83 protein-coding genes and 3 pseudogenes are annotated in these 97,246 nt (G+C 61.7%); 37 read left to right on the top strand and 49 right to left on the bottom strand.

All coding sequences use genetic code 11. The annotated features are described in order from the left end of the window. Positions 1–147 precede the first annotated feature (147 nt). The 6 genes from PQQ96_RS16570 (at position 148) to PQQ96_RS16545 (ending at position 6,121) form a co-directional block, all read left to right on the top strand. Entirely contained in the window at positions 148–1,311 is a 1,164-nt protein-coding gene (locus PQQ96_RS16570) for a porin (protein ID WP_408293692.1), read from the top strand. Between the two features lie 542 nt (positions 1,312–1,853). After that, on the top strand, positions 1,854–2,627 hold the full coding sequence (locus PQQ96_RS16565) for an ABC transporter substrate-binding protein (RefSeq protein WP_408293689.1): 774 nt from the start codon (positions 1,854–1,856) through the stop codon (positions 2,625–2,627). 121 nt (positions 2,628–2,748) lie between these two features. Continuing rightward, the gene (locus PQQ96_RS16560; RefSeq protein WP_408293687.1) at positions 2,749–3,438 is read left to right on the top strand and encodes an ABC transporter permease; all 690 of its coding nucleotides are present in this window, start codon (positions 2,749–2,751) and stop codon (positions 3,436–3,438) included. Beyond that, entirely contained in the window at positions 3,435–4,148 is a 714-nt protein-coding gene (locus tag PQQ96_RS16555; protein WP_408293684.1) for an ABC transporter permease, read from the top strand. The genes PQQ96_RS16560 and PQQ96_RS16555 overlap by 4 nt, the downstream gene beginning before the upstream one ends. A 38-nt stretch (positions 4,149–4,186) precedes the next feature. Next, positions 4,187–4,954 (top strand): ABC transporter ATP-binding protein, encoded by a 768-nt coding sequence (locus PQQ96_RS16550; RefSeq protein ID WP_408293681.1) that lies wholly within the window; start codon positions 4,187–4,189, stop codon positions 4,952–4,954. Positions 4,955–5,005: 51 nt separating this feature from the next. Continuing rightward, positions 5,006–6,121, top strand: a complete 1,116-nt coding sequence (locus PQQ96_RS16545) for a M14 family metallopeptidase (protein WP_408293678.1) — start codon at positions 5,006–5,008, stop codon at positions 6,119–6,121. 352 nt (positions 6,122–6,473) lie between these two features. Here PQQ96_RS16545 and PQQ96_RS16540 read toward each other — a convergent pair. From PQQ96_RS16540 to PQQ96_RS16525, 4 genes are all read right to left on the bottom strand, one after another. Beyond that, positions 6,474–7,231, bottom strand: a protein-coding gene (locus PQQ96_RS16540) for an IS5 family transposase (RefSeq protein ID WP_408293676.1) whose coding sequence is annotated in 2 segments (ribosomal slippage) — positions 6,474–6,910 and positions 6,910–7,231 — 759 coding nt in all. Because the reading frame shifts where the segments join, the coding sequence is not laid out codon by codon here. 46 nt (positions 7,232–7,277) lie between these two features. Then, positions 7,278–8,333 carry a serine hydrolase domain-containing protein gene (locus PQQ96_RS16535; RefSeq protein WP_408293673.1) on the bottom strand — a complete coding sequence of 352 codons (1,056 nt, stop codon included), beginning with the start codon at positions 8,331–8,333 and terminating at the stop codon, positions 7,278–7,280. A 37-nt stretch (positions 8,334–8,370) separates the two neighbouring features. Beyond that, complete coding sequence (locus tag PQQ96_RS16530; protein ID WP_408293670.1) at positions 8,371–9,663, bottom strand: MFS transporter; 1,293 nt, start codon at positions 9,661–9,663, stop codon at positions 8,371–8,373. Then, positions 9,653–11,095: a M20 family metallopeptidase gene (locus PQQ96_RS16525; protein ID WP_408293667.1), complete on the bottom strand. Its 1,443-nt coding sequence runs from the start codon at positions 11,093–11,095 to the stop codon at positions 9,653–9,655. The genes PQQ96_RS16530 and PQQ96_RS16525 overlap by 11 nt, the downstream gene beginning before the upstream one ends. Positions 11,096–11,234: 139 nt before the next feature. On the opposite strand from PQQ96_RS16525, the gene PQQ96_RS16520 reads away from it, so the two are divergent. From PQQ96_RS16520 to PQQ96_RS16505, 4 genes are all read left to right on the top strand, one after another. Then, positions 11,235–12,140, top strand: a complete 906-nt coding sequence (locus PQQ96_RS16520; RefSeq protein WP_408293707.1) for a LysR family transcriptional regulator — start codon at positions 11,235–11,237, stop codon at positions 12,138–12,140. A gap of 332 nt (positions 12,141–12,472) precedes the next feature. Next, entirely contained in the window at positions 12,473–12,862 is a 390-nt protein-coding gene (locus PQQ96_RS16515) for a DUF6232 family protein (protein ID WP_408293664.1), read from the top strand. A gap of 146 nt (positions 12,863–13,008) precedes the next feature. After that, positions 13,009–13,353 (top strand): hypothetical protein, encoded by a 345-nt coding sequence (locus tag PQQ96_RS16510; RefSeq protein ID WP_408293662.1) that lies wholly within the window; start codon positions 13,009–13,011, stop codon positions 13,351–13,353. Between the two features lie 264 nt (positions 13,354–13,617). Then, the gene (locus tag PQQ96_RS16505; RefSeq protein ID WP_408293659.1) at positions 13,618–14,733 is read left to right on the top strand and encodes a hypothetical protein; all 1,116 of its coding nucleotides are present in this window, start codon (positions 13,618–13,620) and stop codon (positions 14,731–14,733) included. An 82-nt stretch (positions 14,734–14,815) separates the two neighbouring features. Here PQQ96_RS16505 and PQQ96_RS16500 read toward each other — a convergent pair whose 3' ends face one another. Beyond that, positions 14,816–17,269 (bottom strand): glycogen/starch/alpha-glucan phosphorylase, encoded by a 2,454-nt coding sequence (locus tag PQQ96_RS16500; protein ID WP_408293656.1) that lies wholly within the window; start codon positions 17,267–17,269, stop codon positions 14,816–14,818. A gap of 737 nt (positions 17,270–18,006) precedes the next feature. Here PQQ96_RS16500 and PQQ96_RS16495 point away from each other — a divergent pair. Beyond that, positions 18,007–19,374 (top strand): MFS transporter, encoded by a 1,368-nt coding sequence (locus PQQ96_RS16495; RefSeq protein WP_408293704.1) that lies wholly within the window; start codon positions 18,007–18,009, stop codon positions 19,372–19,374. A gap of 143 nt (positions 19,375–19,517) precedes the next feature. On the opposite strand, the gene ltaE is transcribed toward PQQ96_RS16495, so the two are convergent. The 3 genes from ltaE to PQQ96_RS16480 form a co-directional block, all read right to left on the bottom strand. Continuing rightward, positions 19,518–20,525, bottom strand: a complete 1,008-nt coding sequence (ltaE, locus tag PQQ96_RS16490) for a low-specificity L-threonine aldolase (protein ID WP_408293653.1) — start codon at positions 20,523–20,525, stop codon at positions 19,518–19,520. Between the two features lie 35 nt (positions 20,526–20,560). Next, the gene (locus PQQ96_RS16485) at positions 20,561–21,325 is read right to left on the bottom strand and encodes a peptidoglycan DD-metalloendopeptidase family protein (RefSeq protein WP_408293650.1); all 765 of its coding nucleotides are present in this window, start codon (positions 21,323–21,325) and stop codon (positions 20,561–20,563) included. A 152-nt stretch (positions 21,326–21,477) separates the two neighbouring features. Beyond that, complete coding sequence (locus PQQ96_RS16480; protein ID WP_408293648.1) at positions 21,478–21,789, bottom strand: cupin domain-containing protein; 312 nt, start codon at positions 21,787–21,789, stop codon at positions 21,478–21,480. 249 nt (positions 21,790–22,038) lie between these two features. Between PQQ96_RS16480 and PQQ96_RS16475 the strand changes: the two genes are divergently transcribed. After that, positions 22,039–22,359 (top strand): hypothetical protein, encoded by a 321-nt coding sequence (locus tag PQQ96_RS16475; protein WP_035555954.1) that lies wholly within the window; start codon positions 22,039–22,041, stop codon positions 22,357–22,359. A 167-nt stretch (positions 22,360–22,526) separates the two neighbouring features. After that, on the top strand, positions 22,527–23,291 hold the full coding sequence (locus PQQ96_RS16470) for a DUF2968 domain-containing protein (protein ID WP_408293646.1): 765 nt from the start codon (positions 22,527–22,529) through the stop codon (positions 23,289–23,291). 143 nt (positions 23,292–23,434) lie between these two features. Here PQQ96_RS16470 and PQQ96_RS16465 read toward each other — a convergent pair whose 3' ends face one another. The 7 genes from PQQ96_RS16465 to PQQ96_RS16435 form a co-directional block, all read right to left on the bottom strand. Next, positions 23,435–23,752 carry a DUF4148 domain-containing protein gene (locus PQQ96_RS16465; RefSeq protein ID WP_408293644.1) on the bottom strand — a complete coding sequence of 106 codons (318 nt, stop codon included), beginning with the start codon at positions 23,750–23,752 and terminating at the stop codon, positions 23,435–23,437. A 265-nt stretch (positions 23,753–24,017) separates the two neighbouring features. Further along, complete coding sequence (gene gnd / locus PQQ96_RS16460) at positions 24,018–25,427, bottom strand: NADP-dependent phosphogluconate dehydrogenase (RefSeq protein WP_408293641.1); 1,410 nt, start codon at positions 25,425–25,427, stop codon at positions 24,018–24,020. A gap of 233 nt (positions 25,428–25,660) precedes the next feature. Next, the gene (locus PQQ96_RS16455) at positions 25,661–26,311 is read right to left on the bottom strand and encodes a DUF938 domain-containing protein (protein WP_408293638.1); all 651 of its coding nucleotides are present in this window, start codon (positions 26,309–26,311) and stop codon (positions 25,661–25,663) included. 12 nt (positions 26,312–26,323) lie between these two features. Beyond that, positions 26,324–26,929 carry a pyridoxamine 5'-phosphate oxidase family protein gene (locus PQQ96_RS16450; RefSeq protein ID WP_408293635.1) on the bottom strand — a complete coding sequence of 202 codons (606 nt, stop codon included), beginning with the start codon at positions 26,927–26,929 and terminating at the stop codon, positions 26,324–26,326. 173 nt (positions 26,930–27,102) lie between these two features. Continuing rightward, entirely contained in the window at positions 27,103–27,972 is an 870-nt protein-coding gene (locus tag PQQ96_RS16445) for an NAD-dependent protein deacetylase (protein WP_408293632.1), read from the bottom strand. A gap of 48 nt (positions 27,973–28,020) precedes the next feature. Beyond that, on the bottom strand, positions 28,021–28,233 hold the full coding sequence (locus PQQ96_RS16440) for an oxidoreductase-like domain-containing protein (RefSeq protein ID WP_408293629.1): 213 nt from the start codon (positions 28,231–28,233) through the stop codon (positions 28,021–28,023). 79 nt (positions 28,234–28,312) lie between these two features. Further along, entirely contained in the window at positions 28,313–29,077 is a 765-nt protein-coding gene (locus PQQ96_RS16435) for an SDR family oxidoreductase (protein ID WP_408293627.1), read from the bottom strand. 238 nt (positions 29,078–29,315) lie between these two features. On the opposite strand from PQQ96_RS16435, the gene PQQ96_RS16430 reads away from it, so the two are divergent. Further along, positions 29,316–30,173 carry a polysaccharide deacetylase family protein gene (locus PQQ96_RS16430; protein ID WP_408293624.1) on the top strand — a complete coding sequence of 286 codons (858 nt, stop codon included), beginning with the start codon at positions 29,316–29,318 and terminating at the stop codon, positions 30,171–30,173. A 71-nt stretch (positions 30,174–30,244) separates the two neighbouring features. Here the strand turns inward: PQQ96_RS16430 and PQQ96_RS16425 are convergent, their stop codons facing one another. Both PQQ96_RS16425 and PQQ96_RS16420 read right to left on the bottom strand, forming a co-directional pair. Beyond that, positions 30,245–31,657, bottom strand: coding sequence for a DUF2252 domain-containing protein (locus PQQ96_RS16425; protein ID WP_408293621.1), 1,413 nt, complete (start codon positions 31,655–31,657; stop codon positions 30,245–30,247). A gap of 72 nt (positions 31,658–31,729) precedes the next feature. Then, positions 31,730–32,743 (bottom strand): hypothetical protein, encoded by a 1,014-nt coding sequence (locus PQQ96_RS16420; RefSeq protein ID WP_408293618.1) that lies wholly within the window; start codon positions 32,741–32,743, stop codon positions 31,730–31,732. Positions 32,744–33,086: 343 nt separating this feature from the next. Here PQQ96_RS16420 and PQQ96_RS16415 point away from each other — a divergent pair, with 343 nt between their 5' ends. Then, positions 33,087–33,770 carry a Pr6Pr family membrane protein gene (locus PQQ96_RS16415; RefSeq protein ID WP_408293701.1) on the top strand — a complete coding sequence of 228 codons (684 nt, stop codon included), beginning with the start codon at positions 33,087–33,089 and terminating at the stop codon, positions 33,768–33,770. A gap of 378 nt (positions 33,771–34,148) precedes the next feature. Here PQQ96_RS16415 and mctP read toward each other — a convergent pair whose 3' ends face one another. Together mctP and PQQ96_RS16405 are read right to left on the bottom strand one after the other, a co-directional pair. Beyond that, entirely contained in the window at positions 34,149–35,630 is a 1,482-nt protein-coding gene (mctP, locus tag PQQ96_RS16410) for a monocarboxylate uptake permease MctP (protein ID WP_408293615.1), read from the bottom strand. Then, on the bottom strand, positions 35,627–35,824 hold the full coding sequence (locus tag PQQ96_RS16405; protein WP_007177944.1) for a DUF3311 domain-containing protein: 198 nt from the start codon (positions 35,822–35,824) through the stop codon (positions 35,627–35,629). Before PQQ96_RS16405 ends, mctP begins: the two co-directional genes overlap by 4 nt. Before the next feature lie 243 nt (positions 35,825–36,067). Between PQQ96_RS16405 and PQQ96_RS16400 the strand changes: the two genes are divergently transcribed. The 3 genes from PQQ96_RS16400 to PQQ96_RS16390 all read left to right on the top strand — a co-directional run bounded on the left by PQQ96_RS16400 (position 36,068) and on the right by PQQ96_RS16390 (position 38,765). Beyond that, entirely contained in the window at positions 36,068–37,477 is a 1,410-nt protein-coding gene (locus PQQ96_RS16400) for a cache domain-containing protein (protein WP_408293614.1), read from the top strand. Between the two features lie 2 nt (positions 37,478–37,479). Continuing rightward, complete coding sequence (locus PQQ96_RS16395) at positions 37,480–38,127, top strand: response regulator (RefSeq protein WP_408293611.1); 648 nt, start codon at positions 37,480–37,482, stop codon at positions 38,125–38,127. 95 nt (positions 38,128–38,222) lie between these two features. Then, complete coding sequence (locus tag PQQ96_RS16390) at positions 38,223–38,765, top strand: hypothetical protein (RefSeq protein ID WP_408293609.1); 543 nt, start codon at positions 38,223–38,225, stop codon at positions 38,763–38,765. Positions 38,766–38,836: 71 nt separating this feature from the next. Here PQQ96_RS16390 and PQQ96_RS16385 read toward each other — a convergent pair whose 3' ends face one another. From PQQ96_RS16385 to PQQ96_RS16340, 10 genes and pseudogenes are all read right to left on the bottom strand, one after another. Beyond that, positions 38,837–40,075: an HlyD family secretion protein gene (locus PQQ96_RS16385; protein ID WP_408293606.1), complete on the bottom strand. Its 1,239-nt coding sequence runs from the start codon at positions 40,073–40,075 to the stop codon at positions 38,837–38,839. After that, positions 40,076–41,620, bottom strand: coding sequence for an efflux transporter outer membrane subunit (locus PQQ96_RS16380; protein WP_408293603.1), 1,545 nt, complete (start codon positions 41,618–41,620; stop codon positions 40,076–40,078). A gap of 143 nt (positions 41,621–41,763) precedes the next feature. Continuing rightward, a pseudogene (locus PQQ96_RS16375) lies at positions 41,764–42,660 on the bottom strand (glycosyltransferase family 2 protein); the annotation flags it as partial. A gap of 10 nt (positions 42,661–42,670) precedes the next feature. Beyond that, on the bottom strand, positions 42,671–44,248 hold the full coding sequence (locus PQQ96_RS16370; RefSeq protein ID WP_408293600.1) for a DHA2 family efflux MFS transporter permease subunit: 1,578 nt from the start codon (positions 44,246–44,248) through the stop codon (positions 42,671–42,673). Continuing rightward, a complete protein-coding gene (locus PQQ96_RS16365) occupies positions 44,245–45,585 on the bottom strand; it encodes a glycosyltransferase (RefSeq protein WP_408293597.1) in 1,341 nt (446 codons plus the stop codon). Before PQQ96_RS16365 ends, PQQ96_RS16370 begins: the two co-directional genes overlap by 4 nt. 9 nt (positions 45,586–45,594) lie before the next feature. Further along, entirely contained in the window at positions 45,595–46,164 is a 570-nt protein-coding gene (locus PQQ96_RS16360; RefSeq protein ID WP_408293594.1) for a methyltransferase family protein, read from the bottom strand. Positions 46,165–46,301: 137 nt separating this feature from the next. Next, positions 46,302–47,141, bottom strand: a pseudogene (locus tag PQQ96_RS16355) (alpha/beta fold hydrolase); the annotation flags it as partial. 567 nt (positions 47,142–47,708) lie between these two features. Further along, a complete protein-coding gene (locus PQQ96_RS16350) occupies positions 47,709–48,194 on the bottom strand; it encodes a hypothetical protein (protein ID WP_408293591.1) in 486 nt (161 codons plus the stop codon). A gap of 22 nt (positions 48,195–48,216) precedes the next feature. Beyond that, positions 48,217–49,011, bottom strand: a complete 795-nt coding sequence (locus PQQ96_RS16345) for an H-NS family nucleoid-associated regulatory protein (protein ID WP_408293588.1) — start codon at positions 49,009–49,011, stop codon at positions 48,217–48,219. 179 nt (positions 49,012–49,190) lie between these two features. After that, positions 49,191–49,685 (bottom strand): hypothetical protein, encoded by a 495-nt coding sequence (locus PQQ96_RS16340; protein WP_408293585.1) that lies wholly within the window; start codon positions 49,683–49,685, stop codon positions 49,191–49,193. Positions 49,686–49,792: 107 nt separating this feature from the next. Here PQQ96_RS16340 and PQQ96_RS16335 point away from each other — a divergent pair, with 107 nt between their 5' ends. Beyond that, positions 49,793–50,083 (top strand): hypothetical protein, encoded by a 291-nt coding sequence (locus tag PQQ96_RS16335; RefSeq protein WP_408293583.1) that lies wholly within the window; start codon positions 49,793–49,795, stop codon positions 50,081–50,083. 53 nt (positions 50,084–50,136) lie between these two features. Further along, positions 50,137–50,373 carry a hypothetical protein gene (locus PQQ96_RS16330; protein ID WP_408293580.1) on the top strand — a complete coding sequence of 79 codons (237 nt, stop codon included), beginning with the start codon at positions 50,137–50,139 and terminating at the stop codon, positions 50,371–50,373. A 10-nt stretch (positions 50,374–50,383) separates the two neighbouring features. Here PQQ96_RS16330 and PQQ96_RS16325 read toward each other — a convergent pair whose 3' ends face one another. The 3 genes from PQQ96_RS16325 to PQQ96_RS16315 all read right to left on the bottom strand — a co-directional run bounded on the left by PQQ96_RS16325 (position 50,384) and on the right by PQQ96_RS16315 (position 52,979). Further along, entirely contained in the window at positions 50,384–51,457 is a 1,074-nt protein-coding gene (locus PQQ96_RS16325) for a DUF6765 family protein (RefSeq protein WP_408293578.1), read from the bottom strand. 135 nt (positions 51,458–51,592) lie between these two features. Then, complete coding sequence (locus PQQ96_RS16320) at positions 51,593–52,411, bottom strand: MipA/OmpV family protein (protein ID WP_408293575.1); 819 nt, start codon at positions 52,409–52,411, stop codon at positions 51,593–51,595. A 220-nt stretch (positions 52,412–52,631) separates the two neighbouring features. Next, positions 52,632–52,979: an FKBP-type peptidyl-prolyl cis-trans isomerase gene (locus PQQ96_RS16315; protein WP_408293699.1), complete on the bottom strand. Its 348-nt coding sequence runs from the start codon at positions 52,977–52,979 to the stop codon at positions 52,632–52,634. 283 nt (positions 52,980–53,262) lie between these two features. On the opposite strand from PQQ96_RS16315, the gene PQQ96_RS16310 reads away from it, so the two are divergent. Further along, a complete protein-coding gene (locus PQQ96_RS16310; RefSeq protein WP_408293572.1) occupies positions 53,263–54,552 on the top strand; it encodes an NRAMP family divalent metal transporter in 1,290 nt (429 codons plus the stop codon). Positions 54,553–54,566: 14 nt separating this feature from the next. Here the strand turns inward: PQQ96_RS16310 and PQQ96_RS16305 are convergent, their stop codons facing one another. Further along, positions 54,567–55,067, bottom strand: coding sequence for a MarR family winged helix-turn-helix transcriptional regulator (locus PQQ96_RS16305; RefSeq protein WP_408293569.1), 501 nt, complete (start codon positions 55,065–55,067; stop codon positions 54,567–54,569). A 225-nt stretch (positions 55,068–55,292) separates the two neighbouring features. Here PQQ96_RS16305 and PQQ96_RS16300 point away from each other — a divergent pair, with 225 nt between their 5' ends. Both PQQ96_RS16300 and PQQ96_RS16295 read left to right on the top strand, forming a co-directional pair. Then, positions 55,293–56,864, top strand: a complete 1,572-nt coding sequence (locus PQQ96_RS16300; RefSeq protein WP_408293566.1) for a sulfatase-like hydrolase/transferase — start codon at positions 55,293–55,295, stop codon at positions 56,862–56,864. A gap of 150 nt (positions 56,865–57,014) precedes the next feature. After that, a complete protein-coding gene (locus PQQ96_RS16295; protein WP_408293563.1) occupies positions 57,015–58,349 on the top strand; it encodes an MFS transporter in 1,335 nt (444 codons plus the stop codon). Positions 58,350–58,365: 16 nt separating this feature from the next. Here PQQ96_RS16295 and PQQ96_RS16290 read toward each other — a convergent pair whose 3' ends face one another. Further along, the gene (locus PQQ96_RS16290; protein WP_408293560.1) at positions 58,366–59,232 is read right to left on the bottom strand and encodes a carbon-nitrogen hydrolase family protein; all 867 of its coding nucleotides are present in this window, start codon (positions 59,230–59,232) and stop codon (positions 58,366–58,368) included. A gap of 112 nt (positions 59,233–59,344) precedes the next feature. Then, positions 59,345–60,646 carry a hypothetical protein gene (locus tag PQQ96_RS16285; protein WP_408293557.1) on the bottom strand — a complete coding sequence of 434 codons (1,302 nt, stop codon included), beginning with the start codon at positions 60,644–60,646 and terminating at the stop codon, positions 59,345–59,347. A 1,258-nt stretch (positions 60,647–61,904) separates the two neighbouring features. On the opposite strand from PQQ96_RS16285, the gene PQQ96_RS16280 reads away from it, so the two are divergent. Beyond that, positions 61,905–62,666 carry a 3-oxoacyl-ACP reductase gene (locus PQQ96_RS16280; protein WP_408293554.1) on the top strand — a complete coding sequence of 254 codons (762 nt, stop codon included), beginning with the start codon at positions 61,905–61,907 and terminating at the stop codon, positions 62,664–62,666. Between the two features lie 38 nt (positions 62,667–62,704). On the opposite strand, the gene PQQ96_RS16275 is transcribed toward PQQ96_RS16280, so the two are convergent. After that, a complete protein-coding gene (locus PQQ96_RS16275; protein ID WP_408293552.1) occupies positions 62,705–63,691 on the bottom strand; it encodes a zinc-dependent alcohol dehydrogenase family protein in 987 nt (328 codons plus the stop codon). A gap of 424 nt (positions 63,692–64,115) precedes the next feature. Here PQQ96_RS16275 and PQQ96_RS16270 point away from each other — a divergent pair, with 424 nt between their 5' ends. After that, positions 64,116–65,504: an FAD-binding oxidoreductase gene (locus PQQ96_RS16270; RefSeq protein WP_408293549.1), complete on the top strand. Its 1,389-nt coding sequence runs from the start codon at positions 64,116–64,118 to the stop codon at positions 65,502–65,504. Positions 65,505–65,706: 202 nt separating this feature from the next. Continuing rightward, on the top strand, positions 65,707–66,297 hold the full coding sequence (locus PQQ96_RS16265) for a BPSL1445 family SYLF domain-containing lipoprotein (RefSeq protein WP_408293546.1): 591 nt from the start codon (positions 65,707–65,709) through the stop codon (positions 66,295–66,297). 256 nt (positions 66,298–66,553) lie between these two features. Here PQQ96_RS16265 and PQQ96_RS16260 read toward each other — a convergent pair whose 3' ends face one another. Further along, on the bottom strand, positions 66,554–68,113 hold the full coding sequence (locus PQQ96_RS16260) for a methyl-accepting chemotaxis protein (RefSeq protein ID WP_408293543.1): 1,560 nt from the start codon (positions 68,111–68,113) through the stop codon (positions 66,554–66,556). 183 nt (positions 68,114–68,296) lie between these two features. Then, complete coding sequence (locus tag PQQ96_RS16255; RefSeq protein ID WP_408293696.1) at positions 68,297–68,836, bottom strand: YbaK/EbsC family protein; 540 nt, start codon at positions 68,834–68,836, stop codon at positions 68,297–68,299. 221 nt (positions 68,837–69,057) lie between these two features. Here PQQ96_RS16255 and PQQ96_RS16250 point away from each other — a divergent pair, with 221 nt between their 5' ends. Further along, positions 69,058–70,368, top strand: coding sequence for a YihY/virulence factor BrkB family protein (locus PQQ96_RS16250; RefSeq protein ID WP_408293540.1), 1,311 nt, complete (start codon positions 69,058–69,060; stop codon positions 70,366–70,368). A gap of 391 nt (positions 70,369–70,759) precedes the next feature. After that, positions 70,760–71,947 (top strand): porin, encoded by a 1,188-nt coding sequence (locus PQQ96_RS16245; protein WP_408293538.1) that lies wholly within the window; start codon positions 70,760–70,762, stop codon positions 71,945–71,947. 278 nt (positions 71,948–72,225) lie between these two features. On the opposite strand, the gene PQQ96_RS16240 is transcribed toward PQQ96_RS16245, so the two are convergent. The 8 genes from PQQ96_RS16240 to pdxR form a co-directional block, all read right to left on the bottom strand. Further along, positions 72,226–73,098 (bottom strand): proteasome-type protease, encoded by an 873-nt coding sequence (locus tag PQQ96_RS16240; protein ID WP_408293536.1) that lies wholly within the window; start codon positions 73,096–73,098, stop codon positions 72,226–72,228. A 212-nt stretch (positions 73,099–73,310) separates the two neighbouring features. Then, entirely contained in the window at positions 73,311–74,111 is an 801-nt protein-coding gene (locus tag PQQ96_RS16235; RefSeq protein ID WP_408293534.1) for a transglutaminase family protein, read from the bottom strand. 12 nt (positions 74,112–74,123) lie between these two features. Next, the gene (locus PQQ96_RS16230; protein WP_408293532.1) at positions 74,124–75,074 is read right to left on the bottom strand and encodes an alpha-E domain-containing protein; all 951 of its coding nucleotides are present in this window, start codon (positions 75,072–75,074) and stop codon (positions 74,124–74,126) included. 208 nt (positions 75,075–75,282) lie between these two features. Beyond that, complete coding sequence (locus PQQ96_RS16225) at positions 75,283–76,692, bottom strand: circularly permuted type 2 ATP-grasp protein (protein WP_408293530.1); 1,410 nt, start codon at positions 76,690–76,692, stop codon at positions 75,283–75,285. Positions 76,693–77,104: 412 nt separating this feature from the next. Beyond that, complete coding sequence (locus tag PQQ96_RS16220; protein ID WP_175048835.1) at positions 77,105–77,560, bottom strand: HU family DNA-binding protein; 456 nt, start codon at positions 77,558–77,560, stop codon at positions 77,105–77,107. Positions 77,561–78,001: 441 nt separating this feature from the next. Next, positions 78,002–78,772 (bottom strand): tetratricopeptide repeat protein, encoded by a 771-nt coding sequence (locus tag PQQ96_RS16215; RefSeq protein WP_408293526.1) that lies wholly within the window; start codon positions 78,770–78,772, stop codon positions 78,002–78,004. After that, entirely contained in the window at positions 78,769–80,817 is a 2,049-nt protein-coding gene (locus tag PQQ96_RS16210) for a bifunctional 2',3'-cyclic-nucleotide 2'-phosphodiesterase/3'-nucleotidase (protein ID WP_408293524.1), read from the bottom strand. Before PQQ96_RS16210 ends, PQQ96_RS16215 begins: the two co-directional genes overlap by 4 nt. A 186-nt stretch (positions 80,818–81,003) precedes the next feature. Next, a complete protein-coding gene (pdxR, locus tag PQQ96_RS16205; RefSeq protein ID WP_408293521.1) occupies positions 81,004–82,482 on the bottom strand; it encodes a MocR-like pyridoxine biosynthesis transcription factor PdxR in 1,479 nt (492 codons plus the stop codon). 135 nt (positions 82,483–82,617) lie between these two features. Here pdxR and PQQ96_RS16200 point away from each other — a divergent pair, with 135 nt between their 5' ends. Next, on the top strand, positions 82,618–83,055 hold the full coding sequence (locus PQQ96_RS16200; protein WP_408293518.1) for a carboxymuconolactone decarboxylase family protein: 438 nt from the start codon (positions 82,618–82,620) through the stop codon (positions 83,053–83,055). Between the two features lie 269 nt (positions 83,056–83,324). Here PQQ96_RS16200 and PQQ96_RS16195 read toward each other — a convergent pair whose 3' ends face one another. After that, entirely contained in the window at positions 83,325–84,866 is a 1,542-nt protein-coding gene (locus tag PQQ96_RS16195) for a peptide MFS transporter (protein WP_408293694.1), read from the bottom strand. 1,026 nt (positions 84,867–85,892) lie between these two features. On the opposite strand from PQQ96_RS16195, the gene PQQ96_RS16190 reads away from it, so the two are divergent. The 7 genes from PQQ96_RS16190 (at position 85,893) to PQQ96_RS16160 (ending at position 93,923) form a co-directional block, all read left to right on the top strand. Further along, entirely contained in the window at positions 85,893–86,465 is a 573-nt protein-coding gene (locus PQQ96_RS16190; protein ID WP_408293515.1) for a cupin domain-containing protein, read from the top strand. Positions 86,466–86,646: 181 nt separating this feature from the next. Next, entirely contained in the window at positions 86,647–88,263 is a 1,617-nt protein-coding gene (locus tag PQQ96_RS16185) for a peptide ABC transporter substrate-binding protein (protein WP_408293513.1), read from the top strand. A 14-nt stretch (positions 88,264–88,277) separates the two neighbouring features. Then, positions 88,278–89,216 carry an ABC transporter permease subunit gene (locus tag PQQ96_RS16180; protein ID WP_408293511.1) on the top strand — a complete coding sequence of 313 codons (939 nt, stop codon included), beginning with the start codon at positions 88,278–88,280 and terminating at the stop codon, positions 89,214–89,216. Between the two features lie 3 nt (positions 89,217–89,219). Continuing rightward, on the top strand, positions 89,220–90,134 hold the full coding sequence (locus PQQ96_RS16175; RefSeq protein ID WP_408293508.1) for an ABC transporter permease: 915 nt from the start codon (positions 89,220–89,222) through the stop codon (positions 90,132–90,134). Position 90,135: 1 nt separating this feature from the next. Next, positions 90,136–91,131 carry an ABC transporter ATP-binding protein gene (locus tag PQQ96_RS16170; RefSeq protein WP_408293506.1) on the top strand — a complete coding sequence of 332 codons (996 nt, stop codon included), beginning with the start codon at positions 90,136–90,138 and terminating at the stop codon, positions 91,129–91,131. Then, positions 91,128–92,156 carry an ABC transporter ATP-binding protein gene (locus PQQ96_RS16165; RefSeq protein ID WP_408293503.1) on the top strand — a complete coding sequence of 343 codons (1,029 nt, stop codon included), beginning with the start codon at positions 91,128–91,130 and terminating at the stop codon, positions 92,154–92,156. The genes PQQ96_RS16170 and PQQ96_RS16165 overlap by 4 nt, the downstream gene beginning before the upstream one ends. A 177-nt stretch (positions 92,157–92,333) precedes the next feature. Next, on the top strand, positions 92,334–93,923 hold the full coding sequence (locus tag PQQ96_RS16160) for an OprD family outer membrane porin (RefSeq protein WP_408293501.1): 1,590 nt from the start codon (positions 92,334–92,336) through the stop codon (positions 93,921–93,923). Between the two features lie 656 nt (positions 93,924–94,579). On the opposite strand, the pseudogene PQQ96_RS16155 reads toward PQQ96_RS16160, so the two are convergent. Beyond that, positions 94,580–95,089 (bottom strand): annotated as a pseudogene (locus tag PQQ96_RS16155) (P-loop nucleotide/nucleoside kinase family protein). A 201-nt stretch (positions 95,090–95,290) separates the two neighbouring features. Here PQQ96_RS16155 and PQQ96_RS16150 point away from each other — a divergent pair. After that, entirely contained in the window at positions 95,291–95,683 is a 393-nt protein-coding gene (locus tag PQQ96_RS16150; RefSeq protein WP_408293498.1) for a DUF6559 family protein, read from the top strand. Positions 95,684–96,467: 784 nt separating this feature from the next. Here PQQ96_RS16150 and PQQ96_RS16145 read toward each other — a convergent pair. Next, positions 96,468–96,956, bottom strand: a complete 489-nt coding sequence (locus PQQ96_RS16145; protein WP_408293496.1) for a DinB family protein — start codon at positions 96,954–96,956, stop codon at positions 96,468–96,470. Between the last annotated feature and the right edge of the window lie 290 nt (positions 96,957–97,246).

Here is a 97,246-nt window from a genome sequence, read left to right as displayed (position 1 = left end):
TGTGAGTGTCGCGCCGGCGCGACAGATTACAAAAATAAGCAAACCTGTCACATACCTTACTCTGCGTTCCCTTAAATTTCGGGCCATCGCACGACCTTGCCAAAGAACACGGCGTCGCGATCGCTTAATTTTTAATCGGAGAAAGTCTTGAACAAGAAAGTATTGACCGCCGCTACTCTCGCCGTCTTCGCCAGCGCCGCCCATGCGCAAAGCAGCGTCACGCTGTATGGCCTGATCGATGCCGGTATCAGCTACGTGAACAACTCGAAGACCTCCACCGGTCACGACAACCTCTTCAAGTACGACGACGGCGTTGCTCAAGGCAGCCGTTGGGGCCTGCGCGGCACCGAAGACCTCGGTGGCGGCCTGAAGGCACTGTTCGTGTTGGAAAGCGGTTTCAACAGCGGCAACGGCACGCTCGGCCAAGGCGGCGCGCTGTTCGGCCGTCAAGCGTTTGTCGGTCTGTCGAAAGACGGCATCGGTGCACTGACGTTCGGTCGCCAGTATTCGTTTTCGACGGATTATCTGGGCGGCAACTACTCGACCGGTGGCCAGACCGTCGCGGGTAACTACGCTTACCACATCAATGACGTCGACCAGTTGACGTCGAGCCGTATCAACAACGCAGTCAAGTTCAGCAGCGCGAATTTCGCGGGCCTGACCTTCGGCGCGATGTACGGTTTCTCGAACCAGGCTGGCGCATTCGCTGGCGCACCGGCAACCGGCACGACCGCAGCACCGGTCGCAGGTTCGTCACGCGCGTATAGCCTTGGCGTGAACTACGCGAACGGCCCGTTCGGCGTCGGCGCAGCGTACACGGACATCCGTTACCCGAGCCAGGCAACCCCGGCATTCTCGACGGCCATCGCCAACGTGACGACGGGCAGCGTGCGTGATCTGCGCACGTTCGGCGTCGGCGGCCGTTACTCGATCGGCGCAGCTACGCTGTGGGCGTTGTACACGAACACGCGCTTCGCTCCGATCACGGGCAGCTCGACCACGTTCGCTGCGTACGAAGCAGGCGCAAAGTACGCATTCACGCCGGCGCTGACGGCTGGTGCAGGCTACACGTACATGCACCTGAGCGACGCCAACACGGGCCACTGGAACCAGGTGGACCTGAGCGTCGACTACGCGCTGAGCAAGCGTACGGACGTGTATGCACTGGGCATCTACCAGATCGCTGCTGGTCAGGTTGGCAAGACGAATCTGCAAGCGCAGATCGGTTCGAGCACGAGCTACTTCAACACGTCGGGCACGGGTTCGGACAACCAACTGGCATTCCGCGTCGGTATCCGTCATAAGTTCTAAACGAGTCTTGCAGGCAGGGAGCAAGCGCCCCTTGTTTCAAGGTTCTGAAAAACGCCCTACGGGGCGTTTTTCTTTTGGGGGACCCGTTTTCCAGGCACCCGCCAGTCCCCCGCAACATCCCCTTTCCCCTCTCCCAGGCCGCACTCGCGGCCTCTTCGCATGCGATCCGGCATCACCAGAGCAAGCTCGTCCGGCCAGATGCAAGCGGATCCCAGCACCATCTTGTATAGACATTCCCGTACATATTGCAACGCTTAAGGTGTATATACCGCTTCGTTGCGCGACCCACATCCGCCAGACCAAGCTTGACCAGCAAGCGCTGAAAACCCATCCCAGTCTTACATTTCGCCAATAGCATACGAGAAAACCCCAGTTGCTTCGAATAATATTGACCGGCTATCTTGTATAGACAAGTTGCGCAGACCAGCGCGTCATGTACCCTGAATTCGATACGTCTAGACAACATCGATGGATCGAATACCGGACGCGGCGGGGCTCGAACCCCAACACCCGGTGTCACGAAGTACCTTTCTGGAGAAGTCATGAAGAAGCTCGCCCTGTGTATCGCGCTCGCAGCCATCGCAACTGGCGCCTACGCAAAAGACTGGTCCACCATCCGCTTCGGGGTCGATGCAAGTTATCCGCCGTTCGAATCGAAAGGCGCCGACGGCAAACTGACCGGCTTCGACATCGATCTCGGCAACCAGATCTGCGCGCGTCTGAAAGCCAAGTGCGTGTGGGTCGAAAACGACTTCGACGGCATGATTCCCGCGCTGAAGGCGAAGAAGTTCGACGGCGTGCTGTCGTCGATGTCCATGACGCCGCAACGCGCCGAACAGGTCGCCTTCTCCGACAAGCTCTTCAACACGCCGACGCGCCTCATTGCGAAGAAAGGCTCGACCCTGCTGCCTACACCGGAATCGCTGGCGGGCAAGACGATCGGCGTCGAACAGGGCACGATCCAGGAAACCTACGCCAAGACCTATTGGGAGCCGAAGGGCGCCAGGGTCGTGCCGTACCAGAACCAGGACCAGGTCTACACCGACCTGCTCTCCGGCCGTCTTGATGGCGCCCTGCAGGACGCCGTGCAGGCCGATATCGGCTTCCTGAATACGCCGCGCGGCGCGGGCTTCCAGTTCGCCGGCAAGGACATCGTCGACGCGAAGATCCTCGGCAACGGCGCAGGCATTGGCATGCGCAAGGACGACGTGGACCTGAAGGAGAAGATCGACAAGGCCATCGCCGACATCATCAAGGACGGCACCTACAAAGCCATCGAGAAGAAGTATTTTGTCTTCGACGTGTACGGCAGCTAAGCGGTAACTGAGCGTCATTCGTCGGCCTACCCGCCGTATGCCATGGTTCAGCGTCACTCGTTCCGCCGGCCCGAATCGCCGGTGCAGAACGGGGACGCTGTGCAATCGAGGATAGCAATTCATGTTCTTTCACGGTTTTGGCCCGCTTCTCCTTGCGGGCACATGGGAAACGATCAAGCTGGCTGTGTTGTCGCTGGCCGCCTCGTTCCTGCTGGGTCTCGGCGGCGCTGCAGCGAAGTTATCGCCGAACCGCGTGCTCTCCCACATCGGCACGCTCTATACGACGCTGATTCGATCCGTTCCCGATCTCGTGTTGATGCTGTTGTTGTTCTACGGCATTCAGATCCTGCTCAACAATCTGACCGACGCGCTCGGTTTCGATCAGATCGACATCGACCCCTTCGTGGCCGGCGTCATTACACTCGGCTTCATCTACGGCGCGTACTTCACCGAGACGTTCCGGGGCGCCTTTCTCTCCGTTCCACGCGGACAGCTCGAAGCAGGCTTCGCGTACGGCATGAGTTCGTGGCGCGTGTTTAGCCGCATCATGTTCCCGCAAATGATGCGCTTCGCTCTGCCTGGCATCGGCAACAACTGGCAGGTGCTGGTCAAAGCCACCGCGCTGGTGTCGATCATCGGTCTCGCCGACGTGGTCAAGGCGTCGCAGGACGCGGGCAAGAGCACGCTTGAGTTTTTCTTTTTCACGCTGACAGCGGGCGCGATCTATCTGGTGATCACCACCGTGTCTAACCTCGTGTTGATCTGGCTGGAAAAACGCTACTCGACAGGTGTCCGGAGGGCCGTACTGTGATCGAACTCGTCAGGCAATACTGGCAAGCCTACCTGTACACCGACGGTTACCGGTATAGCGGCCTTGTCGTCACCCTATGGTTGCTGGTCGCGTCGATCGGACTGGGCTTCTGCCTCGCCGTCCCGCTGGCGGTAGCCCGGTCGTCGCGCAACCGCTTCATCTCCGGACCCGTCTGGCTCTATACGTATGTGTTCCGCGGCACACCGCTCTACGTGCAGTTGCTGCTTTGCTATACGGGGCTCTACAGTCTTCAGTTCATCCACTCGCACGTCCTGCTCGACACGTTCTTCCGTAACGCGATGAACTGTACGCTGCTTGCTTTTGCATTGAACGAATGCGCTTACGCCACGGAGATATTTGCCGGCGCGATCAAATCGACCGCCTATGGCGAAATCGAGGCCGCGCAGGCTTACGGAATGTCCCGATTCAAGCTTTACACGCGGATCATCCTGCCGTCCGCGTTGCGGCGCGCACTACCCAACTACAGCAACGAGGTCATCCTCATGCTGCACGCGACGACGCTCGCTTTCACGGCCACCATCCCTGACATCCTGAAAGTGACGCGCGACGTGAACTCGGCAACCTACGCATCTTTTCAGGCCTACAGCATTGCCGCTGTGCTGTACGCCTGCATCGTGTTTACGCTGGTCTGGGCGTTTCGCAGAATGGAAACACGCATGCTGGCCTATTTGAAGCCGCAAGGGCATTGAACCTGGCTACCCTCAGCCAAGATGGAGTGTATCGAGATATGTATAAGCTGATTGTCGACGACCTGCACAAGAAGTTCGGTGACAACGAGGTTCTGAAGGGCGTATCGCTCAAGGCGAAGGCCGGCGATGTCATCAGCATCATCGGTTCGAGCGGCTCAGGTAAAAGCACGTTTCTGCGTTGCATTAATTTTCTTGAGCAGCCTTGCTCGGGACGCATCACCCTCAACGCGGAGGAGATCCAGACCCAGCCGGATCGGAACGGCTCCCTGCGGGTGAGCGATCACAAGCAACTGCAGAAGATGCGCACGAAGTTGTCGATGGTGTTTCAGCACTTCAACCTGTGGGCGCACATGACCGTGCTTGAAAACATCGTCGAAGCGCCGATCAGCGTGTTGGGGTTGAGCCGGGCGGAAGCGGAAACGCGGGCCCGCAAGTACCTGACCAAGGTCGGGCTCAACGCCAGCATGGAAGGCAAGTATCCGTCCCATCTTTCCGGCGGCCAGCAACAGCGGGTGGCTATTGCGCGCGCGCTGGCCATGGAGCCCGAAGTCATGCTGTTTGACGAACCCACATCGGCGCTCGACCCGGAACTGGTCGGTGAAGTTTTGAAAGTGATGCAAGCCCTGGCTGAAGAAGGCCGTACGATGATCGTAGTCACGCACGAGATGGGCTTTGCCCGTAACGTGTCGAATCATGTGGTCTTTCTGCATAAGGGAAAGATCGAAGAAGAAGGCCATCCTCAAGATGTGCTGGTCAACCCGAAAAGCGAACGCTTGGGCCAGTTTCTTACCGGCAGCCTCAAATAACGTTGCCGCGCGGGGGCCGGAAGTGCCCCGGCGTTTTCACCGGCTGAATCCATGCACACCAGAACGCATCCGCTTATTTCCCGGACACTCGGCACCGAACGCCACCTGACCAGTTTTCACTATGGCCCGACTGGCGGCCAGAAGATTTACATTCAGTCGTCGCTGCACGCCGACGAACTGCCGGGCATGCTGGTCGCCTGGCGTCTACGCAAGCATCTGGCTGTCCTTGAAGCGGCCGGCAAGCTGCGCGGCGAAGTGGTCGTCGTGCCGGTTTCGAATCCGATCGGTCTCAATCAACATCTGCTCGGCGCCCATCTCGGTCGCTTTGAAACGCATACGGCGCAAAACTTCAACCGTCACTTTTACGATCTGACGGCCTTGGTGATGCCGCGCGTCGAAGGACACCTGACGGGCGACATCGACGCAAACCGCGTTGCCGTGCGCGCCGCCATGCGTGAAGCGCTCGACGAGCAGGCACCCGTCACCGAACTCGATTCGCAACGGCTTGCGCTGCAAAAGCTCTCTTACGATGCCGATGTCGTGCTCGATCTGCATTGCGATCTGAATGCGGTGATGCATCTGTACACCAATCCGGATACCTGGGAAGACGTCGAACCGCTCGCGCGTTATATCGGCGCCAAAGCGTCGCTGTTGACGCTGAACGCGGCCGGCAATCCATTCGACGAAATTCACAGTTTTTGCTGGTCCAATCTGCGCGCGCGTTACGGCAAGCAGCATCCGATTCCCAATGGCGGCATCTCAGTCACGGTGGAACTGCGCGGTCAGTGCGACGTTTCGTATGAGTTCGCCGAACAGGACGCTCAGGCGATCCTCAACTATCTGAGCCATCGCGGCGTCATCGACGCTGAAGCCGCACCGTTGCCCGCGTTGCTGTTCCCCGCCACACCGTTCGCGGGTTCGGAATCGATCACGGCGCCGGTGAGCGGCGTGCTCGTGTTTCGCGCGGAAGCGGGCGCATGGATCGAAGCGGGCCAGCCGGTCGCAGACATCGTCGATCCGCTCACGGATCAGGTCACGACGTTGACCGCGACGACCACCGGCGTGCTTTACGCACGTCATTTACTTGGGTTTGCGTCGGCCGGTTTGCCGGTTGCGCAGGTCGCCGGCGCGACTGCGTTCAGAACGGGCGCATTGCTGCTGGATTGAGTCTGTGGGAGGTGGTGTAGCGGGTCTTCCTGGTCATCTCCGGTTCGATGATCAGGGCATTCGGCGGCGTATCGCATGCCGTGCTCATCATGAGCTCATGCTACCGGCTGGGCATCGTCATTCCGTGGTTCCTTTCCGAAACGCGCGGTAAGGGCACGCCGAAATGACGGGCCGGTGTTCTTTCGACATGTACATCGATGAAGGTCTGGTGCAAATCCGGGTGACTGGCGAATACCGACACGGTTAGACCGGCACGCACTGTTGCGTCGAGCCTGCCGGTCACCCAGTCATGCCAGGCTCTGGTGAATATTTCTGGAATCGGGTTTCTACACGTTACTAGGGCGTGTTCACACTACCTGAGTCCATCGACGATGAGCGCGAAATTGATGAAGGCGATGAACATTACATCCAGTTTGTCGAATCGCGAGAAGATGCGCCGGAAGCCTTTAAGACGGCGGAACAGTCGTTCCACCTCGTTTCGGCGTTTGTACATTTCCCGATCGTATTCCCACGGTTCAAGGCGATTGCTCTTTGGCGGAACAACGGGGATAAAACCCAGATCCAGCGCCAGTTGCCGTGTCTCATTGCCTTCGTATGCCTTGTCCATCAGCAGGTGCAGTGGCCGATTGGGTGGCCCAAGGCTTTGGAGCAAGGCTCGCCCCTGCGGTGCATCACCGGCTTGTCCGGGAGAAAGCGCGAATTTTATGGCTGTTCGAGCATCCGCGGCAACCATATGAATCTTGGTGGTCCATCCGGCTCGGCACTTGCCGATAGCCTGGGGTCCGTTTTCTTTAATGCACCGGTCCCATCTGGATGCACCTTTACGATCGTGCTATCCAGCGAGACTACCTCGAGCCTGATACGAACGATCTGCGCACGCTGCAATTCGGTAAATGCGCGATCCAGCACTCCGCTTTTGGACCAACGGTTCATCCGCGTATAGATCGTGTGCCACCGGCCAAAGCGCTTCGGCAAACCACGCCACTTGCAACCATGCTCGGCAACATAAAGAATTGCATTCAACACTTGAAGGTTCGACATGCTGACGTTGCCACGCTGGCGCGGCAAACAATGTTCGATCGTTTTAAATTGAGCTTCGGTAAGTTCCATTCCCGAAGTCTACATGCAAGCACCATTAGTGTGAACACGCCATAGGTTAGGTGCCGCTCGCGTCGACTGCTTTGAGGACCCGCCCAAAGAACGCGTCAGCGTAGGCCGGATTCAGCCAGCGAACGATAACCGTCATCCGACGGTCGGGCTCGATCCAGGTAAAGGAACTGCCGGCGCCGACGCCGAGATAACTCGACGCTGGAATACTCGGGAATATCTTGCGATCAGTATTGAGCCATACCAGATAGCCGTAGAACGGCGCGAGCGCGCACGGCGTGCGCATGCGCGCAATCCACTCGCGGGACAGGATGTGCTGGCCGTCCACCACACCCTCATTCAGCAGCATCTGCGCCACTTTGAGCTGATCGTTCGCACTGACCGACATTCCGCCGCCCCAGTGCGTGCCGCCCGGAACAGACTGCATGCGCCGACCGTCGATCTCGACCCATGCGTTGTCGTAGCCGACCCATTGCCAGTTTTCACTCGCCCCGGCAGGCCGCATGATCGCTTCGCGGAACACTTCAGGCAACGGTTTCCGGAACAGATGGAGAAGCGCCAGTGAAAGCTGGTTGATACGCACATCGTTGTATTCCCAGTATGTACCGGGACGTTGCAATGGACGCAGGTCGCCTTTTTTGCCATCAGGCGGTGCGGCAAAGTTGACGGCCCGATAGTGGTCGGCCTGGTCTGACAGGCCGAAATACGCGCCTTGCCATTCGCTCGTCTGTTGAAGCAGATGTGCCCACGTTACCGAGGCATTGTGTTCGTCATCGAAGCCTATGCCCGGCACCCTGACACGCACAGGTTCGTCGACGTCCGGCAGCAGCCCGCGATCATGCGCGACACCGGCGAGCAGGGCAAGGTACATCTTGGCGACGCTGAAGGTCAGATCGGCCCGGTCGGGTTCGCCCCATGAGGTCAACACGCGACCATCGACCGCGATTGTGCCGGATACCGGGCCGCGGTCATGTACGGGGCCGAGCAGCCGGTTCCATGGCGGCGGGTCGTTCACATGCACGCCCCATGCGCCATCGACATGGCGATCCCAAAGCGATTCATGATCCACTGCGAACTGCACTGCATGTTGCAAATCGTCTTGCATAGGTAAAAGTCCTGTCGGTTCAACGGGGCCAGCTGGCCTAGCGCGCGTTCAAACGCGCACGTGCCCATACCAGAGTGAAAAGGCTGATGACGGCCGCGAGCATCAGATAGAGGCCGGGTGCGAGATTGTTGCCGGTCACCGCGATCAGCGCCGCCACTGCTAGCGGCGTGAAGCCGCCGAACACGGTAGTGCCGATGTTGTAGCCGAGCGCCATGCCGGTCGTGCGCGTACGGGTCGGGAAGAGTTCCGATATCAGCGCGGGAATGGGCGCAAAGTACGTGGCCTTCAATATGGCAACCCAAACGACAGCGGCAAGCAGCGTCGCAAGCGACGGGTGCGCGTTCATGAACATGAACGCCGGATAGACCGTCACGAAAAACAGCAGGCCTGCACCCAGCATGATGCGGATGCGGCCTACCTTGTCGGACCAGTGCCCGACGATCGGCGTCAGTACCATCATGATGAAGCCGGCCAGTAACGTCGCAATGAAGCCGGACGATGGCGCGAGACCGAGTTGCCGCGACGCATACGTCGGCATGTACAGGAGCATGTAGTTGGCCGTGGTCGTAAGCACGAGCGAGCCGATCGACATGAGAACCCGCTCCTTCTGCGTTGCCAGCAACTCCCGCACCGGCGATGCGGACTTCTCCGCACGCTCGAACTCCGGCGTTTCGTCAATGCGGCGGCGGATATAGAAGCCGACCGGCCCGATCAGCATGCCGAACAGAAAAGGAATGCGCCATCCCCAGCCTTCGATTTGAGGCTGGGTCAGCACACCGGTCAGCACCGCGCCGAACGCGGATGCGATCAGCGTGCTCGCACCCTGGCTCGAGAACTGCCAGCTTGCCATGAAGCCTTTACGCGCCGGTGCATGCTCGATCAGAAACGCAGTGGAACTGCCGAATTCGCCGCCGGCCGAAAATCCCTGCAACAGGCGCGAAGCGAAAATGCCGATCGGCGCAAGCACACCGATCGTTGCATAGGATGGCATCAGCGCAACCATGCTCGTGCCGAGCGTCATCAGTGCAATGGAGAGCGTCAGCGATGTTTTGCGGCCCTTGCGATCGCTAAACGAGCCGAGCACCAGCGCGCCGACCGGACGCGCCAGATAAGACAACGCGAAAGTGCCGAGGGTAAGCAGAAGCGACACGGTCCTGTCATGTACCGGAAAGAAGACCCGCGACAACGTCGTGGCGAAGTAGCCGTACACGATCAGGTCGTAAAACTCGAGCGCGTTGCCGATGGAAGTCGCGAGGATCAGACGCGATACGCTCGCGTGCGGCACCGGGTTGGCGATCGTACCAGTCGCGGCGGCGGAATCAATGCTCATGATGGTGCCCTTTGGCGACGATTCGCGGAAGTAGTGATGCGCTGTTGGGTGCGTTCGGATCCCGCACGCCCAGGTCCCAGAAAAGACCCGCCATGATGCACAGGCCTTCGCGGACGACCGGCCCGAGCAGATGTTCATCCGGCGCGTGCTGCGAGCAACCAGGATACGAGTGTGGGACCCACAGCGTCGGCATGCCGAGCACGTCGGCGAAGACATCGTTGGGCAAGGTGCCGCCCAGATTTGGCAGCAGCACAGGCTGAACGCCGGTGGTCTGCTTTAGTGAGCGCAACGCCCACTGCACCCATGGATTGTCGGGATCGACACGGGTCGCGGGCATGCCGCGTTCCACGTCAATATCGACCATGCCGAAGCCGTGCCCGTCGAGATGGCGGCGCACGATCTGTTCGAGGTTCTGCCAGTCTGTGCCGACCACAAAGCGAATCTGCATATGCGCGAACGCGTGCGGCGGTATAGCGTTGACGGGCTTCTCCGGATTGCCGGTGCGAAACGCGAGCACTTCGAGGTTGTTCCAGCCGAACACACGCTCGGTCGGCGTGAGGCCGGGTTCGCCGTAGTCCGCATCGACCTCGGGTTCGCCCGGATTGCCGCCGACCACGATGTTGGCCAACGCGCGGCGCACCGCCGCGGGTACGGGCGGTGGGCGCAACCCTTCGACCACAATGCGGCCATTCGCGTCCACCATCGACCCGATTGCATTGGCGAGCACCACACCTGGGTTGCGCAGCAAGCCACCCCAATTGCCGGAATGATGGCCGCCGTCGCGCAACTTCACATCCAGCCGGAAGTTCACCAGACCGCGCGAGCCGAGAAACACCGTGGGGTGTTGCGCGCCCAGAAGCGGGCCGTCGGAGGCAATCAACACATCGGCGGTCAATTCGTCGCGCAATTGCGCGCACAGCGCGTGAAGTCCAGGCGAACCCACCTCCTCGCCGGTTTCGAATAACACCTTCAGATTAAAGCCAAGCCGGCCGCCGCGCGCATCCAGCACCGCTTTCAGAGCCGCCAGGTTGATGCTGTGCTGGCCTTTGTTGTCCGCCGTGCCGCGGCCGTACCAGTGATCGCCGGCGACGGTGACGCGCCATGGCGCAAGGCCGTCGCGCCACTGGGCGTCATAGCCACGCACGACATCGCCGTGGCCATACGTGAGCACGGTTGGCAGCGCGTCATCCTCGTGCCGGTGCGCGATCAGAAAAGGTCCGGCGCCCGCTGTGGGATTCTCGACGATGCGGCACATGAAGCCCCAACTGGTCAGCGTCGGCGTGATTTCGTCGCCCAGATAGGCGCGCAATCGTGTGCCACTGTCGGCTTCCTGGCTCTCCGTGCGGAAAGCGACGCGGCGCTGGAGGTCTTCGAGAAAACGGCCGGAATCGTACTGAGCCGCCGCATATTGAATAGCCGTGTCACGTGTCAACGTTGTTCTCCGGTATAGAGCACCGCGTGCGCTTGATGCGAAGCGAAGTCACGATCTTGGGGTGGACGATATTTGTGGACAATTACAATATTTGGCAGATATCGTTGCCGAAACGGCAAAGCAGGGCAACCTGACCGGTATGGACAACACTGCACTACGTTATTTTCTGGAAGTGGCACGTAGCGGCTCGCTTAGCAAAGCGTCGGAGCGGCTGTACGTTGCCGTGTCGGCGCTGAGCAGGCAGGTCGCGAAGCTGGAGGAGGAAGTAGGCGCGGCCCTTTTCGAAAGACGGCCTCGCGGAATGGTACTGAGCGATGCTGGGCGTTTGCTTGCCGAGCATGCTCGGCGCAGTCTGCTGGACGCGGAGCGCGTAACCGAGGAGATCCGCGGGCTGAGCAACGGCGGCCGAGCGACGATTCGCCTCGCAAGTTCGGAGGGCGTTGCACCACACTTTCTGCCGCAGGTTTTCGCGCGCTTTCTGAAGACGTACCCGGCTACGCATTTCCAGCTCGAGGTGTCCGCGCCGTCTGTTGCGACGCAACGCGTCCGCGAGGGCACCGCCGATATCGCGGTGTGTTTCAGCATCGCGCCTGAGAATGACATCAATGTGCTGTACTCGCAGCGCGCGCCGATCTTTGCACTGGTCAGGCGCGATCATCCGCTCGGGGCGCGCGAGTCCGTATCGCTCGCGGACCTCATGCCGTGGCCGCTCGCGATAGATAACCAGGGCGTGACGATCCGGCAGCTATTCGACATTTCGTGCAGTCTGGAAGGCTTGATTTTCGATCCCGTGTTCGTCAGCAACTATCATGCGGCGCTGCAAAGCTTCGTCCTGCAGACCGATGCCGTCACGCTGACAGGGTTCCTGACCGTGCGCAGCCGGCTGGATGTGGACGGGCTCGTCGCCGTGCGGATCCGTAATCCCGAGCTGCACCAGCGCACGCTCCAGATCCAGACGATGGCCGGGCGCACGCTGCCGCATGTGGTGCAGGCATTCATCGAACTGCTGACGGGCGCGATCGACAATCCTGCTCTTCTCGACTGAGGCGAAAATGGATGGCGGGATGCCGTTGCATTGTTGATGACGCTAAAACACAGGCGACGCGACTTTACTCGGAAAGCGGACGGATTGTTGGCTAGCTCTGCGGAGGGCGCAGCGGTGTCCTCAAGCCCTTTCCGCTTGCTCATCACCAACCACCAGCTTGTTGGACTGAATACTGCAGCCGGTTCGCCAAACCTGTTTGCACCAAAACCGTTTTTACTCAGCCGCGCACGAAGCCTTGTGCAGCGGGCCTGCCACCCAGCCAAAAAATCCATAACTTGAGGCATTTGAAGTCTGGTACGCTGCGCCCTTTGCTACCGATTGCATTCGACTCGATGGAAACCCCTTTCAATGATCGCGGCGTGTCGGTCACGCGCAACGCACTCTCGTCGGCCGGCCAGGTCTTTCCGCTGAAAGATATCGTCGATGTACAGGTCGTCACCGTGCCGAAAAACAAAATCCTGCCGCGCGCGATCTCCCTGCTGGGACTCGTCGGCGCTATTGTCGGCGGGATATTGCGCTCGCCGGTCGGCATGGTGTGCGGCACGATGCTGATCGTGGTCGGCTGGCTCACGTGGGCAACGCAGGACGTCACGCATCGTCTGATGGTACAGACCGCGAATGGCCTGCGTGAGGCGCTTATGAGCACCGATCGCGAGTTCGTCGAGCGCGTCGGCGCGGCCGTGCACGAGGCGAAGGCAGCCGCGGCGGCACCGAAGGCATGAGCCGCCGCCGTCCGCAAAGCGCGAGGCGTTGCGCGTTAACACAAAATTGATTCCCGATGCGGCAGCTTTTGCGTGTCGTTGACGCGGGCGCCGCTAGAGTGGTTGGGTGTCAACAACGCGCGCCGCCTCGCCGAATCGGCGCAATCATGATGCTCACGTCCGTAGCAACGTCTGAAATCTCCGTCCCCCGCGCACGGCGCGAATCACACCTTCCCCGCCGCACGCATGTCGTCGTTCCGCTTGTCATCATCGACGTCACCGTGCCCGGCACTTCATCAGCAAGCGGACGGCGCGCGCTACATACCGCCCTCGGGGACGATCTGCGACTCTACGTCGTTACCGTCGACCAACAACACGAGCGCGTGACCTTTCGTGTCGAAGTCACCTCGCGCACGCTCGAGGACGTGATCGGCCTGCTGACGGCCACCCTCGAGCGCGCCACGCTCGGTCGCGCACAAGCCACCGTGATTCGCCGTCCACGCATCTATTGACATAGATCAATACTTGCACGGGCGACTGGCTAGCCACCCCTCAAATCTTTACACATCTTTGCAATTGCCCGCGGGTGGCCGTGTAGGGTCGCCGCTCCTGTTATCGCGTGTTCCCTCCCGCAGGCCCCCGCAAGCGTCCCGGTTTCCCCGCCCACGCCGCGGCAATCCAGTGAGATTGCCGCCAGTGCTGTCCGAGTTGTCCAACCCGCAGCCCACGATGCATCGCCTTCGCCAGGGACCCGCCTTTTTGTAAAGCGTGATCCTATGTTCCTGTCGTCTCTCGATGCCGCGCGCCGGCATGCCGGTCTTCATTCCCGTCTCCGGTTTCGTCTCCAATTTCGTCGTTCAGCCGCTGCGGCGCTGGTCGCAGCCGGCGCGCTTGGCGCGCTGACCGGCTGCTCCGTCACCTTCCCCACCCCCACGCCGCCGGCGCCCAATGCCGCGCTGATCAATGGCGGCAACGACGGCCTGCTGATTCCGCTGCACGTGGAGCGCGCCGACGAAGATCACGCCCGCCTCGGCCTGCCGGTTCAGCTCGACGGCAAGCCTGTGTACATGGCGCTCGACACCGGGACGCAAGGCACGCGCGTGTTGAAATCAGTGCTGCCGGGTTCGAACTATGCGAGCGCCGGTGGCGCGACGTCGTTGTCATTCGCGAACGGTGTGGAGATTCTCGGCTCGGGGGTCAAGGTACCGTTTGGCCTCGCCGGCACCACCCCAACCCCGATCGCCGTGCAGGCGGTGGACGTTGTGCGTTGCCTGCCGAACGCGCGGAAGTGCGTCGGCATGGACGGCTACACCGGTGAATTCGGCTGGGCGTTTTCCGGCATCGTCGGCGTCGGCGCCGCGCAGCCGGACGACAACAGCTACACGCAACCGTTGCGCGCATTACCCGGCAACATTGGCCAAAAATATCTGGTGCATTCGAACTTCGCGAAACCGTATATGGTGTTAAGCCCCTCAAGCGCCATCACGAAGGACTACACCATGGTGCCGATGACCATCTCGAAAGACGGCACGGCGCAATGGCCGCGCGGCTGCGTGAATGTGGGCGACAAGATGACCTTCTGCGCGCCGCTGGTGTTCGCCACGGGCAGCACCGGCATGATCCGCATCGAAATGGACAAAGCGCCCAACTGGACCGGTGACGGCGATGTTGGCAATGTGCTCGATCAGGGCAACTATGCGACGGCCATCGGCACCGGCCCATGGGTGCACCGTTACGAGAAGGCACAAGTCACGATCGTCAAGGCGAAACCGGACGCGAGCCGCATCGTGGTCGGTTTGATGGCGATGCAGAATATCGACGTGCTGTTCGACTTCCCACGCGGGCAGCTCGGTTTGCACGCAGAGCAGGAGAGCGAACGATTCGCCCCGTGATAATCATGGATCAATAAGAAAGGCCGAGCGAAAATTTCCGCTCGGCCTTTTTCATTTGAGCAAGCGCCACGAAGGCGCCGCCTCACTCCATGCTGAGCGGATTCACGTGCCAGATATGGCGCGCATATTCGCCGATCGTGCGGTCCGACGAAAACCGCCCCATGCCCGCGACGTTCTCAATCGCACTCTCAGCCCACGCGCGCTTGTCGACAAACAGCGCATCCACCTCATCCTGCGCTTTTGAAAACGCGGCGAAATCGGCAAGCACCATATAGTGATCGCCCCAATCCACCAAAGTGTGGAAGATATCCGAGAAGCGCAGTGGATCGTCCGGCGAGAAGAAGCCCGTGCGAATCTGGTCGAGCGCCATACGCAGTTCCGGATTCTCCTCGTACACTTGCCGCGGCCGGTAACCGGTGGCGCGCAGGCTGTCCACCTCGTCAGCGGTATGGCCGAAGATAAAGATGTTGTCGCGCCCCACTGCGTCGCAGATCTCGATGTTCGCGCCGTCCATCGTGCCGATCGTCAATGCGCCGTTCAGCGCGAGCTTCATGTTGCCGGTGCCTGATGCTTCGGTGCCGGCCATCGAAATCTGTTCGGACAGGTCGGCCGCCGGAATGATCAACTCGGCCACGCTTACGCCGTAGTTCGGCACGAACACCACCTTGAGGCGATCGCCGATCAACGGATCATGATTGACCTTCTCGCTGACGTCGCCGATCAGCTTGATGATCGTCTTCGCCATGCGATACGCAGAGGCGGCCTTGCCGGCGAACATCACCACGCGTGGCACCCAATCGCGCTCAGGGTTTGCGCGAATCTGGTTGTAGCGCACGATCACGTGCAGCACGTTCAGCAACTGCCGCTTGTATTCATGAATGCGCTTGACCTGCAGGTCGAACAACGCATCGGGATCGAAGTGCAGTTTCGTGTGATGCGCGAGCCGCTGCACGAGCCGCAGCTTGTTCTGCCGCTTCGCTTCGCGGAAAGCGTCGATAAACGCGCTGTCGTTGCGCAGCGTGCGCAGTTGTTCCAGCTCGAGCAGATTGCTGCGCCAATGCGTGCCGATCTGCTGATCGATCAGCGACGACAGCGACGGATTCGCCTGCGCCAGCCAGCGCCGTGGCGTGATGCCGTTGGTGACGTTGGTGAAACGGTCCGGATAGATGCGCGCGAAGTCGGCGAAGATATCGCGCGTCATCAGTTGCGAATGCAGCTTCGATACGCCATTCACCTTGTGACTCGCGACGATCGCCAGATACGCCATCCGCACACGCCGCTGGCCATACTCGTCGACCAGCGAAATGCGGCGGATCATCTCGCCGTCATGTCCCGATTGTTCGCTGACATGCTTGAGAAAGCCCGCATTGATCTCGAAGATGATCTCCAGATGCCGCGGCAAAAGGCGCGCGAGCATTTCGACATCCCACGTTTCGAGCGCTTCGGGCATCAAGGTGTGGTTCGTGTACGAGAAGATCTTCGTGACGTGCTGCCATGCCTTGTCCCACGGCTGATGATGAACATCCACCAGCAAACGCATCAGCTCCGGAATCGCCAGCACCGGGTGCGTATCGTTCAGATGCACCGCGACCTTTTCGGAGAAGCGCCCGAACGTGCTGTGCGTGCGCTGATAGCGGCGAATCAGATCCTGCATCGTCGCGGAAACAAAGAAGTACTCCTGACGCAACCGCAGTTCGCGGCCGGCCGGCGTCGAATCGTCCGGATAGAGCAGCCGCGACACGTTCTCCGACATGTTCTTGGTGTCGACCGCATTGCGGTAGTCGCCGCGGTTGAACGCGCCGAGGTCGAGTTCTTCGGTGGCGCGCGCGGACCACAGGCGCAGCGTGTTCGTCGCACTGGTCGCGTAACCGGGAATCACCGTGTCGTAGGCCGTGGCGTTCACATGTTCGGTGTCGATCCACTCGACATGCTCGCCACGCTGCACCGTGCGGCCGCCAAAATGCACCATGTACTTGATCTCGGGCCGCGGAAACTCCCACGGATTGCCCGCGCGCAGCCAGTAGTCCGGCGCTTCGACCTGCTCGCCATCGACGATCTCCTGGCGGAACATGCCGTATTCGTAGCGGATCCCGTAGCCGAAGCCCGGAATACCGAGCGTCGCCATCGAATCGAGAAAACAGGCGGCGAGCCGCCCGAGACCACCATTACCAAGCGCCGCGTCCGGCTCGATACTGACCAACATGTCCATATCGACGCCGAGACTCGCGAGCGCTTCCTTCATCTGATCGTGGATGCCGAGCGCGAGCAACGCGTTCGTAAACGTGCGGCCGATCAGGAATTCCATCGACAGGTAGTAGACGCGTTTGACGTCCTGTTCGTACTGCAGGCGCGTGGTCTTCATCCAGCGCGCGACCAGCCGGTCGCGCACGGCGAGCGCCGCGGCGTGCAGCCAGTCATGCGGGTGCGCGGTGACGGCGTCCTTGCCGACGCCGTACATCATGCGATTGGAAATTGAGCGCCGTAGCGCGTCGACGGTACTGTTGAGCTGGTCGAATTCCAGATCGACGGCTGTCATCGAAGCCTCCGGAAAAAAACGACGCGACATACGCGAACCGCATAGATGACGGACGGGAGGCGCGTGTCGGTCAGGCGGGTTAACAAACAGAGTACGACATTTTACGACCCGCGGACACCGGCGAGCACGAGCGGGGGCGCACGCACATGCCATGCCCGCCGGTACACGGCGCTTCGCGGCTGTTGCGCACGGGCGCGGTGCAAACGCGGCCTGGACGCGGCACTGCGCACGTGCATCGGCCCACAAAACAGGCAAACAAATGACGGGCAGCGAAGAGCGCCTACATAGGAGACACAGCACGATTATTCTTTTCGACGTGTGACTAGCCGATGAATGCGTTGGCCGGAACGCGTGGTCAAATCAGCGCGCCCCGTCTGCTGAACCGTTTTGCCGAAGGGCTGTGGCAACGCGGTAGGCGCACCGGTTCGAAGACGCCGCGCGGACTTGACCGTTAGTTGCCTTTTATACTCCCGATAAAGCGCCCCGCCCTGCTGAGCGCTCAGCACGATTTCCACGTCTCTGTAACAATCACTTCATTCGCCGCGCGCACCGCCCTGACTGCTGAACTCAGGCCGCGCGCCGTCCACTTCACACAACCCTGCCGCTTGCGCGCCGCGCGGTCCCTCCGACCCGCCCGGCGCTGCGGCATGTCTAACCCGACGAGCCACGCCTTGTCCGACAAACCCAGCGCCACCGGTGGCGCCACGCTCGATCAGACCTTGCCAGCGGACGGTCCGATGTCCGCCGCCAACCGCCGCGCGATGGCCGCCATCATGCTGGCGGTTGCGCTCGCCACGCTGGATACCGCGATCGCCAACACGGCCCTGCCCGCCATTGCTGCGGATCTGCACGCGGCGCCTGCGGCGTCGGTGTGGATCATCAACGCTTACCAGCTCGCGATGGTCGCGACACTGCTGCCGCTCGCGGCGCTCGGCGATATCGTCGGGCATCGCAGGATTTACATTGGCGGCATAGCGCTGTTCACGCTGGCCTCGCTGGCGTGCTCGCTCGCTTCGACGCTGCCGCTGCTGGCCGCCGCACGCGTGCTGCAGGGTCTCGGCGCGAGCGCGATCATGAGCGTCAACACGGCGCTGATCCGCTATCTGTATCCGCCGCATCGGCTCGGACGGGGTCTCGGCACTAACGCGCTGATCGTCGGGGTGTCGTTCGCGGTCGGCCCGACGGTGGCGTCGCTGATTCTGTCCGTTGCCGCATGGCCGTGGCTGTTCGCGGTCAACGTGCCGCTCGGTCTGCTGGCACTGGCCTTCGCGTGGCCCGCGCTGCCGCACACCGAGCGCGGCAAACACAACTTCGACCCGGTTGCGGCGCTCCTCAACGTGATCACCTTCGCCGCGCTGATCTTCGCGCTCGGCGAGGCGGCCCAGCGCGTCTCGACGCAACTCGTGCTGAGCGCGGCCGCGATCGCCGTAGTCTTCGGCGTGTTGCTGATTCGCCGTGAAGCCGGCCATCCCGCACCGATGCTGCCGGTCGATCTGTTCAAGCGGCCGGTGTTTGCCTTGTCGGCGGTGACCGCGGTGTGCTCGTTTGCCGCGCAAGGGCTGGCGTTCGTATCGCTGCCTTTCTACTTCGAGGACGTGCTGCATCGCAGCCAGGTCGAGACCGGCTTTCTGATGACGCCGTGGCCCGTGGTGGTCGCATTGGCCGCGCCGCTGGCGGGCAGTCTTTCCGACCGCTATCCGCCGGGCTTGCTTGGTGCGATCGGTCTTGCGGTAATGTCGGCGGGGATGGCGTCGCTGGCGTTATTGCCGGTGCATCCGCATGTGCTCGATATCGGCATCCGGATGGCAATTTGCGGCGCGGGCTTCGGCTTCTTCCAGTCGCCCAACCTGAAGGCGTTGATGGCGAGCGCGCCGCCCGAGCGCAGCGGCGGCGCCAGCGGCATCGTCGCGACTGCCCGGCTGCTCGGGCAGACTACCGGCGCGGCGCTGGTCGCGCTGAGCTTCGGCATCGCCGGCCGGCACGGACCGACTCTCGCGCTCAGCACCGGCGCCTTCTTTGCCGGCGCGGCGAGCCTCGCAAGCGGACTGCGGCTGTTCGCGCCGTCGCACCGCGCGGGCGTGCACGCGAAAGCGTCGGCGGAATAAATAAAGCGGGCGCACTGCTGTGGCAGTGCGCCCGCTTTTCCTTGCCAGCATGTCGACCAGGGTGCTTCGAACTCAGCCCTTCGATCCCGGCCATCCCACTCGGATGTTCAATCCAAAGTTCTCAGCACCGCTGTTCCGATCAATCAATGCGCGGCGAAATACCCCTTCACTGCGGCGATAAACGTATCGATATCCGCACGCGACACATCCTTGTGCGTGACGAATCGCGACGCATACAGCATCTGCGTAAGGATGCCGCGCTCCTTGAGCCACGCTTCGAGCGGCGCGCAATGCTGCTGCGGAAACTGCGCGAACACCATATTGGTCGCGATCGACTGCACCTTGACGTGATCGATCGCTTCCAGACCGGCCGCCAGATGCGCGGCGTTCGCGTGATCGTCAGCAAGACGTTCAACGTTGTGATCCAGCGCGTACAGGCAAGCCGCCGCCAGCACGCCGGCCTGACGCATGCCGCCGCCCAGCACCTTGCGCCAGCGATGCGCCACGTCGATCAGCGCCTGGCTGCCGACCAAGACCGAGCCGACCGGCGCGCCCAGACCCTTGGAAAAACAGATCGAGATCGAATCGAACGGTTCGCACAGCGCCGCGACCGGCTTGCCCGACGCAACCGCCGCGTTGTAAACCCGCGCGCCGTCGAGGTGAGCCGATAACCCGCGCTGACGGGCCAGTTGCACCGCCTCGTCGACGTAACCCGCCGGCAGCACCTTGCCGCCGATGGTGTTTTCCAGCGCCAGCAGCCGCGTGCGCGCGAAGTGGTTGTCGATTGGCTTGATCGCGGCGGCGATCTTCTCGAGCGGAATCGAACCGTCGGCGGCATTCTCGAGCGGCTGCGGCTGAATGCTGCCGAGCACCGCCGCGCCGCCGCCTTCGTACTTATAGGTGTGCGCCAACTGGCCGACGATGTATTCGTCGCCACGCGCGCAATGCGCCATTAACGCCGCCAGATTGCTTTGCGTGCCGCTCGGGAAGAACAGGCCGGCTTCCTTGCCGGCGCGCTCCGCGACCGTTGCCTGCAGACGCAGCACGGTTGGGTCGTCGCCCCAGACGTCGTCGCCTACTTCGGCGGCCGACATCGCCGCGAGCATGGCCGGGGTCGGACGGGTTACGGTGTCGCTGCGCAAATCGATCATGGTGAGAGCCTTGTGTGTCCCTGTTTGTGTCAACTTTAGCCGCCCGACTTCGGCAGCCACGCGAGCGGATCGACCGGCTGGCCGTTCTGGCGGACTTCGAACTGGATCGACGCCACGCCCCGGCTATCCACGCCGACTTCGCCGATGGTTTGTCCTTGCGCGACAGCGTCGCCTTCCTTGACCAGCAGCGTGCTGTTCTGTCCGTAAGCGGTAATCAGCGAGTCGTCGTGCTTGATGATGATAAGCGGACCGTACGCCTCGATACCCGTGCCGGCGTAGACCACCCGGCCAGTCGCGGCCGCCTTGACCGGATCGCCCGGATGGCCGCCGATCACAATACCGTTCGACTTGCCCGGCGCAAAGGTTTTCAAAATGGGGCCATGCAACGGCCACAGCAGCACGCCTTGCTGCGCAACGCCGGCGGCACCGGGCGTCGCGGTCGAACCATTCTGATTGGCAACATTGACTGGCGGTGTCACCACACTACCCGACGCCATCGGCGGGGCCACCCGCAACACCTGCCCGGAATTGATCGTCGAATTCGACGCGAGGCCGTTCCACGCCGCGATCTCCTGCGGCTTACGGCCATACGCCGACGCGATGCCCGCGAGGGTGTCACCCGGATTGGCCCGGTAGTAACCGGCCGGCACCGGGACCGTGGCAAGGGTAGTCGGGCGGGACGGCGCGCTGCTGTAGAACGGCGTGCTATCCCACGGCATCGACGTACAGCCGCTGAACATCACGCCGAACGTGGCTGCGATCAGCAACCGGGTCGCCGTGAATTGCCATTGTCTTGTCATGTGATTTTCCTCGACACTTTGATTCAATCGGATTCAATCAGCCCGAAGCATGTGCCGTGCCGCCCGGCGCGAGCGCTACGGTGCTTGTCCGCTTATCCATTATGCTGCCATGCGGACCGGCAACGGAATCGCCACGGTATCGGGCTGGAACGTCAAACGCTGTCTTCGGCCTCGACCACCAGAATGCGCGCGACGCCGATCGGATGCGCGACATGTTCGGTGCCCACCGACGCGTAGAACACATCGCCCGTTTCCAGAATGGCCGACTGTTCGACGCCGCCTTCGCGATATCGCATCTCCACGCGGCCGTCGAGCACGGCGAACACTTCCTCGCCGTCGTTGACATGCCACTTGTACGGCTGATCGGTCCAATGCAGGCGCGTCGTGATGCCGCCCATGTTGGCGATATCGAGCGCGCCCCACGGACGTGTCGCGGTGAAGCTCTTGCTGCGAATGATCTTCATGGTGAATAGCAGGTTGAGAAGCGTACGCTGTCGACGCGTTATCCGTGCCGCATACCGAACCAGCCGGCCCGTCAGGATCACGCGTTCCGGCTGGCCCCATTATAGGGGTTGTGGCTGGCACGACCGCTGGCACGGGGCCGTACGACTGCATTCGTGTGATTATTGAATCCTTTCAACCCTCGCCTATACTCAGTCATGCTGCCGCAACGCGCCGTAAGTAAAACGCCTGGATTCTGCGAGGAGTTGGGGATGAACAAAGCCACCTTTCTGGCCGTGCAACTCAACGTGGACGATGTTGCGGCGTCCCCCGGTTTAGTCGAGTTGCTGAACACGCATCTGGTTTTCGCGGCAGACGTAGCCGAAGCTGCCGACGCACTGGTCCAGTTGGCCAGCATCGCGGGATTGTCGAGCGGCGTCGAAGCCAGCGTCGAGATTCCCGCTCTCGCGATCGAACGGCTGCGCGAGGCGCTCGACAATCTCAGCGGTTACGACGAATCGTGGTTGCTTGCCCTGGAACCAAGCCGCGCGCTGTTCGATGAAATAGGCCGCCGGCATCGCTCCCTGCATTAAAGCTGCGCTCGCGGAGACACATCCGCACTGCCGCGCACCCCGGCGCTCACTCGTAAGCGCCGCCGGTCCGCCACTTTTCGCTCACCGCTTGAACCGCCAGATGGTCCGGCATGCTTGACCGTCGGCGCCGTCTGAAGGTTTCGGGCGAGTCAACCGGAGGAACCGCCGTGAAAAGTCTCCTGAACCGCCGCAGCGTGCTGGCAGGCCCATCGCATCTCGTGCAGGTCGCGCGAGAGAGTGCCGCAGATCCCGTATCGCCCGACGACAGCGAGGACGCGGCGCAGGCCGCGGCGGCCGGCGTCACGCCCGCTGCGGCCTCTGCGACACCGGCCGCCCCAGCCGCGGAGCCGGCGCGGCCGGTGACGACGTTACGGCCGGTCCCGGTGGTGCCCTCGCAGGTCAGCGCGCGCGGCGTGCAGATGGCCGACACCGCCGAAATCGAATGGCTGGCCGAAGAAGAAGCGCTGACGCCGTTCCGTGTGTTCCGCAACTTCGACTATTCGGTCAGCCTGCTGTTCCACGCGAAGGAACTGGCGTACTACGTCGCGCTGTATCAGGACGGCTCGCTGTGGCGCGCACTCAAAGCCGCCGACCTCGAAGCCGCGGAAGCGGCCTTCCATCACTTCGAGGATCAGGCGACGCGGCTCTCGGAGGGCGAAACGCGCCGCGCGCAACTCGAGGCGCAGAACGAACAGCTCGCACGCATGATTGCACGCTCCGAGGCCCAGGCCGAACGGCTGCGTACGGATCTGCAACGGCGCGCCGCGCAGGAACAGACAGTGTCGAACCGGCAGCATCAGGTGCGCAAGGATGTATCGCAACTGGAAGCGCAACGCGTGGCCGCGCAGGCGCATCTGAACAAGGCACATCGGCAGATTCACCAGCTCAATCTGACCAGCAACGAAGGGATTCCGCATTTGCCGAGCCGTTGATGCGTGCTTTGAAATTGCAGTAACGGCGAGGCCGAGCCGTAAACGACAAAACGCCGCCCGGCAGTTCCGGGCGGCGTTTTCTTCTTTTCTTCACTACTTGCCGCCAATCAGCCACGCGGCATTTCCATCAGCTTCGGCGCGAATTAGTTGCCGAAGTAGACCGAGTTACGGTCGTTGCTGCTTACCGGACGGCCGGCTTGCGAGCTGCCTGCGATCGGTGCGCCGTAGCCGCTGTTCACAGCTTCAGCGGTGCCGTTCTGTGCGTCAACGCGAGCTTGTGCGGCTTGCAGGTTAGCCGGGTAGTCGACATGATCGCCGATCGGGTTGTAGCCGGCCTTTTCGAGTTGCACCAGTTGAGCGCGGACTTCAGCGCGCGTCACGGGTTGGTTCGATTGAGCGAACGAAGCAACGGGAGCAACCAGAGCGGCGGCGACGACAACTGCAGAGATAAGAGTCTTCATGATGTAAACCTCCAGAACTTGTAGTTAATGCGCTTTGGACTTGTTGTCCGTAACGCTTAAGTAGAAGTTTAGGAGCGTCGACATCTAGGGGAAACCCCTAAAACGACGAAACACTATTTCGATTTTCGAAACAGTAGACGGGCTGGGGTAACTCCACACTACCTGTCTAATAGCTTTCAGCAATAATTGCCCATCTCGATTCCAATCGACCGCGCGGCCCGGTGCGCCTTACGGCAAGCGCGCGCCGGACCGCGATTCAAACGCCTTAGCTCCAGTTCGCGTGGAAGCTGCCCGGCTTGTCGATACGCTCGAACGTATGCGCGCCGAAGAAGTCGCGCTGTGCCTGCACGAGGTTCGCCGGCAGGCGTTCCGAACGATACGCATCGAAATACGCCACGGCCGACGCGAATGCCGGCACCGGCACGCCCGCATTGATCGCGGCAATCACGACCTCGCGCAACGCCGACTGATAGTTCTTCGCGATGTCGCGGAAGTACGGATCGAGCAGCAGATTGGCGATCGCCTTGTCTTTCGTATAGGCGTCCGTGATCTTCTGCAGGAAGCGGGCGCGGATGATACAGCCGGCGCGGAAAATCTTCGCGATCGTGCCGTAGTCCAGATCCCACTTGTACTCTTCCGAGGCCGCCCGCAATTGCGCGAAGCCTTGTGCGTACGAAATCACCTTGCTGAAGTACAACGCGCGGCGCACCGATTCGATGAACGCGTCACGCTCGGCGCCAAGCGGCTTGGCCGCCGGTCCTTCCAGCACCTTGCTCGCGGCCACGCGCTGAGTCTTCAACGACGACAGCACCCGCGCGAACACGGCTTCCGTAATCAGCGGCAGCGGTGCGCCGAGGTCGAGCGCGTTCTGGCTGGTCCACTTGCCCGTGCCCTTCTGCGCAGCGCGATCGAGGATCACATCGACCAGGTCCTTGCCGGTTTCCTCGTCTTTCTTGCCGAAAATCTTCGAGGTGATTTCGATCAGATAGCTGTCGAGTTCACCCTGATTCCATTCGGTGTAGACCTTGCCCAACTCTTCGTTCGACAGGCCGACGACCTGCTTGAGCACCGCGTAGCTCTCGGCGATCAGTTGCATGTCGCCGTATTCGATGCCGTTATGCACCATCTTCACGAAGTGGCCCGCGCCGTCCGGTCCCATGTAGGCGACGCACGGCTCGCCGTCCGGCGCCTTGGCGGCGATTTCGGTGAGGATCGGGGCGACGAGGTCGTAGGCGTCGCGCTGGCCGCCCGGCATGATCGACGGGCCTTTCAGTGCGCCCTCTTCGCCGCCCGACACGCCCGTGCCGATGAAATGCAGGCCGGCTTTTGCCAGTTCCTGATTGCGGCGGATGGTGTCGGTGAAATGCGTATTGCCGCCGTCGATCAGGATGTCGCCCTTGTCCAGCAGCGGCTTGAGCGACGCGATGGTGGCATCGGTCGGCTCGCCTGCCTTGACCATCAGCAGAATGCGGCGCGGTTTTTCCAGCGACTCCACGAATTCTTCCAGCGTGAAGGCCGGTACCAGCTTCTTGTCCGGATATTCGGCGATGAGTTCGTCGGTTTTCTCGCGGCTACGGTTGTACACCGACACCGCATGGCCGCGGCTTTCGATGTTGAGCGCCAGATTGCGGCCCATGACCGCCAGCCCCACCACGCCGATTGCCTGTTTGCCCATGTGAATTCTCCAGAGTCCAAAAAATGTCGAGACGTCGCGCCGGAAGGAACGTCGGCGGGACGTCGAGGGTGAAAGGATAAAAGAAATGCCGGCTTGCCGCTCGCTGGCGCTCATTGACGCCGGGCGAACGGGGCTTTCCACTGCGTGCTGCGCTGCACGAGACACGTTATGCGGCGCTGGATGAGGTGCTTTATTACGCACCGCACGACGCGCTGCACGTAAGCAAACGTCTGTCAGACCCGCGCCGCGTCCAGGCGTTTCCTGAAAATCAGGCTGAAATTGTTGGCCGGCATCGCGATCGGCTCGTCGCACACGAGTCCGACCGATGCGCCTAACGCTACCACGGCCTCCATATCACGCACGCCCCATGCAGGGTCGCGGCTGCGCAATTGTTGATCGAACGCATCGTTGCTCGGGGAGGTTTGCGCGCCACCGCGTTTGTACGGACCGTACAGATACAGTACACCGCCAACGGCCAAATGGCGGCTCGCACCGGCGAACAGCGCCTGCGTCGCGCTCCACGGCGAGATGTGAATCATGTTGATGCAGACCACGGCGTCGAACTGATCGAGCTTACCGTCCGTATGCACGCCCCAATCCGCCTGATGCACGTCGAGAGCGAGCGGTGCGCGCACGTTCGCCAGCCCTTCATGCGCGACCCACGCGGCAATCGACGCACGCGCATCCGCATCGAGATCGCTCGGTTGCCAGTCAAGCCCAGGCAACGCGCGGGCGAAGCAGATAGCGTGCTGGCCTGTGCCGCTCGCGATTTCCAGCACGCGGCCGGTGGCGGGCAGCACCTCGCGCAATACAGCCAGGATCGGTTCTCGATTGCGCTCGGTGGACGGCGAGTGTTGCCGCAGCGCCGGATGGGAATCAGTCATGTTCAGTTTGTTTCAATACAGGGCCGTGCGCACGCGTTCGGCGAGTTCACGGTCATAGGTCACGGCGTCGAAACCCGCCCCGTTGATGCGCCGATGGATCTCGCCTGCGGTCGGCAGGCTCGAACGTTCGACGTGGCGCGCCGGGTCCCACAGTTTCGAGCGCACGAACGCCTTCGAGCAATGAAAGTACACCGCGTCAACATCGATCAGCAGCACGGTGCGCGGCAGTTTACCTTCGACGGCGAAACTGTCCAGCATTTCCGGATCGGTGGAAATGCGGCCGCGCCCGTTCACGCGCAAACTTTCGCCGACGCCCGGAATGATGAACAGCAGCGCCAGATGCGGCTCGGCGATGATATTGCGCAGACTGTCGATGCGATTGTTGCCGATGCGGTCCGGCAGCGCGAGCGTGCGTTCGTCGATTACGCGCACGAAACCCGGCGAGTCGCCGCGCGGCGAACAGTCGAGGCCTTCAGGGCCGGCGGTCGCGAGCACGACGAAGGGCGCGACTTCGATGAACGCGCGGTAGTCTTCGTTGACGTAGGGAATCTCTTTCTTCACTGCGCGTTCGTGGGGCTGACCGTAGATTGCTTCGAGCTGTTCGATCGTCGTCAACATCGGCGTTCCTTTTTTGCGGGGCGGTTGTTTTTCGTGAGAGCGGCGCTGCGTGGGAATGGGATTATCGGCGATTTACGCGGGCCGCGCCGGAGGCGCTTGCAAGCAGCGGGTCGCAAGATTCAAGCGAGCGGCTGCGGGCGGCCGGCTGCGGACGAGCGCCTTGGGCGCCCCACTCAATCCAGCGCAAGACGGCCTGCCAGCGCGGTCAGCGTGTCGGCACAGGGCGCGGCGATTTTCAGCGACAGCAGCGCATCGGCGCGCGTGCGCCCCAGATTGATCGCGACGATCGGCTTGCCCTGCTTCTGTGCCCACACGCAGAAGCGGTAGCCCGAATAGACCATCAACGACGAGCCGACCACCAACACCGCGTCCGCCGCATCGAGCGCATGCGAAGCCGCTTCGACTCGCTCGCGCGGCACACTTTCGCCGAAAAACACCACCGAAGGCTTCAACAAACCGCCGCAGTTGGTGCACGCCGGAATCCGGAAAGATTCGAGATCGTGCCACTCCAGATGCGCATCGCCGTCGGCGGCCGTTTCGGCGGTGACGTTCAGCAACGCGGGATTGTCGGCTTCGAGTGTCTGCTGGATCGACGCGCGCGAGTGCTGCATCCCGCAGTCCAGACACGTCACGCCGTCGATGCCGCCATGCAGTTCGATCACGTCGCGGCTGCCCGCCCGTTGGTGCAAACCGTCGACGTTCTGCGTGACGAGCGTCGGCACATGGCCCGCCGCCTCGAGCCGGGCCAAGGCGGTATGCGCGGCATTCGGCTGGGCGTCGGCCACCACCGGCCAGCCGACCATGCTGCGTGCCCAATAGCGCTGGCGCATCGCGGCCGTGCCGAGAAATTCCTGCAGCGTGATCGGGGGCGAGCGCTTCCATTCGCCGTTGTCGTCGCGATAGCCGGGAATGCCGGAGTCGGTGCTGATGCCCGCGCCGGTCAGCACGAACAGACGCGGATAACGCTGCACGAAGGTATGCAAGTCGTCCAGCGTGTGCGATTCGTTGATGGGTTCGATGGGCGCGGGCTGAAGGTCGGTCATGACGGGGACAGGATGAGTGCGGGCTTGGCGTAAAACCCGAAACGCCGTTCAGCGGCGCGTGCGCGGTTTGCTCGGCCGCGCTTGCGCCCGCTGCGCCGCCTGCCGCGCTTGCCATTCAGCGAGCGCCAACTGGTAGCGCTCGAGCGCTTCATCGTAGAGATCGAAGACACACGGATTGCAGCCGCTATGACAACAGTCGTCGAGGTCGGGCTGCACGGGCGGCACCGGCTGTGGGTCGTCCCTGGGTGTGGCTCGAGGCACGGTGAATCGATTTCAGAAAAGGCGGGAAGCGCTCAGTATAAGTTGATCTCCCGCGACGCGCCCGCGCCCGCCCCCGCGCTCAGCCCCTGCCGACGAACGGCATCTTGGTCGCCATGATGGTCATGAACTGCACATTCGCCGACAGCGGCAATTCGGCCATATGCAGCACCGCGTCGGCGACGTGCTGCACATCCATCAACGGCTCGACCGCGATTTCGCCGTTCGCCTGCGGCACGCCACGCGCCATCCGCTCGGCCATTTCCGTTGCGGCATTGCCGATGTCGATCTGCCCGCACACGATGTCGTACTTGCGGCCGTCGAGCGAAACCGCTTTCGTGATGCCGGTAATCGCGTGCTTGGTCGCCGTGTAGGCAATGCTGTTCGGCCGCGGCGCATGCGCGGAAATCGAGCCATTGTTGATGATGCGGCCGCCCCGCGGCGTCTGCGTTTTCATCAGACCGAAGGCGGCACGTGTGCAGAGAAACACGCCAGTGAGATTGGTGTCGACCACGGAGCGCCATTCGTCGATATCGAGTTCGTCGATATCGACGGGCGAGCCGCCGCGTCCCGCGTTATTGAACAGCACGTCGAGCCGGCCGCGCCGTTTGCGGATCGTGTCGAACAGCGCGGCGACGCTGTCGGCGTCCGTCACGTCACAGGCCACGGCGAGCGCGTCGCCGCCCAGTTGCTGCGCTTCTTCGACCACGGCGTCGAGCGCGGCCTGGCGGCGGCCGGCAAGGACGACGCTATAGCCGTGTTCCAGCAATTTAAGCGCACAGGCCCGGCCGATGCCGCTGCCCGCGCCGGTCACCAGCGCCACCTTCTTGATTCCCGTTTCTGTCACAGTGCGTCTCCTGCTCCGTTTCCTTGGCCCTAGCACCATACAACAGCGGATCGCCCATCACAAATGCGATGTCGCGGCCGTCGCGAAGCATGATCTCTTTCAGCATGCTTTCATTACTTCTGGTTACCGTCCGCAACAGCGTCGAACGATGCATCGATGGTATCGTTTGCCGTTGCGCGCCACGCGCGCGATTCAGGGCCTTCCCAGGAAGGAGGCAGGAAGACAGGAAGCACGCTTTATGAATGAACCCTTCACGCCGCCGCAAGGCGGTGAGATCACGCCGCAGCGCCGCTGGCGGCGCACCAGGTACCCCGCGATGCTAACGGCCACCGCTGCATGGCACGTGTTGGTGCTGGCCGGATGCCTGCTGCTACCTTCCGCATGGCCGTGGTGGCTGGCCGCGATCTTCGCGAATCACGCTATTTTCACCGTGGCCGGTCTGTTGCCGCGCAGCTCGCTGCTGGGTCCGAACTGGACGCGCCTGCCCGCTGACGCGCGCAACGCAGACGCAATCGCACTGACCATCGACGACGGTCCTGACCCGGTCGTCACCCCGCAAGTGCTCGATCTGCTCGACGCCTTCGACGTGCGCGCCACCTTCTTCTGTATCGGCGCGAAAGCGCAACGCTACCCGGAACTCACACGCGAAATCGTCGCGCGCGGCCATGCGCTGGAAAACCATTCGCAGGTCCACGTGCACACGTTTTCGGTTACGTTTCCGGGCGCACTCACGCGCGAAATCGAGGCTGCACAGCGCACTTTCGAGGCATTGAGCGGCGAGCGCCCGATGTTCTTCCGCGCCCCGGCGGGGTTGCGCAACATTTTTCTCGAGCCCGTGCTGCGCAAACTCGATTTGCGGCTCGCGGCATGGACGCGGCGCGGCTACGACACGCGCGAGCGCGATCCGCAAGTCGTCGCGCGCAGGCTGCTCGACGGTCTTGCCCCACGCGACATTCTGCTGCTGCACGACGGCAATGCCGCACTCACCATTGCGGGCAAACCGCTGATACTCACTGTCCTGCCGCGCGTGATCGACGCGGCACGCCACCGGCACTTGCGCTTCGTGACGCTGCGTGAAGCACGTATCGACGACTGAAACGAGCGCCCGTTCCGCGTGGCTCGCTCACTTACACGCGCCGAACCACGCCAACACCACGCCCACCTCGATTAAACGCGGAAATCCGCCGCCATGTCTTCGTCCGAGCGCGCCACGAGCTCGCCACTGCGACAAGCCTTCAGGAACACGTCGTAATCACGTTCCACCTGATCCGCGTAGCCGGTGGCATAGCCGGTGAGCGCTTCCGCGAACTGGTCGCCACGGCCGATGTACGCGCTGACTTCGATTGCCTGGCCACTCGCCTTGGCATGCGCGCGCGCCATGATCCAGCCGCAGAGTTTCGCGTAACCTTCCAGCAGGTCGGTGTCGAACAACTCGATGTTCGCCGACAGTTTCATGTCGCGCAGTTGCCGGAAGTAGAAATGGCGCCCTAACGGTCCGCTTGCCCAGCCGAGAAAAATGTCGCTCGCCGCCTGCAGCATGCGCTGCCCGCGAACCACCCGCTCGCCCTCGTGCTTGAGTGACGGCGATTTGTAGTACTGCGCGACCACCGACGGGCGTGCCTCCTTGATCTGGATGAACAGCGGCTTGCCCATGTGATCGACATTCAACAGCACGAGACAGCGCGTCCCCACGCTGCCGACGCCCACCACCTTGAACACCAGGTCCTGTGCCGTGAAATGACTGAGCAGTTCACGCCGGTCGTGCGACAGCGTTTTCAGGTAGTCGCCCCACATGTGTTCGAGCATCTTGCGCCAGTTGGCCCCTCTGTACGCTTCGGTCTCTTCCGGCGTGAACAGCGTGTTCGCGCCCAGCACGTGAAACAACGACGGTGGCGCATCGCGGACCGTCCAGTGGTCGCCGTCGAACTCCGCCATTTTCTCCAGCAGGCTTTCGTGGGTACGGCTCGCCGCTTTCTCCATGCCGCGGCGCACAATGCGGCGGCGCTCCGGCGTCAACGCCGTTTCGGCCATCAGATCGAAGGTAATGCGGTCGTACCAGAGTTCGAGCGCACCGCACTGCGCGTATTGCGCCATGCGGTCGCGGTATTCGGTGGCGGCAGTCATCACCAGATGCTCGGCCGTGCCGCGACTCAGACGCATGTGACGCGCGGCGACCACGAGGCTCGCGGTCAGACGTTTCAGGTCCCATTCGAAAGGACCGGTCGCGACTTCGTCGAAGTCATTCAGATCGAATACGAGTTGACGCTCCGGCGTTGCGAAGCCGCCGAAGTTCATCAGATGGCCGTCGCCGCATATCGGCATGGTGAGGCCGGTGTCCTGGATCTGACTCAGGTCGTGCGCCTGAATGATCGCTGTGCCGCGAAAGAAGGTAAACGGCGACACGGCCATGCGCCCATAGCGCAGCGGCACCAGATTGGTAACGCGCCCCTCGCTGCTTTGCTTAAGCAATTCGATCGGGTCGCGATGCAATTCTCCTACCGTACGATGGCTCGAACGTTTCGAATGCTCACGGGCGGCACGGCCACGGGCTTCCCGTTCGGCGATGGTGCTGGCTTTCATGCTCCTCTCCGGTTTTTGTATGAATCTTTGCTATCGGTTCTAGAAGACTGCTTCTGCTGGCACAGTGAGCCATTACCAACGGTAGCCCACACCGCCGAAAATCACATCTGAATCGCGATCATAGCGTGTCACGACACGATTCCATTCAATCCGCGCATCCCAGTGATCGGTCAGGCGATACGAGCCGGCGATCGTGACGAGGCCAGAGAACTTCCCGGCGCCCGGCCCCGGCGACTCGCTATTCTCGTTTTCGTTGATCGCATAGTAAGCGCCAAGCCCGAGCCCGAGCGTGACCTTATCGTCGAGGAAGGCACGCGTCGCCCACAACTGGCTGGTCAAGCCATCGCGTCGCGCCACCTTGCTACTGCCTTCGTGCAGATAACCGACCGTCACGTCGAGGTACTTCGCGAGGCCACGCCGATACTCGATCGCGCCGCCCAGCGCACTCGGCGAACTGGTCGAATTGACGATGGTTTTGCCGAGGTACACCGCCACTTCGTTGTTGGTGACGTTGTGCGTACTGCCGCTCGCCCAGTCGCGTGGACCGGGGGTGCCGGGGGCATCGAGCTGATAGCCGACGCCGAACATCACGCTGGTTGAATCCGGCCCGTGTTGCACTTGCACGCGATTCAACTGCAGTTGGGTGATCCAGCGGCTCGATGCGTAGTACGCGGCGCGCACGCTATACACGACGCCCCAGCCGTGCGTGTTCGAATAACTTCCGCCTTGCTCTGCGGTAGTGGTATCGAAGTAACGATACGGACCGACGCCCGCCTGCAGAACGAACTGCGGACTCCCCACCGGAATACGGCCCCACAGCTGGACCATCTGGCCATCGCGATGATGGTCAGGAATGTGTCCTTCGTTGAGCCACGTAAAGCTCGCGGCGAAGTATTGCCCGAGCCCTTCCTGATAATTGAATGCCCATGTATAGGTGTTCGTGTTGGCCGCGCGCGAGCCGCCACCAAAGAGCGAAAATTCCTGAGCGTGAGCCGCGTTGGATCCGGCGAGAAAAACAACGCAGGCCATGCCGGAAGCCGCCTTGATTGCCAGGCTACGGTTAGGCGCAGAATTCAAAAACCCCATACAGTCGCATCTCCTAATAACTCTCCGTTGCTGCCGGCATTCGTGATTCGGCGGGAATACCGGATCACGGCCCTGAACGCTGCAACCGGCAACCGTTACAAATCGCTTGCCATGCTAGCAGACCAGTCGGTAAAAATGTTGTCTCATGCATTTTGAATAGACAAGCCATTCAGCGACGTCGTTAATCGACGAGCCCGTGAAAACCCGGGAATGATTGCAGCTTCAACTACTGGCCGACATGCAAACAAAATGACCGGAATTCAATGCGACAGATGAACTGGTTGGCGCGTCGATATTCTTGTACTTGCTGCAAAGCGAATGGGGAGTGTATAAAATCGTTCGAATGCGCCCTGCCCCTTCTCAGCAACATGAGCCTGAGCTTCCGCTCCACACGCCCAGCGTCTCGTCGGTGACGCTGGCGGCCGTCATTGCCGTGATCGCCTGGATTTCCCTTGTCGCACAAGCCAATTTGACGATCGATCGTACGCTTGCCCGTGGGCTTAGCGTGCTCGATGGGATTGCGCGAATGAGCAGTTACCTCACCAATTTAACGGTATTGATTTGCGCGGTCTGTTTTACATGCGTAGCGCTACGCGGGCGCAGTTCGGCGATTGTGCGTTTTTTCCGGCAGCCTACTGTCGTGACCGCTGTCGTTGTCTACATGGTGTTTGTGGGAATCGCCTACAACCTTCTTCTGCGCGGGTTATGGTCGCCTGCGGCTTATCGGCTGCTGCTCAATGAGTCGATGCACAGCGTATTGCCTGTGCTCGCGGCGCTGTACTGGGTCCTGTTCGTGCCACGATTTCATCTGCGGCTACGGCATGGTTTGCTGTGGCTGGTCTATCCCATTGCGTACCTCGCCGTCACCTTCTGGCGCGGGCGCTTATCGGACTTTTACCCCTACCCCTTCATCAACGTCGACGTGCTTGGCATCAGACATGTGGTCGTCAATTCCGCCCTATTGTTTGGCGGTTTTGTGATGTTGATGGCGATATTCGTGGGAATAAACTTCCGGCGTAGACACTGACAAAAAATACACCGCTGCACCGCCATCGCACGTCGACAGAGACAGAGACAGAGACAGAGACAGAGACAGAGACAAAGCAATCAATGGTTTGTGAAGTACCCATCGGCGCGCGCAGCGCCGCCGGAAGAATGACAGCCTTGTCACCAGGGCGGAATGTGCGAGAACCCAGTTTCCAGATGCACCACTACCGCGGCTGCGCGGGGGCCCCACTTATGAGCTAGCGGGGTAAGCCGCTTTCTTTGCTTATCTTTCTTTGCGGCGGCAAAGAAAGTAAGTGCCGCCCCGCATAGGGGCAACACTAATAGACCACTAACAAAAGAAAAGGCCCACACCACCGAGTAACCATCCCCGACGGCACGAGCCATCCAGACATAAACTTCAAACCGCCGCCATAACCCTGCGCGGCGACAACACCGACACAACAAAACTAACCACAACATTAGCGCCCAACGCGATCAACCCAATATAAACCGGATAGACCGCACCCCCAACATGCAAGGCAAACACCGGCTTAAGCCCTTGCGAAATAGCCAACCCGGTCCCGAGCACAATCCCAACCAGCCACCCAAGAAACAACCCAGGCGTATTCAGCCGCCGCGTGTACAACGAAAACACAATCGCCGGGAAAATCTGCAAAATCCACACCCCACCCAGCAACTGCAAATCAATCGCATACTGCGTCGGCAAGAACACAATAAACAACAGCGCCCCAAACTTCACGACCAACGAAACGATCTTCGCAGTCGATGCCTCCGCCGCAGGCGTAATATTCGGCGAGACGAGAGGACGCCACAAATTCCGCGTGAACAGATTAGCCGCACCAATCGACATGATCGCGGCGGGCACCAACGCACTAATCGCGATAGCAGCAGCCGCAAAGCCGACAAACCACGACGGAAACAGCGTATTGAACAACGCCGGCACCATGTCAGACGCCGACTTCACATGCACACCGGCCGCAATCGCCATATAACCGAGCAACGCAATCAACCCCAGCAACAGCGTATAAGCCGGCAGGAAAATCGCATTCTTGCGCACAGTATTCGCCGACGAAGACGACAACACCGCCGTCATCGTATGCGGATACATGAACGCCGCCAGTGCCGAACCCAATGCAAGCGACGCATAAGCGGTGAACTGCGTTGGCTTCAGGATGATCCCGGTTGCGCCGCCCTTGGCCTTGAAATACGTATCGGCCGCATCGAACACATGCGCGTAGCCGCCGAGCTTCGCCGGAATCAGCCAGACCGCCGCGATCACGACGATATAGATCATGATGTCCTTGACGAACGCGATCATCGCCGGCGCCCGCAGGCCGCTTGCATACGTGTACAGCGCAAGAATCACGAAGGCGACGATCAGCGGCATTTCGCCGGTCACGCCGAGGCCCTTGATCACCACCTGCATACCCACGAGTTGCAACGCGATATACGGCATCGTCGCGATAATCCCCGTGATCGCGATCGCAGCCGGGAACCACTTACCGCCGTATTCGCCCTGCACATAGTCCGCTGCCGTGATGTGGTTCTTCGCATGGGCGATCTTCCACAGCTTCGGCATCACCGCGAACACGAACGGATAGACGATGATCGTGTACGGCAGCGCAAAGAAGCCATACGCGCCCACCGAATACACCAGCGCCGGCACCGCAATCACGGTATAGGCGGTATAGAAGTCACCGCCCACTAGGAACCACGAAATCACCGTGCCGAACTGGCGGCCGCCCAGGCCCCACTCATGCAATTGCGTCATGTCGCCCCGCTTCCAGCGCGCGGCAAAAAAACCGATCACGGTCACGAGCACAAAGAATGCGATAAAGACGGTCATCGCAATCGGGTTCACAGGATTCACATCGCTCATTTGACACCTCGGTACACAACGTAAATCAGTAGCGAGGTCAACGGAACCCACAAGAACTGATACCAGTAGAAAAACGGAAAGCCGGCGAACGAGGGGCGCGTGTCGTTATAGAACGGCAACCACAGCAACGCGATGTACGGGATCAGCAAGATAAGCCATAGCCATGAACGGCCGGCGGGTTGGGAGGTCTCCACGAACTTCTCCTAAGTCTATTATTGAAACCGCACGCCGCGACTTGTGGCCGGGCACGCGGAAAACCGGTTACCTGATATTAGACGGCAAAACCGCAGTTCGCTTTTTGCAGGGCACCAAAGCGCACCAGAAGGCGCGGGACGCTGCGGGGATGTAGTATTCGCCTTCGTGAGCGCCCTCACAAGCGCGCAACTACGTATGCCGGCTGCGTAATACTACGTAGCCCGTCGGCCGTCATTTCTACGATGAAACTCAAAGCAAAGATTGTCCTGCTGGCGATCGTGCCCTTTCTGGCGGCCATCGCCAGCATTGAAATCGGTGTACGCCGGGAAGCCACGGCGCTCGCCGAGACGCAGCACGCAACCACCCAGGCCGCGTACATGGCCAGCAAGGAAATCGAACTCAAACACTACGTCGAGCTCGCGACCACGGCGATCGCCCCGCTCTACAACGCGGGCGGCGACAACGCGCGCGACGATGCGATGCTGCGCACCCGCGCGCTCGACATCCTCGCGAAAATGGATTTCGGCAAGGACGGCTACTTCTTCGTCTACGACATGCACGGCCGTTCGCTGATGCATCCGCGCGAGCCCGACCTCGTCGGACGTGATCTGTGGACGCTGCGCGATCCGCAAGGCACGCCGACGATCCAGCAACTGCTCGCCGCGGCCTCGCGCGGCGGGGGTTATGTGCGTTACGTGTGGCATCGTCCGTCGACGGGCAAGCTCGCGTCGAAACTCGGCTATGTGGTGCCGCTCGAACGCTGGGGCTGGATGATCGGCACCGGCATCTATCTCGACGATGTCGACGCCACGCTCGCCCACATCGATCAGGGCGCGGCGGTCAATATCGATCGCACGATGCAGTGGATCGATGCCATCGCGCTCGCCGGACTCGCCGTGATCGCCTTGTGCGCACTGGTGCTCAACGTCACCGAATACCGCAGTGCCGATGCAAAACTGAAGCGGCTCGCGCAACAGGTGGTCGAGTCACAGGAAAACGAACGGGCACGCCTGTCGCGTGAATTGCACGACGGCATCAGCCAGATGATGGTCTCCGTGAAGCTGCTGCTCGAATCGGCGTTGGCGCGTTTCGAACGCAGCGACGTGCGTGTGCCTGCAGCGGAAGCCGCCCTAACGACCAGCGTTGCGCGCATTGGCGATACTTTGCGTGAAGTGCGCCGCATTTCTCACGCGCTGCGCCCGTCGATGCTCGACGACCTCGGGGTCGCGGCCGCGCTCGAGCAACTCACTCGTGAGTTGAGCGACGAGTCGGGTATCCAGATCGGTTTCACGCAGATCGCCCACACCCATGCGGCGTCTTTGCCGGACGCGGTGAACACAGTGCTGTTCCGTATCGCCCAGGAAGCGCTGACCAACATCGTGCGGCACGCCCACGCGTCCAGCGCCGCATTGACGCTGGAAATATCGAACGACGCCGTCACGCTGACCATCTCGGACAACGGGTGCGGCTTCGACGTGCCGCATGCACTCGTCAGTCCACATGCGGGCGTGGGTCTGCGCAATATGCGCGAGCGGCTGGATGCACTGGGCGGCAAGCTGTCGCTCAGCTCGCAGGCCGGTCATACGATCGTGACCGCGCGCGTGCCCGTGGTAGCGCCTACGCTTCAATCGTCGGCCTTGCAGGAAACCTGACTATGAACGACATCTCACTACCCATCGCACGTTTGGTTCTGATCGACGACCACCCGCTTGTACGCGACGGTTTGCGCGCCCGGCTCGAAGCCGTGCGCAACATCGAAATCGTCGGCGAAGCGGGCAACGCACAGGAAGCGCTCTCGCTCGCCGCCAGTCAGGAACCTCATCTGGTGCTGATGGACGTCGGCATGAACGGGATGAACGGCATTGCGCTGGCCGGCATGTTTCATGAGCGTTTCCCGGCGATACGCGTGCTGATGCTGTCCATGCACGACAACCTCGAATACGTGACCCAGGCGGTGCGCGCCGGGGCCAGCGGTTATGTACTCAAGGACTCGCCCGCCACTGAAATCATCCAGGCGATCAGCGCGGTGCTGGAAGGCAAGACGTTTTTCAGCGCAGGGCTGGGCGCGCGATTGATTCAGGCTTCGGCGACGCAATCGCCCATTGAACGGCTCACACCAAGAGAGCGCGATATTCTCGATGCGCTCGCGGAAGGTCTCTCGAGCAAGCAGATCGCTCAACGCAACGACCTGTCGGTGCGCACAGTCGAGACGCATCGCTTGAATCTGAAACGCAAGCTCGATATTGAAGGGCAGGCCGAGTTGATCAAGTTCGCCGTCGAGAATCGGGGTAAGAGCCGGTAAGGTCCCGAGCCGCCGCTGCATAATCTCCACTACGTAGCCGAGAATCTAAACCGTCGACCCGTCTCGCCACGCTCACAATCCCGAAGCCTAAGACGATGAAACGCCTGATCCAACAGCGCCTGGCGGTCCTGCTGATCTGCATGGCCGCGACGCACGCCTATGCCGAAGCGCAGCGCGTCAACCACGGCCACGACCCGTTCTTTCAGATCTCCCAGGCGATCAGCGACTGCCCGGTTCCCCTAGGCCCACTCGAAACCGAACAGGAATGGCTGGACGATAGTCATTACCGGATCGAGCGCGGCAATAGCTGCTGGGTGGAGGGCCGTTGCCGTCTGTCGAACGCGTACCTCTACGACGCGGAAATCGCCGACGCCGTCCAACGGCGTCTCACCAATATTAACTACGCTACCCACTGGCGCGAGCAGTCGACGCTGTGGCTCACACTGCAACGCCGCTTCATTTACGTGCAAGGCTGCGTCGCGCCCGGCTTCGACAAACAGACGTTCCTCGCGGAACTCGCGAAAACCGCGGACGTCGATCGCGTGATCGACGACACCACAACCAACCCGCACGCGGCGTCACTCCCCTACAGAACGCTCGCCGATCCGGATAAACCGGTCATTGATCCGGGCAACTAGCTGGGCAACTAGCCGCGCATCATGCCGTGCTCGCCGCGAATCAGAACCCAATACGGCTGTGAGCGTGAACGCTAGTCAGCGGCACCGCCCCGATCGCTATTCTCCCGAATGATTTGCGCGATCAACGCATCGGCATCGCGCGAGACGTTATCGTGAACGCGGGTACTTTGGGTGGCCGCCGTCGTATCGTTGCCGATCAGATGACCGCTACGCAGATGCGTATCCACCGACACCTGCATCGACAGGCCCAACCGCAACGGATGCGCCGCGAGTTCGGCCGGATCGAGCGAAATCACGATCGGCACACGCTGTACGATCTTGATCCAGTTACCAGCCGCGTTCTGCGAGGGCAGCATCGAGAACGCGCTGCCGGTGCCCGCCGAAAAGCCCTCCACGCGCCCGCGATACACCACCTGCGAGCCGTATACATCCGACACGATGCGCACCGGCTGTCCGACGCGCATGCTGCGAATCTGGCCTTCCTTGAAGTTCGCCTCAACCCACAAACGCTCGAGCGGAATGATCGACATGAGCGCCAACCCCGGCCCGACCTGCTGGCCGATCTGCACCGAACGCTGCCCGACCGTGCCGTCGACGGGAGAAATGACGGTGGTGCGCTGCAGATTCCGATAAGCGAGCCGCAATTGCGCGGCAGCTTGCAGAACCGGCGGGCTGGCTTCGACCGGGAATTTGCCGCCGAGCGCACGCGCGGCGTCGAGTTGGACTTGCGCTGAGGCAAGGTTCGCTTGCGCGACCGCCACTGCTTCGCGAGCGCGCGCCAATTCTTCCGGCGACACGACTTCGACCGACGCATGATCGCGCGCCGCCAGCGCACGCTGCGCCAACGCGAGTTCGGCGCGGCGCGCGTCGATCGATTGCACGTAGAGCTTGCGCGAGATCGTCGCGTTCGCCACCTGGCGCACGGCTAAGGTCAATTGCGCTTTGGCCTGCGCGAACGTGGCGGCCGCTTCGGCATCGTCGAGTTTGACGAGCGGCTGACCCGCGCGCACCTGCCGCGTGTTGTCCACCAGAATATCGGTGACCGTGCCGGGTATCTGCGCGGCGATCTGCACGATGTTGCCCGCGACGTAGGCGTCGTCGGTCTCCTCAAAGAAGCGCGCGCTCAAACCCCAGTACGTCAGCCACGCCACGCCGGCGAGCGCCACCACGCCGAAGAAAACGGCAAAACGGCGCCGCCGCGCCGCCCGTTTCGAATCGTGCGAGTCGTCCCTTATGCTTGCCGCGTTTGCCGGGTTCGCCTGCTCCTCGGTCCAGCCGGCGGCACGCTGTGCCTGTTTATCGTTGTGCATTCAATCGAAGTGCGTGTCCGTGATGCGTGCGTGAGAGGGAAAGGTGGTCTGAGTCTGATAGTGAGAAATCGGTGCACCGGCCACCTTGCGTACGTCGAAGCCGCCACCGAGCGCGCCAACCAGCGCGACCTGAAGCATTCTGCGGCGGCCCTGCAAATCGACTTGCTGCGCGCGTTCGTCGAGTAAGGACAGGTCGGCCAGCGTCACGTCCTTCTGCATGCCGATACCGCGCCGATGCCGCTCCTCGGCAATCGCGACGATGCGCGAGGCCGCGTCCACCGCGCGAGTCTGCTCGGTGGCAAGCGTATCGACCGTAAGCAAGGAAGTCAGCTGGCGCGCGACCTCGCCGAGCGCCTCGTCGACGGTCTTGTTGTAGAGGCTTACCGCGGCGTCGACGTTGGCGTAATCGCCGCCTAGTTGCGCGCGCAACCGGGTCCGGTCGAAGATCGGCAAGGAGATCGCCGGCCCCACCGAACCGGTCATTGCCGCGCGCGAGAAAAGCGCGGCGGGCGTCAATGCTGTCAGCCCGGCAAAGGCCACCAGGTTCACGTCGGGATAGAACTGCGCCCGCGTGGCGTCGATATTGGCGAGCGCCGCTTCGGCCCGCAAACGCGCCGCCACAATGTCGGGCCGGCGGCCCAGCAGGTCGACCGGCAGTTGCGCGGGCATCGGCGCATCGGCAGCCGCAGCCAGTTGTGGACGATGCAGCGACAAACCCTGCTCCGCGCCGCGCCCCGTCAGCACGCCGATCTGCAACTCGGTCAGTTTGATGCGCTCGTCATTGAGCGCCTGCTGCGAAGCGAGCCGGCTTTGCTTGAGTGTGGCATCGGCTGCGTCGTACGCGTTATCGAGGCCGCGCGCACCGCGCTCGCGCAACACCGCATCGACGCTATCGGCGGCCTGTTGCTTTTGCAGCAGAATGTCCTGCATCGCAAAGGCGCGGTCGAGCTCACAGTAAAGCGTCACGAGCGCGACCGTCAGTGTGAGCCGCGCCTGCTCTGCATCGACGCGCGCCGCATCGCGCGTGGACAGCAGGCTGCCCGTCAGCGCGGCATTCTTGCCCCACAAGTCGAGCTGGTAGCTCAAGCCGGCGAACAGCGCGGCCGGCGAGACCACCGGATCGTTGAACAACTGCACCGGAATCTGCTGGCCGCCCACGGATACGTTAGCCACGTCGTCCGGCTGCGGCAAACGGGCCTTGCTCACGGTTGCGCCTGCGGTACCGGTGAGGCCGGTAAGCGAAGCGAACTGTTCGAGTTGCGCCTGCGCGGCGCCCACCCTCGCCTTGGCGATCTGCAAGTCGGGATTGTTCTGCAACGCCTCGGCGGTCAATTCATCCAGTTGCGGATCGCGGTAGCGCTTGACCCAATCGGGCGCGGGCCATGCGCCGTTCGCGCCGGGCCCGATGGTCTGGAGAAGTGCATCGGCGGATGGTTTGATCGGCTTGACGTTGGTGTGCAGACCCGAATCGCTCACGCAACCCGTCAGCGCCGCAGCAATCAGCAGCGACGGCAGCAGCAAGGCACGTGGCATAGGGAATTGCATAAACTGCCTCATGAGTGCCGGGTACGCGGCATTACGCGCTCACCTGCCACCGGCGTGTTCATCTCGCCGAGCCTCGCCGTGTTAGGCGCATCAGTCGCGCTGACCGCATTAGCGGCCTTAGCTATTTTGGCCGCGAGACGCGGACGCATGCGCTCGAGCGGCCCCATCCGTCCGAAGAACCCATCGAAAAGGCCCAGCGCAATCGCATGGAGCTTCGCCAGCTTGTCTTTTTCCAACAGCACGATCTGCACGATTTGCCAGAGCGTCAGCACGTTCGGCACAATCGCCACCGGCAACCGTAGTCCATATTGCAGCGCCAGTTGCATTGCGTTTCGCGCGCTGTAATAGCGGCGGAAACTGGGGTGATTCATCGTCGTCAATTCTAGAGAACCCAGTTTGTGGCGGCGCCGCGAGCCGATCCGATGCAGCAGTACGAGTGACGGCACCACGTACACGGGCACATTGTTCAGCAACGCACGCAAGCAGTACTCGGTATCGACATGGTCGATAAAGAGCGTTTCGTCGAAACGGCCGAGCCGCGCGAATGCCTCGCGCGAGATAACGCAGCCGGATGAAATCAGAAAGGCACAGCGCTGCAATGCCGCGTCTGTGTGTATAGGCAGCCTCTCCACCGTGAGGCCGCTCGTTGCGAGTTCGGGCAAAAAGCGCTGATCGTTTTCATCGAAGATACGCGGGCCGGCCAAAAACGCCCGGCCGCTCATCGACGCGCACCGGTCGCGCATCACCGTGAAATAGCTGGCCGGCGTCTCCGAATCCTGGTCAAACAGCGCAACCGCATCCGCGCCTGCATCGAACAGCGCGCTCAAGCCGCAATTGAACGCGCCGGCAATGCCATTGCGATTGCCGTGATGCAGCAACTCGACACCCGCCTCCCCCAGCATCATCGCAGCGCGCGCGTCGGGCAAGGGCGAGTTGTCGACTACCCGTAAGCGGTCACACGCCGAGCGCATCGCCACCGCACGCGCAAGCTGCGCCTCACTCGGATGAAACAGGATGATCAATGCACCCAGGATCGTCATTGGAAGCTCCTCAGTGACCTAAAGCCATCGCCGCGCCGCGCTTCGGACGCGTGAGCCACATCATCGCGGCGAGCACGAGGCAGGTAATGCTCGCCATGTAGAACATGTCGCCGGTCGCCATCATGTAAGCCTGCTGCTGCACGACGTGATGCAAAGTGGTGAGCTCGCGCGCGCCGTCAATGCCCATGCCGTGCAGACTCTGAACGAAGCGCTGCGTGTTGCCGGACGATTTCGTCACGGATTGCGCGACGACGTCGTAGTGATACAGCGCGCGGTTATCCCATAGCGTGACGCTCATCGCCGTGCCGAACGCCGCCGATAGCGTGCGCAAAAAGTTCGACAGGCTGGAAGCCGCAGCAAGCTTATCGTCGGATACGCGCGAGAGCGTCGCCGCGGTCAACGGAATGAAGAAGCACGGCAAGCCGATACCCTGGATCAAACCTGGCGTGATGATCTGCGTGAAGGTCATGGTCAGCGTGAAATGCGCGTCCCACCACAACACGGCCGCGAACACGAGAAAGCCGAACGTCGCGAGTACACGCGCGTCGAAACGGCCCGCATAAATGCCCACCAGAATCGAGAACACCAGCGCGAGCACGCCGAGCGGCGCGGTGGCGAGCCCGGCCTGGTACGCGGTATAGCCCATCACGGCCTGCAGCCAGAGCGGAAAGATCACGCCGACCACCGAGAAACTCATCATGCCGAGCGAAATGATCAGCACGCAAAACGAAAACGTGCGGTCGCGGAACAGGCTCAGATCGATCACCGGATGCTTTTCGCCCGCCTCCCAGATCAGCAGCGACACGATCGCCAGCCCGGCGACGATCGCAAGCGTCAGGATCAGAGGCGAATCGAACCAGCCGCGATCGTGACCGAGATCAAGCACCGTTTGCAGCGAGCCGACGCCGATGACCAGCAGGAGGATGCCAGGCAGATCGATCGGCGCTGCCTTGGCCGCGGACGCGTCGGGGCGCAGCAGCGTCATGCAGACCGCGAACGAGAAAATGCCGATCGGCAGATTGATCAGGAAGATCCACGGCCACGAGAAATTGTCGATGATCCAGCCGCCGACCACCGGACCGAAGATCGGCGCGAGCAGCACCGTCATCGCCCACAGCGCCAGTGCCACGACACGCTTATCCGGCGGAAAGGTACGCAGCAGGATAGTTTGGGAAAGCGGCACCATCGGCCCGGAAAAGAGCCCCTGCAATGCCCGGCAGACCACTAGCAGGTGAAAATCGCCGGCCACGCCGCATAGCAGCGACGTCAAGGTGAACAGGATCACGGCCCCGAGGAACAGCCGCGTTTCGCCGAGCCGCCGCGAGAGCCAGCCCGTCAAAGGCACGGCGATGGCGGCGGCCACGGAATACGAGCTGATCACCCACGTGCCCTGACTGTTGGACACGCCGAGGCCGCCGGAAATAGCCGGCACCGCGACGTTGGTGACCGTCGAATCCAGGACTTCAATGAATGTGGCCAGCGACAGCGCGAACGTCAGCAAGGCGAGCCGCGCGCCGCGCATGCGGGGTACGCCACGCTCGTCGCCAGGACTGACGCTCTGCGCCTCGTGAGCCGACGCGGCGCTCATAGACTATGTCCGCTGCCGGCTAATGCCAGCGAAAGCGTGCGGTCGACGGTTTGCGTGCGCACACCGGTTCGCATGAGACCTTCGATATAGCGTGCCGCCGCCTCGCATCCATCCGGCGACGACGCGAGCCGGTCGTGCATGCGCCCGCACTGCGTCGCGATTGAGGGACTGCCGAGCACTTGCTTCAATGCGCGCGCGAGCGCCTGCGGCTTCAGTGGGCTATCGAGCCGAACACCACAACCGCTCACGACGACACGCTGCGCGTTATCGAACTGATCGTGCGCGAATGGCGTCACCACTTGCGGAATACCGGCGGCGTACGCCAGCGCGGCCGTGCCGATGCCGCCGTGATGCACCAGCGCGCGGCAACGCGGCAACAGCTTCTGCAGCGGCACGTAACGCCGCTTGAGCAGCACGTCCTGCGCATCTGCACGCGCACCCGCCTGAGCGGCGGCTGTGCCGGCTGGAGGCGCATCCGGCGTCAAAAGAATGCCGCGCAGCCCACTTTCCATCAACGCCGCGCTCACCGCATTCGTATAACGATCCTGATCGATCAAGGTCGAACCCGCTGTGAACACCACGGGCCGCTCGCCGGCGGCGAGAAAAGCCTCGAGTTGTGGATCAGACGCGTGCGCGCCCGTATCGTTGAACAGCGGAAAACCGCTGACACAGCGCGGCGCCGGCCAATCCGGCTGAGGCTGCGCGAACCATTCCGGAAAGAGACACAGCACGCCGTCGGTCGAATGCAGCCACTTGCCGAAAATGCGACGCACCGGTGCGAGCGCCAGTTCCGCACGCACCGCATTCAACGCGGGGCCACAGACCTTGTCGAGCGCCTGCCGCTCGATCAGCCGCAGCAGCGCCGCTTTTATCGCCAGCGGTAAGCCACGCGGAATGGTCAGCCGCGGATGCGTCGGCGGCGCATACGCGGAGAGCAGGGTCGACGGCGACACCTGCACCGACACGAACGGCACGCGGTACAACTCCTGCATCAACCGGGCGGAGAAGGCCCACAACGTGCCGACCATCACGGTATCGTTGTCGATCAGCGCAGTCAGCGCGTCGAAATGCGGACGCAGAGTCGGTGCAATCACCGCCCACAAGGTCCGGAACGACGTACGCGGATGCCATAGCGCCGGGTTCGCCATCGCCGCTTCATAGTCGGCGGCGGTGCCGATCGGCACGAACGCGAAGCCCTGGCGCGTGGCAGCCTCCGCGAACGGCGGATGCGTGCAGAAGACGATCTCGTGGCCGCGCGCAGCCAAGGCCGCGCCGATGCCGAGCAAAGGATGCACGTCGCCCGCCGAGCCGATCGCGGTGATGATGACTCTCGTCATGCGCGCGGCTCAGAAAAGACCGGGAATCAGCGCGGCGACGTCGCGACGATACTGCGAATACGCGCGGCCGAAGTAACCGGTCAACCAGCTCTCTTCGACCCGCACTTTGTAAGCCAGCGACGCGAAAATCAGCAATAGCCCCGCCACGCCACGCCATTGCGCGCCGATCAGCACGGCCCCCAGAAGCGCCAGCAGGCAGCCGGTATAGATCGGATGACGAACCACTCCATAAGGCCCGCTGCGCACCAGTTCATGCCCTTCCTTCAGCGTGACCGACACGCTCCAGTTGGTGCCGAGATGCAGCCTCGCCCACACGGAAAACGCCAGGCCGGCCAGTAGCACGGCGAAGCCGGCAAGCTGCAGCGGCCCGATCGCATGCGGATCGAAGGACAACGCCGCCGTGTTGAAGTCCGGCAGCACGATCAGTGCGCCACCACCTATCAACGGAATCGACTGCAACGTGCGCGACAGCGACGCCTCTTTGCGCGCGGTCTCCTTGACGCGGTTCGCCGTTGCGACCCAATACAGCAGCCACAGTGCCCACGGTACGACAATGGCGATGCTCTGAGCGATATTCACGGTAGTTCGACCTGTTGGAACGAGTGATCGGCGGTGGCCTGCAACGCGACGTTCGCGACGTTTGCAATGGCGGGTTGCGGCACCGGCATGATGAGCGAACGGGCGGCGAACGCATCGAAACCGTCGAGCGCACGGCCGGCCGCCTGCACCGGCGCGGCGCCGAAGTAATCGAAAATCGCCGTCTTGACCTGGCGCAACGCGGCCCGGCCTTCGAGATCGAGGAAATGCCCGGCCTGCTCGATCGTGAGAAACTCGGCGCGCTTCAGATGCGCGCTGAGCGAGCGGGCGTCCTCAGGCGTGGTGTAGTCGTCGAGCTCACCGTTGAGGAATTTCAAACCGCACTCGATGTTGCGGAACTCGTGCAGATAGTCCTCTGGACGAATGGCCAGAATCTGGTCGACGTGAAACGCCACCTGCTCCTGCTCATCGCGCGGCAGCGTAGAGAGGTAGCGATAGTTGTAGAGCTTCATGATGCGCGGCAGATGCTGGCCAACGGTATCGTTGAGCAGTTGCGCGGCCTTCAGATTTTCGCCGGCGGCGATGTGATCGCGTGCCGCGGTCACGTACGCGGTCATCGCCGCGTTGAGCCGCGGCGAGAATGACGCAATCACCGCGCGCCTCACGCTGGTGCGCGCCCGCGAGAGCGCAAGCAGCGACGCCACCCCGCCCCACGACACCGACAACAGGAAGCTCGGCTCGAATAAGCCTATTAGATGCAGCAGAATGTCGACTTCATCGTCTTTTGTAAGGACGAAGTCGCACACGTTATGCGCTTTCGATTGACCCGCGTAAGGTAAATCGAAACAAATTGGGTTATAGCGTTCACCGAGGTATTTGATTGTCTGTCCGAACGACGCCGTGGTGGCCAGCGCGCCGTTGATCAGAATGACACTCTCGAAGGCCGGATCGAATACGTGACGTTCAACGTAGACTTTCAGGCCCGCCGGTAGCGGAACAAGGAGTTTTTCGATGGGCATGGCGTATTCGCATGCACTTGCACAAAGCAAATGCGTACCGATACCGCGCCCGCGCTTGCGGACGCCTTGCGGCCGTACTACCGGGGATCAGGCCCATGCGATTTGCCTTTGCGCCGGCAAATCCGATCCGCGACGACCGCTTCTGCACCGAAAAACATGCATCACTCGACGTGATACCTGCCTGCTCTCCGTGACGCGCGCCTGAACTCAGGTTCGCTTCAATCGAGCGTTCGATGCCTCGTAATATATTTATATGTAATTTCGATAACGTTGCTTCAATCGCTACCGCACGCCATTCGTTGACGCCAGTCTGCCCGCACTGCGTGAAGACTTCATGTCAATATACGATGACGGAAAGCTTTTTAACATGTTTCAAAATTAAAAGCCAAAAAAATCATTAGGCATATGTTCGAAATGGCCAAGAGAAATCTTATTGAAAGGAAACAGCGTCGCGTTGTGCAGCGATAGCAATGGATCGCCCGCAACGCTGCACAAGCGAGCGTTGGGGCAATGGAACAGGACTGGAAAGAAGCGGCTACACCAACACGGCACTGACCGCTCGCAAGACTAACGAACCAGTGCGAATGCTTCCCGGCTGGCGATCTCACCTGCGCCATACACGCCGATCACCGTATAGTCCGACGCCACGCATTCGAACGTCGAGCCTTGGAACGTGATGACAAAATGGCGCTGTGCGGACCCGGGCGAAGTGACGGCCGAAATCTCGGCGGCCAGCGACGAATCCATCACTTCGTGAACCGAGTACCCACTGAGTCCTTGCGACGCGAGTGGATGGATCTCGAGATCGGCATCGCCAGGCGGCCCCAGCCGATGAAACACGGCGTCCGGAAAGAGCACCGTGCAACAGGGATCGTCGTCGGAATCGAATGGTCCGAACCGCTCGAAGTCGGACTCAGCAATCGGATAAGCCAGAATCACCCGGCGGTCGCTGGCGACGATGAAGGGTTCGGCGGCGTCGGCGGCCGGATGAGGAACGGCGTCCAGCAGGACGACATGGTCTTCCTGCTGGGGTGAGTCGAACGTACTAGTCATCTACTTCGCGACTCCGTTGCACTCACGCGCCGGCTTGCACCGTTGAGGTTTGCGGCGCTGCGGCAGCGCTCGTCGCGCCGGCCTTGCGACCCGGCGCTTTCTTTGCCGTGGCGGTTTTCTTCACGGCAGCCTTCTTTGCAGTGGCTTTCTTCGCCGCCGGTTTGGCAGCGTTTTTCTTTGCCGCTGCTTTTTTAGTCGCCGCCGTGCCCTTCTTCGCAGCCGGTTTGGACGCTACTGCATTTTTCGCCGTCACGACTTTCTTGGCAGCGACAGTGCCGGTTGTCGCGGCGCTATCGATCAGAAATTTGGTGCGGTCTTTGACCGTTGCAAGCCATGCCGGTGCCGGACCGCGCCCACTCCAGGTGGCGCCGGTTTTCGGATTGAGGTACTTGGGCGGCTGCGCGCCTTTAGGCTGACCTTTGCTTGCGCTTTTGGCGTGAGTGACGACTGCCTTCGCTGCGGACGTCAGTTCGCTTGCACCTTCAATCAGGAATTGAGTCCGGTCTTTCACGGCGGCAATCCAGGCCGGCGCACGCCCGTGGCCTGTCCAGGTCGCGCCAGTTTTATTGTCGCGGTACTTCGGAATCGACTTGCCTGCGCCAGTGGCTTTTACCTTGCCACTTGCAGCACGCCCATTCAAGGCGTGCGCGGCGCGCCTCGCTTTTGCCTTTGCTTCGATATCCGCAGTAGTCAGGCCGTGCTTGAGCATCAACTCCCGGATCTGGTCGACCGCGGCTTGTGCTTTCCTGGCAATAAGGACGTCAGCTTGCGCCTGGAGCTTCTTAAGCTTTGCTTGGATTTGCTCTAACGTGGGCATTTGATTGCTCCTTATGTGGTAATCGATCGAACTATGCCATGAATAACGCGAGAAAGGCAGATCTATGTGGCTATAAAGACACCAAGTCTACTCGGGAACACATCCCGTGGAGTACGAACCGTTCGAGTCCACTACTCGATAGCCGTATTCTTTAGTCTTTTCGTTTACTGGTTGTCCGCTCAAGCCGGAGTAAAAACGACAACCTGGCGGTCAGCGATATACCTCACGCTGCGCATGAACCGGTACTGTTGATCGTCGGCGGTTATCCGATTGAGTCCCAACTGTGTCAATGCCAGCATCTCGTCGGCCTGAAAAGCGGCCACGACGCCGTGATCCGTTAAATCCTCCAGAGCGCCGGAGGGATTGCCGACGTACACACTGCGCACCTGCGTGCCGATCCGCATCAGAACCACGCTTTCTCCTTCATCGAGCGCCAGTTCGAGATAGCCGGCAAGCGTTCGTAATGAATCCGGCGTACAAGCTTGGGCCTGATAGATCGCAGCGTTCGATGGCGTCATTTCTGTTTCCCCGTCACCCACATCAAAAGAGACCGGCCGCTGTGCAATGCGGCAATAGTTGCTTCTACTATAGGCAAGCATCCGGAGATTCAAAGGGTCGCTGCTCTTTTTTTTAGCTGGTAATCCCACGTTACCAATCTCGCAGCGCTGTTTCACCTGTGTCCGGATCGCCCTTCTACACTCCGAACCGTAGTCAGAAACAAAGCAGTGGCAAACCGGTAGCAACCGGATGCATCGCACCTGAATGTGGAAGGAGAAGGGAAATGAACAAGAAGATCGTTGGCGCGGCACTGGGTCTGGCATTTCTGGCGGCATCGTCAGTGGCATCTGCGCACGTGGATGTGGCTGTCGGAATCGGTATTCCGGTCGGCGTCTATGCGCCGCCTCCTCCGGTCTATCTCGCACGACCGGTCGTCTACGGTCCGGCGCCGGTCGCGGTGGCCTATGGTGGCTACAACGGTTGGCGCGGGCGCGAGTGGCGTGAACAGGAATGGCGCCGCGAGCAATGGCGCGAGCACGAATGGCATGACCGCGGCCACTGGCGCGGCTATTGAAATGGCGCGCAGAAACGTCACTTCCGAATAACTTAATAGCACGGTACTTTCAGATGAAAGCGGGTTTTATCAAGGCCGCCCTCGCGGCGGTCGTACTGAGCTCCGCCGCAGCGGGCACGGCAAATGCGGCCGGTTGCATGAAAGGCGCAGTTGTTGGCGGAGTCGCCGGCCACTATGCCGGGCACCACGCAGTAGTGGGCGCGGTGGGCGGCTGCCTGGTGGGAAGACATATTGCGAAGAAACAGGCGGAAGAACGGGCCGCGCAACGTCAGCAAGTGAGGGCGGAATAGCCCGGCTTCTTTACGCGATCCGTAGTCCGCGCGCCGGCAGAATTTCCTGCGTCACCACGAAACGGTGCTCTTTGACGGCGTCGTGAAAGCGCCGGTAGTCACTTTTCTCAAAGACATCGCTCCACTGGGGGCGGTCCCCGCTGTCGTCGTCGGACCGCAAACCGGTGGCGTTGTATTTCCAGGAGCCGAGCCCCTTGGGTACATAGTCCGGAATCGATTCTTCCAGGCCAGGAATGGCACCGGTTTTCACCATTTCGCAAATGGTCTGCAGGCGCTTGTTGTCGTCAAGGTTCCGATTGGTGTCGAGAAGCTTTGTGAGCGCGGCTTTTACATCTTCCGGCAGACCAGGCTGGTATTCGAAATCTTCCCGCCCCGCGACGTAAGCGCGCACCGCGCGACAAGTCATCTCGGCCGCCTGCATGAATTCCGGCAGATTGTGTCTGTTCACGCGCACATTTCTGCCGTCGACGTAATGCCACTTCGCCCACGGCTGGTCGGGATAGTGCAAGGCGGCACCGTGGCCGACGGGCAGCGCAAGCGTCAGTACATCTTCCTCGATGTGCTGGACCAGATGCCGCGTGGCGCGGGTAAGGTGGGCGAACCAGCCTTCTCGCGTGCAATCTTCCGCCTCCAGCATATGGACACGGTTCGTCCGGCTTTCGATACCGGCGAAACCCTGGTGGGCCCACGTATCGACGTACGTGTGAAGCGTCACACCCAGGCGGTACAACGCCGTGTCGGTGCCCCGCTGCCGGATCGCGCGGCGAACCACCTCGCGAGCAACGGCGCTATCCGCCCGGCACACCGCCTTATCGTCGAGCGTCTCCCCAACGCCCGCGGGCAGAAAATGAAATGGCGCCCACACCAGCCGGTTCTGGTCGTTTTCCGTGTTGGTATAGTCGAATAGCTTGTGCGCGGTGGCAAAGCGCTCGAAAGTCTCGCCGCCCGAAAAACGCAGTATTCCTGAAGTGGTCGCGTCGTCGACATACTGGCAGGCATGCGCCACGGTGAGTGCATCGCTGGCCGTCATGCCGCCAATGCGGGCGACGATATAGACCACACCGTAATGAAAGTCGATGTTCATGACAGGCGCTCCCGACGCGCAACGAATGACGGCCAGATCTTCCGGAATGCGCAAAGCGCGTGTTGCAGCGCCAGCGCACGCGTAGAAAGTAAACGACTGAGTACGGCGGAACTTTAAAAAAGACGCCGCCCGCGCTCAGCGAAAAGCATACGCCACACCGACACCATACGTAATCTGATTGCGCGTCCCGCGCTGCGTGACGATCGGACTGTCGGCAGCCGAGCCCGTTAATCTCTGGTAGTAGATCATCGCGCCGCCGAACCAGTTCTTGTTGAACTGGTAGATCGCGGCGCCCCAACTGGTGATCTGTTCCAGACCGCCAGACGGACTGAATGCGGGCAGACCACTGCGCCCGGCATCTTCCGCGGTCACGCCGAAGTAGGTTTGATTGAAGCCCTGGCTGACCCAGCCGGCACCCAGCCCTGCCCCGAGAAAGATGCGGGGCGACACCGGCGCCCAGGCACTGCCGTTGACCGAAACGCGTGCGCCGGTATAAACGCTGCCGGCATTCGTCAAGACTGTGACGGTACCGCGCAGGCGATAGGGAAAGCTGCCGGCGTGGTCATATTCGTAGCCGACATAGCCGCCCCCCTCGACGGTCGTGTCGACCTCGTGAATCTGCGAGACGACCGGGTCGTCGACATGGCTGCGCCCCAATCGCAGCGCGACGGCGGGGCCCCATTGGAATCCGGTCACACCACCGAAGTCGAATTGCGCATAAGGTCCATACCATTCAAGCAGATGTCCGCCACTGGTCACATAGCGCAGGCCTGGCACGACACCCACCATGCGATCTTTACCGCCTGCGTAATCGGTCGTGGAGCCGAATCCGCCACCGACCATATTCGGCAGCGAATCCGGCAGATCGAACCCCGCGGCCCATACGGCGTGAGTTGCGCTGCCGAATAACGCGGCGACAACCAGATGCTGAATTTTCAGGTTTGTTATTTTCATGGTCTGGCAATGGAGAGAGAGTGCAAGTCCAGAACTTCTCTTCTTTTAGAAAAACCAGGCTATCGGACATACGGCAAGCTCGCCGGATGGCGCTTTGACAAAGACGCTTCTGGCGCGTCATCACGGATAGCGTTCAGTAAACCGCTGTCCTGCCCCGGAAAAGAAAAACCCCGCTGCAGTCTCCGGAGCGGGGTTCAGTCTCAGCGCATTTCGCACCGTATTACTTGACAATACCAACGAGCTCGACTTCAAACGTCAGGTCGCTATTCGGCGGAATCGGGCCGACGCCGCGCTCGCCATAGGCCGTCGCCGCCGGGCAGGTCAGCTTGGCCTTCTCACCGACCTTCATCTTTTGCACGCCTTGTGTCCAGCACGGAATCACGCGATTGAGCGGGAAGGTTGCCGGGCCGCCATGTTTCGCCGAACTATCGAACTCGGTGCCATTGGCGAGTGTGCCGCGATAGTTGACTTTCACGACGTCGTCAGCGGCCGGCTGGGCGCCCGTGCCCGGGCTGAGATGCTCAACGATCACGCCGGAAGGCAGTTTTTCAATGGTAGAAGCAGCCATCGCCGTCGAAGAAAGAACAGCCGCGGCGACCAAAGCAACGATAGATTTCAAAGCGAGTCTCCAGGTGGGTAGTGCGCGCCATTGTAGCGGATGACATGTTGCATGCCGCCGTTCACCAAGGCAAACACTCGCCGAGTCAATGGAAATTGAGCGGCGAGACCAGTGGCACAGAGAATGCTACCCGGTTGAGAACGACGCGTATCCCTCCAACGGCGTTCGCACACCCGATCCCTATACGACTCAACACGCGACTCAACACGGTTTCCCCATACAGGCGGATACGATGACCACTGAAAACCTGGAACCGGAAGTTGTCGTTGAAGACATCGCCGAACGCTCCTGGATGAAACGGCTAGGTCCCGGCCTGATTACCGGCGCCGCGGACGACGACCCGAGCGGCATCGCCACCTATTCGCAGGCCGGCGCGCAATTTGGCTTCGGACTGTTATGGACGTTGCTGTTCACCTACCCGCTGATGGTCGCGATACAGCTGGTCAGTGCGCGCATGGGACGGGTGACGGGTCGCGGCCTCGCAACCAATCTACGCCGCCACTACCCCGCTCCGCTTCTGTATCTCGCGGTACTGCTTCTGCTCGCGGCCAACACGATCAATATCGCAGCCGACCTTGCGGCAATGGGCGCCGCCGCCAGACTGGTGATCGGCGGGCCGGTTCAGCTCTACGTCGCGTTGCTGGGCACCGCGTCCCTGCTGATGCAGATGTTCATTCCGTATGAACGCTACGCGAGCATGCTGAAATGGCTGACGCTTGCGTTGTTCGCCTACGTCGCCATCATTTTCGTGATTCCGATCGATTGGAAAGCCGTCGGCCTGAGTATCGTGAAACCGCCGATCCAATTCTCCAGCGACTATCTGACCACCGTGGTCGCAGTGCTTGGGACGACGATCAGCCCATATCTATTCTTCTGGCAGGCATCGCAGGAAGTCGAGGAAATCCGCTCGAAACCGGCCGACCAAGCGCTATTGCGTGCGCCGATGCAAGCCTCCTCCCAACTGAAGCGAATTAACATCGATACGTGGGTCGGCATGGCTGTTTCGAACAGCGTGGCGTTTTTCATCATGCTCACCGCCGCCGCCACATTGCACGCCCACCACATCGAAGTAAAAACCACCGCCGACGCCGCCAGTGCCCTCAAGCCGATCGCCGGCAATCTGGCGTTTGCGCTGTTCAGTCTCGGCATCATCGGAACGGGTTTGCTGGCGTTGCCGGTGCTGGCGGGTTCGGCTGCCTACGCGGCCGCAGGCACGATGAAATGGCGTAACAGCCTGGCGTTGCAGGTGAATCTGGCGAAGCAGTTCTATGGCGTAATCGCGGTAGCGATTCTCGGCGGCATTGCGCTCACGTTCATGCGACTCGATCCGATCAAAGCGCTGTATTGGAGCGCGGTGATCAACGGCGTCGCGGCCGTGCCGATCATGATCTTGGTAATGGTGATGTCGGCCAGCCCCAAGGTCATGGGTCAGTTTGCGGTGACCGGCTGGTTACGCTGGGTCGGCTGGCTCGCCACTGCCGCAATGGGGTTGGCGGCCGTGGGCATGTTCTGGCCGACGTGAATGCGCGTAGGGACCTATTCAACGTCCTCGCTGAGTATCGGAATGGGCCCGCTTCTGGCAATCTCGCGTTGCGTCAGTTGCGCGGCTTGTTGCTCCATCCGCTTGAGCAAACCGTCGAGTAAAACCGCTTCCTCATCGCTCAGGCAGGCCGCGAACTCGGTGTTATAGCGTTGCCCGCTTACGCGTGCCCGCTCATAGGCGATACGGCCGGCTTCGGTAAGCGCGAGCACAGTCACCCGCTTGTTCTCCGGCAAGCGCGTTTTCGCAATCAAACCCTTCTTCACCATATTGGCGACGCAGCGGCTCGCCACCACCATGTCGAGCGCGGCCGATTCGGAGAGCTGGGTCAAACTCGCGTCCGGGTGCCTGCCGACGAACGCGAGAATGCGCCAGTCGCGCCGGCTAATGCCGAGTTCCCGCCGGAACATCAGACCGACACCCTGAGTCGCCAGACGCGCCAGGTTGTGAAGCCTGTAGAGCAGAAATTCGTCGATGTGCTCGGGATGCTTCAGCACAGGTATCGATTGAGGGTCGGTCGCAGGCACAGTGAGCGTACGTCTAAAAAGGGGCTGGCGGCCATTATGACGCGCTTTGGCCGCATCGGTCCCCGTCCCGGCCCCGGCTCATTGTGCAATCGCACATTTATTTGATTAGGTCAATCGTCCGGTTCGTTTCTAGCATCGAAGCATCTCCCCGGTTTCTCCTACTTCAGGCCGCAAGGCCGCAGACGGTGCTTATAGATGGCGGACACCCGCAACGTTCTCTTTATCATGTGCGACCAGCTTCGCCGCGATCATCTCGGCTGCTACGGACATCCCTACCTGCAAACCCGTCATATCGACACGTTAGCCGCGCGCGGCGTGCGTTTCGACAATGCCTTCGTCAGTTCCGGCGTGTGCGGTCCCTCGCGTATGTCGTATTACACCGGCCGCACGATGAGCAGTCACGGCGCCAACTGGAACCGCGTGCCGCTCTCGATCGGCGAAATGACGCTTGGCGAATACCTGCGCCTGAATGGCCGCTCGCTCGCGCTGGCCGGCAAAACGCACGTGATGGCCGACAGCAACGGCATGCAGCGGCTCGACATCGCGCGTCAAAGTCCGCTCGGGCAGCGCCTCTCGACCGGTTCGTTCGACGAACTCGACCGCTATGACGGTCACCACGAACCTGGCAAGGAGAGTGGCTACCCGGCCTTTTTGCGCGAACACGGCTACGTCAGCGACAAACCGTGGAGCGACTTTGCTATCAGTGTGGAAGATGACAGCGGCGCAGTGCATTCCGGCTGGAAAATGCGCAACGTACGCTGGCCGGCGCGTGTGGCCGAGCCGCATTCCGAAACGGCTTACATGACGAATCAGGCGATCCGCTATATCGAGCAGCAAGGCGACACGCCGTGGGCATTGCATTTGTCGTACGTAAAACCGCATTGGCCCTATGTCGCGCCACGTCCTTATCACAATCTCTATTCGCTCGATCAATGCCTGCCGCTCGCGCGCAAGCCCGCCGAACTCGACAATGCGCATCCGGTTGTGGCCGCGTATCACACGCATGAAGAAAGCGTTAATTTCGCGCGTGAAGAAGTGTCGAACACCGTGCGGCCGGTTTATCAAGGCCTGATCCAGCAGATCGACGACCAGCTTGGTCAACTGTGGGACACGCTCGAACGGCTCGGCCGCTGGCAAGACACCCTGATCGTGTTCACCGCCGACCACGGCGACTTCCTCGGCGATCATTGGCTCGGCGAAAAGGAACTGTTCTACGACACCGTGCAGCGGGTGCCGATGATCGTCTACGATCCGTCGACGCGTGCCGACGCCACCCGCGGCAGCGCCGAAACGCGCTTCGTGTCGGGTATCGATGTGGTGCCGACGGTGCTCGACGCGCTCGGCCTGCCGGCCTATGAAGAGCGTATCGAAGGACACTCGGTTCTGGCGCTCACGCGTGGTGAAGCGGACCGTGCGGAAGGCTGGCGTGATTACGTGGTCTCCGAACTCGACTACAGTTTCCGCGGCGCGCGTCTCGCACTGGAACGTAAACCCGACGAATGCCGCGGTTGGATGGTGCGCGATATGCGCTGGAAATACATACACTGGCAGGGCTACCGTCCGCAACTCTTTGATCTGGCGAACGATCCGGACGAATACGTCGATCTCGGCGCCGACGCGAGTTACGCCGTCATCCGCGCGCAAATGCATGCAAAGCTCGCCGACTGGTACGGCTCGTTGAAACAGCGCGTCACGATCGATAACCCGACTGTCGAAAGCAAGACCAACACGCACAAGGACTGGGGGGTCTTTTTCGGCGAGTGGTAGTACACGGCGGTTGGCGGTAAAGGCGCGAATGCGGCCTCGAATAGAGTCTCCAGCGGACTCTTTATTAGAGTCGCAAGCCGAGCCCGACTCAACGCCTCACAAAAACATCATATGCGCCCGGCGCAACGTGCCGGGCCGCCAGGAGACACCATGCAGCGCTCGTCAGCCTTTACGCCCGATGATGCGATCTATCGCAAGATCGCGCGGCGTATCGTGCCGTTTCTGTTCATCTGCTACGTGGTCAACTTCATCGACCGCGTCAACATCGGTTTTGCAAAGCTGCAGTTCCTGCAAGATCTGAAGCTCGACGATGCCGTGTTCGGCTTCGCGGCAGGGATGTTCTTCGTCGGCTATCTGGTGTTCGAGTTGCCGAGCAATCTGCTGCTGGAGCGCATCGGCGTACGCAAGACGCTCCTGCGGATTATGGTGCTGTGGGGTGCTTTGACCGTGCTGCTGATGTTCGTCAAGAGCGCGAGCATGCTGTATCTGCTGCGTTTTCTGCTGGGTGCCGCAGAAGCCGGCTTTTTTCCCGGCATCATTCTGTACCTCACCTACTGGTTTCCCGATCGTCAACGCGGGCGCATCACGAGTCTGTTCATCATGGCCGTGCCGTTGGCGGGCATCATCGGTGGGCCCCTGTCGGGTTGGATCATGGTCCATTTCCACGACATGCTCGGCTTGCACGGCTGGCAGTGGCTGTTTCTGGTCGAAGGCGTACCGGCCATTGTGCTCGGTGTCATGGCGATGCTCTATCTGGACGATCGTCCGGCGCATGCAAAATGGCTGAGCGACGAGGAAAAGGCCCACGTCACCGCGGCACTTGAAGCGGATAGAAAACAGCGCGGCGCACACCACGCGCCGCCCGCGTGCCTCGCCGATGTATTGCGCAACCCACGGATCTATCTGCTGTCGGCGATCTATTTCTGCGTGTTTATGGGACTCAATGCGGTCGGCTTCTGGATTCCGACGCTGTTGCGGCACGTCGGCGTGCAACAGATCGGCAATATCGGCTGGCTCAGCGGCGCGATTTCGGTTTGCACCGCAATCGGTATCGTGGCGATCGGGCGCAGTTCGGATCGTCACGCCGAACGGCGCTGGCATGTGGCGGGTTGCGGCTTCGCAGTGGCCGGGAGTTTTCTGCTGCTACCGCTTGCCGCGCATAGCGTTCCGTTCACCGTTGCCCTGCTGGTGGTCGCGTCGATCTGCATCTACGCGACGCTGAGTATCTTCTGGACGATCCCCACCGCCTATCTGGACGGCGGCGCCGCTGCAGCCGGTATCGCGACGATTACCGCGATCGGTGCGATCGGCGGCGCGGTGAGCCCTTCGCTGGTCGGGATGCTGAAGGCCGAAACCGGCAGCATCTACGCGGGCTTTGCCGTCATCGCCGCACTCCTGATCGCGGGCATGGTTGCGCTGCTGTGGGCCGTGCCCGCCCCGCGCCGCGATACGGTGGGCGTGGTGCGGCCCGCTGCGTTGAAGTAAGCAGCCGCGCGTGCGGTTAATCCAGACGGTGTACGACGTAACCACCCGACGTCTCATCGGCATGCGCCTTGAAGTCCGCAAGCACCGTCTCGCGTTCACGAACATCGGCGAGCACGGCTGGATCGAGTAGCGCGGTAATCACCTCCTCCCGCTCGCGGCTGGCCTCCTCCACGACGTCGCCGTACGGACCCCAGATCGCGCTCGCGCCGCACGTTTCCCAACCACCTGTGGTGCCGACGTGATTCGACAGCAGCACATACAGGGTGTTGTCGAAAGCACGCGCGGGAAACCAGATGCGTGACTGGTGATAGCCCGTCTTCTGGCTGAAGAGCGCGCTCACCAGATACGCGTGTGCGCCATTCATCGCGGCGCGGCGCGCGTGCTCCGGAAAACCGGAGTCGTAGCACACGCCGAGTGCGAGGCGCCAGCCGTCGATCTCCAGCATGCAGCCTTGCTTGCCCGGCTGATAAATCTTCGTCTCGCTGCTGTAGAGATGCTGCTTGTGATACGGCTCGATCAGTTCGCCGGAACGGTTGAACACCAGCGAAGAAATATGGAGGCCGCGCACGCCGCCTGCGCCATGCGTTGCCGCTCCGACGATCACGGCGATCTCACGCTGACGGCAGACGTCACGAATCGGCGCGAGCCGCGCATCGTGTTCGTCGAAGGCGTATTTAGCGGGGTCGCCGGCAATCAGATCGGGCTCATAGCCGCTTAGGAATTTCTCGGGAAAGACCACCAGTTTCGCGCCGCGGTCGGCGGCGAGGTGGGTTAGTTCGACCGTTCTGGCAATGTTTGCCGTTACGTCGCCTGAAACCGGTTGCGCTTGCGCAGCCGCAATTCGCAATGGCGCTTGCGGCAGCGGGGCCTGTTTGTTATTCAACGCGAACTCCGTTGTGAATGGACCGTTGCGGTATGCCCGCCGGGCCGTAGCGTTAGCGCTTGACATCGGCGAGCGAGGCCTCGGCATTTAAACACGGACGGCACGCTGTGCGTTAGGGCGAAGATGCGATCGTGCAGCACCTTCGCGAGTGGCCGGTCCATCCGGGACATTCACTGTGAGCTGTTCGTCGACGTGCGAATCCGATAGGTGCGGATGTGAGGGTGAGCGGATGTTCGGCTGTCCGCTCGTGTGATGCGGGACGGGATATCAGCGCGGGAGGCCGTTTGCCGGCCGCCGCGCGCTGAGGAGAGTTCGCTGCGTCAATGGCCGTGGCCGCCGTAGCCGCCTCCATTGCCACCGCTGCCGCCGGAGCCGCTGCCATGGCCTTGGCCTTGGCCTTGGCCTTGGCCTTGGCCTTGGCCTTGGCCTTGGCCGCTGCTGCCTTTGCCGCCATTGCCGTGGCCGCCGTCGCCATGACCGCCAGCACCGTGGCCGCCATCTCCATGGCCACCGTCGCCGTGACCGCCGTCACCATGGCCTCCATCTCCATGGCCGCCGTCGCCATGACCGCCATCTCCATGACCGCCGTCACCATGACCGCCGTCGCCGTGACCTCCATCTCCATGGCCGCCGTCACCATGGCCACCATCGCCGTGGCCGCCGTCGCCATGGCCACCGTCACCATGACCGCCATCGCCATGACCACCGTCACCATGACCGCCATCGCCATGACCACCGTCACCATGACCACCATCTCCATGACCGCCATCGCCATGACCACCGTCACCATGACCACCATCTCCATGACCGCCGTCACCATGACCGCCGTCGCCGTGACCTCCATCTCCATGGCCGCCGTCGCCGTGACCTCCATCTCCATGGCCGCCGTCACCATGGCCACCATCGCCGTGGCCGCCGTCGCCATGGCCGCCATCGCCATGACCACCGTCACCATGACCGCCATCTCCATGACCGCCGTCACCATGGCCGCCGTCGCCATGACCGCCATCTCCATGACCACCGTCACCATGGCCGCCATCGCCATGGCCACCGTCACCATGGCCGCCATCGCCATGGCCGCCATCGCCATGACCACCATCTCCATGACCGCCGTCGCCATGACCGCCGTCGCCATGGCCGCCATCGCCATGACCACCGTCGCCATGACCGCCATCGCCGTGACCACCGTCGCCATGGCCACCATCACCATGACCACCGTCACCGTGGCCACCGTCGCCATGACCACCATCGCCATGACCGCCGTCACCATGACCGCCGTCACCATGACCGCCGTCGCCATGGCCGTGGCCTCCGTCGCCGCCGTGGTGCCCACCGTTACCACCGCCGTTACCATCGCCGCCTGTTCCACCACTACCCGTCCCACCACTGCCTGTTCCACCACTGCCTGTTCCACCACTGCCTGTCCCGCCACTACCCGTCCCACCACCGCCCGCCCCACCACTACCCGACCCACCACTACCCGACCCACCACTACCCGACCCACCCTTCCCCCCACTGCCACTCCCCGCCCCCCCAGCACCGAGTCCCGCGGCATCCGATGTCGATCCGCCCGCACCACCGTTAGCGCCCAGCCCAGCCGACGAAGTCCCGCTGCCGTTGCTGCTCTGTGAACCCGAAGGCGATGTCGACCCCAGACCCGCAGCCGCTGCGACGCCACCTCCGCCGGACGCCCGCGATCCACCGTCCTCCTGCTTACAGCCAAGCGCGTCGAATAGCGGACAATCGCCCGGCAATGTTTGCGTGACCATCAGCTTCGTCGAACTTGCCAACGGCGCCGCAGGTGCCGCCGGACTCGTTTGAGCGCCCGCCATTGCCGCATAAAGACTCACAGCAACCGCCAATACCGCTTTACTTGTCCCCAACGTCCGCGTGTCCCCGTTTTGCTTTTTCATTTCATTCTCCTAACCATATATTCTGAAAACAGATCCAGATAACGAGTAAGCTGCTGTTCGCTGTAAAAAAAGACCCTTCAAAACACGATCGACGTTGTCGCGCACCACGCGAAAACCGCACGGCAATCGACTTCTCTCCCGCAGATAATCCCGATCCGATTTGACGTGATCCGGGAGAAACAACTGGCTGTGCGCGAACAAAGCCTTGAAAAGAGCACAGCAGGGCCTGATGGACGTTGAAGTTATGCGGAGCGCGATCCGGTGACCGTGCGCTAGCCCACGCAATGCGATAGTGCCGACCTGTTTCCAATTAATTGCGCTGTCCGACTGTCAAAGATTGTTAATTACCGTTTATTAAAATGCGTCCGGATTTCCACACTTAGATACGCAGTCCAAATCATTTTTTATAATTGAAGCTCGAATCTCTTCGTCAGATGAATCGGGCAGCCGCAGGCGAACCTGTCACTCACAGGGAGTGGTTTTCGAGCAAGGGAGTAGACCGTGGCGCGAACCAACGCTTCGTGTACGTGTTTGTCCGGACACGAAATAGCATTTGAAAAAGCGGGAGTGAGGGCGATCACACAGACAGTGCGAAGACATCACACCGGCTACTGGACCTGTCGAGGTGCACTCCGTTGCGCACATCGCCCCGCCTGCATCAGCGCCGTCGTTATCCGTGCGCTACCTCACTGAGCGAGCGAGAAAGCTGAATCAGGCGACAATAGAAAAATCACAACTTCATCGATAACAGGAAAAAAGATGCTTTTATCCCAACAATGGGTGTTGGTAACGGGCGGCGCCCGCGGACTCGGCGCCGCGATCACGCGTGCACTGGTGCGCGAAGGTGCGGGCGTCGTGGTGAATTATCGTAAGAGCGAAACACAGGCACAGGCGCTGAGAGACGAACTCGGCGACCGTGTCCTGCCGATCCAGGCGGACGTGACCGATGCTGCGGCCGTCGCGCGTCTGTTCGAAACGGCACACGCACAAACCGGGCAGCCCGTCGTGACGGTGGTCAACAACGCGCTGGCCGACTTTCAGTTCGACGGCGACGCCCGCCCGAAAATCGACGTCATTGACTGGACGCGGTTCCAGCAGCAGTTGGACGGTTCGCTCAAGGGCGCGCTCAATACGATACAAGCGGCCCCTGCGGGCATGCGCTCGCGCGGGTTCGGCCGCATCGTCAACGTCGGCACCAATCTGTTTCAGAACCCCGTAGTGCCCTATCACGACTACACGGCGGCCAAAGCGGCACTGTTGTCGCTAACGCGCACCGCTGCTCACGATCTCGGGCCAGATGGCATCACAGTAAACATGGTGTCGGGTGGCCTGTTACGCACCACGGATGCGAGCGCGGCCACTCCAGAATTCGTTTTCGACCTGATCGCAAACTCGACACCGGTGCGGCGCGTCACGACGCCTGAAGAGTTCGCCGACGCCGTGCTGTTCTTTCTGTCGCCGTGGGCGCGCGCGGTCACCGGTCAGAATCTGATTGTGGACGGCGGCCTCGTGAAGGGCTAATCCCAAGGAGCGCAGCAACGCTGCGTTCGGCGTTCCGCTCAATTCACCTCGACCACGACCTTGCCCCGCGCGCTGCCGTCGGTCAGTGCGTCATAAGCAAGCTGCGCGGTGCTCAGATCAAAGGGCCGTGCGTCGAGGCGGGGCGCGAGCCTGTTTTCTTCGGCGAGTTGCGCCGCCACGCGCAGCATCTCGCCGTGATGCGCGCGGCCTTCGCCGGAAAGCAATGCATGCAGCGTGAACACGCCCGAGTAACTGGCTTCGCGAAACGACAGCGGCGCCAGCGCATGCGTGCCCCACCCGAGCGCGCTGACCACGTGACCGAAATGCCTTACGGCGGCAAACGATGCGTCGAGCGTCGCCCCGCCGACCGTATCGACGACCAGATCGAAACCCGCGCCGTCCGTCGCCGACTGGACATATTGCTCAACCGCCTGGGCCCGGTAATCGATTGGCGTAGCACCCAACGCCTCCACCACGCTGCGGTCGCGCTCGCTAACTGTCGTAAAAACTTTCGCACCGAGTGCGAGCGCCAACTGCACGGAGACATATCCAACCCCGCCCGCCCCGCCATGGACGAGCACCGTTTGCCCTGCCTGCAAATGCGCGCGATCGACAATGCCCGAATACGACGTGATGAAAGCAAGCGGCAGCGCGGCGGCTTCACGCATCGAGAGATTTGACGGCATCAAGGCCAGCAGGTCGGCATCGACCGATACATATTGCGCCAGCGAGCCTTGCAGGCCGCCCACGCCGCCCGTCATTCCGTATACCCGATCGCCCGCCTTGAACCTGCCGACACCGTCGCCCACCACCTCGACGACGCCCGCCATGTCGATGCCCAACACCGCCGGCAACGGATGTTTCGCGTGCCCGGCGGCGCCGGCGCGGATCTTGGTATCGAGCGGATTCAGGCCGCTCGCGCCGATGCGCACCAGCACCTCACCGCGCGCCTGCTCGGGGCGCGGCAGTTCCGTGAGTTCGAGCGGGCCACCGTGCTGCTTGAGAACGAGAGCTTGCATGGACATGACACTTCCTCCGCGATAGGTTGTGAACGAGTCGAAACGAGCATAGTCCTCCGTGCAAATCGGCATGTAAACCGACACTTCTGCACGGCTCGCAAACAAAAATACCCGCTTTCGGCTGCAAAAGTGTCGCCGCGCAGCCACCATCCCAGCGCACACTCCTCACTTCTTCGCGCCGCTTTTTCCGAAGCGTTCCCACCATCCACTGCGTCGCCGAGGGTCATCACTCCCGCCATGACTCGCAGACACGTGCTGCACGAGCTTTCGCGCGGCATCGGTTGCAGGTGCGGGTTTACCTTCGTTTGACTTACGGAGACAGCCCCGTTTACTGGATGGACGCAAATTGAACCTCTTCATGCGTCTTCATTTACTTTGTTCAGCTGAATAGTGTTCTGAGATCGTCTTCCACTGTGTCTGGAGGTGTGCCATGGTTAGTGTGTCCAGTAGCGCCATCGACGAACTAAAAACCGCGACCCGAGGCCAGCTTCTGCTGCCCGGCGACGCGGGTTTCGATCAGGCCCGCAGCATCTGGAATGCGATGATCGACCGGCATCCGGCGATGATCCTGCGTTGCGCCGGCGTGGCCGACGTGCGCCGTGGCGTAGCGTTCGCGCGCGACAACGATCTGCCGCTGGCGGTACGCGGCGGCGGCCACAACATCGCCGGCACCGCGCTGTGCGACGACGGCCTCGTGATCGACCTGTCACCGATGAAATCGGTACAGATCGATCCGGCAGCGCGGCGCGCGTATGTCGAGCCTGGCGCTACGCTCGGTGATTTCGACCACGAAGCGCAAGCGTTCGGGCTCGCCACCCCGCTCGGCATCAACTCGACCACCGGCGTGGCGGGTCTGACGCTCGGTGGTGGGTTCGGCTGGCTGAGCCGCAGATACGGCATGACCGTCGACAATCTGATTTCAGCGGACGTGGTCACTGCCGACGGAGAACTTCTGCACGCCAGCGCCGACTCCCATGAAGATCTGTTCTGGGCGATTCGCGGTGGCGGTGGCAATTTCGGTGTCGTGACGCGCTTCGAGTTCGCGCTGCATCCGGTCGGGCCGCTCGTGTACGGTGGCCTGGTTGTGCTGCCGTTCGACCAGGCAAAGAGCGCCCTGCTCCAGTACCGTACGGCGGTGGAACAGATGCCGGAGGAACTGAGCGTGTGGCCCGTGGTACGGCTTGCGCCCCCGTTGCCGTTTCTGCCGCCCGAGGCGCACGGCAAGCCGGTGATCGTGTTCGCGATGTGCTACTCCGGCCCCGTCGAAAACGGTCCATCCGTCGTGGAGGTTGTGCGCGGCTTCGGCACACCCGTCGGCGAACATCTTGGGCCGATGCCGTACGCCATGTGGCAACAGGCGTTCGATCCGCTGCTCGCGCCGGGCGCTCGTAACTACTGGAAGTCGCACAACCTCGACAAGATATCGGACGGCCTCATCGATGCCCTGCTCGATGCGATCGGCACGCTGCCGTCGCCGCAATGCGAGATCTTTCTCGGGCAGATCGGCGGGCAGACGTGTCGGGTGCCGGTCGACGCCACAGCCTATTCGAGCCGCGACGCGCTGTACGCGATGAACGTGCACGGCCGTTGGGACGACGCGAACGACGACGAGCGCTGCGTTGCCTGGGCCCGCGCGTTCTTTGCCGCAGCCGCACCATTCGCGCTAGGCAGCGTGTACGTCAACTTCATGACGCAGGAGGAAGGCGGCCGGGTGGCCGATGCGTACGGGCCGAACTATGAGCGCCTCGTCGCCGTCAAGAATCGTTACGACCCGCACAACCTGTTCAGCCACAATCAGAATATCCGCCCGGCGGCTTAGAGATTGGGGGTGCGGTGTCAAACGCCGTGCCCCTTGTGCGAACGTCCGCGCATCACGACTGTCTGACACACGAGCCGTGGCGTCAGGCACGCTAAATGCTGGTTAGGAGGCGTACGGGCTGCCGGCATGGGAGCTGCCGGTGTCACGGCACTCACTGTTCAAATAGGAAATGCAACCTCCATCACGCACAAGGAGAACGATCATGCGCAGACGACATTTCATCATGACCACCGGCGCAGCTTTGGCTACGGCCGGTTTCGGCCTCGCCGGCTGCACGACCACGTCGCCATCCTCGGGCGCGTCGCCTTCGGCGAACGCCGGCAAGCGTGACTCGATCAACGCCGGGGTCGATTCCACCCTGTCGCGTCTCTACGCGAACGTTACCGGCTCGCGTGAACTGGTCGACAAAGCGCGCGGCGTGCTGGTGTTCCCGTCGGTGATTTCTGCGGGTTTCTGGGTCGGTGGGCAATACGGCGAAGGCGCGTTGCGCGTGGCCGGACGCACGGCGGGCTATTACAGCACCGTCGCGGGATCGTTTGGTTTGCAGATCGGCGCGCAGTCCAAAGCGCTCGTGTTTCTGTTCATGACGCAAGACGCACTCGACACCTTCCTCCACAGCCAGGGGTGGGCAGCAGGTGCCGATGCAACGGTCGCCGTGCTGAAGGTCGGCGCGAACGGCGCGGTCGATACCTCGACCGCCACCAGCCCGGTCGAAGCTTTTGTACTGACGAACGGCGGACTGATGGCCGGTGTATCGCTCGAAGGCACCAAGGTCTCGCGTCTGATGATCTGAGCAAGCGCGCCGGTTAGCGCGCTGTCCCGCAGTCAAACGGTCAAAGGGTGAAACGGTCCCGCAGTCACGCAACCGGCTGCGTGACACCGCCATCTGGCGGCGTCACCCGCGTCACGGTCACCGCTTTCCCCGCCTCACCCGTCACATTGACCGCACCGCTGTAAAATTCACCCGTTCTGCAATCCTGCCTGGCCACTGCGCCGCCCCTTGGTCACGACATTCATTTTGTCTGGCGCCTCGTGTCCCGCCATGCTTTTCACGCCCCTTCCGGCAGCGTGAACACGGCAATCGCAGCCGACAGTTGCCCGGTCTGGGCTTTCAACACATCGGCGGACGCGCTGGCTTCTTCCACCAACGCAGCGTTCTGCTGGGTCGTTTGATCCATGCTTGCCACAGCGATGTTGACCTGTTCGATGCCCGAGCTTTGCTCAACCGACGCCGCGCTGATCTCGCCCATGATGTCGGTCACGCGGCGCACCGCGTGCACCACTTCCTGCATCGTTTCACCGGCCCGGCCCACGTACTGCGAGCCGCCTTCGATCTGCGCGGCCGACTCTTCGATCAGCGTCTTGATCTCCTTGGCCGCCGCCGCGCTGCGCTGCGCGAGGCTGCGCACTTCGCCCGCCACCACCGCGAAGCCGCGCCCTTCCTCACCGGCGCGCGCCGCTTCAACCGCCGCGTTCAAGGCAAGAATGTTGGTCTGAAATGCGATCCCCTCGATCACACCGATGATGTCGCCGATCCGATGTGACGACTGCGAGATGCCACGCATCGTCTCGACCACCTGGCCCACCACTTCACCGCCGCGCGCCGCCGTCTCCGAGGCGTTGTGCGCCAGTTGACTGGCCTGCTTGGCATTGTCGGCGTTCTGCTTCACGGTCGCGGTGATCTGCTCCATGCTGGACGCGGTTTCGCCAAGCGCGGTCGCCTGCTGTTCCGTGCGGCGCGACAGGTCCGCGTTGCCGGCGGCGATCTCGTTGGACACTGTCGAAATCAGCGTGGCGCCACTGCGAATCTGCGTGATCGCTTGCGCGAGTCGATGCTGCATGCGCTGCATCGCGGCGAGCAGGCTGACGTTGTCGCCGGCTTTCGTCTCGACGACCACATCGAGGTCGCCATCGGCGATACGTGAAGCGATCTGCGCCGCGTAAGCCGGTTCGCCGCCGAGTTGCCGCAAGATGCTGCGCAGGATCACGCCGATCACAAGCCCGACCACCAGACACAGAATCAGCGCCGCGCCGACGTACTGCACGAGCGTGGTATAGAACGCGGCGTCGATATCGTCGGTGAACACACCGGTGACGATCGTCCAGTCCCACGGCTTGTAGAGCCGCACGTAGTTGATCTTCGGCGCCATCTGATCGGAGCCCGGCTTCAGGAACTGCAGGTGGATGAAGCCTTCGCCGTCGCGCTCGGCGAGATCCGAACCGTCCTTGAACACGTGGCGGCCCTTCGGGTCTGTGAAGCCGCTCATGTCCTTGCCTTCGAGATCGGCCCGCACGCCGTGCATCAGCACTTTCGCATGCGCGTCCTCGATCACGAGGTAGCCGCCGGCGCCGTCGTAGCGCATCGCGCGCAGGTCGGCCATGGCCGTGCGTTGCGCGTCGGCGAGCGGCATCGTGCCGGCCGCGGCGAGGCCGTTATAGCGATCCAGCACGCTGTAGGCCACGCTCACTACGCTTTTCAGCTCGGCCTGACGGTCGGCGATCATCGTGTCGCGCGTTTTGAACGCACCCCACAGGCCGATCGCCAGAATTCCCATACACATTACCGCTAGCGCGAGCCAAAGCCGCACTTTCAGGCGAAAGCGTTCCATCTCCGGATTCCTTTGTACTTATAGTCGGCGCCGCGCGGGCGCGGCACCGTAACTGTTCAGGTCAATCTTCGGAATAACGGCTGAGCGGTGGAAAACTTCAGCGTTTGTTTGATGCCTTCGTGTGTTGGCCTATGGGACGGAGCTTGATTGGCGCTGCTTGCCGGGGTGGCAGCCCCCAAACCTTCACTCGGCCGGCAGCGCAAGCGAGGCGACTTCGCAGCGCGGCCACTGCTGCAGCACCTCGGGCGCCAACAGCAACTTGGCCGCCCGCACCCCCGCGCCCATCACGATCTGAGCACGCTCCATGACCGCGGCGTCGACGAGAATGCGCCAGTCCTCCGGCAAGCCGAAGGCCGTAATTCCGCCGAACTCCATCCCGCTATGCTCCACGGCGGCCTCCCGTTTGGCGAACGAAAGACGCTGCGCGCCCAGCGCCGCCTTCACCGCGCCATTGATGTCCAGACGCAGCGAGCCCAGCGAGACCAGCGCCGCGTAATGCTCGGCGCCCTCCTTCTTGTAGCGGATCACAATCGTGTTGGCGCAGTCTTCCAGGCCGAAGCCATAGCGCGCGCTGAATTCGGCGGTATCCGACGCGTCGTCGCTAACAGCGAACACGGTCACGCCCTGGGCCGGCAAGTGCTCGACGACATGCGCCGGCAAATGCGCGCTCAATTGTTCTGCTGGAATGACGTCCAGTTGCTTGACGAGTTCGTGCGAGTGCATGGTGATAAAAGTGTGAAGGTCCATCGGCATTCTAACGGCACACCTGCTTGCGGCGTATTGCAGGCGCACGCCTGCAGCGCTTGTCGCTTGTCGCTTGTCGCTTGTTATAGTGACAGGCACAAGGTTTGCGAAAGGCGTCGATGCGCGGGCTGCATCAAGGCCACCTCGGGCCCCCTCAACGGCACGCACGCGGCGCGAGTATCCCATTGAGAAAAACGACCATGGACAGCGACACGCTTTCCGCCGAGAACCTCCAGTTGGTGGCCCGCAAGCAGGCCAATTGGGCAATCGGCGCTTTCAAACAGTTTGGCGAGGACCGCTGCGCGGCCATGGCCGCCAGCATCGCCTTCTATGCGGCATTCTCGCTCGCGCCCACGCTGGTCATGGTGATCGCCGTGGCCGGCTGGTTCTTCGGCGACGCTGCCGCGCGCGGCCAACTGTTCACGCACATTCACGGCCTGCTCGGCGACCAGGCCGCCGCGGGCGTGCAAACCATCGTCGAGAACGCCCATCACAGCGGCAGCGCCGGTGGTATCGCGGCCATCATTTCATTCTCGATGCTGGCGATCGGCGCCTCGGCCACCTTCTCGTCGCTCAATAGCGCACTCAACCTGGTGTGGCCGTATACGGGGCGGCGCTCGTCGAGCGTGATCGCGCTGGTACGCGTACGCCTGATTTCGTTCGGCCTGGTGCTCGGCGTCGCTTTCCTGCTGATCGTCTCACTCGTGCTCGATACGGTCATCACGTTCATCGGCAAGTGGCTGTGGGGCGACTCGCCGTATGTGGTGATCGGCAATCTGCTGCAACTCGGCGTCGGCTTGCTGGTGCTGGCGTTCGCCTTTGCCGGCCTGCTGAAGTTTCTGCCGGACGCCACGGTGCGGTGGCGCGATGCGTTCGTCGGCGGCGTCGTCGCAGCCGTGCTGTTCTCAGCGGGCAAGAAGCTGTTCGCGCTGTATATCGCGCACGCCGGGATGGCGAGTTCGTTCGGCGCGGCCGGATCGCTGGCCGTGCTGCTAATGTGGCTGTACTTCTCGGCTGCGGTGCTCCTGCTCGGCGCGGAGTTTTCGGCCGCGCGCGGGCGCATGCACGATCCGCGCGGCGGATGGGGCATGCAGGAAGAGTCGCCGCCCGGCAGCCGCGCCAAGCTCGCTTCGGTGCTGGCGGCATCGACGGTATCGGCCCATGCGGTACCTCGCGTGGAAGATCGCACATCGGCTGCTGCCGGGTTGGTGCCTGCTGCCGAAGCGGCTGAGGCCGCGACGCTTGCCGCGACCGCTCCGGCGTCGGCTTTGCCGCGAGAGCAAGGGCGAGAGAAGACTTCAGCGCGGGCGACTGCGGTCAAGATCGGCCGCACCGTCGTCATTGCCGAAGCACAGGCGACGCGCGCCGCCGCTGTCACCCTGGTCGAAGCGCGCCGCCAGGCCGTCGCGGCCGATCGCTACGTCAGACGGCATCCATGGACCTCGGTGCTGGTTGCTGCGGCGGCCGGGCTAGCGGTCGCTGCTGTGGCGCGCCGTAACGGCGGACGATAACGACCGTCGCGAGCGAAAGCTGAAGCGGGTACCACCCGCTCACAACGCACAATTCCTGTCTAGCGCGCCCGTCAAGCGAAACGCGGCTCTGCTTTTATATGGACGCTTCAAAACGGCAAGAACATCTAGACAACTACCTTACAACCTCCATTCAAACAAGTGTCTAAATTGAAGGTGCCGACGCCTTCACTGTTAACAAAACAACAATAATGCACGGTCAACGAATCAATATTGCGAAAATAGCAATAATCGTTAACGGGCTTTAAATACAAGGGTTTGCATCTTTTGTCGGTTTTTGGAGACAGTCTTTTTTTTCCAGTTCTTGCCGGTTGAGGCAGTGAGCTATTCTCCTTTCCGCAACAACAAACTAATCATCTGCGTGGAGAAATGGATGAAACGAATCGCCCTGTCTACCCTCTCGCTGGCGCTCCTGGGCGTCACCGGCGTAGCACATGCTCAAAGCAGCGTTACCCTGTACGGCCTGATCGATGAGTCGGTCCAGTACGTTCACAACACGCAAAATTCGGCTGGTAAGAATTCGAATCTGATCGGCATGTACGCCGGCAACCTGCAGGGCGATCGTTTCGGCCTGAAGGGCACGGAAGACCTCGGCGGTGGCCTGAAGGCAATCTTCCAGTTGGAAAACGGCTTCGACGTGAACTCCGGTAAGCTGGGTCAGGGCGGCCGCATGTTCGGTCGTCAAGCCTACGTCGGCCTGACGGGCGATCAGTGGGGCACGTTCACGCTGGGTCGTCAGTACGATCCGGTGGTCGACCTGGTTCAGCCGCTGACGGGTGACAACTACTTCGGTTCCACCTTCGCAACGCCGGGCGACGTCGACAACAACGACAACTCCTCGCGCACGAACAGCGCCGTCAAGTACACCTCGCCGGTGTGGAGCGGCTTCCAGTTCGAAGGCATGTACGCATTCGGCGGCGTGGCTGGTTCGACGGGTTCGGGCCAAACGTGGTCGGGCGCTGCAACGTACGCAACGGGTCCGTTCAGCGTAGCTGCAGGCTACTTCCGTGCTGACAACGGCAACACGCTGGCTAGCCGCACGGCTGGCACGCCGGCGACGGAAGGCTGGAACGGCAGCACGTCGGACGGTACGTTCGACGGCCAGGTCAACAGCTTCTACGCAACAGCCAAGTCGATCGGTATCGCTCAGGTCGCGGCGCAATACGTGACCGGCCCGTTCACGGTCAACCTGCGCTACAGCAACGCGCAATACAAGCCGGACGGCCTGTCGGGCTTCGGTTCGACCGAGAAGTACAACGTCGGCGGCGTGTACCTTGGCTACCAGGTCACCCCGGCTATGCTGGTGGGCGTGGGCTACGTCTACACGAAGGGTACGGGCGACACGAGCGCAACGTATAACCAGGTTTCCCTGGGCGGCGACTACAACCTGTCGAAGCGCACGGACATCTACCTGGTCGGCGCATGGCAACATGCAAGCGGCGAACAACGTACGTCGGCAACCACGGTGGGCGCAGCTGGCGCATCGATCGGTTCGTACGGCTACAACTCGGCTTCCAACCAGCAAGAAATGGTTAGCCTGGGCATCCGCCACAAGTTCTAATCGAATTTGACGGACTGCTGTAGCAACACGCAGTTGAAGACCAGCCACGGGCGATAAGCCTGTGGCTGGTTTTTTTTCGTCTGCGGGTTCTCGCGTACGCGGCTAATCCTGGCACCTGCAAATCACGCCGCGAATAGACGGACAGCCAGGCGCGCACTGCGCGTCCATCGTGATCATTCCCAGCAGGTGAGTTAAAAAAAGGCCGCCAGCAAGCCCTTAACAGGCTCGTGACGACCTTGATGTCATGCTCCCGACCCACGGGAGCCACGCTGAACTGCCTAGCGCCGCTGGGCCTTGCCCTTCTCCGCCTGCGCCAACGTCTGCGCCGGCTTCGCATCGAGCTCATGCTCCACGCCGTCTGCCCCCACCGGCGCGCGATGCAGCACCAGCGCACGCTCGCGCTGCAGCAGCGGCACATTGGGTGAATCCTGCCAGTCAGGATCGGGAATCTCGCCGAACACCTGACGCAGCCGCTCGCCCCACGTGCGGTGAATCATCTCGAAGTACGCATTGTCGTGATCGATCGAGACGAAGCGCGTGACGTGCAGCGAATCTTTCTCATACACCAGCAGATCCAACGGCAGCCCGACTGACAGATTCGAACGCAGCGTCGAATCCATCGAAATCAGCGCGCACTTGGCCGCTTCATCGAGCGGCGTGGACGGCGTCAGCACGCGATCGATGATCGGCTTGCCGTACTTGGCCTCGCCGATCTGGAAATACGGGTTCACAGCCGACGCTTCGATGAAATTCCCCGCCGAGTAGATCATGAACAGGCGCGGCCGGTTGCCCGCGATCTGGCCGCCGAGAATGAAGCTGCAATTGAAGTCGACGCCGAATTCCTGCAACGCCTCGGCTTCGCGCTGATGCACGCAGCGCACCGCGCGGCCGATCACGCGTGCCGCGTCGGCCATGGTGGGGGCGCTCCAGAGCGTGGGCTGCGAGGGATCAGCGGGCTCGGACAGCTCGTGCAGCACCGCTTGCGTGAGCGACAGATTGCCGGCGCCCAGCAGCACCAGCATGCGCTCACCCGGCAGCTCGAACACCGACATCTTGCGCGCGGTGCTGATGTGGTCAACGCCCGCGTTGGTGCGCGTGTCCGACAGGAACACGAGACCGTCGTCGACGGACATCGCTACACAGTAAGTCATAAGAAAAGGTACCCGCAAAAAAACGACAGAACAGCGCTATTGTAATGCGGCCCGCATGCGCCTTTCTCCGTATTACGGCGCACGCGGGCCTGATCTGAATAGCTATGCGGGCTGACGCTCATTCAAACCCTTGCCATGGCTGCCGGCAAGCCACCCTGCAATACGCCCCTCAAGGCGGCCCTGACAACCCATTTGGCCGCCTCCAGCGGCCGCTACTGCGAAAGCTGCCCGCTGACCGTGACGGACACCTTCAACTGCTCTTCCAGCCCGCCGATACGCCGCCCGCGCACCGGCGCGGCGGCTTCGTAGTCGCGCGCCACAGCGAGCCGGCAGTAGATCTCGCTGGCAAACGCGGCGTGCGTGACGTCGACGGAAATCCAGCCCTTGCCGTCGAGCCACACGTCGACCCATGCGTGGCTCGCGCCGTGCTCGACATCGCCGGGTTCGATGTAGCCGCTCACGTAACGCGCCGGAATGCCGCGCGCGCGGCAGCAGGCCAGCATCAGATGCGCATGGTCCTGGCACACGCCGTTGCCGAGCGCGAGCGCCTGGGCGGCCGTGCTGGTGACTTCGGTGATGCCGGGGTTGTACTTCACGCGCTGCAGGATCTGTTCGGACAATGCGATCAGATCGCTCGAGCTCGCAAGGCTCGGCACCGATCCGGCCAACTCGCGGATCGCCGCGTCGGCCTCGGTGAGACGCGTCGAGCAGGTGAAATGCTCGAGCGGAATCGGGCCGACGGCGTCGGGTAAGCGGCCGTCGTTTAACGGGAGCGTGTCGACTTCGCCCGCTACATGCAGACGGATCTCGCCATGCGGCTTGTTGATCACGAGCGTATGCAGCACATTGCCGTAGGCGTCGAAGGTCGCGTCGAGCTTGCCGGGCGCATCGATGCTCCAGCGCCGCACCACCTGCGAGGCGCCGCTAGCCGGCGTCAGACGCAGTTGCTGGATCGAATAATGGACAGTCGCTTCGTAACGATAGGACGTGTCGTGGCGGATCGTCAGGTACATAGAAAAACTCCGTCAGGCGACTGGCAACATCAGATAGGTACGCGCAACCAGATTGCCAAGCTCGAATACGCGAGCAAGGAACTGCGTCAGATAGGCGTGCAGGCCGGCTTCGAAAATCTGCCGGATGTCGGAATACACCAGTTCGGCGCGCAGCTTGCCGGCAAACCGCTCGCACTGGTTTGAGCCCGGCGTGCGCAGCATCGCCAGATTCGTGCAGACACCTTCGAGCGAAGCGAGCAGCGAACGCGGCATCTGCTGGTTCAGGATCATCAATTCGACCACTCGCGCCGGCGTGACGACATCGCGGTACACCTTGCGATAAATCTCCAGCGCCGACACCGAACTGAGAATCGAAGTCCAGTAGTAGAAGTCTTCGAGCTGGCGCGCGGCATCGCGTGAATTCGGTTCGACGTCGGCAAAACGCACGTCGAGAATCCGCGCGGTGTTGTCGGCGCGTTCGAGGAAGGTGCCAAGCTGCGTGAAGAAGAACGCGTCGTCCTGCAACGCCGTGCCGATCGTCACGCCGCGTGACAGGTGCGAGCGGAACTTCACCCACTCGAATAGCGCGCCTGGGTTGCTCGACGTCTGGTCGGACGAAGCGCGTTCGTTGAACTCAAGCCAGGTGTCGTTGATGGTTTCCCACCATTCGGTCGTCAAGGTGCCGCGCACGGCGCGGGCGTTTTCGCGCGCGGCCTGCAAACACGAGTGAATGCTCGACGGATTGGTCGCATCGGCCACCATGAAATCGAGCACGTGTTCGCGGGTCGGTTCATCGTAGCGCTGCGCGAACGCGGATTCGAGTTCGGAAATGCGCAGCACCGAGCGTTGCGCGCGCGCCTCCTGTTCGGGCGTCTGCGGCAACAGCAAGGCCTTCAGGTTGATGTCAAGCATGCGGGCGGTGTTCTCCGCGCGCTCCATGTAGCGGGCCATCCAGAAGAGGTGATCGGCGGTTCGGCTTAGCATGACGGCGTTCCGTATCTGATGACGCGAGACCTTTGCAGAAGTAAAAGGCTCGCGCGGGTTATCCGTGTGCGCCGGCGGCGGTTTGACGCATCTGCCGGCGCGTTAGGTTGCGGCCGCGGTTGCCTGTAGGGCGACAGGCGTTGCTGCGTGAATTGCCACATGAGCTGCCACATGAGCTGTTACAGGCGCAACCGCATTGGCAACCGCGTCAGTCGACCATCCACGTATCTTTGGTCCCGCCTCCCTGCGACGAATTGACGACGAGCGAGCCCTCCTGCAACGCCACGCGCGTGAGACCGCCCGCGCACATCGTCACGCTCTTGCCGGACAGCACGAAGGGGCGCAAATCGATATGGCGCGGCGCGATGCCCGCTTCGACAAAGGTCGGACACGCGGAGAGCGCGAGCGTGGGCTGCGCGATATACCCCGCGGGCCGCGCAATCAGGCGCTCGCGGAACGACTCGATTTCGGCCTTCGTCGACGCCGGCCCCACCAGCATCCCGTAGCCGCCCGCGCCGTGCACCTCCTTCACGACCAGCTCCGGCAGATGCGCGAGCGTGTACGCAAGATCGTCAGGCTTGCGGCACTGGAACGTGGGCACGTTGTTGAGGATCGGCTTCTCGCCGAGGTAAAACTCGATCATTTCCGGCACGTACGGATAGATCGATTTGTCGTCGGCGATGCCGGTGCCCATGGCGTTCGCGAGCGCTACGCGTCCGGCGCGATACGCGGTCAACAGACCCGGCACGCCCAGCGCCGAATCGTTGCGGAAGGCGAGCGGATCGAGAAAGTCGTCGTCGACGCGGCGGTAGATCACGTCGACGCGCTTCGGCCCCTGCGTGGTGCGCATGAACACGTAGTTGTCGTCGACGAACAGATCCTTGCCCTCCACCAGTTCGACACCCATCTGCTGCGCGAGGAAGGTGTGCTCGAAATAGGCAGAGTTGTACATGCCCGGCGTGAGCACCACCACGACCGGATCGTCTACACCTTCAGGCGCCACCGAGCGCAGGGTGTCGAGCAGCAGATCGGGATAATGCGCGACCGGCGCAATGCGGTTCTGCACGAACAGTTCGGGGAAAAGCCGCATCATCATCTTGCGGTTTTCGAGCATATAGGACACGCCCGACGGCACCCGCAGGTTGTCTTCGAGCACGTAGAACTCGCCCTCGTCACCCGCGCGCACCACGTCGACCCCGGCGATATGCGCGTAAACACCAAGCGGCACGTTGACGCCCTGCATTTCAGGCCGGTATTGCGCGTTGGTATAGACCTGTTCGGCCGGCACAATGCCGGCGCGCACGATGTTGCGATCGTGATAGACGTCGTGGATAAACAGATTGAGCGCCTGCACCCGCTGGCGCAATCCGGCCTCCAGCGTCTGCCATTCGCTGCGCGGAATGATGCGCGGAATCAGGTCGAAAGGAATCAGCCGCTCGGTGCCGGACAAATCGCCGTTCACCGCGAAGGTGATACCGACCCGGCGAAACAGCAGGTCGGCTTCCGCACGCTTGCGTGCGATCGCCTCATTGCCCTGCTTCACCAGCCACCGCTCAAAGCGCGCGTAGTGTGGCCGCACGGAATCGTCATAATGACGCATCTCGTCATAGCATCGCATGTCACGCCCCGCTCTTGTTGTCGGATAGAAGGCGAATGCGCTGCGCATTCGGTGTTCGACAAACGTTCAAGCAAGCGCTATGCCATTGAGCTTTTTGCGTGCAAAACACGGTGCATGCACGCTAAGAGCGCATCCCGACCGGCATGGCCTCGTTGCCATCGTACTGCGGCGGCCCATGATGCGCTAGTACGGTGCATCGGGGCACCGCGGCGGGCGGCGGCGAGTTCGCCAAACCCCAGCAGACGCGCATAAAAAAATCCCCGCGGATTCGCATCCTCGGGGATTCGGACAACTCGCACTGCGGGTCAGCTCAAACGTTAACGACGGTTAAAAGCGGACGGTTGAAAGCCGATGGCGAACAACGCACCGTTAAAACCTTTACTCAAAAACCGCCGTAACGCATGAAGCGCGATCAGCCTGCTGCTGCGTCTTTCAGCTTCTTCAGCGGACGTGCCTTGATGCGCACGCTAGCCGGCTTGGCCGGGAACCAACGCTCTTCGCCCGAGAACGGGTCTTTGCCGAAGCGCTTCTTCTTCGCCGGCACAGCTTGCACGACGATCTTCAGAAGACCCGACAGCGTGAATTCGCCAGCGCCCTTCTTGTGCACAGCGCCGAGGATCGTGTCTTCGAGCGCGGCCAGCACAGCCTTGGCAGTCTTCGGTTCCACAGCGGCGCGTTCAGCGACGTGTGCAGCCAGCGAGGCCTTCGTGAAGGTGTCCTTGATCGGCGACGGAGCGCTGGAAGCCTTCACGGCGACCTTCTTAGCTGCGACGGCCTTCTTCGCAGGAACAACTTTCTTTGCAGCAACCTTCTTGGTCGGTACCGGGGCAGCAGCCTTCTTGGCCACCTTTTTTGCGGAAGTCGGCATGTTTCTCCTACCTGTAGTGGTCAGTGATTTGCACGAAGCGCACACGGTATGTGCACGCTTCAACGCCGGATTCTACAAGCGCTAATACGATTTGCGCGACTCTTTTGTGTATAACAGCGAAGGTTTGTTGCGTGGCGCAGACTGCGCAACACATTTTGATCCTTGTTTTAGCGGGTAAACGTGCGTCGGCGTGCGTCGGTCTGGTCCGTAACACCAACACGTAACGTGCGTTACAAGCCATTTCGATGCATGAATAGAGGCACTTTCGGTGCAGGGCGATGCCCTGCGGATGGCGACTCGATGGCCCGGACGCGTCTCACCGACACGTCAGCCATGCCGATTCACGCGGCGGAAAAAACACGCCCCCTGCAGCGAAAGTCTCTGCAGGGGGCGGCTAACGTTGCTCTGCGACAGAAAATCGCAGGCCGTTTCAACGCGCGATCACGGCCGGCTGACGTGCTTCAGATCGTGCTCGCTCTCCTTTACATGAGCCCAGTACTCGTCTTCGTCGCGCGCCATGCCAAGTTCGCCGTTGCGATAGGCGATCGCCAGCGCCAGATTGGCTTCGGGTAACTCCGCATTGGCCGCGCGCGTCAGCCATTGCAGCGCCAACGTGTCGTCATGCGGCAGCGTCATGCCGAAGCGGTACTCGTTGGCGAGCTGGAATTGCGCGAGCGGCACGCCCGCTTGCGCCGCCTGTTCCAGCCAGTGAATCGCCATGGCTGGATCACGCACGACGCCGTAACCATTGCGATAAAGCGTCGACAGATCGTACGCGGCCTGGGGATCATGAAATGCGGCTACGTTCAACCAGCGGCGGCTTTCCGCATAATCCGACTCGATGCCGGGCAGTCCGCGCAGCAGCAGATGTCCGAGCGTGGCCTGCGCACCCGGCACACCGTCGAGCGCAAGTTGACGGTACAAGTCGACGCCTTCGCGCCGCTCGTCGAGTTGCGCCGAGTTCACCAGCACGTCGGCGAGAGCCTCGCGCGCCACCGCATTGCCAAACGCCGCGGCGAGGCGCAGCCGCCACATTGGCCACGCCGCGTGCGTGGCCGTGCCCTGCATCCGCCAATCGTCGATCTGCACGTTGGAGACGGGCGTCGCCACGCGCGTGGCCGCGACCGTGGCGAGCGTACCGGCAGCGAGGGCGACAGCCACTGCGACGGTCACCGCCACGGCCGCCGGCTTCAAAGTGAAGCGCGCCGTCATTGGTTGAGGTTCACCGAGTAGACCGCGAGCCCCTTGCCGCTGCCGTCTTCGGTCTGGAGCTGGGTGACGTTGGTGACGCCGTAGGTTTGCGCGAGCGCCACCAGGTTCGGCGCCGCCTTGAACGTCACCTGCCCGGCCGTCGCCACTTTCGTGAAGCGCCAGCTACGATCGCTGCCGTTGCTCGCCGCCTTGATGGCTTGCACCTTCTTGATGTAGGCGATCAGGACGTCGCGGCTCGCATCGGGCGACGCGTAAATCGTCTTGCTGCCGTCCAGCCCTGGGAAGTTGCCACCGCCGCTCGCGCGATAGTTGTTGGTCGCGACGATAAACGACTGCGTATCCGAGATCGCCGCGCCCCGATAGGTCAGGTTGCGGATCCGGCTGCCGACTGCCTGCGTCACGTCGATTTCGTAGCTGAAGTCCTTCGACGTGATCATGTCGAAGTTATAGCCGGGATAGGTGCTGACCAGCGCCTGCGCCGCCGTGTTGGCCGGATCGATCTTGTTGAAACGCTTCGCCGCGGTTTCGAGCCAGGCCTTCAGATCGGCGCCCGTCACCTTCACCGCGTAGATCGTGTTCGGGTACAGGTAGAGGTCGGCGGCGTTATTGATCGCGACGTTGCCCTGTGAGACATCCGTGAAATCGTTGCCACCGCCAAAGCCGCTCTTGAACGGCGCGCTCACCGACAACACCGGAATGCCCGCATATTGCGGCAGATTCGCGCTGATGTAGTCCTGCACGTAGGCCGCCTGCGCCTGGTTGACGATCTCGATGGCCGAGACGTCGCCCACGTCGGCGAAGTAGGTGGTCATGCGGAAATCGGTCGTGCCGATCGGCGTTTTCACATAATTGATGGTGGCGCTGTGTTCGGCCGCGATCGCCTGCGAGATCGCCGGATCGACCGCCACGTAGCTGTTATCCGTATTCTGGATCGAGCGTGCTTCCGCTGTGCTCGAATTGCGGTCCACCGTCCACGTGCCGTTCGTGTAGTTCAGCGCGAGTTTGATCACGCCGAGATGCTTGCCCCAGAAATTCGCCATCACGGTCGGCACGCCGTTGACGGTGCCTTTCACCTTGTCGACGCCCGGCAGACTGAATTGCGTGACGGTGCTGTTCTTGTCGGGGAATACCTGGTGCGAGTGGCCGATCAGCATCGCGTCGATGCCGGGCACCTTCGAAAGATAGTAGCTGCCGTTTTCCATCGACGGCGAATAGGTCGAATTGTCGAGCCCCCCATGCGACATGGCGACGATGATCTGCGCGCCCTTCGCCTTCATTTCCGGCACGTACTTCGACGCGCTTTCCACCAGCCCCTGCGTGTAGACGTTGCCGTCCAGCCAGCGCTTGTCCCACGCCATGATCGCGGGCGGCGTAAAGCCAATCACGCCGATTTTCACGGGTGCGCTGACGGTCTTGCCGTCTGGCGTGGTAGCCGTCAGCGTGCGCTCGAGAATCGTGTACGGCTTGAAAATCGGCTGCTGCGACTTCGCGCCGAGCACGTTGGAGAGCACCAGCGGAAAGTTCGGCCCCGCGCACGCCGGTTGCGACGCCACCGGGCTCATGTTCGGCACGTCGAACGCGCTGCCGGTTACTTGCGCGAGGAACGGCAAACCGTAGTTGAATTCGTGATTGCCGATCGTGCCCGCGTCGTACTTCAGCAGGTTCATCACCTTGTAGACGCCGAGCGTCGTTTTGCAATCGATCGGCGCAACCTGCGCCTGGTAGTCGGCGAGCGCGGTGCCCTGGATCGTGTCACCGTCGTCGAGCAACATCGTGTTCGGGAATTCCTTGCGCGCCGCCGCGATCAGCGTGGCCGTGCGCTCCAGACCGAGCGACTTGTCTTCGGCCAGCTTGTAGTAGTCGTAGCTGAGGAGATTGGTGTGGATGTCGGTGGTTTCCAGCAACGCGAGCGTCGCCTTCGTGCCGTTCGCCACCTGCGGCTGCGACTGCGCTGTGTCAATGTCGCTGCTGCTGCACGCCGTGATGCCGATCGCGCTCGCCACACCCAATCCAACCAGGGCGCCGACCGCGCGAAGCCTGCGCATCCTCTTTGCTGCCATAAACGTCACTCGCATCCCTACTGCCCTCCGGTTTGTTGTGTTGTCGTGCCGGTCCATCCGGGCCGGCGTTGCATTACAAACAATTACAGAGGCGCAAGGGTACGGCTGCTTTGTGACACTGATTTGTATGGCGTTAGACAGGCTTAAGTAATATTCGCGCGCTTCAGGTCGTCACTGCGCGAGGCGCGGCAGAATATCGGCGAGCTTCGTGAGTGCCGCGTCGATATGTTCGACGGCGATGCTGCCGTAGCCAAACATCAAGCCGGGCTGCGGTTTGACGCGCTGATAAAACGGCGCGAGTCCATACAGACCGATCGATGCTTCTCGCGCGGCGCTCACCAGCCTCTCCTCGGTCAACGGCGCGTTCAGATGTGAGGCCATGTGAATGCCGGCGGTCGGCACGATCGGTTCGAACCACGGCGCGAGATTGCCCTGCAGATGCTTCAGCAGCATCGCGCGGCGCGCCGCATAGGTCTTGTGCATGCGCCGCAGATGCTTGGCGAAGTCGCCATTGAGCATGAAGGTCGCGAGCGCGGTTTGGGTGAGCGTGCAGCCGTGGCAGTCGGCGATCTGCCGGGCCTTGAGGAGCGGACCATGGAGCGAGGCTGGCGGCACCACATAGCCGACCCGTAGTTCCGGAAAAATCGTCTTCGAAAACGTGCCCACGTAGGCGACGAGACCGGCGCGGTCGAGACTTTTCAGCGGCTCCATCGGCCGGCCTTCGAAGCGGTACTCGCAGTCGTAATCGTCCTCGATGATCACGGCGCCGCGTTTTTGCGCCCATTCGAGCAGCTCGACGCGCCGCTCCAGACTCATCGGCATGCCGAGCGGGAACTGATGCGAGGGCGTCACGTAGACGAGCCGTGCCTTGTCCGGCAGCTTGCTCACGATCAGGCCTTCTGCGTCCACCGGCACCGGCACCACGCGGGCACCCGTGGCCGTGAAGCATGCCCGGGCCGGCGGATAGCCGGGGTCTTCGAGCGCCGCGATTTCGCCGGGCCGCAATGTGATGCGCGCGATCAGATCGAGCGCGTTCTGGGCGCCTTGCGTGACGATCACGTCGTCCCAGTTGCTCGCGACCGCCCGGTTGAACGCCAGGTAGCGCGAAATCGCGAGGCGCAATTCCTGCTCGCCGGCTGCGTCGCGATACGTGCCGGGACCGCGCGATTGCACACGCAATGCGTGGTTCACGCAGCGGCGCCAGACGTCGAAGGGGAACCGCGATTTGTCGGTCGCGCCGCCCATGAAATCGTGCGGCGAGGCCACCGTGGGCCGTGGCAACGGCAAGATCTCGGGCATCTGCTCCCACAGTGGCTGGGCGCGCGCCGCGGCTTTCGGCTTTGCCTTGGCCCGCTCGCGCGCCGACTCGGCGGCCAGTGCATGCGACGAGCGCTCCACCGGCAGACGCTCGAGGCCGTCGGCGACGAAGGTGCCCGAACCGGCGCGGGTGCTCAGATAGCCTTCAGAGAGCAACCGTTCGAACACATCAAGTGTCGTTTTGCGCGAAACGCCCAGTTGCGTGGCGAGATCGCGCGTGGATGGCAAGCGCGTGCCGCCGGCGAGGCGCCCTTCGAGAATGCCGGCACGCAACTGCCGGTAGATCTGTCCGGACAGATCGTGACGCCCTTCGACCGCGATATGGATTTCCATCCGAGTGGTTACCTAAAATATCCAGAAAATGGTTATTCCGAAAGACCAATGCCAACCGTAAGCTTACCGCCGTCGCCGCCATCGGAGCGGACACTTACCAGACATTTACCGGACATTCACGACAAGGAACAGCTCATGCAATCCCGTCTCGACTTCTACAAGGCCAGCCCGAGCGGCACCCGCGCGATGATCGCGCTCGAAGAAACCATCGGCAAAAGCACGATCGACAAGCAGTTGGCGGAACTGGTGCGAATTCGCGCGTCGCAGTTGAACGGCTGCGCGTTCTGCCTCGATATGCACGTGGCGGACGCCCGCAAGCACGGCGAAACCGAGCGGCGTCTGGCGACGGTGGCGGCGTGGCGCGAAGCACCGTTTTTCACCGAGCGCGAGCGCGCGGCGCTCGAATGGACCGAATCGGTCACGCTGGTCGCGCAAACGCGTGTACCGGATGCAGTGTGGGAAGCGGTGAAGCCGCACTTCTCAGAACAGGAGATCGCCGACCTGACCTTGTTGATCGTTGCGATCAACGGCTGGAACCGGATTGCGGTGTCGTTCCGGAAAATGCCGGAGTAAAGGCGCGGAGCAGGTACGCTGACGCGCGAGCAAGCGCGGCGCAGCGCAGCGCAGCGCAGCGCAGCGCATAAAACGCAAAATGGCGCGCCCCTGTCATACGGGGGCGCGCCATTTTTATTGTGTTGCGGAGCGTAGCAGACGCATGGTGTCGAACAGCCGGCGCGTACTTTCTTGCGGCCGGCCAGTGCTCCCGTGCGAACTGCGCTTACTTTCCTGCGGTACGCGCCGCGTGAGCAGCGTGTGGGCGCCGCTTTACACGTCGCAGCAGATTACTCCGCCACCGCGCCGCTCAATGCAGCAGTTTGCCGCGCGTTCTCACGCGCTTCGTCGCTGCAACGCTGATGTTCGCGCGAGAGCTTGCGCATCAGCGGCAACAGCAGCACGGCAACCAGCGCGCCCACGGCCGCGAGCCAGCCCAGGCCCGTAAACAGCTTGGTGTAGAGCGGCAGCGATTCGAGCGGATCCATATCGCCCGCCGGCATCTGCGCGAAGTTCGCTACCACGCTGCCCAGATACTGCGACACGCCGGTTGCGACAAAGTAAGCACCCATCATGAAGCCGCTCATCCGCGCCGGCACGTAGCGCGCGATCATCGCGAGACCGAGCCCGCTCACCAGCAATTCGCCGAGCGAATACAGGCCGTAGCCGCCCACCATGAACCACGACGACACGCGCCCGTTCACCGCGTAGTTGCCGCTCGCCGCATACACGAAGAAGCCGGCCGCCACCACCGCGAAGCCGAACGCGTACTTGACCGCCACCGGCACGTCCTTGCCGCTCTTCGAGAGCTTCGTATAGAGCAGCGCGAGCACCGGGCTCAGCAACATGATCCAGATCGGATTGAGCGCCTGGAACTGCGCGGCGCTCCACGTAAACCACGTCTGGCCGAACAGAATGAAACGCGGGTCGACGTTGCGCAGCGCGAACAGCGTGAGCGACGTCGACATCTGCACATAGAACACGAAAAACAGAATCACCTGCGCGGTCAGGATCAGCGCGGCAACGAGACCCGAGCGCTCCGCGCGTTCGCACTTCATCAGCATGTAGCCGAAAATCGCCAGAATCGCGACGCCCGCCGTGTACACGCAGGCCACGGCAATCGCCTTGTGTTGCAGCACGAACATCGTTACCGTGCCGAGCGCAATACCGCCCAGCGCGACCGCGCCGACGCGCTTCCAGCGAATCGGTTCGGCGTCCGGCGTGGAGCCGATATGCGCGAGCGTGCGGAACATGATGAAGTAGTTCAGCACCGACAGCAGCATGCCCGCGCAGCAGACCGCAAATGCCGTGTGCCAGCCCCAATGGTCCTTGATCCACGGCGTTGCGAGCATCGACGCTGTCGAGCCGATATTGACCGCCATGTAATAGATCGTGAATGCGCTGTCGATGCGCGCGTCGTCGCCTTCATAGATACGCCGCACGAGATTCGCGGCATTCGCCTTGAACAGCCCGTTGCCCACCACGATCACGCCGAGCGACGCGTACATGTAGCTCAATTGCTCGTTGGGCAGCGCCAGCATGAAATAACCGGCCGCCAGCACGCAGGCGCCGAAGATCATCGTGCGGCGCGCGCCGAGAATCTTGTCGCCGATCCAGCCGCCGATCGACGGCGATGCGTACACCAGCGCCGTGAACGCCCCCCACGTGAGGGTGGCGTGGCTGTCGGTGAAGTTCAGCTTGTCGATCATGAACAGGACCAGCAACGCGGCCATCCCGTAGTAACCAAAGCGCTCCCACATCTCGATCAGAAAGACCGTCGAGAACGAACGGGTCTGCGAGACCGGTGCGCCAGGGGGATTGGACGAATTCATCATGTACCTCGTGTTCTTACGGTTACGGCGGCGCGTGGGCTGGCCACGCGGCGCAAAAAACTGGATCTGGAAAAACGCTCAGCGGACCATGCGCGGCGCACGCATCGGCCTATGCCTGCGCATGGTCAATGGCGTGTTCATCTACACGTACATCTGGAAACTGAGTTGCGCGCTCATCTGCAAACCAGGTTGCAAACTGAGGCGCCAATACCAGCAGAAAAACCAGGGGATGGGATAGAGGCCCGCCACGCGATGCGCCCCGCAGGAAGCCCTCTGGAGGGACGCTGCGCTACATCGGGCTCGGGTTCCGGCAGGCGGAACAGGCTCAATGATAAAGCATCTCGGAAAACGGGGGTCCGGGGGCCGGCCTTCCGGCGGCCGGCGATTCGGGGGCCGGATGGCCGGCGTCCGACTACCCGGCGAGCGGCAGATGGCGGCCGGGCCAGGCGGCGGGCGCGAAGCCCGCAGCAGGAAAAATCAGCAGTGATAGTCATGTCCTCATGCCGGCCAGCGTTCGGATGGAACGTGCCGGACAATGCTCCGCCGCGCAGGATCGCTGCGCGCGGATTGAAAAACAGCGGCCAGCGTCGCGTGTGATACGAACACGTGCGCCCAACCGCCAAGCGGGCCCGATTCTGCAAATATAAGCACGGTTCGTCACTCAGGGAATTCACTGATACCACGCCAATTACCTGTTCTTACACGCCAGATCGCTTCGCCGTAAAGTCGCTTTTGATTGAAAATAGTCTTTGATGTCAGGCCTTTAACGTCCCCGACACTCAATCCGCATCAACACTGGCACCTTTATGCGCACTGCAGTCTTTACCGCATCCGCTTCGAGTTTCTCGTCGATTACCGGTCAAAACGGCGGGTGCGAATTTCGGTTCTGGCAACATAGAGCGTTGTCTCGAAAATGTGGTCCCTTGCACGACCGGACGCTGAACGGCCCGCCACCCCGGCCTGGACCGCAATCAAACCATATTTACTTATATCAAACAAATTTTGACGGGCTAATTTCCTCCTGCTATGGTCACGACAATTCAAAAGAACAACCCGGCACTCGAACTTGGGAGCAAGATCCGCGCGCTGCGCCAACGGCTTAAGCGCACGCTCGATGACACGGCAACAGCGGCGGGGATTTCCAAACCGTTTTTGTCGCAAGTCGAACGCGGTCTGGCATCACCGTCCATTACTTCGTTGGCCGGGATTGCCAACGCACTCGGGGTGACGGTGCAGTATTTCGTCGACACACCAAGCGAAGAACGCTCGATGTGCCGCGGCGATCAGTTGAAGTTTTTCGGTTTTGCGGACTCGGCCAATCTGTTTGCACGGTTGACCAATCTGACGGGCGGCCGTCAGCTCGAAGCGATCCTCGTGAGGATGCCGCCCGGGCAAAAACGCTCGGAAGTCACCACACATGCCGGTGAAGAGTTTATGTATGTGATCAGCGGCGAAGTGTCGTTGACGCTGGAAGGCAAGACGTTCGTACTGCACGCGGGAGACAGCGCGCATTACGAATCGACGGTGCCTCATAGCTGGGCGAATACCGCTCGTATCGAGACGGTGGTCGTCTGGGTGGGGACCCCGAGACTGTTTTAAAAAGCAGGCACCTTTTCCGGTTGATCCGACCAGGGTTTGCCTGCATTACCAAATGTAAGGAATCCTGCATGTCGCGTAACCCACACGAGCAACAAGGGCCGCCCCGGCCCGCGCAACGCGGATAACCGGGCGCCCTGGCGCCAGCGCGCTCTTCTTTCGACCTTTCCGGCGATCTCAACCGATGAAAAAACCGCTCGTCTACGCGACGGCGCTGACCGCGCTCGTCCTTACGTTTCAGCCCTCGGCCTTCGCCGTCAACGTACCCGCAGGTGTCACGCTCGCTGCCAGCCAGGAGATGACCCGCCAGGTGCCGGCCGAAACCGAATCGCTCGACCCCGCGCATATCGAGTCCTGGACCGGCGACACGATCTCGCTCGACATGTTCGAAGGCCTGACGCGCATCGACGCGGCCGGCGCGGTCGTGCCAGGCGTCGCGCAATCGTGGACGCGCACCGGGCCGGATACGTGGGTTTTCAAGCTGCGCCACGACGCGCGCTGGAGCAATGGCCAGCCGGTCACGGCCGCTGACTTCATCTATGCATGGCAACGCGTGCTCGATCCGAAGACAGGATCGAACTACACGGTGCTGGTCGAATTCGTGAAGAACGCCAAGGCGATTCTCTCCGGCAACGCGCCACTGACGAGCCTCGCCGCGCGCGCCATCGATCCGTACACGCTCGAAGTCACCACCGAAGTGCCCGCCGCCTTCTTCCCGCAACTGACCGCCATGCCGGCCATGGCACCGGTCAACCGCGCAACCGTTACCAAATTCGGCGGCGACTGGACCCGGCCGGGCAACTTCGTCGGTAACGGCCCGTATGTGCTGACCGACTGGCAGCCGGGCAATCGCCTCGTGGCAACCAAAAGCAGCACGTACTGGAATGCCAGCAAGGTCGTGATCACGAAAGTGACCTATCTGCCGATCGAAAACGACGAAACGGCGATGCGCATGTATCAGGCCGGCCAGTTCGACTACACGTACTCGATTCCGTCGGGCATCTACACGCAGGTCAGCAAGCAATTCGGCTCCGAGCTGAAAACCGGCCTGCAGATCGCCACTTACTACTACAGCCTGAACAACGAAGACCCCGCATTCAAGGACAAACGCGTGCGCCAGGCGCTGGCGATGGTGCTGGACCGCGACCTGCTGACCAAGCGTCTCACGGCCGACGGCGAGGTGCCGATGTACGGCCTGATCGCCAAGGGCACGGAAGGCGCGAACGTCTTCACGCCTGACTGGGCAAGCTGGCCGATGGCCAAACGCGTCGACTACGCGCGCAACCTGCTGAAAGCCGCGGGCTATTCGGACGCGAAGCCGCTGACGTTCACGCTCACCTACAACACCAACGACCTGCACAAGAAGGTCGCGCTGTTTGCCACGTCGGAATGGCGCACCAAGCTTGGCGTAACCGCGAAGCTCGAAAACGTCGAACAAAAGGTCCTCTTCAAGCAACGCCACGACGGCAAGGTGCAGGCCTCGCGCGACGGCTGGTTTGTCGACTACAACGACGCCAACTCGTTTTTCGATCTGATCCGCTGCAACAGCGTGCAGAACGACCAGCGCTACTGCAACCCGCAAGTCGACAAGCTGGTCGATGAAGGCAACCAGCAGCTCGACGACGCGAAGCGCACCGCCTTGCTCACGCAGGCGCACGATCTGGCGATGAACGACTACCCGCTGGTACCGCTCTTCCAGTACTCGGCGGACCGGCTGGTCAAGTCGTATGTGGGCGGCTACACGTCGACCAATTACGTCGACCAGCGCGCCACGCAAGACATGTATCTGATCAAGCACTAAGCGGGAGCACCGTCATGCTGGCCTATGCGCTGCGCCGCACGCTCTGGGCGATCCCGACGATTCTCGCCGTGATCACCGCGTGCTATCTGCTGCTGCACCTCACCCCCGGCGGGCCGTTCGACACGGAGAAACACCTGTCGGCGGCCGTGCTCGCGAACCTTAACGCCAAGTATCACCTCGACGAACCGCTGTGGCTGCAGTGCCTCCACTACCTCGGCTCGCTGCTGCACGGCGACCTCGGTCCGTCGTTCCGCTATGCCGACTGGTCGGTCAACGATCTGGTGTGGAAAGCATTGCCGGTGAGTCTTGGCGTAGGCGGCGTATCGGTGCCGATCGCGGTCGTGATCGGCGTCACACTCGGCACGCTGGCCGCCGTGCGGCGCGATCGTTTCATCGATCACCTGGTCATGGTGCTCGGCAATATCGGTAACGTGGTGCCGCCGTTCGTGCTGGGTCCGGTGCTGGTGTGGATCTTCGCGATCCTGCTGAAGACTTCCGAAGGACAAGGCTGGCTGCCGGCCGGCGGCTGGGGCGAAGGCGAGTGGCGCTATCGCGTGCTGCCGATCGTGCTGCTCGTCATCATCAACGTCGCCGGGATCGCGCGCGTGATGCGCGGCAGCATGATCGAAGTGCTGTCGGGTAACTTCATCCGCACGGCACGCGCCAAGGGGCTGCCGGGCCGCACGATCGTCTTGCGCCATGCGATGAAGCCCGCGCTGATGCCGGTGGTGTCGCTGCTCGGCTCGATTTGCATTTCGTCGATCACCGCCGCCGTGGTCACCGAATCGGTGTTCGCGCTGCCCGGTCTAGGCCAACTGGTCGTCAACGGGGCGATCAACCGCGACTACACCCTCGTGCTGGGCCTCGTCGTGCTGACCACCGCGGTCGCCGTCCTGTTCAATCTGCTGGTCGATCTGGCGTATGCCTGGCTCGATCCGCGCATCCGGTACTGATCCATGCCCCGCTCAATTCAATCGACCGTCGCGGCGCTCGATCCGCTCGCGGCCATTGCGAAGGCGCCGCGTTCGCGCGGACCGCTCGCCACCGCCGCGCTGCGCTTCGTGCGCAATCGCGCGGCGTTTTCCGGCTTCGTCGTCTTGCTGCTGATCGTGATTGCGTGCGTGGCCGGTCCGTGGTTCCTGCCGAACAATCCGATCGATAGCGACTGGAGCGCCATCAGCCTGGCGCCGACGCTGCAAAACATGCACTGGTTCGGCACCGACGAACTCGGCCGCGATCTGCTCGCACGCACGCTGCAAGGCGGACGCGTGTCGCTGGAAGTGGGTCTGCTCGGCACGCTCGTGTCGGGGCTGATCGGTGTGGCGTACGGCACCACCGCCGGCTACCTGGGCGGACGCGTCGATGCGGTGATGATGCGCATCGTCGACATGATGTACGCGATCCCCTACATGCTGATCGCCATCCTGATGATGACGATGTTCGGCCGGGCGTTCTATCTGGTCGTGCTGACGATCAGCGCATTCTCGTGGCTCGACATGGCGCGCGTGGTACGCGGCCAGACGCTGTCGCTGCGTTCGCGTGAGTTCATCGACGCCGCCCGCGCCATCGGCGTGAGCTCACGTTCGATCATCGCGCGCCACATCGTGCCGAATCTGCTCGGTGTGGTGGTGGTGTATGCCAGCGTGACGGTGCCCAACATCGTACTGACGGAATCGGTGCTGTCGTTCCTCGGCCTCGGCGTGCAGGAACCGATGACGAGCTGGGGCGTGCTGATTCAGGACGGCGCGCAGAAGCTCGAATCGATGCCGTGGCTGCTGCTGTGCCCGGCGGTGATGCTGTGCGTCACCCTGTATTGCGTGAATTTCGTCGGCGACGGCCTGCGCGACGCATTCGATCCGAAGGACCGCTGACATGCCGCTACTCGAAGTCAAAGACCTGAGCGTGCGTTTCACGCGCCGCGAAGGCGCACCCGTCGACGCCGTGCAACGCGTGTCGTTTTCGCTCGAAGCGGGCCGCACGCTCGGCATTGTCGGCGAATCGGGCTCGGGCAAAAGCCAGACGGTGATGGCGCTGCTGGGCCTGCTGGCCGGCAACGGCAAGGTCTCAGGCGCCGCGACCTACCGCGGCGAGAACCTGCTGACGATGAACGAAGCCGAGCTGAACAGGATTCGCGGCGACCGCATCGGCATGATCTTCCAGGACCCGATGACCTCGCTCAACCCATTCCTGACGATCGAACGGCAGATGACGGAGACGCTGCAACTGCATCGCAAGATGTCGCGCCGCGAAGCGCGCCGCCGCGCCATCGAAACACTGGAAACGGTGCGTATTCCCGACGCCGCGCGGCGCATCAACATGTATCCGCACGAGTTCTCCGGCGGCATGCGGCAACGCGTGATGATCGCGATGGCCCTGCTCTCCGAGCCGGAAATCCTGATCGCCGACGAGCCGACCACCGCGCTCGACGTGACCGTACAGGCACAAATCATCGAGTTGCTACGCGAACTGAACCACGAACGCGGCACCGCGATCATTCTGATCACGCACGACATGGGCGTGGTGGCCGGCTTGTGCGACGACGTGATGGTGATGTATGCCGGTCAAACCGTCGAGCAGGCAAACGCCGCCACGTTGTTCGCCGCGCCGACGCATCCGTACACGATCGGCCTGCTGAATGCGCTGCCGCGCCTGACCGACGACGATGATCGTCCGCTGCAAACCATCCCCGGCAATCCGCCGTTGCCTGGCGAAGTCGGCGAAGGTTGCGCATTCGCGCCGCGCTGCGTGTATTGCAGCGATCGATGCCGCGAGTCGCGGCCGGTGCTCACGGCGTCACCTACGGCCGCTGATGCGTTGCGTGCTTGCCATCGGCCGGTGCGGGAAATCATGGAGGTACAACACGCATGAAGTCCACTTCCATTGCAAGCCAAGGCCAAAGTCCGGCAACGCTGTTGTCCGTCGACAATCTCAAGGTTCAATTCGGCGTGCCGCGCGGTGGCTTTCCGTGGTCTGGTAAAGCGACACTGCGCGCGGTGGACGGCGTGTCGTTCAGCGTGCGGCGCGGCGAAACCGTGGGGCTTGTCGGCGAATCGGGTTGCGGCAAGTCCACCTTGGCGCGCGCAATCATTGGGCTTGCGCCCGTGGCGAGCGGCAGCGTGCGCTGGCTCGACAACGAAACCGTGCTGACGGGCGCCCACCGCGATACCTCGCGTTTGCGTCGCGACGTGCAGATGATTTTCCAGGACCCACTGGCCTCGCTCGATCCGCGCATGACGATCGAACAGATCGTCGCCGAACCCTTGCTCACGCATGGCCAGGACATTGCCCGCGCCGACGTGCAGCGGCGCGTTCTGACGATGCTCGAACGCGTCGGCCTCAATGCCCAGCATCTGCGCCGCTATCCGCATGAGTTCTCCGGTGGCCAGTGTCAGCGCGTCGGCATTGCACGCGCGTTGATCGGCGAACCGCAACTGGTGATCTGCGATGAACCGGTGTCGGCGCTCGACGTCTCGATCCAGGCGCAAATCGTCAACCTGTTGCGCGATCTGCAGCGCGAGTTGTCGCTGTCGCTGCTGTTCGTCGCGCACGACCTCGCGGTCGTTAAGGCAATTAGCCACCGCGTGCTGGTGATGTATCTGGGACGTGTGATGGAGTTCGGCGACAAGCGCGACGTGTATGGCACGCCGCGTCATCCCTATACGCGTGCGTTGCTGTCGGCGGTGCCGGTGCCCGATCCGGTGGTTGAACGTGCGCGCCGTCATCTGCTGTTGCGCGGCGAGATTGCCTCGCCGCTCAGCCCGCCCTCCGGTTGCGCATTTCGCACGCGCTGCCCGGATGCGATCGAGGCCTGCGCCAGTGAGATTCCACAGCCTGTCACGCATGGCGCGAGCGCCACACGCGTAGCGTGCATTCGCGTAAGCGAGGCCTCATAGCACGTCCCCTTGGGACGTCGCTAAAGAGAACAGTCTGGCAATTTAGAACTGTATTCCCCGGCGCGGCGGGCCGTCGCGCCGTTGAATTCGTTCGCCCTGCCATCAGCGGGACGAACGATAAGCATGGACTGGCTAACCGCCGGCCAAAGACTTACCAAAATAACAGAGACGTACTACATGAAAGATAGCCGAACAAAAAACCGGTCAAAAAAAAATAGCACCGCCACCTTCTTCTACTGCGCATTCACCCTGCCCGCGCTGACCATCGGTGCGAGTGCCTATGCCGATGACTTCGTGTTGGAGTCCACCTCCGATACGACAAAAACTCAAACACTCGCGCAAACGTTTTCTTCTCCTACACAACGATCGCAAGCTTCGTCCGCCTCGCAAACTGCGCAATCCAACGCAGCCGGCAAGCGCAGAGCGGACCAGGGCGGTCAGGTGCGTAACGATCAGCCCGACACCACCAATGCCGTCGTCAACGCGGAAGCTGACCAGACGGTCACGCCGTCCACCCCGCAGTCGAGCCAGGCGGCGAGCAAGGGTTTTATCGCCGATAGCCATCTCAACCTGCAGTTCCGCAACTACTCTGACTACTTCCAGGCGCCCACCTCGATCTATCGTCACGCCTGGATTCAGGGCGCGCAAGCCAACTACGAATCAGGCTTCACGCAAGGCCTGGTCGGCTTCGGCGTGGATGCGTCACTGTTCGCCGCACTCAAGCTTGACGGCGGCAATGGCGCCGGCAACATGGTGCACGTCGGCAAGGACGGCGGCGGCTCGCGACAACTCGCCTGGGCTTACCCGGGCATGGTTGACATCAAGGGCCGTATTTCGGAAACGGTCGTGAAGTACGGTCTGCAAACCGTCACCAACCCGTTCATCGAACCGCACGACAACCGCGCACTGCCACCGACTTTCCTCGGCGTCTCGATGGTGAGCAACGATCTGGCGCATACGACGCTGGAGGCCGGCAGTTTCACCAAGGTCGACGCACGCGGTCACACGAACCTGACCAACCTGACCACCTCGTATGGCGGCACGCGTATCGACCGACTGACCTACGTCGGCGGCACGTGGCACTACGCGAAGAACGGCGAAATGGCGCTGTATGTCGACCAGGCGGACGACGTCTGGCGTCAGTACTACGGCTCAGTAGCGCAGTCGTTCGGCGCCCCGACCACCATCAAGTGGAGCGGCCTCGCGAATATCTACTCGACGCATGACACCGGCGCATCGCGCCAGGGGCATATCAACAGCAACGCGTACAGCCTGTCGGTCTCCGCGCAGCACGGCCCGCATGCGCTGCTGCTCGGCTACCAGCAGGTGCTCGGCGACCAGTTCTTCGACTACGTCAACGAGACCAACGGTATCTACCTGAGCAACTCGATGGACGTCGACTACAACGCGCCGCATGAGCAGTCGCTGCAACTGCGCTACACGTTCGACGGCAAATACGCCGGCGTGCCGGGGCTCAAGGCGATGTTGTGGGACGAGTACGGCTGGGGCGCGGATGCGTCGGCGGGTGCCGCGGACAATGCTTCGGCGTCTGCGCCGCTGCACAACCTGTACTGGAAGAACGGTGAACCAGTGCATGGCGACCATCACGAGTTCGGTTTCATTCCGAGCTATACGCTGCAAAGCGGCCGCTTCAAGGACACTAAGGTCACGTTCATCGCGATGTGGCACAACGCCTCGCGCTATTACTCCGACGGCAACAACATGGAGTATCGGCTGGTGGCGAACGTGCCGGTGAAGGTGTTCTAAGCCGGATCAGGTTCCTGGCTTTGTGCATGGGCGCATAAGAAGCGTTCAATTTTGCGTGCAGGTGTGCCGGCGGCACACCTGCACGCGAGTGTGGTCGGGGCGTGAGAAATCGGTAGAAAACCCTAGCCTCGGAATGCCGGGAATTGCTTGATATACGGTCTGGCGCCAACAACACAGCAACCTGGTAAGATTCCTGTTCTCAACTTGCTATCGATCACATGACGAACGACCAGCACATCTGGGTCGCCACACACCCATTACCCCTGAGCTTTTGCGCGGTGCCCTCGAAGTCGAACAAACCGACCGAGGGGTGATGCCGCATCGCCTGCCCGCCCGGGCTCGCGCGCAGTGCGCGGATCCTCAGTTGGCGATGGCCGTGTCGCAGCCCTCGGCAACGTGGAGCTCGTTAATCTCGGCTTCGGGGGTAGCGCTTTACTCGACCCCTTCACTGCTCGAGCCATGCGAGACACCCGCGCTGACTGGACCTCTACGGTCAACGGGATTTCGCCGATCTGCCGCTGCCCGATCAACTCCATCCGGATGGGCCCGCGCATCGTCGCATTGGAGAACGGTTCGCGAAGCTCGCGTTCGGCCGCTGCGGCCTCTTCTGCGTCGAGTGTTCAACACCATAACTGTTCGAAACGGTTCTGCGGACGTCACGAGGCCAGAATGTGAGAGTTAAACACAGTAGCCGATGCTAGTTCGAGTTTCGTAGGAGCTTCGAATTCTGCTTCCATAAAATCAAACATGGCAGGCGAAACCTCAAATGAAAACGTCTCGCCCTTTTCGGCGTTCCTTGCCATAACCCGACTGCGGCGTATGTCATGTGGTGCGGTGACGTAGTGAAGCTTGCTCGAAATGCCAGCGTCTCTGGCTTGTTCAGCAAACACCGAGCGATTTCTCGCTTTCATGAAACCGAGATCCAAAACGACGCTTCCCCCATTTTTCGCGATTTGCTCAGCGGTTCGCCAGATTTGACGCTCTCAGCGCTGTACCCGCTCCATGATCCAGCCTAAATTAATCGGGTCTGGAAGGTCCGGACCGTATAACTGGGCCATCCACTCGTCAATCGAGAAACGGGTGCCCTCGGATGCTGTCGCGAGCGTACGCGCGTAAGAGGACTTACCCGCGCCTTGCGGACCAAAAACAATGTGTATCTCTGCCATGAACCTGCCTTGCCCTTGTTGGTCGCCAAGATGGCGTATGGCACGTTACGCCATGAGGTGCAGCAGTCGACCCGGTTCGACGGCAAACGGTCGATTGAAACACCCGTAACCAGCCGTCCAAAGAAACAATCTACAGTTGTATCGAGCGAGTCGTGAAGTGCGCTATTCTTTATCTGCCTCTCGATAACCGTGGGTGGTGAAATGCTGACCCGTTTTCTTCGTCGCCGAGCAATCAGGAGCTATCTACGCCAGCTCTTGTATCTTCTAAGAAGTGACCACGGGATTGAAACGGGCGAGTCCTACACCGCCGGCCAGATCGTCGATACTTTGACGCGGCATGGCTTAAGCGTTCGCTTCGAGTACTACGCGATTGCGATGTTTGTTAGCGAGGAAGCCTACGAGGCTGCCCGTCAGCAACGAGGATGGGCCGGTGACTACAACAGTTTGCGCAAAGAGATCGCTTCGATGATCGCTGCAAACAGAGCACAAGTACACCCAACGGCGGCATTCTCGACTTACACAGGAAGTAATGGGACATCAGCGCATGAATGCCAAGGGCACCATGGTCATGATTGTGGTCACGGCGGAGGTTAGTCAACAATAACGCGCGCTTCCCGATGCGAAACGATATGTTGAGACCCGACCGGAACCTTCGTTTGCATCCGAATGCGGTCGTTCGGTTATCTTGCAGTCCTTGCGAACCAACCCTCTGAGAGCAGCTGTCGTGGCCCTCATGAACACGCTGCCATTTGGTGCGACAGCAACCAACGGGGCAAACGGAATTTGCGAAAGATCCCGCAAACATCCGCCAAGCATCGACGCGCCCGCGCTATCAATTCGACGGTTTGGCAACGAGCGTCTTCAGCGCGCACCTCCCGCAGAAGGGTAGTCCGGATCGTTGACAACTGACGTGTCAACGCCCTGCCACTTGAAGTAGTAGAAACCTATGACAATGCATATCACGCAGACCGTCAATGCTGTTCCGATTACTGCTTTAGTCCGACGATCCATGAACGAACTCCATAGTTAGCCGATCGCATTTAACGTCGCATTGTCGCCGAGGTCGGAGCAATTATCTACCGGCTGCTTTTCGCCGAACGCGTATCCATGCGCATTGGATAAGGCTGTGCGGGAAGTCAGCCCGCGTCAGGCACAAGTCGACCCTCAAGGGACCATCGGCTCGAACGTAAGCAGACGTTCGTGAATCAACCGCAGCAGTGCTTCGCCGACATCAAGGAAGCTTGAACGGCAACAAGTTTCTAAAAGACGACCACTTGAATACGGGTGTCAATCGATCGACCTATTGCCTGGTGCTCGATGCAGGCTCAACGCGCCGGTTGGTCAGGACGGCGCCTGCAAACTGGCGAAAAATCCCAGGCTAATCGAATTCCTGTGGAACGTCACGCAGGAACACCGGAAGATCGGTTGCCAATGGCGTGACCCCCGCCTGGTACATCATGTCGCCGACAAACCCGCGGTGATAGGTGCCGTGATTCACGACGTGCAGAATCATTTCGTTGCATGTCATGACGCCCTCGCCACCGCCGATAAAATTGAAGTGAATTGATCGATCGAGATCTTCGGGCGACATCCCGTTAGCGAAGCCGACGTACCACTCGTCGAGCGCCCGGACCACATCCCACAGTTCATCCAGGGGCGGGTGATCAGATGTATTGCGGGCTGTATAGCCATGCTTGCGTCCTTGAATGTGCGCCTGAAACACGGAGTCTATGACGTAGACGTGATTGAGCGTGTGTACCATGTTTCCGAAGCGCGTCGTCCGTTGCCGGACAGCCTCTTCGTACGGCAGACCCATCACCATCGAGAAGACAAGTTCATTGGCCCAAGCTTTGTAGCGGGTCAACATTCGGATAGTCTTTGTAGCGGTCATGGTTCCCTTCTATGGCACGAATCGAATGGCAAGCCTGCAAGCGACCGGTTGACCGCTCACAGGTCTTGTGCATCTGGATTATTTAACTCGACGATGGTCGTTATCTGGCCTTCGTCCGCCGATTGTCGATGATCCAGGTGACTGTGTCGAACGTCTCAAACTGGCCGGCAGAGGTCCGAAGGCCTCATTGTGAAGAAAACATTGCGTTGAGTTTCGGCCAACATCAATACCGAGGAAAGGCTGCAGCGGTCCGAACAGCTCTTTAG

The sequence above is a fragment of the Paraburkholderia sediminicola genome, assembly GCF_046027825.1.
Taxonomy (GTDB): Bacteria; Pseudomonadota; Gammaproteobacteria; order Burkholderiales; family Burkholderiaceae; genus Paraburkholderia; species Paraburkholderia sediminicola_D.
Note: the sequence above shows the minus strand (reverse complement) of the source record. Positions and strands in the feature narration are given on the sequence as shown.

Bases quoted from the DNA above. Each gene is read 5' to 3' on its own strand.
- PQQ96_RS16565 (WP_408293689.1), top strand. From the start codon at position 1,854: ATGAAGAAGCTCGCCCTGTGTATCGCGCTCGCAGCCATCGCAACTGGC.
- PQQ96_RS16560 (WP_408293687.1), top strand. From the start codon at position 2,749: ATGTTCTTTCACGGTTTTGGCCCGCTTCTCCTTGCGGGCACATGGGAA.
- PQQ96_RS16550 (WP_408293681.1), top strand. From the start codon at position 4,187: ATGTATAAGCTGATTGTCGACGACCTGCACAAGAAGTTCGGTGACAAC.
- PQQ96_RS16545 (WP_408293678.1), top strand. From the start codon at position 5,006: ATGCACACCAGAACGCATCCGCTTATTTCCCGGACACTCGGCACCGAA.
- PQQ96_RS16535 (WP_408293673.1), bottom strand. From the start codon at position 8,333: ATGCAAGACGATTTGCAACATGCAGTGCAGTTCGCAGTGGATCATGAA.
- PQQ96_RS16530 (WP_408293670.1), bottom strand. From the start codon at position 9,663: ATGAGCATTGATTCCGCCGCCGCGACTGGTACGATCGCCAACCCGGTG.
- PQQ96_RS16520 (WP_408293707.1), top strand. From the start codon at position 11,235: ATGGACAACACTGCACTACGTTATTTTCTGGAAGTGGCACGTAGCGGC.
- PQQ96_RS16515 (WP_408293664.1), top strand. From the start codon at position 12,473: ATGGAAACCCCTTTCAATGATCGCGGCGTGTCGGTCACGCGCAACGCA.
- PQQ96_RS16510 (WP_408293662.1), top strand. From the start codon at position 13,009: ATGATGCTCACGTCCGTAGCAACGTCTGAAATCTCCGTCCCCCGCGCA.
- PQQ96_RS16505 (WP_408293659.1), top strand. From the start codon at position 13,618: ATGTTCCTGTCGTCTCTCGATGCCGCGCGCCGGCATGCCGGTCTTCAT.
- PQQ96_RS16500 (WP_408293656.1), bottom strand. From the start codon at position 17,269: ATGACAGCCGTCGATCTGGAATTCGACCAGCTCAACAGTACCGTCGAC.
- PQQ96_RS16495 (WP_408293704.1), top strand. From the start codon at position 18,007: ATGTCCGCCGCCAACCGCCGCGCGATGGCCGCCATCATGCTGGCGGTT.
- ltaE (WP_408293653.1), bottom strand. From the start codon at position 20,525: ATGATCGATTTGCGCAGCGACACCGTAACCCGTCCGACCCCGGCCATG.
- PQQ96_RS16485 (WP_408293650.1), bottom strand. From the start codon at position 21,325: ATGACAAGACAATGGCAATTCACGGCGACCCGGTTGCTGATCGCAGCC.
- PQQ96_RS16480 (WP_408293648.1), bottom strand. From the start codon at position 21,789: ATGAAGATCATTCGCAGCAAGAGCTTCACCGCGACACGTCCGTGGGGC.
- PQQ96_RS16475 (WP_035555954.1), top strand. From the start codon at position 22,039: ATGAACAAAGCCACCTTTCTGGCCGTGCAACTCAACGTGGACGATGTT.
- PQQ96_RS16465 (WP_408293644.1), bottom strand. From the start codon at position 23,752: ATGAAGACTCTTATCTCTGCAGTTGTCGTCGCCGCCGCTCTGGTTGCT.
- gnd (WP_408293641.1), bottom strand. From the start codon at position 25,427: ATGGGCAAACAGGCAATCGGCGTGGTGGGGCTGGCGGTCATGGGCCGC.
- PQQ96_RS16455 (WP_408293638.1), bottom strand. From the start codon at position 26,311: ATGACTGATTCCCATCCGGCGCTGCGGCAACACTCGCCGTCCACCGAG.
- PQQ96_RS16450 (WP_408293635.1), bottom strand. From the start codon at position 26,929: ATGTTGACGACGATCGAACAGCTCGAAGCAATCTACGGTCAGCCCCAC.
- PQQ96_RS16445 (WP_408293632.1), bottom strand. From the start codon at position 27,972: ATGACCGACCTTCAGCCCGCGCCCATCGAACCCATCAACGAATCGCAC.
- PQQ96_RS16430 (WP_408293624.1), top strand. From the start codon at position 29,316: ATGAATGAACCCTTCACGCCGCCGCAAGGCGGTGAGATCACGCCGCAG.
- PQQ96_RS16425 (WP_408293621.1), bottom strand. From the start codon at position 31,657: ATGAAAGCCAGCACCATCGCCGAACGGGAAGCCCGTGGCCGTGCCGCC.
- PQQ96_RS16420 (WP_408293618.1), bottom strand. From the start codon at position 32,743: ATGGGGTTTTTGAATTCTGCGCCTAACCGTAGCCTGGCAATCAAGGCG.
- PQQ96_RS16415 (WP_408293701.1), top strand. From the start codon at position 33,087: ATGCGCCCTGCCCCTTCTCAGCAACATGAGCCTGAGCTTCCGCTCCAC.
- mctP (WP_408293615.1), bottom strand. From the start codon at position 35,630: ATGAGCGATGTGAATCCTGTGAACCCGATTGCGATGACCGTCTTTATC.
- PQQ96_RS16400 (WP_408293614.1), top strand. From the start codon at position 36,068: ATGAAACTCAAAGCAAAGATTGTCCTGCTGGCGATCGTGCCCTTTCTG.
- PQQ96_RS16395 (WP_408293611.1), top strand. From the start codon at position 37,480: ATGAACGACATCTCACTACCCATCGCACGTTTGGTTCTGATCGACGAC.
- PQQ96_RS16390 (WP_408293609.1), top strand. From the start codon at position 38,223: ATGAAACGCCTGATCCAACAGCGCCTGGCGGTCCTGCTGATCTGCATG.
- PQQ96_RS16385 (WP_408293606.1), bottom strand. From the start codon at position 40,075: ATGCACAACGATAAACAGGCACAGCGTGCCGCCGGCTGGACCGAGGAG.
- PQQ96_RS16380 (WP_408293603.1), bottom strand. From the start codon at position 41,620: ATGCAATTCCCTATGCCACGTGCCTTGCTGCTGCCGTCGCTGCTGATT.
- PQQ96_RS16370 (WP_408293600.1), bottom strand. From the start codon at position 44,248: ATGAGCGCCGCGTCGGCTCACGAGGCGCAGAGCGTCAGTCCTGGCGAC.
- PQQ96_RS16365 (WP_408293597.1), bottom strand. From the start codon at position 45,585: ATGACGAGAGTCATCATCACCGCGATCGGCTCGGCGGGCGACGTGCAT.
- PQQ96_RS16350 (WP_408293591.1), bottom strand. From the start codon at position 48,194: ATGACTAGTACGTTCGACTCACCCCAGCAGGAAGACCATGTCGTCCTG.
- PQQ96_RS16345 (WP_408293588.1), bottom strand. From the start codon at position 49,011: ATGCCCACGTTAGAGCAAATCCAAGCAAAGCTTAAGAAGCTCCAGGCG.
- PQQ96_RS16335 (WP_408293583.1), top strand. From the start codon at position 49,793: ATGAACAAGAAGATCGTTGGCGCGGCACTGGGTCTGGCATTTCTGGCG.
- PQQ96_RS16330 (WP_408293580.1), top strand. From the start codon at position 50,137: ATGAAAGCGGGTTTTATCAAGGCCGCCCTCGCGGCGGTCGTACTGAGC.
- PQQ96_RS16325 (WP_408293578.1), bottom strand. From the start codon at position 51,457: ATGAACATCGACTTTCATTACGGTGTGGTCTATATCGTCGCCCGCATT.
- PQQ96_RS16320 (WP_408293575.1), bottom strand. From the start codon at position 52,411: ATGAAAATAACAAACCTGAAAATTCAGCATCTGGTTGTCGCCGCGTTA.
- PQQ96_RS16315 (WP_408293699.1), bottom strand. From the start codon at position 52,979: ATGGCTGCTTCTACCATTGAAAAACTGCCTTCCGGCGTGATCGTTGAG.
- PQQ96_RS16310 (WP_408293572.1), top strand. From the start codon at position 53,263: ATGACCACTGAAAACCTGGAACCGGAAGTTGTCGTTGAAGACATCGCC.
- PQQ96_RS16300 (WP_408293566.1), top strand. From the start codon at position 55,293: ATGGCGGACACCCGCAACGTTCTCTTTATCATGTGCGACCAGCTTCGC.
- PQQ96_RS16295 (WP_408293563.1), top strand. From the start codon at position 57,015: ATGCAGCGCTCGTCAGCCTTTACGCCCGATGATGCGATCTATCGCAAG.
- PQQ96_RS16280 (WP_408293554.1), top strand. From the start codon at position 61,905: ATGCTTTTATCCCAACAATGGGTGTTGGTAACGGGCGGCGCCCGCGGA.
- PQQ96_RS16275 (WP_408293552.1), bottom strand. From the start codon at position 63,691: ATGTCCATGCAAGCTCTCGTTCTCAAGCAGCACGGTGGCCCGCTCGAA.
- PQQ96_RS16270 (WP_408293549.1), top strand. From the start codon at position 64,116: ATGGTTAGTGTGTCCAGTAGCGCCATCGACGAACTAAAAACCGCGACC.
- PQQ96_RS16265 (WP_408293546.1), top strand. From the start codon at position 65,707: ATGCGCAGACGACATTTCATCATGACCACCGGCGCAGCTTTGGCTACG.
- PQQ96_RS16260 (WP_408293543.1), bottom strand. From the start codon at position 68,113: ATGGAACGCTTTCGCCTGAAAGTGCGGCTTTGGCTCGCGCTAGCGGTA.
- PQQ96_RS16255 (WP_408293696.1), bottom strand. From the start codon at position 68,836: ATGCACTCGCACGAACTCGTCAAGCAACTGGACGTCATTCCAGCAGAA.
- PQQ96_RS16250 (WP_408293540.1), top strand. From the start codon at position 69,058: ATGGACAGCGACACGCTTTCCGCCGAGAACCTCCAGTTGGTGGCCCGC.
- PQQ96_RS16245 (WP_408293538.1), top strand. From the start codon at position 70,760: ATGAAACGAATCGCCCTGTCTACCCTCTCGCTGGCGCTCCTGGGCGTC.
- PQQ96_RS16240 (WP_408293536.1), bottom strand. From the start codon at position 73,098: ATGACTTACTGTGTAGCGATGTCCGTCGACGACGGTCTCGTGTTCCTG.
- PQQ96_RS16235 (WP_408293534.1), bottom strand. From the start codon at position 74,111: ATGTACCTGACGATCCGCCACGACACGTCCTATCGTTACGAAGCGACT.
- PQQ96_RS16230 (WP_408293532.1), bottom strand. From the start codon at position 75,074: ATGCTAAGCCGAACCGCCGATCACCTCTTCTGGATGGCCCGCTACATG.
- PQQ96_RS16225 (WP_408293530.1), bottom strand. From the start codon at position 76,692: ATGCGATGCTATGACGAGATGCGTCATTATGACGATTCCGTGCGGCCA.
- PQQ96_RS16220 (WP_175048835.1), bottom strand. From the start codon at position 77,560: ATGCCGACTTCCGCAAAAAAGGTGGCCAAGAAGGCTGCTGCCCCGGTA.
- PQQ96_RS16215 (WP_408293526.1), bottom strand. From the start codon at position 78,772: ATGACGGCGCGCTTCACTTTGAAGCCGGCGGCCGTGGCGGTGACCGTC.
- PQQ96_RS16210 (WP_408293524.1), bottom strand. From the start codon at position 80,817: ATGCGCAGGCTTCGCGCGGTCGGCGCCCTGGTTGGATTGGGTGTGGCG.
- pdxR (WP_408293521.1), bottom strand. From the start codon at position 82,482: ATGGAAATCCATATCGCGGTCGAAGGGCGTCACGATCTGTCCGGACAG.
- PQQ96_RS16200 (WP_408293518.1), top strand. From the start codon at position 82,618: ATGCAATCCCGTCTCGACTTCTACAAGGCCAGCCCGAGCGGCACCCGC.
- PQQ96_RS16195 (WP_408293694.1), bottom strand. From the start codon at position 84,866: ATGAATTCGTCCAATCCCCCTGGCGCACCGGTCTCGCAGACCCGTTCG.
- PQQ96_RS16190 (WP_408293515.1), top strand. From the start codon at position 85,893: ATGGTCACGACAATTCAAAAGAACAACCCGGCACTCGAACTTGGGAGC.
- PQQ96_RS16185 (WP_408293513.1), top strand. From the start codon at position 86,647: ATGAAAAAACCGCTCGTCTACGCGACGGCGCTGACCGCGCTCGTCCTT.
- PQQ96_RS16180 (WP_408293511.1), top strand. From the start codon at position 88,278: ATGCTGGCCTATGCGCTGCGCCGCACGCTCTGGGCGATCCCGACGATT.
- PQQ96_RS16175 (WP_408293508.1), top strand. From the start codon at position 89,220: ATGCCCCGCTCAATTCAATCGACCGTCGCGGCGCTCGATCCGCTCGCG.
- PQQ96_RS16170 (WP_408293506.1), top strand. From the start codon at position 90,136: ATGCCGCTACTCGAAGTCAAAGACCTGAGCGTGCGTTTCACGCGCCGC.
- PQQ96_RS16165 (WP_408293503.1), top strand. From the start codon at position 91,128: ATGAAGTCCACTTCCATTGCAAGCCAAGGCCAAAGTCCGGCAACGCTG.
- PQQ96_RS16160 (WP_408293501.1), top strand. From the start codon at position 92,334: ATGAAAGATAGCCGAACAAAAAACCGGTCAAAAAAAAATAGCACCGCC.
- PQQ96_RS16150 (WP_408293498.1), top strand. From the start codon at position 95,291: ATGCTGACCCGTTTTCTTCGTCGCCGAGCAATCAGGAGCTATCTACGC.
- PQQ96_RS16145 (WP_408293496.1), bottom strand. From the start codon at position 96,956: ATGTTGACCCGCTACAAAGCTTGGGCCAATGAACTTGTCTTCTCGATG.